Here is a 115,343-nt window from a genome sequence, read left to right as displayed (position 1 = left end):
CCCTTTTAGTTTTGATTTCTTGTTTGCGCTGATTGATTTGCTCATAAAATGCTTTGCTATCAGGCTTGGCGGCTTTGAATTCAATTTGAGTTTTACTCGGTGATGAATGCTTAGGCGCGAAGACTTCGGCGTAGGCTTGTATTTCTTCATACCTATTTTTTAGCACTAACAGGGTTTTACTTGCCCGTTTTTGAAAACGTTCTAATTCGTCTAACTCGGTAATTTCGAGAAGTTCGCTGTCAAAAAATTTATTTTGTTCTTTGTACTCATCCATGTACTTTTTCTGAAGATTTGAAAGCTCAGCAAGATTGGTTTTCTTTTCCTTTTTTGTGCTTCTTTTCATTAAGGCATCTCCTACAAACTGATGAATGAAATTAACAAGACCTATACTAAGACAAGTCAGGTGAATTGGCTATATAGCTTACGTGTGAAATAATTTTTTTACACTTTAGTTACTTAACAAGCCAAAGTTGTAAATATCTAACTTCTTGTTGAATTATTATTTATAACCAATTGCTTAGAGTTAAAAATATTGTGGTTTCTATTGAATGAAAGGCATTAAAAATGTTACAAACTGGGGTTTGGTTTAATTTTGATGCATATGAATATTATTTTTATTATATGATAAAATATGCCGCCATTTGGGCAAGAAAAGTTATTTTGCGTACTAAAGGCCAATGAAAACAGAGACAGCTAGTTGTTGAATCCTTGTGTTTTATTTTCTTGTATCACCTTAGTATTTTTTTCAAGACTAGTATTTCCACTCAGGAAACCATGAGTAATTAAATAACATGTATCGCTTTGTTTTTTATAAGGGCTATTTTCTAGGTTCTTTAAAGCAGGAAATTCTTTTCTATCTTGGATAGAAAAGAAGGATACATATTTACTGCACTCCTCTTTAGTTATTTTTTCCATTTCGCTGGCAATTTTTTCATGGCTTCCATTAACAATACCTGAGTATTTTATTCCCGCAAAACGAGCGAATCGCTTAGTTGGTGCGGAAATTAGCACAGGGATAAGCTGGTGCGCTCCAAAATTTTTTAGATATTCCTTTATTTTAGGGTGCTGCATAATTTCTTTCTTAAAATCAGGGAGGGTTTTCCAAACTCCCTCACCAAAAGAGCAAGAAATTGCTAAGGCTTCTTCATTAGCGATACGTCCCATGAAAATAGGTGCCTTTTCTTTAAGGAATTTATGAATTATTTCTTCGATGTCATGGGAAAATTCCGGGGGTAGAGGTGGTTTTACCATATATAATTCTAAGTTTATTTCTGGATGACGGTCAAAATACCCCATCCACGGAAGCCAAGTATTGCTAAAAGAACTATTGATACCTAAAGAGCGATAAAATGGATATAGAACGCCAGAGTTACCTTTTATAACAGTGATATCTCGAGCACTGGTTTGATAAATAGTAGCGCATTCCTTTGATTGAAATTGGTGCATAAAACCTTCCTTGGTATAAAACTTAATTGCTCAATTAAATTATAGCAAGAGTGAAGGGGGTTATCTGGTGGAAGCAGTTCAATCAACCTAGGATGGGTCTGGATCTAACAAATCCATTACCACAGAAAGAGTTGAATTCGGTAGAATGTTAGTCCAAGGCCCCCACCCTCAATTCGCCTAAAAACGAAGAATGGCATCGATTGCAAATACTCTTTGATTGCCTCGAGTGCCATTATCATAAGGCCTCACTTGATATCTGAATGCTTTTTCATAGCGAATTTCTGGTCTTACTTCCAAAAAATTTGAAAATTGGTGGGTCAATCCTAAGGTTAGGCTCATGTAGGAGGTCGCAAAACCACTTCGTTGCCCTTGATAATCATCAAAAAAATCAGTACGAAAAGACATAAAATCTTTGTCACTGACTTTGAGTTCCGTGTAATTAACGATCCCCAACGAGTTTGAACGCCCAGGAATTATAGGACCGCAGCCACCACCGCCACCGTAAGATTTTATGGGGCCAAAATTACAAGTTCCTCCCTTTGCACCATCATATTGATAGACGAAATACATTTCCGTCGCAGTAAAAAATTTTGCTGTGAATCGATGAGTCCAGGTGAGGTTATATTGCTGTATATTATCGTGGAATCCCTTGAAACGTCCTCCATTGACTGAATTGACTCCTCCCCATAATGAATCATTATTAGATCGAGAAACCCAGCGAATAAGCGCTTGAAAGGTCGGATGAGCCGCATTTGTCCAAGGAGCGACATCACTGCCCGCGTGCAGACCTAGCAGAACAGTCCAGGTGTCGTTAAGTTTAATAGCAGTATTGACGCCTGTTTGCGTATAAGTATCAAAGGTAAACATCAGTGAATGAGTCACTAAATAATTTTGCGGTGCAAGTTGGGCTTCAATATCTGGAGGGGAAATATAACGCCCAAAGGTAATAACCATCCCTTCTGCAACAAGGGGAAAATACAGTTGTCCAGACGCTTCGACTAAATCATAACCATACAACTTATTACGTTTAAGTAATTGACTACTAAAATAGCCCTGTGAGGTGGTAAAACGGTAATCCATACCGTAAATATTAGAAAGTCTAAATCCCCAGTCAATATTTTCTACTTGAACCGTATCAGGTAATCGCTCGATACGTAAAACGGATTGCTCAAGCTCGATGCGATTGGGAACTATAGAGTAGGTAAGAGGGTAGTTGGAGTTTTTTGAGCTACTCGCATTGTAGGAAGGATTAATCCAACCATAGATCCTAATGTTTTTTCTTTCTAAAGCAGGGATAGCTTTCCAAATAAATTTGTTGATGGGATACACGGGATCTGAATTCGGCACACCAATAGTCGGCCCCAAATATTCAGTACTTGGAAAAATAGAGTCAAATGGAGCGGGTTTTGCTCTTCTTTTCGGTTCTGGTGACTGGGTTTGTACCTGAGATGTCTTTTGTTTAGCGGGTTCAGCAATAACAGTAAAGGGAAAGTAAAGTATTCCAATGAGAAGGCAATAATAAAAACTGTCTCTTTTCATACAAATCCATTTGTTAAGGCTAGCAACAAAATTCTAAAAGGCGCATTATACCTATTTTAATGATGAAACCTAGTCTGTTCTAACAGTTATCACAATTAGCTTAAGCTATTGATATAAAACGAGAGAGACAAGATGGAAGACTTAGTTATTCTCAGTGGAACCTTACTCTTTTTTATCCTTTGTCACGGATTAATCATTTTTTTTAATTCACTATCTCGGAGTAAGCAATGATTACTTATCTGATCTGTAGCGCCATCACCTTAGGCTTGATGATTTACTTACTTTTTGTTTTATTTAAACCAGAATTTTTTTGATTCAGTGAGTGAAAGGATTCTAAGATGACTGAAATCGGTTTATCGCAAATAGTATTTTTTCTTTTTATTTTACTTCTTCTTGTTAAACCCTTGGGCTGGTATATGGTGCAAGTTTATGAAGGAAGAGGATGGTTAGCTCGGATTGGGAGCCCATTTGAATTATTGATTTACCGCTGCTGTGGAATTCAGACAGACCGAGAAATGAATTGGAAAGCTTATCTTATTGCGATGCTTGTTTTTAATTTAATAGGATTATTAGCAGTCTATATTCTCCAAAGACTGCAATTTTATCTTCCCTTCAATCCGCAACATTTTTCTGCGCCGTCACCTCATTTAGCGTTTAATACTGCCGCCAGTTTTGCAAGCAATACCAATTGGCAAGCTTATAGTGGCGAAACAACAATGAGTTATCTCACGCAGATGTTAGCGCTTACCACGCAAAATTTTCTTTCGGCGGCGACTGGAATGGCTTTATTGATGGCTTTAATAAGAGGCATAGCAGGTCATGAAATAAGTTATTTAGGCAATTTCTGGGTGGATATGGTCCGAGGCGTACTCTACATTCTTCTTCCACTTTCATTGATCTTTGCTTTAATTTTAGTTTCGCAAGGGGTGATTCAGAATTTAAAAGCCAATGAAAAAATAACTTTGCTACAACCCAGCGTTAATAATTCAAAGCTGCTCACTGAGCAAACGATTCCTATGGGCCCCGTCGCTTCGCAAATTGCCATCAAACAGTTGGGTACCAATGGCGGTGGCTTTTTTAATGTCAATTCGGCACATCCTTTTGAAAATCCCACACCATTCACGAATTTTTTAGAGATGCTCGCAATTCTGCTTATCCCTGCTGCTCTTTGCTACAGCTTTGGCATGTTGGTTCGGGATAAACGTCAGGGTTGGGCTTTATTAGCCACGATGCTCGTTGTGTTCATTCCTTTTACACTGTGCGCTGTAATGGTGGAGCAGGCAGGAAATCCGGCAATCATTACCATGGGAGTAAATCCTACCCCCTCGTCGGTTTATCCGGCAGGAAATATGGAGGGAAAAGAAACTCGTTTTGGAATTGTGAGTTCTGCAATGTGGGCCGTCGCTACTACTGCCGCATCCAATGGTTCCGTCAATTCCATGCACGATTCTTATATGCCGTTAGGTGGATTAATGCCTTTGTGGATGATGCACCTGGGGGAAGTGATTTTTGGGGGAGTGGGCTCTGGTTTATATGGCATGTTAATGCTGGTGATTATTACTGTTTTCGTTGCCGGTTTAATGGTAGGACGTACTCCTGAATATTTAGGGAAAAAAATAGAGCCTTATGAAATGAAAATGGCTTCTATTTCTGTTCTCATTATGCCCTTGATTGTGCTCTTATCCACGGCCATAGCAGCAGTGACTAAAGCAGGTGTTAGTTCAATTGCCAATCCCGGAGTACATGGCTTTAGCGAAATGCTTTATGCCTTTACTTCTATGGGTAACAACAATGGAAGTGCCTTTGCCGGGCTGAATGCGAATACGCCTTTCTACAATTTAGTAGGCGGCTTGATAATGTTAATCTCACGTTATTGGATAGCAATACCGGTCATTGCTCTCGCAGGTGCACTGGCAGGCAAAAAAATAGTTCCTAAAAGTGTAGGCACCTTAGACACTCATTCTCTGCTTTTTATCATTCTTCTCATTGGCGTGATGTTGCTTATCGGGGCTTTATCTTTCCTACCAGCACTCGCATTAGGTCCCATCGTTGAGCATCTTATTTTATGGGGACAGCATGGACAGTAGGGCAACAACCTCATCGATTTGGGATAGCAAGATAATAAAAATGGCGCTCTACCAGTCCTTTTTAAAATTATCCTTATTTCATCAAATCCGTAATCCAGTCATGTTCGCGGTTTACATCGCTTCCTTAGTCACTAGTGCTTTATTTATTCAAGCCTTGGTTGGAAAGGGTGAGGCTTCGGCTATTTTTATTTTAGCAATCACTTTGTGGTTATGGTTCACGCTGCTCTTTGCTAATTTTGCTGAAAGTATGGCAGAAGGGCGTGGGAAAGCGCAGGCCCAAGCTTTACGAAAAGCGCGTCGCGAAATTCAAGCAAAAAAACTAGCTAAGCCCGAAAGAGACGCGCGCGTTAGCCTGATTCAATCCGCTCTTTTAAGTGCCGGTGATTATGTCTTAGTGGAAGCAGGCGATTTTATTCCCAGTGATGGTGAAGTGATACAAGGGATAGCTTCTGTCAATGAAAGTGCGATTACGGGTGAAAGTGCGCCAGTTATTCGTGAAAGCGGCGGCGATAGGAACGGAGTGACTGGAGGTACCCAAGTTATTTCGGATTGGTTAATTGTGCGAATTACGGCGAATCCCGGTGAAACCTTTTTGGATAATATGATCGCTTTAGTAGAGGGTGCTAAGCGGCAAAAAACACCGAATGAGCTGGCTTTGACCATTTTGCTCGCCGCGTTAACCCTTGTTTTTTTACTCGTCTGCGCAACGCTTTTGCCTTTCTCTATTTATAGTGTTACTGCGGCGGGCAGCGGAAAAGTCGTTCCCATTTCTGTCCTAGTCGCTTTATTTGTTTGCTTGGCACCTACAACGATTGGCGGATTACTTTCTGCGATAGGTATAGCAGGAATGGATCGAATGATTCAAGCCAATGTGATTGCCATGTCGGGTCAGGCGGTGGAGGCGGCAGGGGATGTCGATGTTTTATTATTAGATAAAACAGGGACTGTAACGCTGGGGAATCGTGAGGCAGTAGCGTTTATCCCAGCTGAAGGTTTAACCGTACAGGTTTTAGCGGATGCGGCCCAACTGGCTTCCCTAGCTGACGAAACCCCAGAAGGACGAAGCATCGTTGTTTTAGCTAAGGAAAAATACGGTTTACGTGGCAGAGACATCTCAAAACTAGGCGCTACCTTTATTCCTTTTACAGCCGAAACACGAATGAGTGGTGCAAATCTTCATTCTCGTCAAATTCGCAAAGGAGCTGCCGAAGCAATTAAAGATTATATTCAAGAAGTAGGTGGTAGTTTTCCTGAGTCAGTCCAACAAACTGTCGATTCCATTTCGCGTCAAGGAGGTACTGCCTTAGTTGTGGCTGAAGATCAGAAAATCCTGGGTGTTATTCATCTTAAAGATATTATAAAAGGGGGAATTCGCGAGCGCTTTGCGCAGTTGCGCAGGATAGGAATCAAAACCATCATGGTCACTGGAGACAATTCCTTGACAGCCGCTGCAATCGCAGGCGAAGCGGGCATTGATGATTTTTTAGCAAACGCCAAGCCCGAAGAAAAACTTAAACTGATTCGCAAGCTGCAAAAGCAAGGGTATTTAGTCGCTATGGCCGGCGATGGGACGAATGATGCTCCTGCGCTGGCACAGGCGGATGTCGCTGTTGCTATGAATACCGGTACTCAAGCTGCCAAAGAGGCCGGAAATTTGATTGATTTGGATTCTAATCCCACTAAATTAATCGAAGTCGTAGAAATTGGTAAACAGCTACTCATGACTAGAGGTTCATTAACGACTTTCAGTATTGCCAATGATATCGCGAAGTATTTTGCAATTTTACCTGCAGCTTTTGCTGGCACTTATCCCACCTTGGCTAAGTTAAATATTATGCATTTAGCAACCCCAGAAAGCGCTATACTGTCCGCGGTTATTTTCAATGCAATAATTATTGTTTTTCTCATTCCCTTAGCTTTGCGGGGAGTAAAATATCTTCATGCTTCAGCAGCGAAAATACTGCGAAGAAACGTTGTGGTTTATGGTTTAGGTGGTTTAATTGTTCCTTTCATCGGGATTAAATTAATTGATCTGTTCCTTGCTGGATTAGGATTAGTGTAAAAGGATTTATATGTTCAAAGAAGCAATGAGTCAAATAAAAACAGCGTTGATTTTGCTGGTTCTCTTGAGCGTAATTACGGGATTAATTTACCCGCTTATGGTGACCGCGTTAGCTCAACTATTGTTCCCTTACCAAGCGAATGGCAGTCTAATTTTGCAAAACAATAGGGTGATTGGTTCACAATACATTGGACAAAATTTTAGATCCCTTGCTTATTTTTGGGGAAGGCCGTCAATGACTAGCGCCTATGCTTATAATGGCGCAGCTTCTTCCGGTTCCAATAGTGGCCCAACAAATCCTGATTTTTTAGCGTTAGTGAAAGAGCGAATCAGCCAACTTAAACAATGGCATCCAGAAAATAATCAGTTAACTCCTATTGATTTAGTGACCGCTTCAGGGAGTGGGCTTGATCCAGAGCTTAGTCCTTATGCTGCTTTTTACCAAGCTGCTCGTGTTGCAAAGGTACGACAACTTCCTGAAGCGAAAGTACTAGAATTAATAAATAAACAAATTAAATACCGTACTTGGGGTTTATTGGGAGAACCGCGCGTGAATGTTCTACAATTAAATCTGGCATTAGATGCTTTAAGGACTAGCAATGAGCAAGCCCCGTCCAAACCCTGATCAATTATTAGCCCGCGCTCAAAAAGAAGCAGGAAAGGAGAGCCAAGGAAAGCTGAAAATTTATCTGGGAGCAGCGCCTGGTGTGGGCAAAACCCATGAAATGCTTGAGGATGCGCTAGAAAAGCGAGCTCAAGGACTAGATGTTATTGTGGGCCTCGCAGAGTCGCATGGCCGCAAAGATATTGAGCGTTTATTAGAAAATTTTGAGATTTTACCACGGCAAATTGTTCAGTATCACAGTAAAGAGTGTATGGAGTTCGATTTGGATGCTGCACTAAGACGACATCCTGGCTTGATTTTAGTCGATGAAATGGCTCATTCAAATCCATCAGAGTTACGACATAGCAAACGCTGGCAGGATATTAAAGAACTTTTAGATCGCGGAATAGATGTTTATACCACCCTGAATGTTCAACATATTGAAAGTCTAAAAGATAGTGTGGCGAAAATTATCCAAGCGCCTATCAAAGAGACAGTACCTGATTCAATGATAGAAAGAGCCGATACGATTGAACTTATTGACTTGCCGCCAGAAGATTTAATCAAGCGCTTACACGAAGGGAAGGTTTACATTCCAGAGCAAGCCGAACTCGCCTGCGAACATTTTTTTCGCAAAGGCAATTTAACCGCTTTGCGAGAATTAGCCTTGCGCGTGACTGCCGAACGTGTGGACACCGATGTATTGTGGTATAGGCAAGGCGAAAGGATAAAGCATATTTGGCCAACAAAAGACAGGATACTGGTTTGTGTTGGCTCAAAACCCGAAACACTTAAACTGATTAGAGGAGCAAAACGCCTCGCCAATAGTCTTCAAGCCGATTGGTTGGCTGTTTATATCGAAACCCCGTCTTTGCAGACGCTCCCTGAAGAGCATAAAAAAGCGTTGGAAAATTTGCGTTTGGCCGAGTTACTCGGCGCAGAAACTCATATGCTAATGGGAGTTGATATCGTAAAAGAAATCGTTAATTTTGCTCAAGAACAAAATGTCACGCAAATTATGATTTGGAAAAATATTCGCGTTCGCTTTAGAGATTGGTTTCGTCGAAATTTAGCGGATGAAATTGTTCGTCATAGTAGTGAAATTGATATTTATATTATGACGGGTGAAGTTTCTAAATCCAGCCGCATAAAAACGAAAGTAACACAAGAGTCCTCTTGGAAAATCTACGCTGTGACGGTTGGTATCGTCATCCTTACTACCTCACTTAATATGGTGCTTTATCCTTATCTTGCTGCAAGTAATTTAGTGATGGTGTATTTACTCGCAGTAACAATGGTAGCTCTTTTCGGGCGAACAGGTCCTTCTATTTTGGTTTCAGTTCTTAGTGTCATCGCCTACGATTTTTTCTTTATACCACCCATATATAGTTTTGCCGTATCCGATATTGAGTATGTGCTTACGCTTTTGGTGATGTTATTAGTTACCCAAATTATTAGCCAGTTAACTATTCAAAGTCGGAAACGCGCTGAAGCAGCACAATCCACGCAGCATCAAACCACTTCTTTGTATACCTTTAGTCGAAAACTAATGAGCACTCGCGGGATGGCTAGGCTACTTGAGTTAGGAGTCAATCATATTGCCCGAGTATTTGACTCTAAAGTGATGGCATTGGTTCCCAAAAATAATACCCTAAAGGTCCAAGCGAGCTCCCCCCCTCAATCGCATTTGGACGCAAAAGAACTCAGTATTGCTCAATGGGTTTATGATATGCAACAAATAGCAGGCTATGGGACTGACACCTTGTCCTCATCGGATGCCCTCTATCTACCGCTCAAAGGAACCACAGAAGTTATTGGCGTTTTAAGAATTCAATCCCTAACCCAACAACAATTGATGCCCGAACAAAAAGGGATGCTAGAAGCATGCATCAATCAATTGGCTTTGGCTTTAGAAGTGGACCGTTTATACGAAAAAACCAAACAGAAAGAATTAGAAACCGAAAAAGTTCGCGCGAAAACCGCTTTATTAAAATCTATTTTTAATGATTTATGTTTTCCCTTGAAAAGAGTGATCAATACGGTGAATAGTCTAAAAAATAGTGCGACTGCAGAAGAGATTGATCGAGAGATAAATAAACTCAATCGGTTAAACAATAATCTATATCAAGTTATCGAACTTGAATCACAAGGAATTAACCTTAATAAGATACCTTGTTCTATAAAAGCAATGATAGAAACCGTAATAAAAACATCCGTAACAATTCTGGAAAAAAGACCAATCCAACTGATCATACCTGAGAATCTTCCCCTAATCAGCGTAGATGATAAGCTTATCCATGAAGTACTTCTTAATTTATTTGAAAACGCGATTAAATTTTCTCCACCCAACTCACCCATTCATGCAATAGTTGAAATCGAACAAAATAATATGGTGGTAAGCATAGATGATTTTGGTACAGGCATTTTGTTATATGAGAAAAATAAATTATTCAAAAAATTTTATCGCAGCAAACAAACTGTCACTCAACATGGCTTAGGATTGGGCTTAGCAATTTGTGAGAAAATTATTAAAGCACATGAAGGTGAAATTTGGGTAGAGAATATTGAAAATCAGGGCGCTTCTTTTCGTTTTTCGCTGCCGTTATAATAATTAGTAGCTGTTTGACCGACAAAGCCCAACATCAATCCTCTTAAGGCACATAATAACATTGTTGCTGCTCTTCTTTGCTCATCTGGGCTAATTCATCACTGAGTTTTTGTAAGATTTCTTTTATATTTATTTGTCGGTCATTTGGTATTAATTGCGGATATTTATGACCTGGAGTAGCGTTTGCAATTTCTTGAAAAAATGTAGAGTGAGTTCGAGTTGTCTTAGAATCCAGACTCTCTGTTTTTGAATTCTTTTTCTCCTTCTCTTTTGGAAGAGGTAAATTGGGAAGATAATAATTTTCTATAGATTTTCGAAGAGGCAATCCGAAGAACATGAACTCCAAATTAGCTGCCAGAGATTGTTGTTGCAACTGATAATAATCGTAATACATCATTATGATTGACCAATAATATAGGTTCAAATCAATATCTGTCGAAACCATCTTTACTAATTGTTCTAAACCGATGTGTGTCGAAGCTATTTTTGATAGTTGTTCTAATAATTTTTTTTGTGTATAGATGAGCGCTATTAATCTATCTTTCTCAGGATTATCTCTGACTGCCGCTTCTAATAGGGCCGCTAGGTTGTCTTGCTTGCGAGATAGATTTTCAATAGTAGTAAACATTAAAGACTCCTGTCTTTATTTCAAACAAAGGCTTTAACAAAATAATATTAATAGCTTATTAATACAAGTTGAAGTGTTCATCCCTAGATCAAAATATTGGATTCAACAACTAATGAACTTTCTGTCCATTTCATTTAAATAGGTCATTGTTTTTGTAGATGCCTTATCGCCAGCAAGAATTAGCCTTCTTATCAGAAGCTTAGCTATCGCGGTCTCTTTGACAATCCCCGAGCTGCGTAAGCCCCAACTGTTTCATCTGCTTTATCATCACAAACTAAAAGTCCGGGGGTATTTTCGGTGTAATTCATTTGCAGCGGATTACAAATCATAGCCCTTATTAATCTTGGTCCAGCACCAGGCATACCAGCATGCACTACTTTTCTATTATCAATTAATAAAATATCTCCTTTTTGCCATAAACAAGAGCAATAGTAATTGCGCATTAATTGAGCCAACTCTTTAATATCTTGGTCATTAAAGCAAGCCCCAACGCGGGTATTATTAAATTCAGCTAAGCTACGCGAGGCTCTAATTGTTTTTAATTTTGTGAGAAAAATTTGTAGAGCATCTTTCGGGGAATGGAAAAAGGAAGCAAAGCTGATGTAGATGCGCTCTAAAATTTTTAATACGGCAGGCGATAAGTGCCAAACAAATCGATGCCAAAACCATTGTTCTCCCGGATAGTCATTCATGAAGCATTTTCTTAGCTCTACATTCAATGAAATCAATTCAAAAAAATTAATTTGCAGGGCTTTTTTTTGCGTCGTTGGATTTTCAAAAACACTGGGTTTATAGAGAAGAATAAATCGTTGATTACCCTTGCCAATAATAGGAAGATTAAAGCGCTCACAGAGTTTTTCAATTTCAACTGCGGAAAGTTGGTAGCGTTTTGCAACTTCAGAGAATAACCATTTGGAAACAAAAAAAGAGTTATTCTTTAATTTCTCTTTCAATTCTTCATTTAAAAATTGATAAACTTTTTCCGTATTGATTAAACCTGTTTCTCCACCGCGTGTAGAAGGTTTGAGACAGCAGAAAGAAATATAAGTAGGAACATCTGTGCTATAGTAATTTTCACTATGAAAACCACCAAGATATAAGGTACCACCTGTTTTATACACCGCATTGGTATGAAAAACATATTTTCTATCCTCAACCAGAACACGTCCTTCTTCAGACATAAAGACATCACTTATCCCGCGAAAATTTTTGATGCTTAATAGGGTTTGCTCAAAAATCTCCTCGGATTTAATGTCAAATCCTCTTAGAAGGATAGCCCCGTATTCTGCCAAATCTTCTAGAATTGGCGCTGTATGCTTAGCGAGAAAATCTTGTAAAAAAGGCGCATCTCTTCTCTTTTTTGCTTCAATAACTAAGGGCATTTCTTGTTCTTGAGACAAAACTAATCGCTCTTCCTTGCGGAGAAACCGGGTAATCACTTCGGGGTATTTGTTGTCCATCTTCGCGCCTTTCCTCAACATAAAATCCATATTTAATAATACCGTAGCAACTGTCTTGAGGATATCCTCTACCTACTATTAACAGGCAGCCTCCTCAAGACAAGTGGTTAAATTTAAACTCTACGCAAAATTAGATATGATGTTGACTTTAGCAATCAGTTTAATTTAAAATCAAAAAATACCCATAAAAACTCAATAAGCAAGGTTTAGTGCGTCATGAAAATTACATCTTAAGTACGCCCATCTATAGGGCAAAGTGAACAAAGTCGGTTTCGACTTTCTGTTTTTTTTATTGTCCTAGCAGACACACTTAAGAGTAACTCATGAACCATAAACCGATTCAATTTAATGATCTAAGTCTTATCTATCCGCAGAAAATCTGTTTTGAATCCTTTAGTGCCGAGATGCATTTCGGTGAACGCATTGCACTGATTGGTCGTAATGGAGCGGGTAAATCCACCTTATTAAAGATGCTCGCTGGGCTTTGTTCACCTTCTGCTGGCGATATTAAACTGCCGCATGATGTGCATGTGGGTCATTTACCCCAGATCATTGAAGATTTTCCAAGCTTAAGTGGTGGTCAACGCCTAAATCAAGTCCTCACTAAGATCTTGTCTGAAAATCCTAATCTGCTGTTGTTAGACGAACCTACAAACCATCTTGATAGCCACAATCGACGTTCTTTAATGCGATTACTAAAACACTATCCCGGCACTCTGGTCCTTGTTTCTCATGATACTGAGTTAATCAATGCGGTCACCGATACGCTATGGCATATTGATTTAGGAAAGATTACGGTATTTAGAGGTGCTTATTCTGATTATCAGCGAATGCTTGCGCAGAAGAAAACATCCATTGAGCAAGAATTAATCATGCTCGCTCGACAAAAGAAAGAGGCCCATCTCGCTTTAATGAAAGAACAAGAGCGCAACAAGCGTTCGCGTAGTCAAGGCGAAAAGAAAATCGCCCACCGCAAATGGCCAACGATTCGCTCTCACACGAAATTAGCTAATGCGATTACAACGAGCGATAAGCGATTAAGTCACCTTAGCCATAAAAAGCAGCGATTGTTAGAGGAATTATCCTCTCTTAACCAACCTGAGCTTATAAAGCCCAAATTTATAATAAATGGTTTGGCACATCATAAACCGCTAATAAGGATTCAAGGTGGTTCTATTGCTTATGAACAGGGACCTCTGATTCTAAAAGATATTCATTTTCATCTTAATGCTCAAGAGCGAGTTGCATTAATCGGAGATAATGCTTCAGGTAAATCCACTTTTGTGAAAGCTCTTTTGGGAGATATTAAAATCAATAGGACGGGGGAATGGATAGTTCCTTCTGGCAATGCTTTAGGAAAACTTGATCAGCATTATCAGCATTTAAAACCAGAGGAAACCGTATTGGATTTGATGATAACTCATAGACCTCATACATCTCAGGCTGAAATTCGAGCGCATTTAAACGATTTTTTATTTCGTAAAAATGAAGAGGTGCACATCCAAGTTAAAAATCTTTCAGGTGGCGAAAAGGCTAGGCTCTCTTTGGCCTTGATTGCTGCAAATCCCCCTAAATTACTTATTTTAGATGAGGTTACAAATAATGTAGATCTAGAGACACGTACTCATATTATTGCGGTTCTATGCAAATTCCCCGCAGCTATGTTGGTCATATCACATGACAAGGACTTTTTAGAATCTATTCACATTGAAACCAAGTATCAATTTCATCAAGGAAAGATACATCGGTTGAATGAAGCAAATTTTGAGGTAATTAACCATGAATGCTAATCATTTCCCTAATCATTTAGGCTCTTTTGTCTGGCATTTTTTAAAACCCTATAAAGCCGTAGTGGCCTTATTTATTCTGCTCGCTTTGTTATCCGGATTTTGGGGGCCGTTTAATAGCTTATTGATTAAGTCCTTCATCAATACCTTGGTAGCGAAGAGCAGTATGGACCTGTCTTCTTTGTATTGGATAGCCGGTTTATTGGTATTAAATTTTATCATTTTTGACAATGTAACCTGGAGAACGATTGGATTTTTAAATTATAAATACGAGGCGGTCATCAAAAACCAAATCATTAAGCAAACGTTAGAGTATGTCTTGGGATCTAGCGCGCAATTTTTTCAGGATAATTTGTCGGGGCGTATTTCCGATCAAATTACAACCCTTGCTGAGAATATTGAGACGATTTTGCATCGTGTGTCGGTGGATTTTCTTCGTGGTACTTCCTTGCTGATTGTGTCATTTATTACCGCTTTTTATGTCAATATTTTGTTCTTTTATATATTGCTCCTTTGGTTCATTGCCTTTGCTTCATTTAGCATTTGGATGTCAAGACGCTTAGTTCAATTGTCCGATGAGCATGCAAGTTCTGAATCCCAGCTTTCTGGTCAATTGGTTGATAGTCTTTCTAACCACTCCAACATACGTATTTTTTCACAGAAAACCTATGAAGTAGAGCGGATGAACCGTTTCTTCCAACTAGTGCAGAAGGCATTTCAAAAGAAAGAGTTCTTTATTGTCCTATTATGCTGCGTGCAGGGCGGAATGATTGCCGTGTTGATGGGATTGGCTGCGTTTGCCTTAATTAATTTGTATAGCAAAGGGCTAGTGAGTATTGGCGATTTTGCCTTGATTCTTGGGATTTCCATGGAATTGGGCCATATGATGTGGTACACCATGTACCAAGTAGATCAATTTAACCAAGCTCTTGGTAAATGCAAGCAAAGTCTAAAAGCATTAGCAATACCGCATGATATCGAGGATAAAAACAACGCAGATCAATTACTAGTCACTCAAGGTCTGATTGAATTCTCCAAGGTTAAATTTAATTATCACGGAGGCTATTCTCTTTTTCAAAATAAATCTGTGAGGATTGAAGCGGGTCAAAAAGTCGGTTTGGTAGGCTATTCAGGTAGTGGCAAATCAACTTTTGTGAATCTAATTTTAAGACTTTACGATGTTGTAGAAGGTCAAATTTTGATTGATGGTCAAGATATATCCGAGGTCAGTCAGGAGAGTTTAAGAAGAACCATTGCTATGATTCCACAAGACCCTACACTCTTTCACCGAAGTTTGATGGATAATATACGCTACGGTAGATTAGATGCCAGCGATGAAGAAGTGATTACAGCTTCGCAAAAAGCACATGCTCATGAATTTATAAGCTTTTTGCCTGAAGCTTATGAGGCCCTGGTTGGGGAGCGTGGGGTTAAACTCTCAGGCGGCCAGCGCCAGCGAATTGCCATTGCTCGAGCTATATTAAAAAATGCTCCGATTTTAATGCTGGATGAGGCTACATCACAGCTTGATTCGGTGACAGAAACAAATATTCAAGACAGTTTATGGGAACTGATGCAAGAAAAAACAACTTTAGTTATTGCTCATCGCTTATCTACACTTTTGCATATGGACCGAATTTTAGTCTTCGATAAAGGTCATATTGTTGAAGACGGCACCCATACAGAACTGCTGAATCGTGGCTCCTTATACAAAACGCTCTGGGATGCACAGGTCGGTGGCTTTTTACCCGATAAAAGGGAAGAAGCAGCGGATGATGAATAATTAAGCACTAAAGATATCAGAGAAAATGTTAACAAAATTGCTTGACCCTATTGTTGCTATATACCTTAGCTTTGCATTTAAGGAGGGAGCACGATGACTCAATGGTACGTAAAAGACTTAAGTAAATTAACCGGCGTTTCAGTGCAAACACTGCATCACTATGATCGTATTGGTTTGCTTAGGCCTTCATTGCGGCAACTCAATGGCTATCGTATTTACTCTGAGAGGGATTTATTGAAATTGCAGCAAATTATTGCATTAAAGTTTTTTGGTTTTGAATTGTCACAAATCAAAACCTTTCTCGCTGAAGAAAGTTCTGCGCTCATACATTTTAACAGCCAAGCTCAGGTGTTAGAACAAAAGGCCGCCACTCTACTCGAGGGAGCAAAAACTTTGAGAAGCATTATTGGCTCAGTTGATAACAATCAATCGATTCCTTGGGAAACCATTATTCAACTTATAGAGGTATATAGAATGACTGAGCATCTTGAACAGGGTTGGGTTAAAGAAATATTCACCCCCGAAGAATTAAAACAATATGTAGAATTTGAAAATGAAATGAAAGCTAATAAAACGCCTGAGCAAAAAGCGGCGTTTGAAAATCAATGGTATCAATTATTGGATGAACTGAAACAAAATCTCAACGAAGATCCGAACTCCAATAAAAGTATTCGTTTAGGGAAAAAATACATGGAGTGGGTGAATGGAATCTATGGTAAAAAATATGCTCATCTAAGAACCAAAAAATGGGAAAAAGGATTTGGAGAAGGAAAAGGTCTTGATGAGATCGGTTTAACACCAGAACTCATGGCCTGGTTAGAGAAAGCTTTAGATGCTTATTGGAAGGACAGGCTTTATAGCATTCTCGAACAAGTAGGAAAAACGTCTGCCTCTACGGTATTAACTTTGTGGTCTAAGGCCTTAGATGACATGTATGGTGAAGAAACTGCCCGCAAAAAAGCCGTTTATGAGCTGGTTTTAAAAGACGATAAAGTGAATCAAGAGGCAAAGGCTTGGCTTAAAAGTCTGTTAAATTCTTAAAATTGATGAACTATTGGGTCGGTATCATCTTACCGATCCGGTTTCCTTTGAAAATCCTCTAACGTATTAATGGGTGTAAGACACAGCTCTGTTGGTAATCTTGAATTTGAACATATTCCCAAAGATCAATTTATTGCACGATGGAAAATTAGGTTGGAAGAAGCGATGAGGGCTGTGGCAGATAACCTTTTCAAGGCGGTAGTTTTAAAAAAGCTTCATACAATCTTAGGTGTTGAGTCTTTGGAAGTTTCACCGTGCTTCTCTAAGCAGTTTTAAATTGGGAACAAATATTGTCCGAAAAGGAGGTCTAGCTATGCACTAGGCCTACTTCGGACGGATTGTAGCCTCATTATCTGGCTCTTCTACTGGTTCTTGCTTTTCCTTTTCTGGAAAAGGCTTATTGATGAAATACATTGTTGTTGAAATAAACTCCCTTCCTGCAAGCGGCCAACAATCTTTAAGAAGTGCATTGGCGATAGCCAATTTCAGTCCTAAAGGACCTTTCCCTGTAAAAAAAGGTTTTAACCAGGCATTCATTATCGTTGCGCTAATCCCAGAAGTGAGAATTGCAGCAGTGGTTGCCCCTTGTGTATTCGATTCACCTGAAGACTTGTAAATGTAATCCCTGACTTTAACCCCCATTTCCCAACAAAGAATACCAGCGAAGTTTCTTGCAAGGAAGGAAGCATTAACCGTTAGATTAAATACACTACCACCCACAAATTTAAACGATTCTTTAAGATTTTTACCATTTTGCTGGGCATTAGAAAAAAGAGAAAGAGGTAAATTTAAGGGGTTTTTTAAAACAGTTGTCAGGAACAAATTATTGTCGGTGTAGTCTAACAAACCTATTGTTGTAAACGTTCCTACAGAGCAATAAAGAACTCTAGCACCCCAGCCTTGAATAAGACCCTTTATACCGAGTTCTTTCATTATTCCGGAATAAGGGGTAAGTTTATATTTAGGATCTGCGATACGTTTGATAGTCAATAATTCCAGAGGTGCAGTCGCTCCCGCTAAAAGGAAGGTTTCTGGTTTTGGAGTATATCTCTTGGCTAGGGATAGATAATCTCTTGGTGGAGCATTAGTTTTTTCTACCTTAGGAGTAGAAAAAAAGGTAGGAAAAAAAGAAAGTTTAGCCTTCTTTTGTTCAGTCTTATCTTTTGCCATTTTCATTACACCTGAGCTGCTTAAACCAAGGTTAATTTTTGATTCAAGACTTAAATTAGGTGCGTATAATACAAGTAACTTTTTCTTGTGTATATAGATTGGGGTGCGGCAAGTAATGGAGTTGAGTGACCACCCCTCATTACCGAAGAGTAGTCCTCTAATAGCCGAGCATGCGAGTTTCCTCGCACACGGCTCAAGCCTTTTTAAGGCTACATCAAGTGCCCCAGTTTTTCACGCTTAGCAAATATTTGATGTATTCTGCATGGAAGAGAGATGCTTCAGCATTGAATTTTAGATGTCGTCGAATAGGGATAGTGGATGCCGTTACTAAGTCATAATTGATGGTTAATCTATAGAAACGGGGCAAATGCGGATAAGGCCGCTTAATCGAGCAGTTATCAAAAATTTTTGATGGCAATATTTACGTCACGTTCAGGTCATAGTGACTACGAGCATCTATTGCAATTCACGTAAGTCATTGACTAAATGGCGCGCCCGGAAGGATTCGAACCTCCGACCCTCTGGTTCGTAGCCAGATACTCTATCCAACTGAGCTACGGGCGCGTGTTCTTTTTGTTCTGGCGGAGAGAGAGGGATTCGAACCCTCGATGGGATTTCTCCCATACTCCCTTAGCAGGGGAGCGCCTTCGACCTCTCGGCCATCTCTCCGTGTTGATGGAGGCGAAGTATATCAGGTATTTATGCGGCGTCAACTCTATTATTTACATTCAATTTTTTAATTTCTACTTCTTATTTTTCGTCCCCCAAAGCGCAAGCTTTACAATATATTTTGAGTCTCTACAGTTTGAAAACTTTGAGCTCTGATTTAAGCTAGTATAAAAGAAGACAAGTTTACTAAATGATTTTACTTAGATAATTTCCAAAATTCGGGTTTACTGTTATCTTTTAAGAAATTTGGAAATTGTCGGTTAGGTATCAGGAGGAGTAATGAAGCAGAAGTCGAATTTAAGTGGTAGAGAGGTATATGTGGTAGATGGATGTCGAACCCCATTCCTAAAAGCAAAAGGAGTTGGACCTTTCACCGGATCAGATTTGGCGGTGGCAGCTGGAATGTCATTATTAAACCGCTTGCCTATTTCTCCTATGGATATCGATGAGGTTATTATCGGTTCCGCTATGCCAGGTCCCGATGAAGCAAATATAGCTCGAGTAATTGCTTTACGTTTGGGTTGTGGAGAGAAGGTGCCGGCCTTCACAGTGATGAGAAACTGTGCTTCTGGTATGCAAGCCCTTGATAATGCCGCATTGCAAATTGCTAATGGTCGCAGTGACCTTGTATTAGCAGGAGGTACTGATGCCATGAGCCATGCCCCCTTATTATTTAATGAGAAGATGGCTGCCTGGCTAGCTCGTTGGTATAGCGCGAAAACCGTTGGTCAACGATTCGGTTTAGTCTCTCAATTCAGACCCTCCTATCTTGCTCCGGTTATTGCTCTGCTTCGTGGTCTCACTGATCCAATCGTAGGTATGAACATGGGGCAAACGGCTGAAAAAGTTGCCTATCGTTTCAATATTACACGTGAGCAAATGGATGAATTTGCTAGCGAAAGTCATCAACGCATAGCACAAGCCTACGTAGAAGGAAGAATGGATGAAGTAGTACCCATTATTGATAATAAAGGCCATGTTTATCCACAAGATGATGGAATTCGTACCGATTCAACAGTAGAAAAGTTAGGAAAATTAAAACCATTTTTTGATAAAAAATACGGTATGGTGACTGCGGGAAATAGTTCTCAGATCACTGATGGTGCTTGTTTATTGTTACTTGCGAGTGCTGAGGCGGTCAAAAAATATGGTTTACCGGTAATTGGACGTATTGTCGATTCTCAGTGGGCAGCCCTCGATCCAGCGCAAATGGGTCTGGGACCTGTTCATGCAGCCACTCCCATTTTACAACGCCATCATTTAAAACCTGCAGATTTAGACTGCTGGGAAATTAATGAGGCCTTTGCTGCTCAAGTACTTGGCTGTTTAGCTGCCTGGGATGATGCAGATTATTGTCGGACGCAGTTAGGGTTAAAACAAGCAATGGGTGCTCCATCGCTTTTGCAACTTAATAAAGAGGGTGGTGCAATTGCTGCTGGCCATCCGATTGGAGCTAGTGGTGCTCGCATTGTGTTGCATGTTTTGCAGTCACTTAAACAACATGGTGGAAATCATGGTATGGCTGCCATTTGTATTGGTGGCGGACAAGGAGGAGCAATGTATCTAGAACGTGTGACCGAGGTGAAAGAACATGAGCAACTATAAACATTGGGAAATGCAACAAGATGCAGACCATATCATTTGGTTAGGGCTTAATCGCAAAGATGTCACGGTAAACGTTATTAACGATGAGGTTTTAGATGAACTAAATGGGCTTTTACAAGAAGTCGCTCAAATTCCAAATGCGAAAGGTCTAATCATTTATTCAGCCAAAGAAAAAGGATTTATTGCAGGTGCTGATGTTCATGTGTTTACTCAATTCAAGAGTCCAGCAGGAGTAGTGGATTTTCTAAGAAAGGGCCAAGCTGTCTTTTCTCGTTTAGAAGCGTTAACCATCCCAACAGTGGCGATGATAAATGGTTTTTGCATGGGAGGCGGTTTAGAGCTTGCTCTGGCCTGTGATTATCGTATCGCTACGGATGAGAAAGAAACTCGCTTGGGTTTACCTGAGGTTTTCTTGGGCATTCACCCTGGTTGGGGGGGAACAGTCCGACTCCCACGTTTAATCGGTGGATTTGATGCTCTTTCTAAAGTAATTTTAACCGGAGCTCCTATTGCTTCAAGCAAAGCTAAGCGTTTGGGATTCGTTGACGACGTCGTGCCGTTAAGACAATTGAAGCGTGCTGCAGTTTATTTTATTGAAAATAAACCTCCAAAACATAAGCCCGGAATGCTGCAAGCCTTGACTAATTATTCTTGGGTTCGTTCCATTTTGTCACCAATACTTCGTCATCAGGTTGCAAAACGTTTGAGCAAGAAACATTATCCAGCTCCTTATGCGATTCTTGATTTGTGGGACAAGGAAGGCGGAGTCGGGGAACGTGCTTATTTGAAAGAAGTTGATTCAGTAGAGCAACTAGTGAGTAATGGAGATGCTACTGCGAATTTGATTCGAGTTTTTCTATTACGTGAACGGCTAAAGAGTTTTGCTAAAGACAGCGATTTTAAAGCCCACCATGTGCATGTTATTGGGGCTGGAGTAATGGGGGGAGATATTGCTGCTTGGTGCGCATTACGTGGAATCCACGTCACTTTGCAAGATAAAACCTACGCTCAAATTGCACCTGCGCTGGGCCGCGCGTATGCTTTATTTAAAAAGAAGCTTCATCAACCACGACTGATACAAGCAGCGATGGATCGTTTAATTCCTGATCCAGATGGGCATGGAATTGCACGAGCCGATGTTGTTATCGAGGCGGTGTTTGAAAACCTTGAAGTCAAACAATCAATCATGAAGGAAGTTGAAGCGAAAGCGAAAAAAGATGCGATCATCGCTACGAACACCTCAAGTATTCCATTAGATGAAATTAGCCAGATAATGAAGGATCCAACACGTTTAGTAGGCATTCACTTCTTCAATCCTGTTGCTAAGATGGAATTAGTTGAAGTCGTCAGTAGTGCAAAAACAGCGAAACTGATTAGTCAACGTGCTTGCGCATTTGTTAATCAAATCGCTCGCTTGCCCTTACCGGTGAAATCAAGTCCAGGATTTTTGATTAATCGGGTGTTAATGCCTTATCTCATGGAATGTGTACAATTACTTGAGGAAGGTTATAGTGGTGAAGAAATTGATGAGGCAGCAAAATCATTTGGAATGATGATGGGGCCTGTTGAGCTAGCCGATACAGTGGGTATGGATGTTTGTCTCGCTGTTGCCGAAAATTTAACCGCGCATTTTGGAGGTACAGTTCCACCAAAATTACGAGAAATGGTTAAAGAAGGCAAGCTTGGACGAAAAACGGGGCAAGGATTTTATCGCTATAAGAATGGTAAACCCATTAAACGAAAGCTAAGAAGTACTAAGTCAGGAAAGGATATCACTAATCGCTTGATTTTACGGATGGTCAATGAAGCAGCTTCCTGTTTGCGTGAAGGAGTTGTTGCCGATAGCGATTTGTTGGATGGTGGAATGATTTTCGCAACTGGTTTTGCACCATTCCGTGGAGGGCCGATGAATTATGCTAAGCATTTTGGTCATGATAAACTCAATGAAGTTTTTAGCAAACTAGAGGCGCAATATGGCGAGCGTTTTAAGGCCGATGCGAGTTTGTAATCTATTGGTTAATTTAATCTACTGATATAAAACCCCTCCTCATAGTCGAATGGGCAGGGGTTTTGCTGCAAATATGAATTATTTTTAGCTTTAATCTGAATATTTCAATGTTTCAAACAAGCTGTTTTCAAGTTCTACTGTGATGTTTTTTTATAATTGCTTCATCTCCACCTGGTCGATTAGTCATTGCCAAATAATAAACAATAAAATTGTTCAGATATCGAACAGGAATTCCTAAAAATTAACTCAATACAAACCTTCTTGGCGCATAATAAGTTTTTACAAAAAAATAAATTCCATAGGCTAAAACTAAAGTAATAAAACTACCTATTAGATCAATAACATAATGCCAGCCTAGTAAAACACAGGAAGCGATTAATAGGATATTTAAGGGGAACAATACAATAAAGAGAATAGGCCAGCAACGGCTTAAATAAAGACAAAGACAAGCCCAAATAACATGAAAAGACGGCATGGCAATCATCCCGCCATCAAGCGTGGAGGGAGGGATATGGCGATGAATTTCGGCAAATTTAACGCCAGTCGCATACTGCTCGGTAACAAAATAGGGGCTTTTCATAAAACTTGCAGGACCCATAGTTGGAAAGAAATAGTAAAATGAAAACCCTAGCAGTGCAGTAAGAAAAAGAAGTGAATAATATTCGTGCAGATAAGAAAATTTACGCGCAAAAATCATCACGAAAGGTAGGTAGGCCATCTGATACGACAAGCTATCATAACTTAGCTTTAGCATATTGTTCAGCCATGGAATGCGAGCTGCCCAAGCCATAATCGGTTCTAAGTGGACAGAAAAAGCTTGATCAATCGAAATCAATTGTTCGTCAATTGGATTAAAAGGTGTCAGTTGAATGGCATTAGTGGCGTTGGCGATCACTGAAATGACGAGGAAAAAATAAATCAATTCTCGAATAATTTTAAAGTAGTTACTGTTTGTATCAAAGAGTAGGTAGGTTCCCAGCAAGGTCAAAATTAAAATGATTCCCATGCCTGTCATTTGAGGAGGAAAATAATTATTACCTGGAAATTGATAGACATAATAATTAAGGACAAATACTATAGTTGACAAGACACTGATAATAACTGCTAGTATTAGATTGAAGTATTTGGTGGAATCTACCATTATCAAGTTAGTTATTCTGCTTCACTATTTTGTTGTTTTTGCTTAATTGCTTGATAAATTTCTTCACGGTGCACTTCAATTGATCTTGGAGCTTTAACACCAAACTTTACATTTCCATGCTCTAAGGTCTTAAAAGCGACTATCTGAACAAGTTCCCCTTTAATACAAACTGTCATCGGTACTTCAAACGGGATGGTCACGATATTCATGTAAAAACCTCTTTTGTTTTTAGTACGTTATATCGTATGGGCTAGTTAAATGCAATGCTTTTGCCTAAGAAGGTTTTGAGTTAAACGCTAGTCAAAAACAGTTATTTTTCAAAGTAATAAGGTTAAAGTTTGCTACCCTACTGAAAATCAGTTAATATTGTTCGTTTTTTAAACCTTGCCTTACCTTTTTACGAAGGAAGGCTTAATCCACAAGGAGAAATGATGAGACATTACGAAGTTGTGTTTCTAGTTCATCCCGATCAAAGCGAACAAGTACCAGCAATGGTTGAGCGCTATGAAGGGATCATCAAAAAGCATGAAGGTCTAATCCATCGAAAAGAAGATTGGGGACGTAGACAACTCGCTTATACAATCAAAGAAGTGCACAAAGCACATTATATTTTGATGAATATCGAATGTAACCAAGCTGCGCTTGATGAGCTAAAGAATGCATTCAAATTTAACGATGCAATTTTAAGACATCTAATTATCAATCAAAAACACGCGATTACTGGTCAATCAGTGTTAATGAAAAAAGAAAAAGATGAACGAGCAGCTTAAGAGGAATAAATAATGTCAGGATCATATTTTCGTCGAAAAAAAATGTCGCGTTTTAGTGCAGATGGCTCAGTAGAAATCGATTACAAAGATACAAATCTGCTTAAAAATTACATTACTGAAACCGGAAAAATAGTACCAAGCCGTATTACAGGTACTCAAACTCGATGCCAGCGTCAGTTAGCAAAAGCCATCAAGCATGCACGCTTCCTGGGTCTGTTACCTTACTGTGATAGCCATCGATAATAATGGCTCGCTTAGGCGAATTTTTAGGTAAACAAGGTCGGTTTCTATTAGAAAATGACCAACTTGCTTTATTGTACATAGCGGTCTTAGCTTTGATACCGTTTGCAGCATGGTTATCAGCAGCAATTATTGCGCTGATAACTTTGCGAAAAGGATGGGCAGAAGGCTTTAAAGGACTCGTAGTTGCTATTATGGCACTACTTGTTTTGTCATTAATGTCTACCTCTTTTTCAGCTGCGGTAATTACTGCTGTGATTACTTTTTTACCATGTTATCTGACTGCAGGCATTTTGCATTCAACAACGAGTTGGAAAACCGCCGGATTTTTTATAGTCTTGCAAACGTTGTTGATTATTGTTCTGGTCCATTGGTTGGTTCCTGAGTTTATTAATAACCAATACCTATATGTCCAAGCAATACTCAAAGAGCTAGAGCGTGAAGGCTCAGATACTTCGGTTACAAGTTTGTTAAGTAATAACGAAGCAGTAAATAAAGTGGTTATAGCTAATTATTTACTAGGAGTTCAGGCTGTCTCTGTGCTTTTATCAGCACTAGCTTCTTTATTATTAGCTCGCTCTGTGCAATCCAGGTTGTTTTATCCTGGAGCATTTAAGCAAGAAATGGTGTCATTTCGGGCGTACGGTTTGGGTGTGATTTTGTTGTGCGCTGCCATAATGGGCGCTCATAAGCACATTCCTCTGGCCATTAGTTGTTTACCGGTACTTGCTATCTATTATGTATTTGCCGGCCTTAGTTTGAGCTTTAATGTTCTCGCTAAAGGTAAGGGAATTGGTACTTTGCTATTGTTGCTGGTTCCATTAATTTTGCTACCATTTGTCATATTACCTGTATATGTCATTTTTGGTGCTTTAGATAGTTTGTTTAATTTCAGATTACACCTGTCCTCTAATACAGGTGGTAAATAAATTAAGGGGTAATAAGATGGAAGTTATTTTATTAGAAAAAATCAGAAACCTAGGAAATTTAGGGGATAAAGTTGATGTAAAAGCAGGCTACGGCCGTAACTTTTTAATCCCTCAAAACAAAGCAGTATTTGCTACCGAAGGAAATATTGAACGGTTCGAACAGCGTCGTGCTGAACTTGAGAAAAATGCACAACAATCATTAGCTAATGCTGAGCAACGAGCTGCTAAGCTGAATGATATAACGGTTGTAATCTCTGCAATGGCAAGTGACGAAGGCAAGCTTTATGGATCGATAGGTGCTAATGAGATTAAAGACGCATTAGTTGCTAAATCTATTGATGTAAGTAAGCGTGAAATCGTTATGCCTGAAGGTCCTATTCATTCTGTAGGTGATTTTGCTGTTGAAATTCACGTGCATAGTGATGTTGTTGCCAAGTTGCAAGTGCAAATCGTTTCAACGAAGTAAGCATTAAAAGTAGGTTGGGCCAAGGCCCAACCTTTGCATCAGTTTTTCCATTTGATATTACAGCCAAGGCTAGGTTTTTGTTCGCATTTAATTGGTTGATCGATAAGCAAGCAATCTAAGGCTTTACGAATAGAACTACCGGTTACTTCAATTTGATTGCCTGGGCGAGAATCATCAAGTTGTCCTCGATAAACAAGCACAAGATTAGCATCAAAAACAAAGAAGTCTGGTGTACAAGCGGCCTGATAAGCTTTGGCTACCTCTTGGGTTTCATCAAAAAGATAAGGAAAAGGATAGCCTTCTTCTAAGGCAGTTTTTTTCATATTTTCCGGTGAATCATCCGGGTAATTTTCAATGTCATTAGAATTTATGGCAATAAAGTTAACACCCTTGGGTAAATAATCATTTGCTAATCGAGTAAGCTCCTTACTAACATGCTTAACGTAAGGACAATGATTGCAAATAAACATGACTACAGTCGATTTTGCTTCATTAAAGCTGCTTAACTCTTTTTTCTCATTACTGATAACATCAATTAAAGAAAACTGCGGAGCATAAGTACCTAGTGGCAGCATGTTTGAAGGTGTTTTGGCCATAAAAAAAACTCCTGTATATCAATAAAGATTCTATCAGTAATCAATAGAAAATTAATTTATAAATCGCAATTAATGCAAATAATGTATTAAGAATAGCCCATAGTAAAGTGATTAGTTTACCCCGATAGGCACAATGAAAAGCATAGATAGCAATAGAAAGACCACCAAAGAAGAAGATCCATTGGTTTACATAGGAAAAACCCACAGATAGAAAGGCAATACCTGTAATACCTATTAGAAGAAAAATATTATTTAGTTGTCCGCTTAAAAGATAAAAAATAAGCAATTGTAAAGACAGTAGAACAGGCAATGCGATTTGCAAGGTATTATTAATATGCAGCAGAATCGCTCCATGCCCTGCAATAAGTATCATTTCCAGCGCGATAAAATAAAGAAGCCTGAAATGTAGCGAGGTAAATAACAATAATGTGGAGCCGATAACATAATAAATTTGAGCGGGCATTTGTGTTAGGCCATAGAGCAATATGCTGGCACCAATTATCCCGCTCAATATAAATAAGCTATCTTGTACTTTAGTAGTTACCAATGTAAAAAGATTCCTTTAGCAGCTGCTTCATTAATAACTTCGGATTGCGCTTTGTTAGTCGAAACCCAATAGTTACCCATATTGCTTAATGCAAATTTAACCCGAGGATACTGGCAAACCTCCAATACGTCCTGGCAGTTTACTTTGACATTACTATCATTTTCTTTTACAAAACATTGAAAATGTAAATGTTCTACATCTGAAGCAAATGCTGACCAATTAGTAGGGTCAATCTTTGTGGTAAGTGGCGGGCTCATAAAGACTTCATGCGTTTCAAAGCGTTGCATTTCAATGGGGATATTACCGCGATTTTGAATGAGGTAAAAAGTTTGTCCTCCAGTTTCATTAATAATGAGATAGTTGTCATTAAAACCATATCCAGTCACTTCACAGCCATGTGGAAAAATATTATTAGCAGCAGCCGTGCTACTAAATAAAACAGTCATTGCAAATACTGGCATGATCTTTTTACAAAATGACATGTGAGTGAGCCCCTCTATCAATATTAAAATGGCGTATTCTAATAATATCTGCGGTAAAAGGGAATAAATTACTGAGGCGTTTATTATTTAATCTCATTATTTTTAAATTTAAGCATGTTGAGTGTTATCCAATCAACACTAAATTAATAGGTTGAGTTTTGCACTCATTCTCTATGAGCAGCAATTCTTGACTTAATCATCGGTGAATAGGTTCTATAAACACTTAGTATTAAATAGACAATGACGTAACCAATTGATAGCGATAACCAAAATCCATCTATATTTGGATAGCTCCAAAGTATAATTGCTGAGCTAATCCCATAAATGGCTGAAAAACTATGCATTACAATTTTCAAAACCTTTGATTCAGTAAGATAATCCAAGCGCGAAGGATATACATATTTTACTGGCACAAAAATTAAGATGCATAAGATGGTTAGAATCCACGCATTTGTATTCATTGAAGTATCAAAAATGAACATATAAAATACAGCGATGTTCCAGTAACAAGGAAAGCCTTTAAAAAAATGATCCGCAGTTTTTGCATCTGCTTGGCAAAATTGATAAGAGGATGTAATAACAATCGCTATAATTATGAATACCAAATAGCCTTGCGGCAGCATATCGGGCTTCACGAAAAGGAAAAAACAGGGCGTGATGACATAGTTTAAATAATCAACAATATTATCAAGCAAGGCGCCGTCAATATTAGGTAAAACTGATTTGACATGTGCCAATCTTGCAAGTGAACCATCTACCGCATCGATAAATACAGCAATACCCATGAACCAGAGTGCTTGCACATAATCATGCTGGTAAATCTTTATAAGAGTGAGTATTCCAAAACAAGCAGCACTTGCTGTAAACGCGTGTACAGCCCAAGCAACTAGGTATTGAGCAGGGAGGTAGCCTAGTTTTTTCTTCGTCATAGATTTCCTAATGTTATTCAACCCAGAAAGGATTAGCAAAATAGTAACAACAATCAAAACTTATGTGCAAGAATACAATATACCCACGCGACTTCAAAATGCTATTTTTAATTGATTGCTTTTCTGTCCTCAGATGTTTTTATTTTGCACATTTAAATTGAAGTAGAACTTGCGTCCCAGTAGCGATGAGGTAAACTTAAAAATACAGACTAGTGGATGATTAAAATGAATATAAACACTGTTAATCCTGCTACAGAAACTGTTTTAAGATCTTATCCAATATTGAGAGAAGGAGAAATAGCTGCATTGATTGATGCAGGCCATCTCACTTATTGCGTTTGGCGAAAAACGCCTTTTTCAAAACGCAAGCAACTCATGCTAAAGCTAGCGAGTTTACTTGAAGCGAATAAAAAAGATTTGGCTGTGCTAATGGCCAACGAGATGGGTAAGCCAGTTCAATTAGGTGAGGCTGAAATCGAGAAATGTGTTTGGCTTTGCGAACACTATGCTGAAAATGCCGAAAAATATTTGCAGCCGAGAGCAATTAAAACTGAGATGAAGAAAACGATGGTCTGTTATCAACCTCTTGGTATTGTTTTCGCCATCATGCCATGGAACTTTCCGTTTTGGCAGGTATTGCGCTTTGCGGTTCCCACTCTCATGGCCGGAAATGCCGCAATACTAAAACATGCAGAAATATCTACCGGCACGGGTAATGCCATTGCCGATTTATTTCACGAGGCAGGGTTTCCCGAGCATTTGTTTCAACATTTTGTTTTAAGCAAAGAAATGGCTGCGAAAGTGATTGAAAATGATAAAGTTATCGCAGTGACCTTAACCGGCAGTGAGCGGGCAGGTTCTAGCGTTGCTTCTAATGCCGCCAAGCATTTGAAAAAGGCAGTATTAGAATTAGGTGGAAATGATCCCTACCTGATTCTTGCGGATGCGGATTTAGATCTAGCAGCAAATTGTATAGTTAAATCACGTCTTAGTAATTGTGGTCAGGTCTGCATCGCGGCAAAACGAATCATCGTGATCGATTCTGTTCGTGATGAATTGGTTAAGAAAATTAAGTCCCTAATGTCTACTTATAAAATGGGTAATCCTCTCGATACAAAAACTAATCTAGGACCGATGGCTAGCAAAGAATTGCGAAAAGCTTTGCACGAACAAGTACAAGAAAGTATAAAACTTGGCGCTAAATTAATGATAGGTGGGGAAATGCCCGATAACAAAGGCTTTTATTATCCTCCTACCTTACTGCTTGATGTACAAAAAGGTATGCCAGCTTTTGATGATGAACTGTTTGGGCCAGTTATAGCGATAATCTCAGTCAGCGATGAAGCTGAAGCAATTCGTTTAGCTAATCAAAGTCGTTATGGCTTAGGAGCTGCTGTATTTACTCGTGATGAAGAACGTGGTGAACACATTGCTCAACATGAGATTGAAGCAGGTGCTTGCTTTGTAAATGCGTTAGTTGCTTCAGATCCGAGAGTTCCTTTTGGCGGAATAAAGCGCTCTGGATTTGGCAGAGAATTGTCGCAAGAGGGTATTTTGGAATTTGTAAACACAAAAACAGTTGCAATACAATAAATGATAATGCAGACTCCTAATGTTCAATTTATTTTCATTTCAGCTAACCAGCAAATGATGCATTGCTTTGAAAATGATAAACCTCACAAGTCCTATTTAGTCTCAACTGGAAAAAATGGTCTTGGTGAGAAAACGGGTAGTGAATGTACTCCGCGTGGTTGGCATCGAATCTATTCAAAGATAGGGATAGATGCTGCTCTTAACTCTGTGTTTGTCTCACGTGAATGGACGGGTGAAATCTATACACCTGAATTAGCAGCTCAATTCCCCGGTCGCGATTGGATTTTAACACGCATTATGCAATTGGATGGTTTAGAGGAAGGACGCAATAAAGGAGGTGACGTCGATAGTTTACGACGTTACATTTATATTCATGGAACGCCTGATACAACTGAATTAGGTAAACCGGGATCACGTGGATGTATTCGAATGCGTAATTCGGATTTAATAGAACTAATCGATTGGGTTGCGCTAGATACTAGAGTTTGTATCGAATGAATTACCATTAAAGGGAATCTCCCAAGGACCTCTTATTGAAGCCTGTCTGGCCTGAGTGGTTTTGTTTAATTTAGGGTATCTTTGGTTATAAATAATTAAAAATGGCGGTGTAAGTTGTGCCATAGAAGTATATAATGCGCGGCAATTTATTTCCATGCCTAAAGAGGTGAGTGAATGTCTTATAAGTTTGAAGAAGGCAAAGATTTAATTATTGAGGCTGTAGTTGAGAGGCTGCAACAAAAAATGAGTGCTACCCAAGCTCCATTTTGTGCTGAATTTGTTCGTCAATTTTACGGTACGGTTGCATTAGAAGATCTAAGAGAGTGGGATATTGATGATCTTTATGGTGCCGCAATTAATTTTTGGTCGCTGATTCAAAACCGAGCTCCTAACGAAACCAAAATTCGAATTTATAACCCAGATTATGAAAGACACGGTTGGCAAACTACTCATACCGTCGTTGAAATTATTACGGATGACATGCCCTTTTTAGTCGATTCATTAAGAATGGTGATCAACCGTTTAGATGTGGTTTCTCATCTCATAATGCATATGGGTAACCTACGAGTAAAACGGGGGAAAGAGGGTGAAATCACTGCAGTTTTACCGCGTAATGGAGAGAGCAAGACGAAAGATGTCATTGTCGAGGCTGCTATTCTAATTGAAATTGATAGACAAACTGATGCTTCTATTCTTGAAGATTTACACCGTAATTTTGAACGCGTACTTGATGATAACCGTGCGGTAGTCAGTGATTGGATGCCCATGCGGGAAAAAGTTAGAGCCGCGATTATCGAGCTGGAATCTATTTGCTCAGTTCTTGAGCCAAATGAGTCCGCAGAAACGATTGCTTTCTTGAATTGGATCGAAGATCACCATTTTACCTTCCTTGGTATGCGTGAATATGAATTGATTCAAAAAGGACAGGAAACGATTTTACAGCCTTTACCTGAAACAGGTTTAGGTGTTCTCCGTCAGAGCATGAGCAAGTCAAGTGCACGCAGTATTTCTGCGATGACTCCCGAGGCTAGAGAATTAACACTGTCAACTCGCGCCTTAGTGATGTCCAAAACTAATACAGAAGCGACAGTTCATCGCCGCGCTTATACCGACTATATTGGAATAAAGCGCTTTAATAAAAAAGGTCAAGTCATTGGTGAGTTGCGTATTATTGGTCTATACACCTCAGCAGCTTACAACACAAATCCTAAGCATATTCCATTTTTGCGACATAAAGTTGCCCTGATCATGGAAAATTCTAACTTAAATCCACGCGGCCATGCTGGGAAAGTCTTACTCAATATTCTTGAAACATTACCACGCGATGACTTAATTCAAGCCTCAGAAGACGAACTGCTTGAAATTGCTATGGGTATTTATTACATGCAAGAGCGTCGTCGTATTCGCATGTTTGCTCGCACGGACGTTTATCGCCGCTTTGTTTCTTGTCTAGTGTATGTGCCAAAAGATCGCTGGAATACCGAATTAAGATTGGCAATGGAAAGGATATTGAGGGAAAGTTTTAATTCTCACGAAATCAATTTTTCGACTTGGTTCTCTGAATCAGTTCTTGCCCGCATTCATTTTATTATCCGAATAAATCCGCATGATGATACGCAATGGGATTTTAAAGAGATTGAGCAGAAACTTATTGAAGTCGGGCGTACTTGGTCAGACGATTTACAACATTATTTGTTTGATACTTTTGGTGAAGAGAGTGCTAATCGCTTTTATGCAAAATATAAAAGCGTATTCCCTGTTTCTTATTCGTCTAACTTTTCACCTCGTACCGCAGTTTCGGATATTAAGCATATGGAGGCTTTATCCCTATCTAATCCTTTGGTAATGAATTTTTATAAACCTTTGGATGAGGAACCAGGAAACTTCCGGGTAAAAATTTATCAACATGACGATACTATTCCTCTATCTGAAGTTCTGCCAATCATCGAGCGTCTGGGAATGAAAGCGATAAGCGAAAGACCCTACGTCTTAAAATTTGATGATGATAGAAAGACTTGGATTAATGATTTTGCGCTTCAGTATAACCATGAAGGTAATTTTGAGATTGATGAAATAAAAGACTTATTTCAAAATGCCTTTGCTAGTGTTTGGTTCGGGCAGGCTGAGAATGATGGGTTTAATCAACTGGTTTTATCGGCTGGGCTAGATTGGCGTCAAGTGTCAGTTATGCGGACCTATGCTAAATATTTCAAACAAATCGGTTTTACTTTCAGTCAGGAGTATATAGAAACTGCCTTAAGTAATAATGCTCTCATTGCTAGAAAATTAGTACGACTATTTGAAATACGGTTTAACCCCACTATTAACGCGAATAGAGATGATGATTTTACCCGCTTAGTTAATGAGATTTTTACTGATCTGGATGAGGTTGCGAACCTTGATGAAGATAAGATTATTCGACAATATATCCAAGCGATTTCATCATCGCTTCGTACCAACTATTATCAACATGATAAGCATGGTAATTTTAAAAACTACATCTCCATTAAATTAGATAGTAAAGACATTCCTGGTGTACCCAAACCCTACCCAATGTTCGAAATTTTTGTTTATTCACCGAAATTTGAAGCGGTACATTTGCGCCGAGGAAAGGTTGCACGGGGTGGTTTACGTTGGTCGGATCGTAAAGAAGATTTCCGCACAGAAATTTTAGGATTGATGAAAGCCCAGCAAGTAAAAAATGCTGTTATTGTTCCAAGTGGTGCCAAAGGTGGCTTTGTGCCTAAGCATTTGCCAGTCAATGGAACTCGTGAGGAAATTTTAGCGGAAGGAATTAGTTGCTATCAATTATTTATTCGTGGTCTTCTTGATATCACTGATAACTATTTAGAAGATGGCATTATTAAGCCAGAGAATGTCGTTTGTTATGATGAAGACGATCCTTATCTGGTAGTCGCAGCAGATAAGGGAACCGCGACCTTCTCTGATATTGCCAATGCCATTTCTGCTGAATATCGTTTCTGGCTCGGCGATGCTTTTGCATCGGGCGGCTCTGTTGGGTATGACCATAAAAAAATGGGTATCACTGCAAAAGGAGCCTGGGAATCGGTAAAACGCCATTTCTACGAAATGGGAAGAGACTCACAGACCAGTGATTTCACGGTCGTGGGAATTGGTGACATGGCTGGAGATGTGTTTGGTAATGGTATGCTATTGTCAAAGCACATTAAACTACTTGCAGCATTTAACCATATCCATATTTTTGTTGATCCAGATCCAGATCCTAAAGTGAGCTTTAAAGAGCGTGAACGCTTATTTAATTTACCTCGTTCAAATTGGACTGATTATGATAAAAAATTAATTTCTAAAGGCGGCGGTGTGTTTAATCGTAACGCTAAATCCATTAGCGTAAGCAAAGAAATGAAAGAGGCTTTTGGAATTAAACAATCTGCCATCGAGCCCAATGAATTAATTAAAGTCATTCTTAAAGCAAAAGTGGATTTATTGTGGAGTGCTGGTATTGGCACTTTCATCAAGGCCCAAGATGAATCGCATGTGGATGTCGGCGATAGAACGAATGATGCGATTCGAATCAATGGTAAACAATTGCGATGCAAAGTAGTTGGCGAGGGTGGTAATCTCGGCTTAACTCAACTGGCTCGTGTTGAGTATGCCTTAAACGGCGGACTTATATATACCGACTTTATTGATAACTCAGCGGGTGTAAATTGCTCCGACAAAGAAGTTAATATCAAAATTTTGCTCGATAGTATTGTTAGAGCAGGGGATTTGACCGAGAAACAACGTAATGAATTACTAGGTGAGATGACTGATGAGGTTTCCCAATTAGTCTTGCGTGATAATTTCAACCAGCCACGCGCGATTAGTGTAGCCGCTTCACAAGCACCACGCTTGATTGAAATTCATGCACGTTACATTCATGAATTAGAGCGCAGTGGTAAATTAGATAGAACCTTGGAGTTTTTGCCTGGTCAAAAAGTTTTAATGGAGCGAAAGTTACAAGGCAAGGGATTAAGTCGTCCAGGTTTGTCGGTCTTGCTGTGTTATAGTAAAACGAGCTTGAAAGAAGAAATTTTAAACTCAAATGTTCCAGAAGATCCTTTTTTCAAAGAGATCTTGGAAAACTCTTTCCCATCAGTGCTGGCCGAGCGTTTTCCAAAGCAGATGCAAAATCATCCTCTAAAGCGGGAAATCATTGCCACTAAATTAAGTAACATCATTATTAATGAGATGGGCTTTACATTCATATATCGCCAACAAGATGAAACAGGTGCTCCAGTTTCTGCCATTGTTCGTGCTTATATGATTGCCAGAGCTGTGCTTGGTTTGGATAAAATTTGGCAGGATATTGATGCTTTAGGTACAGCAATTACCGCTGAAAAGCAGATCGAATTGACGATGCTTTATCTGCGCTTACTAAGACGAGTAACTCGCTGGTTCTTACGTACTCAACGCATGCGTTTAGATATTACTAAAGCAGTTAAACTTTACTTACCAGGTATGCGTGAGTTGAAAAAGTCCTTACCTGAAAAGTTTGGAGAAAAGAATAGTAGCCAATACGATAATCATTACAACCAATATAAGGAGTTAGGTATCCCTGATCATTTAGCTCATGAGTTATCGTTAACTCGTGCACTATTCTCTGCGATGGATATTATTGAAGTAGCTCATCAAGTGAATATGGACGTAGGCAATGTTGCGGAAGTGTATTTTGGAATTGGTGAATACTTAGATCTCTCTTGGATCCGTTCACAAGTCATTGCACATCCTACTGATAATCATTGGGAATCTTTATCAAGAGAAGCCTTACGTGATGATTTGGATTGGCAACAAAGACTGCTCACCGCAGGAATCATAAGTTTTGATGGTAAGAAAAAAGATTTCCAGAAAGGATTCGAAGCCTGGTCAGAAAAAAATTCTGCCTTAATTAGCAGATGGCATGAAATTCTAAGCGATCTCCGTTCAAGTTCGACGCTGAATTATACGATGTTCTTCGTTGCTATTCGGGAATTACTTGATTTAACGCAAACTACAATTCAGATGTCGGAAAAAGAGGTGGCAAATTAATTGTGATCAGGTCTAATTCCCTATGAACAAGATCATGGACCCCGCGGCCAAAGTCGCGGGTTTCGATTAAGCATGCTGCAATCAAGCCAATCTCGTGAGGAGTTTTAATGAATGAACAAGAAGTTAGTTACTCGGGTGGATTTAAGTTTCTTCATTGGCTTATTGCTTTAGTTGTTATATTGATGCTTGTCGGTAGTTATTTTCTTGAAGATCTTCCTGCACAATACCGAGGAACTGCTTTTATGCTTCATAAATCTGTTGGCATTAGCGTCCTCTTTTTAATGCTTTTTCGCCTAGTTTGGGTATGGCGTAAAGGAAAACCATCATTACCCGTTTCTGTTCCTCTTTGGCAAAGAATTCTTTCCCGCACGGTTCAATATGCCTTGTATTTTTTCTTGATTGCCATGCCCTTATGTGGTTGGATAATGGCAGTAGCGTCAAATAAAGCACCTTATTTTTTTGGTTTGTTTCAACTTGGTTTACCGGGGATTGAACCTAATCAGGCTTTATCACATCTGATGAAAGAAACACATAATACGATTGCTTGGGTGATTATCGTCCTAATTGCGCTTCATATAGCTGGAGCAATTAAGCATCATTTTATTGATAAAGATAAGGTAGTTCAGCGTATGCTTAAGTAAGTTGGGCCAAGGCCCAACTTAAGATTATAAGCAATTACGGGATCATGGAGATAGAGTCATGGAAAGCACTCGCTAAGTCACTGTTAGAAATAAGTTGATCTCCCTTCACATCTCGATTCCAAAAGGGAACAGGCTTAGACTGCTGCGTACGAGGAGGTCTACTGTTATCTTCATATTGTGATGTCTGGCTGACGACGGTGGGTTCTATTTCTCCTCGGTCATCAAGATTGTAATGAAGCTGGCCATAGTCCTTACTCAACTCAGTATGTTCCTCTTTCTTAGTTGCTAGCATACTATTTAAAGTTTCATAGCTATCACAGTCTTGTATCTTTTCTACCACGTCTTTAGCTAAAGTTAATTTCTCATCAGAAAGCTCGGTTATTCTAAAAATAGTCGTGAGTATTTGTTGAAGCCAAGTTGTGCGTGCTTGAATATAGGCCAAAAAGGGTTGATAAAACTTTACTTTGTCTGCACGAGTTAAATCGGAGTTTTTTCGTAAAGATGAAGTCTCATGTTGGTATGCCAACCTTAGGTCTTTAATAAAGTAAGCTGTGCTAGTAAGCAAATCTGTCGCTTGACTTTTAAAAATATTTCTAGACCTAGTAATGGTAGATTCATGATCGGTCTTCCACTCATCTATTATCTCAGGAATAGTGCGGACCTCATCATGTTCACTCTCTAAAAGCATCTCTTTCAATTTTTCTAAAGCCTCAATTTTATCTTGTGCGCTACGTTGAAACCAATTCGCTGGTGAGCGAAATTGTTGAATGTGTCGATCAATCTCAATAATGACTGCAAATACAGGATCTTCAACAATAAATTTTTCTCGTAATGTTTCTCTTAAACTTTCCTCGAAGCGTTGTTCTCTATCCCCTATTGGTGAACTCTCATCCTCATTTGCAAAATCACTAGCTTGCTTATAATCTTCAATTGGTTCAATGTCTAAGGAATTCTTTACTCGTTCTAATCTTGCTTTTAAAAGTTCCTCATTCTCTAATCGTTCTGATGATTCGAGTAGGGAGTGGGTGGGTTGCTTTGCGCGGGCGGCTTTAAAAGCATCAACATATGGTTTCAGAGAAACAGCTTCTGTATTTATACCACTTCGATACAAAATTTTAGCTTCTTCAACAATTTTATTAAGTTCTCTTATTGATAAATGTGTCATTTTTACTTCCTTAAAATAGCTCGATTTTTATTCGAGAGGCATTGTACCTTACAAGCCGTGAAAATATAAAGTTATTTATTATTTGGTGTAAATGCCCTTTTTTTGATTAGCAACTTATTGGCTCAAGAGAAACCACGTCCATTTGTGACTCCATAAGCACTTGATTCGGATGCTCAAAAAGGATGCTCACTGCTACTATATAGCGATTATTTTCCAGTGGACAATAGTCAATTAATTCACCAATTTCAGCCTTACTATCCGGGGTAAATAGTTTTTTCCCTGCAGTTAAAGTTTCACTAGTTTCAATGGTAAATAGCTTTAATCCATATTTGAGGGTGGCTCTATAATGTGTGCGAGCTACAATCTCTTGACCTTTATAACAACCCTTATCAAAACTTAAATGACCCGATAAGTGCAGATCAATACGATGCGGTAGAAATAAACCTCTTGTGTCAGGATAAATCTGGATACGCTTACAAGCTAATTGCAACTGATGCCAAACTAGTGAACCACGAAATTGCTGATGCTCAATAAAAGGCTGTATCAATGAAGCGTTCAGCTCTTTTTTAATCAAAAGAATATAAAATTGATTATCCAAACTGTAACAGCAACTTAGTTCCGTACTATTAAGAGCAAGCGGAGTTGAGGGCAGGGGGGTATTCGCCGGTAATAAATCCTTCGGATTACTTAAATAAAAACCATATATTTGATAGTCAGTGCTAGCTTCTAATTTAACTCGGCTAAGCATTGCTGATTTGGTCAATGAATGCTCAGTTGCAGCGAGTAAATCGCTGGCTAAGATTAATTGCAAACCCTGCCAATTGAGTACATCAAATAATGCGAGTACGCGTCCCTTCAAATTACACATTGCTCCTTGTTGTATCGTAGAAGCAGAAACTTTGTGGACATCGCAACTGATCTGTCCTTGCAAAAATTCCTCAGCGCGTTCACCAGTAATTTTGAGTGAGCTTAGGTAAGAAAGATCGAATAAATAATTCTTATTGTTTTCTATATTAAGCTCCTCATCTAATGATAAGAAAGTGGTGAGTGATCGATTATTGACTAAATACTCTGAAAAATTCATTTTTTAGGTTCCAAGCATTAAGATTGCGAATGGAGTGAAGTTTAGTGTAACATCGCCCTGTCTGACAATTGGATAAGTTAATGATTAGTTCTTCAGAAAAAGCAAAATTCTTATGGCATTGCCGGCGTGGTATGCTTGAACTGGATTTGATTCTGAGACGTTTTGTCGAATCTCAGATTGATCATTTGACCCCCCCACAAATCGATACCTTCGAAGAATTACTTCATTGCACCGACCCCGAATTATTTAGTTGGTTAATGGGACACGAAACGCCCATCGACAAGGAGCTAGCGGATTTTGTTGAATTTATTAGACTGCAAGATAAAGTTAGCTAGATCTACTGACTATGCTAAACTGGTTCTGCTCATTTATCTGAGCTCATCTTTGCTTTTATTTTATTCCGCATGCCCCCTGTTTTTAAAAATCACGATTAGTCTTTTGCTCCTTGCAAAATGTTTTCGCATTATCACTCACCCAATACCCCATCCGAACTATTTAATGCTGAGTTATAAAGAGCAATGGCTGCTCCTTGATAAAAATCAACAAACACTTAGCTACGATAAAGCGAGGGTGGTCATCGACACGGGTCTTTTCTTTCTTCTCGAGTTAAGTGGCGGAGCCAGGAAGAAATTAATCGTTATATTTCTAGATCAGATCGATGAGCATAACTATAGGCTATTAAATATTATTAAAGCAACCCAGCATAATGTCGACATATAGTTAAATAATTATTCAATTTACGAAGGCGTATCCGATGTTTACCACATAGGAGCCGGTTAGCTATGGAAGACTTAGAACACTTAAAAGAAGAACAACTCGTTGATTTGGCTCTAAATGGGGAAGGTCCCGCAATAAATCGTTTAATATCTTGCTATCAAACAAAAATTTTTTTACAAATAAGAGCGCAAGTTGCTGATCATTCAATTGCACATGATTTACTACAAGAGATCAATATAAAGGTTTTTCGCTATCTACCGCAGTTCAAAGGACATTCTAGTTTTGAAACCTGGTTATATCGAATTACTCAGAATACGATTAAAAATTATTATCGTGTCATCAAGTTTGAGTTTGATAATGCGCCCACTCAAAAGATGCTTGAAACCATCAATGAAAATAATACGCCCGAATCTAATTTGATAGGACTGCAATTGGGGCAGAGCATAGATAAAATTTTTACAAGCATGCCTAATAAATTACAACATTGCTTTAATTTATATGCGATTGATGGTCTTAGTTACGAAGATATTGCTAAGCATCTTAATTGCCCTTTAGGGACCGTGCGGTCTCGCATTCATCGAGTAAGATCAATTTTGATCGAAAAACTTAATCAACCATTATAAATGTCGCAGATTTTATGTTACCAATTAATTCGGGATTGCAAGAAAAAGCTGTGTTAGAATGCAAAAATCGTAGCCAAAACTCATAGACCTATGTTGGAAAGTGATCGTTTAATTAGTGCTAATTCCTCAGCAGCTTCAGAGGAGGCATTTGACCGTGCCATTCGTCCTCTTAGTCTTGAGGAATATATAGGTCAAGATGTCGTTCGTTCGCAGATGCGTATTTTTATCGAGGCAGCAAAAAATCGAAATGATGCACTTGATCATGTGCTGATTTTTGGTCCTCCCGGCCTTGGTAAAACAACGCTTGCCAATATTATTGCTCATGAGATGGGCGTTAGTTTAAGACAAACGTCCGGTCCGGTATTAGAACGAGCGGGAGATATCGCTGCTATTTTAACCAATTTACAAGAAAACGATGTCTTATTTATTGATGAAATACATCGCTTAAGCCCTGTGATTGAAGAAATCCTTTATCCGGCCATGGAAGATTACAAACTCGATATCATGATTGGTGAAGGTCCTGCTGCTCGTTCCATCAAATTAGAACTACCTCCTTTCACTTTAATTGGAGCAACAACCCGCGCAGGTCTGTTGACTTCTCCTTTACGCGATCGATTTGGTATAGTACAGCGCTTAGAATTTTATTCTATCGATGCGTTAACTCACATCGTTTCTCGCTCGGCAAGATTGTTGGGCGTCACTACTGAGATTGAAGGCGCTCGTGAAATTGCTGGACGTTCTCGCGGTACACCAAGAATTGCCAATCGCTTATTGCGACGAGTTCGGGATTATGCCGAGGTCAAAGGCAAAGGAATCATTACTTTAGACATTGCTAATCAAGCACTCGAAATGCTGAATGTTGATCAAAATGGTTTTGATATGATGGATAGAAAATTGCTTCTTGCCGTCATCGAGCGTTTTGCAGGCGGTCCAGTGGGTATAGACAGTATTGCAGCAGCGATCGGCGAAGAGAGGGGGACTATTGAGGATGTTCTTGAGCCCTACCTCATTCAACAAGGTTTTTTAGTTAGAACACCGAGAGGTAGAATGGCCTCTGAATTAGCGTATCGACATTTTGGTTTAACACTCGCTGAAGAAAGGTAATTTAATGGACAGTATGGAAACACATCGGTTTGATATTAGAGTCTATGCAGAAAACACGGATATGATGGGAATTGTCTACCATTCGAACTACCTTTGCTTCTTTGAACGTGCAAGAACTGAAATGATCCGTAATTCTGGCTTGTCTTTAACCACCCTTGCGACGTATGATTGCCATTTTGCAATAAATGAGGTGCAGCTTCATTATTTTTATCCTGCTCGGTTGGATGATTTACTGCGAATAACAACGAAGATAAGCAAAAAGACACCATGCGCCGTTGTTTTTGAGCAAGCAATGCACGATGAAAATAATAAGTTAATTTGCGAAGCTGAAATCAAGGTAGTGTGCGTGAATAACGAAATGAAACCGAGACGTTTACCTGAGCATTTATTTTGAAGTTAGGGTTTAGCAACCCAGAGAAAATTAATCGTTGTTTGGAGGAATAGAGACGTGGCAAACCATGCAAGTGTACTAGGCTATTTTATGCAAGCCGGTCTGGTTGTTAAAACAGTAATGATGCTTTTACTTATTGCATCAGTCATCTCATGGACGCTTATTTTACAAAGAGCTTGGTATTTCAGTCGCAAAAAACAGCAATGTGAAGGATTCATAAAACGTTTTTGGGATTCTAGCGATTTGAGCAAGTTATATGCTGATATTGATAGTAATGTCGATGACAAACAGGGTTTAGCAGCTATTTTTCATGCCGGTTTTAAGGAGTATGTGCGCTCACGTAAGTTAGGACATATAGCCATTGAGCCCATTCAACGAGTTATGCAAATAAGTCATGCTAAAGAAGCTATGCAATTAGAACAGCATCTACCCTTTTTTGCATCCGTGGGATCCATTGCGCCCTATGTTGGGCTTTTTGGCACGGTTTGGGGAATTATGACTTCTTTCCAAGCGCTTGGCCAAGCACAGCAAGCGACTATTGCTATGGTAGCGCCAGGTATATCGGAAGCGTTGGTGGCAACTGCATTAGGATTATTTACGGCGATTCCAGCTGTCATTGCTTATAATCGGTATAGCACTCGTTCAACGAATTTGCTTGACCGGTACGACTTATTTCAGGATGAATTAGTTTCACTTATTGAGCAACAGACTACTGCGCCAATGAGAGGATAATCATGCTAAGAAAGAAGAGAACGGGTACTCGTCCAATTGCCGAGATCAATGTCGTCCCCTATATTGATGTGATGTTAGTACTGCTCGTGATTTTTATGATTACAGCACCTATGCTAACGCAGGGTGTTACTGTTGATTTACCCAAAGCAGCTAGTGAATCATTAAAAACAGCGGATCGAGAGCCTATTATTGTTTCAGTCAATCAGCAGGGCGATTTTTTTCTCAATATACATACTGATCCAGGCAGTCCAATCAGCCCGCAAGCTTTGAAAGTTCGGGTCGCTGCTGAGTTGGAATTAGCCCGCCAATCAAAACAAGCTCTCAATGTGCTGGTTAAAGGGGACCAAGGTGTTCCTTATGGTAAAGTGGTTACGGCCATGAGTTTATTAAAGCAAGCCGGGGCCGAGCAGGTGGGGTTGTTAACTGATTCCTCTGAGGTTATGCAGGAGAATCAAGGATGATTCTGGAGCAAAGTTATCGAAAAGCATTTATCGCGGCAGTTTTTTTTCATCTTTTTTTAGCGCTGGCTTTATTAGTGGATACAACGACTAATCAGCGTCCAGTAATGACGCCAGAAGCGAAGAATGAACCTAGCCAAGCTTTACCCATTGACCACGCTGCAAAGCCTAAAGAAGAAATTGTCAAAGCAGTCAGTGTTGATAATAAAGAAGTGATGGAAACCGTTCAACGGCTAAAGCAAGAGCGAGCTAATCAATTAAAAGCCGAGCAATCAAGACAACAAGCCTTAGCAAAGCAAGCTGAAATGGCAAGAAAAGCTCGAGTACAGGAGCAGCAGCGTCTAGCAAAATTAAAAGAAGAGGCTGACAAGTTAGCGATTGCTCGAAAGAAACAAATCGAGGAAGAAAAACGTCGGTTAAAAGAGTTAGCTGAACAGAAAGTTCAAGAAGCGAAGCGGCTTGAAGAATTGAAAGCCAAGCAGCAACAACTTAAAAAGCAACAGGAAGAAGCTGAAAAATTAGCTGTGCTAAAACAAAAGCAAGCTGAGGAAAAGCTAAAAGCCGATAAACTCAAAGAAGAAAAAGTAAAAGAAGAACTTGCACGTGCAGACAAAGCAAAAGCTGAGGCTGAGGTTGAGAAAAAACGTCAGGCTGCGGCGCTGCAACAACAAGCTGTTGCTGATGCAGCGAAAAAAGCACAGCTTGCAGGTGAGGTGGATAAATATAAGGCAATGATTGTGAATGCCATAAGTCGCCAATGGATTTTACCTGAGAATGTCGACAGTCGTTTATCAAGCCAATTTCGAATTCGTTTAGCACCAGATGGTGCAGTATTAGAAGTAAGTCTGATGCGCTCTAGTGGGGATGCAGTTTTAGATCGTTCCGCTCAAACGGCTATCTTTAAAGCATCTCCGTTGCCAGTGCCCAGTGATCCAGATACTTTTAATTTATTCCGGGATATTAGTCTAACCGTACGTCCAGAAAATGTTAGGGGGTAAACGTGTTGAAACGTTTAATTGCAGCAGTTTTATTATTTATTCCAATCATGTCATTTGCTGTCGATTTGGAATTGACTCAAGGGATTAATTCCGCCTTACCCATAGCGATTGAACCCTTTGGTTATGATGAAATAGGACAGCAGCTATCTGAAGTCGTCAACGCTGATTTCCGATTTTCGGGACAATTTAAAATCGTTCCTGCACCTCAAGGAAGGCCATTAGCTCTTAGCGTATGGCGCGAAGCAGGGGCAGACAGCGTTTTATCAGGTCAAGTGACTCGGACTGGCTATAATCGCTATGATGTGAACTATAAATTGCTCGATGCGGTGGCACAGGGCAAGGTTTTACTAACTAAAAACTACCAAATCAGCGCTAATGATGTTCGTGCGCTTGCCCATCATATTAGTGATGAAGTGTATCAAAAATTGACCGGAGAGCGCGGCATTTTTTCTACCCGCATTGCCTATATTCTTGTTCAAAAAAAGGGTAGTGATAAAGCAAAATATTTTCTCGAGGTCGCTGATGTAGATGGCCATAATCCACAAAGTTTACTCGTTTCCACTGAACCCATTATGTCGCCTGCTTGGTCGCCCGACGGTCGGGAAATTGCCTATGTATCTTTTGAAAAAAAGAAAGCCCAAATTTTTACAGTATCCGTTGAAACCGGTAAGCGCCGTTTATTAACTGATTTTACTGGAATTAATGGTGCGCCCGCTTGGTCAAATGATGGACGAAATCTCGCTGTAGTTTTATCGAAAGGGGGTTCTCCAAAAATTTATAGTGTCGATCTCAGCAGTGGTTATATGAAGCAACTCACTTTTGGTGAAGCAATCGATACTGAGCCGCGTTATTCACCAGACGGTAAGTCCATATTGTTTACTTCTGGCCGGGGGGGATCGCCACAGATTTATCGCTTATCTCTTGCTGATGGAAGCATTGCTCGCATGACTTATGATGGTAATTACAATGCACGGGCTTCCTATACGCCTGACCAAAGACATATTGTTATGCTGCATCGTGGTGAAGATAGAGCGTTTAATATTGCTATCCAAAATACCGATAACAATAGCCAATTAACGCAATTAACCTTTTCCCCTGCTGATGAATCACCTTCAGTAGCGCCTAATGGACGATTAGTTCTTTACGCTACACGAGCGAATGACAAGGGTGTGTTAGCCATTGTCTCAATCGATGGACGGACTAAAATGCGCCTACCCGCTAGAGATGGTGATATCCAAGAACCAGCTTGGTCACCTTATACAGGTTAATTTCAATGAGAAAACTGGGTTTCCTTTTTCTCATGGTCGTTATTCTTGAGAATGGTTACTGTTGGAATGCTTTGGGTCACCTATTGGTGGCTCAAATTGCTTACCACCATCTTACCGACCATGCTAAACAAGTTTATAACCGTTATAACCGTGCACTTGATAGCGTATATCGAAAGCAAAGTCTAGTAGACTCGGCTTCTTGGTTGGATAGTTTACGTTATCAAAATGAGCTGTGGTTGCGGAAAAAGCATTATATTGGTTTGCCTTTCTCATTAGATGGTACAAGGCTGCAGCCACCTAATAAAATTAATGCTATCTCAGCAATTGAAGAGGCAAAAAAGATTCTTCAAACTTCAAAAAAGGACTTTGATAGAGGTTTCAGTTTAAGAATTTTATTTCACGTTATCGGTGATATCCATCAACCCTTGCACACAGTCAACCAGTATAGTAACACTTATCCTCAAGGCGATAAGGGAGGAAATCTTTTCCGTTTAGGTAAAAATCCAATTGCGACCACTTTGCATGCGTATTGGGATAAGGGAGGAGGATATTTGCTTAAAAGAGGATTTTATTCAAAAAACCAGCTTGATAAGAAAGCGATCCATATCGAAAAATTGTGGCCTTGCAAGCTTGAAAAAATGCAGCTCGATCCTCAAGTTTGGGCAGAAGAATCTCATCAAATAGCAATTGATAAAGCCTACCAATTAAAGGCAAGACAAGAACCTGATAAGAAATATCAATCTATGGTAATGGGCCTCACTGAAGAAAGAATAGCATTGGCTGGCTGTCGATTAGCAGCTCTATTAAATCAAATAGACTCGTCTTCATTTTAAAATTGAAAAAATCTCGGTCTTTGTTAGATGCTCACGGTTTTTTCTCGAGAAGAGAAAATCAATTAACTGATGAGGTAGAAACCACTCAGGAAAAAAAGTATTCATAGTAATGGAATAGAACAGCACCCTATTGCTAGACTTGTGGGTATAGGGGCGAGAACTTAAGCAAATTGAGGCAATTTTCTAACTTCAAAAAATTAGATTTCTTAAGGTTTGCTTAAGCTTTCTACTGTATCTTTGAGTTCATTTATAGGCATTATAGAGTTTGAGGTTTAAGTGGGCAGAAAAAGACTTACAAGACCGGTAACTAATGAAAAGTTTAGTTCCTTAGATGAAAGTCCCCTTGGACAGCTCTTAAATCACCTAAACAATAAATTAACTGCTCTCATTGACAAAAACGAAAAAGGGAAAGAGCAGCCTACCGTAGCTAAATCCTATGCAACTCAAAAACTTAAAGATCTAAAAAATATACTTGAAAAAAGCAAAGCCCTTTTAAAGTATTACGACAAAGGCGGAGAACCTAGGGGAATTTATCTAATTCCATTTTTTAAGAAGGTAATCAGTTTTTACAGTAAGTTGGCTGATTCTCAAGAATTCGATACTGCTGCTTATGTCTTTTACAAACTAGTCCAAAAAAACTTGTCCAATGATGTTGAACATTGCCAAGAGAATATTAAACAGTTTAACTCATCGAATATCATTGCTTTTAAAGAAAAATTAAAAGCTGAGTTGAAGAAACCACATTACGAGAAAGCCAGTCAAATTCCTGGTTGTGATTTAAACCAATATTTCGACATTCTTGATAAAGTCATCGATGAGCTTGATCTAGTCAATACAAATAATGGTCTCTTTGATTCTAAAGCATTAGTGGAATTATTGACCCAAAAAATTCAGGCGTCGTTATTTCCAAGGTTTAACTACCAAGAACTTATTGTTAGTCATCCTTCAATGTACAATTTTATTATTGAAGTAATTGATTTGCTGGATCGGTTGCCTGCTGAGTTAAACGATACTGTCTCCTTTTTAAATCCCCAAGCGTTTACCATCGATATAAAAAATAGTAGCCTAGCTTCGTTACTACCCAGCAATCTTGATTTTCTAAAAGTTGTTGTTGAGCATGCTCCTAAACTTGTAGAAGAGCAAAGCAACTCGACGAATGAAGTTACCCATGATAGTACTGGCTTTTCTTATAAAGTCACTAACCAGGATGGTGAGATAGATAGCCTTTCTATAGAAGATATATTTGATCAGTCCATCCCCACGGTTATATCTACTTTGTTTGCTGCCTTAAACAGTTATTTGCATAATTATTCTGAAACAACTCATGTTAAAAGTGAAATTGCAAAAGCAGAGTGGCTGCAAAAATTTACTAGAATGGAAAAGAATAGTGCTAAACGATGTTTAAGCGAGGCAAAACAACTCGAAATGGATTTTGCGGAGTTTAAATGTTCTTTAGAGGCCGAAAGTCATTCTGACAAAAAAGTTGAATTACTTGATAAACAGATTAAAGGCTTAGCTCAGAGTATTGAGCAACTAGTTGACCTAGCAAATAGAAATAAAAACTATGAAAAGCAAGATGTTGCAACTTTATTTGGTTTATATCCGGAGCTAATTTCTAATTTACAGAAAGATCAAAGGGCTGGATTGGATACATCCTATATGGAGGATCAACTCCCTGAGGTCATTATTGCTAGAAACAGGTTGCTTCAATTTGCGGTCATACCTATTAAAGATGCTTTGATTTTTGGACCATCACAATATAGCGAGATAGAGCGGCTAATTAATTCTTTAAAAGAGAAAAGAAAAGAACTTGTGATGCAATGTGAGCAAGAAGCGAAAACCTGGGAAATTCAAGTAAGCGACTTTCATGTTCGTGAAAATGAGCGAATTGATAAGGAATTAATAAATTATATTAAAAAGACATCAGAATTATCTGAGAGTTTTGAGGACAATTTTGAAAATCTGAAAATCGATGCAAGATTTGAGTTCATTGCTAAACAGAAAAATTCGGTATCTCTGGATTTAGGGAGAGCACGTGAATATTTAAGTGCAGTACAGAAGCTAAAAAAAGAGATACTCAATAATACAGCACAGCTATCTAGGCTTTTATTAGAAATTGAGCCAAAAATCGCAGTACAGACCGCTGCCTGTTATCAATCAAGTAGGGAGCGAGCGGAGCAAGCTCTTGTTTTGCTGCAAAGAAAAATCACAACTCTAGAGTTACGACAAAAAGCGTTAGAGATTCAGTATAACAAAGCCAAATCAGCCCAAGAGCTGTCTGAGACCATGAAGTCCTCTGATCCGTCTCTTTTCATTGAACTAATCGAGAGTAAAATCGCAGGACAGGTATTGCAAATAGAAGAATTAAAAAAGAAGCGTGAACAACTTTTAATAAAGGAAAAACAAAAAGCAGATTTAATCAAAGGTAAAAATACTGAAGCTATAAGAACCCCTGAGGCACTAATCGCTTATCAAGACAAATTAAGGTTACAAAAAGATAGGTTTGCTACTCAACGCACAGAACTAATTGATGCGCTCAAATTTTGCACAAAAACTGGAGCAAATCCAGAGACAATTTTAAGTGATGAAAACTTATCGACTCATCTAGGTATTCAATCGGCTTTTGATTATATGGATAGCTTTATTAGGGAGTATAGACAGGAATCTAAAGAATCAAGAGACAAGACATTCGATCAAAATATGCTTCAAGCACTTGAAGCGGCTCAAGAGCAGATTACGAATACTAAAGGAAAGATTAATTTTAGTGCTCTGGATAAAAAAATCAAAGCTATCTTAAAGTCAAAAAGAGATAGGGGCTTTGATGTTTTATTAGATAACTTGCAAAGTCATTATCATACAAAAGAACGTTGGGCTAATTATCGGAACAAAGAAGCTAATGACATAGAAGTTATTGAAAATACAGATCTTCTTTTGACCTTTCTTACATCGCATATTGTAATTTACAAAATGCGAATAGCAGATAGGCCAAAATTGCTTGCTTTTCAAGACAATGAAAATGAGCTATCGCTATTATTGGCTTTAATAGACAGCATACGAGTTCTTAATCGAAATATAGAGGAATTAAGTAGGGAACATGAGCAAGATTGTGCCCGAAAAGAAAAGGTTTTTAACGATAAAGCTCAGTTATTAGAGGATGAAATTCGAGTATTAAATCCTGAAGTACGTGTCAGCGAAAAAGAATTAGAAGGTTTAACAAAAGAAATAAACATTCTTGATACAATTATTAAATTGCTAAAAGGCCATCAACTATTAAGCAAAGAAATTACTGAATTGGAAAATCAAGTTTCTAGTCTAGATGCGGAGGCACTTAATCTCAATCAAGCTAAATTAATGTCAGGATTTGATTTAGCAAACCTAAAATTGCAGCAGCTTGAAGATTTATTAAAGGCTGTAGATAACTTAACCGACAATACGGCCTACCAAGATAAAATTAATAACATTAAAAAACTGCTTGCTGATTCTAAACGAAAAATAGCTCAGATTATTATCGAAAACAGTTGTCGTAAGGGATTAAATGATTTACAAAATCAAGTGGCGCAGGGAAATGAAAAACTCAATGCAATTTCTCTCGCGCTAGATGTTAAGCCTGAGGATGAAAAACTAACCCAGGCAAATCAGTTGATTCGATTGAATAGTAAGTTCAACCAATCTACCGATTTAGTACAATTTGTTAGCGCCTATTTAACTAGAATTCCTTTGCTAGGCACTAACTTGAAAATGCTCGATAATAAAGAGCTAAAAATTGAAATCGAAGCTACAATCGAACACTTCAATCAATTGGACAAGATTTGCCGAAGTCAAAACTCGCAGTGTTTAGAAGAGATTCAATCTCTCCTTCAAGTGATACGATCCGAGCTTGAACAAAATAAAACGAAAGCAGATGTAAAATTTGATGAAAACAAAACTACTTACGAGCTTAATGTAATCCACCTAAATGAAGTGGATAACTATTTAACGAAGTTTCCTTCTTGCGAATTAAATCAATTAAAAAGCTCTTTGGATGAGTTGGGTTTTGGAAATGAAATAACTAATATTTTGGCTAGTTATGAAGATTTAAAACAGCAAATGCAAAACAAAAATCGCGTTAATTCTGACCTAGGGAAGCGTGTTAAAGCAAGAGTAGAATTTGCTACGCGATTTACGACAGAACTGACTGGTTATGTAATTAAACGTAAAAGCTTTAAAGATCGTTTATTCTCTCATGATGCACAAGCGCGCGAATCATTTATTGAAAGGATTAATCTTGCGCTAGATAGTTATACAAAATCGGGTGATAGCAACGCTATTTCTACTATTATACAGGAGAAAAAAGAATCATTTGGAGGATTTAAATTACGTTCAATTCTTAACTGTTTATTAGTTGAGCTTAATGAGTTCGATAGAACGATTCCCAGGGAATATCAAGCTGAATTAGACACCATAGCTGTTGTTAATCATGACTTAGCGCTCGACTACTTAGAAGATATTAATATTCCTGAATTGACTGAACGAATGAATAAGCTTTATCAGGAAATAAGCAAGCTACACCAATTTGGCGATACTATTTTAAAAGACTATGAAGAGCAGGGTAATGTTGCTAAGAATTTAGCAATCGCTCTGCAGACAAAAGCAGATCGATTTATTATTGATAATAAAGATGAATTTAATAAACCTGAGCTTCCATTAGAAAACAGACAGTTTTTCTTAGATTTTTACGCAGATTTTAGATGTCATATTCATTCAAAAGACAATGTAATGAGCCAGCACACTTCATGGCTTCCTTTGATTGCAAACTTAGGTCTAGCTGCACTTGCAATTCTTAGCTTGGGGATAGCTATTCCTGTCAAACGAGCAGTGACTGAATTGATGGTTGGAAAATCAGTCTTTTTCTGTAGAACTGATGGCCTTGAACATGTAGATAACATCGAGCAGGTTATTTCTAAAAATAGGGCTGCATCAGCAGCCTAGCAAATATCTTGCGAATTTCCCGCTTTATTCTAAAGACAATCCCCGCGGCTTTGACCGCGGGCGAGAGAGATCACCTTAGCCTGTGATGGCCAAGGCCTGCCTACATTTGCAACGACTCCATAACTGCACCTAAGAATCGTGTCGCTTCGCCACCTGTTACAGCGCGATGATCAAAACTTAAGGATAAGGGTAACATGCGATGGACTTCAACCTTATCTTTGCTAACCACTGCAGCCTGATATAAACGACCCACTGCAAGGATTGCAACCATTGGAGGAACGATAATGGGACTTGCAAAACGGCCTGCAAATTTACCGAAATTGGATAAGCTAATTGTTGCGCCTTTTAATTTTTCAGGAGATATAACACGTTCTTTTACCTCCTGTTTATAATTGTTAATCATAGTTCGTAATTGCTCATCAGTGCATTTCGCTGCATTATGAATGACAGGGACAAACAATCCTTCAGCGTTATCCATTGCGATGCCTAAATTGACTTCATCAAAGCATTTTCTTGCACTGTGTGTCGTATCAAACCAAGCATTAAGTGCGGGTTCTATTTTACAAGCATGAACGATAGCACGGATTAAGCGGACTGTAATGTCAGTACCTGCTTGCCAACCTTCTATATCTGCTTCGTCGAAAATACTAACTGGCACAATTTCATGATGAGATTGCACCATACTATGGAGCATTGCACGCCGAACCCCACGTAACGGCTCATACCCTTCAGGTAACTCTGTTTTTTTATTTGCGGCAGCTTGCACATCGTCGCGAGTAATGAGGCCATGCTCACCACTGCCTTGAATTAAATTAAGTTCAACTCCCAATTTCTTTGCTAGCAAACGCACGGCTGGGGTTGTTTTAATGCGTTTTGAATCGGCACGACTTGAGCCAATGATGAAATTATCGGGGCTGATGTCAGTGCTTTCTTCGAGGTTGCCAACGACGGTTCCTTTATCGACTCTAGTTGTTTCAGCCGCTTCAAAGCCTACCAATGGTTCACCAGTTTTTATCACATCCCCAGGATTACCAAAAAGTTTGGTAATTTTTCCATTTTGCGGGCAGGGTACATCAACTACTGCTTTAGCTGTTTCCATGGATACTAGGGGCTGATCTAGAGTTACTAGGTCGCCTTCTTTAACAAACCATTCATGAATTTCTGCATCGGGCAACCCTTCGCCCAAATCAGGTAGATTGAAAATATTCATTATTACTCCATTATGCTCATGACACTGTCTTTTATTCGGGAAACACTCGGTATGTAGTGTTTTTCTAACTGAAAATAGGGCATGACTACGTCATAACCGGTCACGCGTTGTACCGGAGCTAATAAATCAGCGAGAGCATATTCCATGATTTGTGCCGAAATTTCAGCACCAACACCGCCTGTTTTTGCTCCTTCATGCACAATGACGCAACGTCCAGTTTTTTCAACAGAGGCTAATATTGTTTCGATGTCTAAAGGCTTAATTGTCGCAACATCTATAACTTCACACGAGATTCCTTCATCAGCAAGTTGCTTTGCCGCTTGCATGGTTTCATGCATGCTAGCTCCCCAGCTAATTAAGGTCACATCATCACCTTCCTGTAGAGTAAAACATTTGCCAAGAGGGAGTGCCTTCCCATTGTCTTCAACGGGTTGTTTGACTAAACGGTAGATACGTTTCGGCTCAAGGAAAATGACCGGATCAGGATTTCTTATTGCAGCGAGGAGTAATCCATAAGCTCTTTTGGGTGAAGAAGGAATAACTACCTGTAAACCGGGGATGTGTGCAAATAAGGCTTCAGTGCTTTCTGAATGATGCTCTGGTGCTCTAATCCCACCACCAAAAGGCGCGCGGAATACAATAGGACAATTTAAACGGCCACGAGTACGGTTTCTCATTCTTGCAGCATGGGCAATAATCTGATTCATGGCAGGGTAGATGAAGCCCATAAATTGAAATTCTGCGACGGGTTTTAAGCCTTGCACCGACATCCCCACCGCTAGACCGCCAATCATTGATTCCGCAAGAGGGGAATCAAAAACACGACGCTCACCAAAACGGTCCTGCAAACCTACTGTTGCGCGAAACACACCTCCGTTTTTACCGACATCTTCACCGAAAACAACCACATTTTCATCATTAGCCAATTCGTAAGCTAGAGCTTGGGTTACTGCTTCAACTAAGGTTATATCAGGCATGAGTCGCTTCCTCCATGGCGATAGCGCGTTGCTCGATTAAATAAGAGGGTAGTTCAGCGTAGTGATAATCAAAAATACTGCTAATCGGCTGTTTTTCTTGACTGAGATATTCATCTACCGCTTGTTGCACCATCTCGTGGCTATCCTTCATTAATTGATCTTCTTGCGCTTTGTCCCAGATTTTTTGTTGTTCTAAAAAATGTTTAAATCGACTAATTGGTTCTTTCAATTGGGCTTCTTCGACTTCACTGGGTGGTTGATAACGCGTTGCATCATCGGCAGTGGTATGATCGCAAAGTCGATAGGTTAACGCCTCAACCAGTGTAGGACCTTCACCGCGACGTGCTTTTTCGATGGCTTCACCGATAACTTTTCGGCAAACCAAAACATCATTTCCATCAATTTGAATGCCAGAAAAACCAGCTGCAATCGCTTTCTGTGCAACCGTTTGGGTCGCTGTTTGTTTGGAAAGATGAACAGAAATAGCCCATTGGTTATTATTTACCACAAAAACCACGGGTAAGTTCCAAATGCCAGCAACATTCATTGCTTCATAAAAATCTCCCTCAGAAGTTCCGCCTTCACCGAGACAGACTACTGCAACACGGGGTTCATTACGATATTTAAAAGCAAAAGCAACACCAGCAGCATGCAGACATTGAGAGGCGATAGGCACAGAAATGGGCAGGTCTTCAGCATTGTTTTCAAATCGACTGCCACGCTCATCACCACCCCAGTAGCTAAGGATCTCAGACATTTTCACACCACGCTGAAATTGAGCCGCATAATCACGATAATAGGGAACAAGTACATCTCCAAGTCGCATAGCGTGGCCAATCGCTGTAGAGATGGCTTCTTGACCGTTAATTGGCGCGTAAGTGCCCATTTTACCAGTTCTTTGTAGTGCAATTGCTTTTTTATCGAACACTCTAGTGCGCACCATGACGCGATAGAGTTCCTTCAACATTACTCCATCATTAGCGAAATCAGGTAAAGCGTCACAAATCTCACCCTTTTCATTAAGCACTTGGCTAAAGGGTATTTCAAATCGGGCGACTATAGCCACGGTCAGTCTCCTTTATTTAACAACGCGTGGCCAATAGAATACTCAGATTTTTTTGTAAAAACTAGGTACTAAGGCCAATTCTCCCGCTGCTAGCATGCAACCGGGGATTAAAGTTTGTCATGGTTGCATGCATCAGATTACTGTCAGGGATTAGCCGAGTTCAAACGTGGATTCATTTTTTTCTTCAGTAGCTTGGGAGTCGAGCTTGCCACTTGAAGATAAATTCCTAGGTGTTTTTGGGGTAGGTGTTTCATCTCGTCCTGATTCCTTAGTGTCTCGATCAGATTTACTTCTAAATAAACCACTAATACCTTTTCTAGGCGAAAGGAGTCCACTCTCTTTAGGGTCTGAATTAGTACGTGCTCTACGTCTAGGCGTCTTAGCTTCTTCTGACTCTGCTTTACTTATATGCTTATGCTCCAATGCACTCAGATCTATTGTTACTTTATTTTGTAACAGACTCTCTATAAAGGCAAAAATCCAATCTGAGCATATCTCAACTAATTCTTGTTCATATTTCGTTTTTTCATATTGTTTTTGGTCTAGTTTAGCCTCTAATTGAGGTAGCTCTTCCATAAGTTGTCTCTCGATGCTTTCCGAAAAATAAAAATCTTCATCTTCCGAGGCATACATATTAGGGATCCGATCATTTTTATGATTGAAATTATCGTGGATTAAGCCAACAGTTTTTGCAATAATTTGCTCTGTAATCGATTCGATATGTTCTTTTTTCTTATGCTCTCTTTTTTTATGTTCCTTTTTCTCGCTAAATCTCCCCTCAAGAAAGTTTTTTATAAATTGATAGCAAGAATATCCATCCATAATAAGATTTTCTTTTAGTTTTTCAGGTATAAGTATTATTCTAGTTTTTGTGTCTTCAAAAGCAGCAACTTCAATAGTATCAAATTCTTTAAATTTCTCCTCCATTAATGATTTAAGAGGAAGATTTGTTCGTTCTTTCCGATGTACCTCTATTATCTGTGAGATAAGTTTATGCTTAGTAGCAATTCGGCCTGATTTTCCAGTTAACTCAGTGAGTTCCTCTAGTAAAACACAAGCCTCAGCGAATAATTTTCTTTGCTTTCTTAAAGTTAATTTTAAAGCATCTAATTCGGCCTGTATTTTTTTATCTGCTGTTAATGCAGTGCTTTTAATGTCATTGGTAATGAAAAATCGAAAAACCCTTAGATGAACTCTTGCTCGTTCAAAAATTGCTTGGTGAATCATTTCCTTAGCTAGACCTTGAGATTTGTTTTCCATCTCTCTCTGTGGTTTTTCTTCAAGATAAGTAAGACCGATATTAACGGATTGATCAGGTTTTACTACCATCCCTTTAGGCTCATTAAGCATCGCGTGTCTAATTGCCTCTTGGAAAAAATGAATTAATTGTGGGTCTGTCGGTCTTTTCCCATATAAGTGATCTAATATGTTATCGAAAAAGTCTTCAAATATTTTCATCTGCTGTTCTTTAACAGGAAGTAGTTCCCCATTACTTACTTTCGTAATTTTTCCATGAAAAGTCGTTCTTGAGTGAATAACTGTAGAGGGCTTCGCTAACTCCAATTCATATTTATTTCTAAAATAACTAGAATCTGTTTTAGTCACGTATTCTTCATCATTAACAGCAACTTTAGCATTACTAATTGCCATAATTTGATAATGGGTAGTATCCGCTGCAAGATCTGAGTCAACGTTTTCTGGAAATATTGTTTTAAATGCTAATCCTGTAGGTTGATTTTTTTCGGACGAACTCGGCTTACTTTTTTGTGTTCTCGCTGGAGTTGATTGAGGAATAGATTGGGAGGATGAAAGCTTTGGCGGTTCTTTGGATCTTGCTTCTTCCTTACCTGACGCTTCGCTGAAAAAACTTTTTACATTAGTTCTTGGAACATTCTGCGAACGAGTTAAACGAGATTTTTCCTGTGCAGGATTTAATGTCTGACGAGGTGCTGGTTTTGATGGTGGAGATGATATATTTGAAAGATTAAGTGGGGGAATTGTAGGAGGTAGTGGTGCAGATACAATCGACATAAAGTCTTTTGCGTAGTTTTCTTTTACCTTTGAAAGAGTGACGGTTTCGCCATCAATGACTAAACCCTCCATTTTTTGTTTTGACAGATAGGCAATAATGCTTTTTTTATCTGTTTTTGTTGAGGCTCCAATGACTGTAAAAAGACAAACAGCTTTATCTGTATCTTGATCATATTCCCAAACCAAGGGAGAGCCACGAAAACAAAGGGATTTAATATAACAACTAGTCATGGTTATTTTATAATTTGAGAAAAAGAGCCCGAAATGTACAATTTTCTCCCCATGTGCGTAAAGAGTTTTTTAAAAAATTTGTTTAAGTAGGAAGATAAATGACCAAATTGCAAATTTATGATTTATATTACAGCGAGAATTTAGTCGAAAACTATGAGAAATTAGCACGATTACCAGGTTTTGTTCTTTTGCAGAGTAGTGATAGAAAAGGTGGTCGTTATGACATCCTCAGTGCTTATCCCTACGATCAATTTAAACTTGAAGAAACATCCAGTACGACTGACATATATAATCAATTGCAAGAGCTAATTTCACCCACTGTTTCAGAGCTTGATTTGCCGTTTCAGGGCGGTGCGATTGGTTATTTTACTTATGACTTTGCTGCAAGTCTCGCAGGGATTAATTCAGTTCCACACGCTGAATTAAAGCATATGCCGCTTGTTCATCTTGGTTTGTATGATTGGGCCCTCATTAGTGATCATAATTTAAAAAGAATAAGTTTATTTGCAGCAAATACAAGACCAGAAACGGCGCAAATAGTTAAAGAAGTACTTGCGATTTGGCATAGAGAATCTAGCAAGACAGATTCTTTCATTTTAACGAATGAATTTAGCCCTTTGGTGACGAAAGAGGCTTATCAAGCTGCCTTCCATGCTATTCATCAGGATTTGCGCCGCGGACGTTCATATCAAGTGAACTATACCCAAGCTTTTAAGGCAAAATATCAAGGTGATGTTTGGGAAATGTATAAGAAAATCATAAAGAATAATCCCGTTCCTTACTCTGCTTTCTTGAGGTTTGCAGAAACAGAGGTACTTAGTTTTTCCCCCGAGCGCTTTTTAATGATGGATCAACGAAAACTATTAACTTCACCCATCAAAGGCACTGCGAAACGCTCCTCGAATCCTCAAGAAGATGAGTTTTTGCGCAGCCAATTATTAGTGTCGAGCAAAAATAATGCGGAAAACGTCATGATTGTTGACTTGCTGCGTAATGACTTAGGCAAAATTGCTAAGCCAGGCTCGGTTCAGGTTCGTGATTTGTGTGTCGTTGAAAGTTATCAAGCAGTCCATCATCTAGTAAGTCATATAGAAGCGGTTTGTTTAGAATCTAAAACAGCGATGGACGTATTTGCTGCTTGCTTCCCTGGCGGCTCGATCACCGGTGCCCCGAAACTCGAGGCTATGCGGATTATTGCTGAACAGGAAGCTCATGGACGCGGTCTCTATTGTGGAGCGATCGGTTATTTTTCCAGACATGGTCGCTTTGATACTAATATTGCTATTCGCACAGTAGTCGCCCGACAAGAAACCTTGCTTCTGGCTTCAGGGGGTGGGATAGTAATTGATTCGAATTGGGAAGATGAATACCTAGAATGTTTCACTAAAATTGCAGCGATAGTAAATGGACTATAAAAATTTAACCCCCCAAAATGCAGCGGTGGTTGTTCTGCATGAACTTTCAAGTGACTCCTTAGTCTTGACTCAAAGATCTAAAACTTTACGTGCTCACCCTGGAGAAATTTGTTTTCCCGGTGGTCGTTGGCAAGTAGGGGATAAGAGTTTATTCGACACTGCCTTACGCGAATTACGAGAAGAACTAGGAGTTCTCTCTTCGCGAATCAAATTGCAAAAGTCGCTGCGGCCTGAGCAAACCCTCACTGGTTTTATTATTCACCCCTGGTTCGCTTCAATTGATCAATTATCCCCATATCAAGCCGATAAAAATGAGGTTGATGAGGTGTTTTTTTTACCATTTAACGAGGTTGTGAAAAAATCGAATTATCAGGAAATTCAAATAAGTTGCTCGGGGTTTACTATTACAACTTATCAATTCATTGCCAGTGGTCATTATGTTTGGGGTGCTACAGCTCGTATTATGATGCAAATGATTTCTGGGACTTAAGATTGAACGTGTAGGTTGGGCCTTTGAACTGCCTTTGGCCCAACGTTATTTAAGCAACGCTCGCCTCTTTCGTTTCGACTTCTGTCACTCTTAACGCGCGGCGTAAAATTTTTCCTACGTTAGTTTTAGGTAACTCTTTATAAAACTCAACAATTTTGGGTATTTTATATCCGGTTAAATGTTCTCGACAGTGGGCAATTACCTGTTCAGGGGTAAGGGCAGGGTCTCTTTTCACTATGCAAGCTTTGACACGCTCTCCAGATTCTTCATCTTGTACGCCGACGACTCCTACCTCAAGCACGCCTGACATCATACTAATGACTTGCTCAACTTCATTCGGGTAAACATTAAAGCCTGAAACGACAATCATATCCTTCTTGCGATCGACCAGATAGACAAATCCTTTTTCATCAACCTTGGCGATGTCCCCGGTCTTTAAAAAGCCATCATCGGTGAAGACTAAGGCCGTTTCATCAGGACGCTGCCAGTAACCAGCCATTACTTGAGGGCCTTTGATACACAACTCTCCAGCTTCTCCAATGGGAACTTCTGCGCCGGCTTCGTCACGAATGGAAACGGTTGTTGAAGGAATGGGTAATCCAATGCTGCCATTGTATTCATCCAAATACATTGGGTTAATTGTTGCTGCCGGGCTGGTTTCAGTTAAACCATAGGCTTCCAAGATACGGAACTTTGTCAGCTCGCGCCATCTAAGTGATACGCTTTTTTGTAAAGCCATCCCGCCTGCTAAAGCACATTTTAATTTTGAAAAATCAATCTCATGGAATTTAGGATTGTTCATCAGCGCATTAAACAAGGTATTGACCCCTGTGATGGCTGTGAAGCCTGCGTTTTTGATCTCATCAATAAAATGAGGGATGTCACGTGGATTAGTAATCAAAATATTTTTTGAGCCAGCTTTCAGGAAAGTTAGGCAATTAGCTGTTAGTGAGAAGATATGATAAAGCGGCAAGGCAGTCACAATAATATCATCGGAGCTCAATTTTAGTGGTGAAATCCATGCAAAGGCTTGTAACACATTCGCTACCATATTGCCATGCGTTAAAATCGCCCCTTTTGCGACTCCGGTAGTCCCACCCGTATATTGAAGAAAAGCGATATCATCATGACCCAATTTGAGCGAGGTGAACTCTGCATTCTTACCTAATTTTAATGCATCATTAAAACAAATCGCCTGCGGTAAATCATAGGCAGGAACCAATTTTTTAATGTATTTTACTACGGCATTCACTGCTAATCGTTTGTACCAGGGAAAGATATCACCGATTTGCGTAACAATAATATGTTTGACCGTTTTAGTGTGTGTTAGGCCTTTTTCAACAGTTTTAGCAAAATTGGCAAGAACAACAATAGCCTCAGCACCTGAATCATTCATTTGATGAATAAATTCGTCAGTCGTGTAGAGTGGATTTGTATTTACAGCAATACATCCAGCTCGCAAAATACCAAATAATGCAATGGGGTATTGAAGTAAATTAGGCATCATAAGAGCGACACGAGCTCCTTTTTTTAAACCCAGATTCTGCTGTAAGTAAGTTGCAAATTCCCGGCTTTTTTCATCAAGCTCTTCGTAGGTTAATCCACTATTTAAATTAACATAGGCAATTTTTTTAGAATATTTACGACAAGAGTCTTCAAATAAGGAAACAAGGGAGGAATACTCATTAATGTCAATTTCATGAGGCACACCTTCTTGATAATGTTTCAACCACACTTTCTCCACGTCAATATCCTTCTGTTATTGGTCCCCTCATGTTAGTATAAACAAAAATCATGGTGATGGACATCATAGTTATGAGTGATAATTTATTGAAATCACAGGCTTTTAAGTTGAAAGGTAGGTTATATACTTTTACAGTTCTACAATTGTTGAATACAGATCGCTCTCAGTTTGCACAACAATTGGATGAAATGATCTTAAAAGCACCTCGTTTTTTCGATAAAACCCCTATTATCTTAGATTGTAGCGCATTAGACAACCTTGAATTTGATTTACAAGCCTTTTGTCAATCCATGCGTGAGCACAGTTTGGTTCCTGTGGCAATTCAAAGCGCAAATCCGCTTCTTGCAACCCTTGCCCAATGTCAAGGAATGGCTGTTTTACATGCTTCCTCAACGCATGATAAAATTTTAATTGAAAACAATATGGACGAGCAGGCAGCACCTCATATAGAAGCAAAATCTAAGCTATTAACAACCCCAGTTCGCTCCGGTCAGCAAGTCGTTAGCAAAGGAGGTGATTTGGTGATTACTGCCTCTGTTAGTCACGGTGCAGAGTTATTAGCTGATGGAAATATCCATGTCTATGGAGCACTTCGTGGGAGAGCTTTAGCTGGTATTTCAGGGGATAAGCAGGCAAGAATTTTTTGTCAATCACTGGACGCGGAGCTTGTTTCAATTGCAGGTTTTTATCGTTTAAGTGATGCAATTGAACCTCATAATGGGCCTTGTCAAATTTATTTACAAGATGAACATATTCAAATTGAGCCTTTGTTTTAATGGTACAAAAACCTATTGAAGTTGTTTTTATTTCTGATTTACATCTTCACCCCGAAGAGCCTTTAATTATGGCTCGGTTTAATCGTTTTATTGACTGGGCCGCAGCAAATACTCATGCCGTCTATATTCTCGGTGATTTTTTTCATGCTTGGCCAGGCGATGATGGAAATGATTTATGGAGCCAGAAAATTGCCGAGCGCTTAAAATGGCTCTCTGAGCAACAAGTTTCTCTGTATTTCATGCATGGGAATCGAGACTTTTTATTGGGTCCCGATTTTGCTAAATCCGCCGGTATGATTATCCTTCCTGAGCCGACAGTAATTAAATTGGGTTCTACTAAAGTTTTATTGGTTCATGGTGATCGCTATTGCACTAAGGATAAAGCTCATCAATGGTTTAGACGAATCACTAGAAATCGCTGGTTCCATAAGGTATTTTTACAGCTACCTTTCAAGTTACGCAATAAAATGGTGACAAAAGTAAGGCAGCACAGTCAAACTAATCGTAGCAAGACTATGGACCAAATGGATGTGGTTGTGCAACCTATGATTTCACATATGGACGCAAAAAGTGTAAAGATTCTGATCCATGGCCATACGCATAAGGTTGGGTTAAGAAATCATGATTATAATGGAAATAGGTACACTCAATATGTTCTAAGTGATTGGGATGAAAATCCGAAAATATTGTGTTATTATAAATCAAAAGAGATTGAATTTTACCAACTAAACCATTTGTAGGGCAAAAACATGTCTTTAACTGAAGCCGAAAAACGTGAGCTTGAAGCAAAAAAAGATTCTGGTGTGAAGGATATACTCAAACAACAAAATTTTGATAAGCAACGCAAGTTAAAAAAGGAACTCCGAGAAAGAGATCGGAGTATGTCTGCCGCAGCAGAAGCACAAGCTTTGAAGGAAAACTCCTTAGACTGGGATGGCGAACCCTTTTTCAACAAAAAAACCGGTGATGAAAAAAGGCCTATTCAGATTGGAAAGATAGAACGATCTGCAAACACTTTAATCAGCAAAGAATTTAGTGGATATAACGATTGGTCTGTCGCTATGCAAGGCTTATTAGCTAACGCAGTGGAATTAGGTAGAGCTTTGTATTATGACCCCATTAAATGGACTAATTTCATTCCTTATCGTGATACAGTGGCTGGTGGTTTGACACAAATTAAAAATGCAGCCAAAGATTACACATGGGATTACACTATTGGTTGGGCTGTAGATAAGCTCGATGCTGCAGCGCTGAAGAATGACGAGTTACCGAAAATAAGATTTAGTGTTGCTGTCAATAATGGCCAAATCGACACGCAAGTTACTAAAAATAATGATCCCGCTTATGAGCTTAATGATTGTTTTAATAGCGGCGTAGTTGATTGGGCACAAGTTCAGGGTTATATACCCAAAACACAGCGTGATGGTAGCATAGTCTTTGAAGATGCCTCTGGCACTAAGCTGACGCAAGAAAAATTTAAGGAATTAAACGAAGACCCTGCTACTAGCCTGGAAAATTTTCTTTCAAATAGGTTGGGAATGAGCGTAGATTATAATCCTTCAAGTTCTTTTTCTCCTTAGTTATTGTCGTTTCACCAAGTGCCTCATCGTCAGTGGGGCATTTCTGAGGGAGGAATTCCGCTATGAAAGCGAAATACTGTATCCCTTGAACTAATTAGCGCATTTTCCTTTTGTAGAAAAAAATCCACGCGCCGATCGATATCACTCCCATAAAGTTTAGCCAGTCGCAAATAATCTTGAAAATGGCGAGCCTCTGATTTCACTAAAGAGGCATAAAATTTACTTAAATGATTATCATTAAGTCGAGGGATCAGCGCATTAAATCGTTCACAGGAACGGGCTTCGATAATCGCCCCCACGATGAGTTGATCGCTTAAACGCTCTTTACATCCTCCTTTTGTGACATGCTGATGCATTTTTTGCGCGTAATCAGAAGGAGGCAGGGGAGCAAAGCGAATATTTCGACTCAGCATTAAGGCATTTACTTTTTCAAAATGAAGTAATTCTTCTCTTGCCAGAGGAGACATCACTTCAACAAGCTCCGGTTTTTCGGGGTATTTAGAAATAAAATTAACCGCTGTTGCAGCCGCTTTGCGTTCGCAGTGAGCATGATCAATCAACAAAATGGGAATATTGGCCACCGCGGCATCTAACCAGGTCTCAGGCGTTGGCAAACGAAGAAAATCAATTAATATTTGCAAATCATTCGGGTCTAAGTTTAGCATTAGATATTTACACTATACTATTCTATAAAATAGTGCCTTATATCTCACAGACTTTAAAAAATCAAATTGGATGAGTAATGAAAGAAGCAACAGAAAATGAGTTATCTATCTGGCTATCAACTTATGGTTTAATCACCGTCGAACGGTTGTTAGAACGATATAAAATTCGCTTACCGCAGGAAGAGCTCATCGAAACAATCAAAAATCCCAATTCGTTTTATTATCGCTTGTTACGAGTTCCATTAAAAAATGTCTTTAATGGCATTATTTTACAACAGGCAAACGATTATCAAATTTATGTACAAAAAATATTTATTGATTACTTAATGTCAGGTGAAAGTGGTAAACCAGAAGAGGCACCGGGTGGACTTACTCGCGAAGATTTGGAAAATGAACGAAGAAGCTTAGTTGGTATGGGAGAAGAGTTTCATCAATGCGAAATTGACCAAAGTAAATTAATTTCTGCTTCTCAGCACAGCCTTATCCAATATGCGGCTGACTGGCGAAAAAAATTAAATGAGGCAGCAAGAAAAATAGCTGAGGAATTAGCTTCGCAGGGAATGGAAAAAAATATAGAGCTGATTACTCAGATAGTTAATGCCTTGCTTATCCAATGGGACTCCTCAAAAGAAAAGAAAATTGATTTAAACAGTAATATATGGCTGCGTGCAGAAAAAATCATTGGCGAAAAGATGTCAAAAGGAATCAAACAACTATTTGCAGAAGAAGTGACTAAACTATCAGAATTTTCTACTGAAATTGAATCTTCTCTAGAAAATTATGTTAAACAAACGGATGAGATGGGAGTTAAAGTGCGTCAATGGCGCTCAGATTTTCATAAATTTATTTTGCGCGTGAATGAGTTGATTCAATTACTTCCTGAATATCATTACGACCTTCAGCAAAGTCAAGTCAACCGCGAATCATTGTATTTTGATTCAGAGCTTGGTGAAGATAAAAGTTAGGATACTCAGGAGCTTTATTTTAAATAGAATATTATTAACTACAAAGCAATCACTTCGTGTATAATATTGCGCTTTAACCTTATTCACTGGAGTGTCTTTATGTCAAATGAATTAACGCTGTCAATTATCAAGCCCGATGCTGTTACAAAATCTGTTATTGGTGAAATTTATTCACGTTTTGAAAAAGCAGGACTCAAAATTGTTGCTGCTAAAATGGCTCATCTTACTCGTGCGCAAGCTGAAGGCTTCTATGCAGTGCATAAATCTCGTCCATTTTTTAATGACTTAGTTAGTTTTATGATTTCTGGCCCAGTCATGATTCAAGCCTTGCAAGGTCCAAATGCTATTGCTAAAAATCGTGAGTTGATGGGTGCCACTAATCCTAAAGAAGCTGCACCAGGTACGATTCGTGCTGATTTTGCAGATAGCATTGATGCTAACGCAGTACATGGTTCTGATAGCGCAGAAACAGCTGCTCAAGAAGTTGCTTTTTTCTTCGAGCCTCACGAAATTTGCGAAAGATAATTTGATTTAGGCTGCATTGGAACGATTATGAGTTTCAATGTCTGTGGAGTAAGTGATGAGTCAGAAAACTAATTTATTGAATTTCAATCATCAGCAAATGCGGAATTTTTTTAGTGAACTAGGTGAAAAACCTTATCGTGCACAACAAATCATTCAGTGGATTCATCAATTTGGTTTTCATGACTTTTCGCAAATGAGCAATTTGGGCAAAGTCTTGCGCGAAAAACTTTGCGAGCTTGCTGAGATTCGCTTGCCTGAGATCGTTACCTGCCAAAAGTCGAGTGATGGTACGCACAAATGGCTGTTAAAACTGGATTGTGGCAATTGTATTGAAACAGTGTTCATCCCAGAAGCGAATCGCGGGACCCTCTGTGTTTCGTCACAAGTAGGATGCGCATTAAACTGCAGCTTTTGCTCAACGGCAAAACAAGGGTTTAATCGAAATTTATCTACGGCAGAAATTATTGGTCAGGTTTGGCTAGCTGTACGAGAGTTATCTCAGCACAATGGCTCACATGATAAAAAAATAACAAACGTAGTTATGATGGGCATGGGTGAGCCCTTACTTAATTTTGATAATGTCGTAGCAGCGATGGACCTGATGATGGATGATTTTGCCTATGGTCTGTCAAAACGACGAGTGACGCTAAGTACTTCAGGGGTTTTACCTGAGCTTGAACGCTTGCAAGAAGAAAGTCCTGTTGCTTTAGCAGTTTCTTTGCATGCACCTAATGATGAATTGCGTGATCAATTAGTACCTATTAATAAGAAATACCCACTAGCTCAATTGATGGCTTTATGTAAGCGCTACTTCAAGAATGAGCCTAAACGAAAAGTAACCTTTGAATACGTCATGTTAAAAGGCGTTAATGACCAACCGGAACATGCCGAGCAGTTGATTAAATTATTGCGAGATGTTCCTGCAAAAGTGAATCTAATTCCGTTCAATCCTTTCCCTTTGACTCAATATCAACGTTCTTCACAACAAGTGATCGATGCATTTCGGGAAAAGTTAATCGCTAAGGGAATCAATACTATCACTCGAAAAACTAGAGGAGATGATATTGATGCAGCTTGCGGACAACTTGCAGGAGAGGTTAAGGATAGAACTAGCCGTTCCCAACGTTGGCAAAAGCTGAATTTTGTCTCGAAAAAGCAGGGGGAAGAATTGCCTTTATAGCTTAACTCTGAGGTTTGAGCACGGGGGTACAGCTTTAGAGATACGCTTAGCATGTAGAGAGAATTCAAGGCATTAGCTACACAATTCACTCATCCAACAGACTTTTTCTTCCCCGCACTATAGCTCCCGAAGTTTCAACAGCAAGTTTGATGGAAAAGAGTGCGTAACTTTTTTTAAATGCTATAATGGCCAATCTTTTAAATGCAATGTAATTAATTGTGTTAAATTTGTTCCGACTGTTGCTAGGTTTAAGTTTGATAGTGTTGCAAGCTTGTCAACATAAAATGTTGAATACGGAGCAGTCTATCCGATCTCAAAAGCAAAATGATGCGGCAACTTATAATACTCAATTGGGTATAGCCTATTTAAAGCAAGGTGATAGACCTAGGGCAAAGCGAAAATTACTAACTGCTTTAAACCTAGCACCTGACTCGGCTGATGTTAACGCCGCAATGGCCTATTATCTGGAAACAACTGGAGAGCTAAATGAAGCTCGTATTTTTTATAAAAAGGCCTTATCTTTAGCGTCGAATAGTGGAACTCAATTAAATAATTATGGTACTTTTTTATGTCGATTGGGCCAGTATAAGCAAGCTGAAGGGTATTTTTTAAATGCAGTCAAAGACGTGCATTATATTAATTCAGCGGGAGCCTATGAAAATGCGGGACTATGCCTAGCGGCTATTCCAGATTATTCTAGAGCTAGAAGTTATTTTGCCAAAGCACTTAAGCATGATCCCCAGCGGAAACAATCACTTTATGAGTTAGTTAAAATAGATCTTAAACTAAATAATCCAAGTGAGGCATTAAATCATTTGCAAAGTTACCAAGAAATGACTATGAATGATCCTATGATGCTGACTGTAGCAATCGATGCAGCGCATAGAGCAGGAAAAACAGAATTTGAGGCGGCTTATAAGCAACAGTTGACTAAGCTAAACAATTTTAAGGACTCTACCGGAGAAAAGAATGACAACAGTAATAATGGATGAAATTCAAAACGGTACTCACGAGAAACCTGGTTTGCAGCTCGCTCGCGTACGAGAAAAAAGAGGATATAGCCAAGAGTACGTTGCCGGTAAATTGCATCTGAGAGTTAGAATTATTGAACTCTTAGAGGCTGATGATTATGATCAAATGCCCGAGCCGGTCTTTATTAAAGGTTATTTTCGCGCTTATGCCAAATTACTAAATGTGCCTGCTGAGCCGCTATTGGAAATTTTTAATAGCATGTATGCAACCGAGCGAAAATTAGAAAAAGCTTTGTGGCAGAGTAAAAGAGAAACTCATAAGGGCGAACATATTGTTCGTGTATTAACAGGTATTATTGCTGTTACAGCTATTGTCGCAGTAGGAATTTGGTGGCAGAAAAATAAAGATAATCCGCAGGTTTTTTCAACAAAATCGAGTCCTATTGTTGCAGAACGAACAACTCAAACAGAAACGGATATTAGATTAACTGATCTTTCTAAAATGCACTCAATGCTTACACCAAAAAATAATAATGAGATGACACCAGTGGAGACTCAAGGTGGTTGAGAAAATCCAAGCAGTAAGAGGTATGAACGATATTTTACCTCACCAAACACCATCATGGCGTCAACTTGAAGAATCATTTACCCGCTGTCTTCTGTTCTATGGGTACCAAGAAATACGTTTTCCGATATTAGAAAGTACGCAATTGTTCAAGCGAACAATTGGCGAGGTGACTGATATCGTGGAAAAAGAGATGTATACCTTTAGCGACTTAAATGGGGATAGCCTAACGTTAAGACCAGAAGGTACCGCAGGGTGTTTAAGAGCTTGCTTAGAGCATGGCTTACTTCACAATCAGCAACAAAAGCTTTGGTACATGGGCCCAATGTTTCGCCATGAAAAGCCACAAAAGGGACGGTATAGGCAATTTTGCCAGTTTGGCGTTGAAGCGTTTGGAATGAGCGGTGCAGCGATTGAGCTAGAACTTATCGCTATTTGCCAACGATTGTGGACTATTTTGGGCATTGACAAAGAGGTTCAGTTACAAATTAATACCTTAGGTGAACTCAGTGAACGCCAAGCCTACCGCGAGAAGCTAGTTGCTTATTTCAAAGTTCATTTTGATAAGCTTGATGAAGATAGTAAACGACGCTTGGATAGAAATCCAATGCGTATTCTTGATAGTAAAAATCCAGAGATGCAAAGCTTAATTCAAGAAGCGCCTCGATTGATTGATTCGCTTGGTACGGAAAGTCAAAAACGATTTTCTGATCTTTGCGAAGGGTTAACTAAATTAGGAATTCCTTATTCAATAAATCCCTTTCTAGTTCGCGGTTTGGATTATTATGGGCATACCGTTTTTGAATGGGTCACGGATAAATTAGGAAGCCAAGCAACAGTTTGCGCTGGCGGTCGTTATGATGCGCTTGTCGAGCACTTAGGTGGTAATCCAACTCCTGCAATCGGTTTTGCAGTGGGTGCCGAACGCTTACTTCTATTGCTAGAAACTTTAGCTGTTTTACAGGACAATACGCCAACTCCTTCGATATTTATTATTGCGAGTAGTGATGAAGCAATGCAAGAAGCATTAGTTCTCGCAGAAAAGCTGCGCGATGCAAATCAAGATTGGCTCGTCATTACTAATACCGTAGGGGGGGGATTTAAAAGTCAATTCCGTAAAGCGGATAAAAGCGGGGCTGAATTTGCCTTGATCTTGGGTGAAGATGAAGTTGCCCAAGGTACAATAGGAGTTAAAAATCTACGTAAGCAGGAAGAGCAAGTCACCATTCCACGGCAGGAATTAATTAGCTATTTACAAGGTGAGTTAGTAGCGGCTTAAAATCAAGTTTACAAAAGCATGTCATTTCAAACTCAGTAAGAGTGTAGGAGAGTATGATGTCTGTTTATATGACAGAGGAAGAACAATTAGTAGCAATAAAAAAATGGTGGAGCAAACACAGTAATCTCATCACAGTGAGCTTATCGTTGCTGTTATTAGTTATTGCTGGCTATAAATATTGGAATTGGCATCAAGAGAAAATCAGTACTCAGGCATCTTCGGCGTATGAGCGACTTATGGTTGCTTTTTCAAACCAGGACAATAAGGGTGTGCAATCTTATACGAATCAATTGATCAAGGATTATGGAAACACCGTATATGCTGATGCAGCACGCCTCACCTTGGCTAAAATGTATGTGTCTAATGATCAATTTGATAAGGCATTGGAAAATTTAGAATACGTTGCGTCTCACTCAAAAATGCCCGCCTTAAAACAGGTCGCAAAATTGCGGATGGCTCGGCTATTTGCAGCACAAAAAGCATACGATAAAGCATTGGCTAAATTAGCAATAGTGGATGATTCGGCTTATATGCCCGTGATTAATGAGTTGAAGGGAGATATCTATGCTGCGACTGGAAACTATCAGCAGGCAATTCATTTGTATAAGGAAGCTATAACAGAAGTGCGTACTAATGGAATGGGCAATCTTTTTCTTGAAATGAAAACTAATGAGTTAGCTGCTCTTGCTCAATCAATGAATGCAGATGACAGCAGCTTACAATCAGCTTAATAAGAGGAATTATGTTGCGTATTAACAATAAATTTGTGATTTTGGCAGTATGCGTTTTATTACAAGCCTGTTCGAAAGTCGATGATTATATGTTGGGTAAAGATAACACACCCATACCAAGCAATTTAGAACCGATCTCAACGAAGGCAAAAGTCGTTGAAAAATGGTCAGTTCCTGTAGGTGGCTCACAGAAATCAAGTGCCAATTTAAAATTGTCCCCAGAAATTGTGGGCAATGTTGTGTACACCGCTGATGCTAGTGGCTTAATACAGGCAATTAATCGTTCAAACGGTAAACTGCTGTGGTCAAAAAAGTTAAATAAGAATTTAGTTAGTGGGCCAGCTGTAGCTGCAGGAACTATCGCAGTTAGTACAGATAATTCAAGCCTCATTCTATTAAAACAATCCGATGGGACAAAACTTTGGCAGAAGAAACTCTCAGGAGAGGTCTTATCAAAACCCGTGATTGTAGGTAATAAAGTAATTGCTAAAACAATCGACGGTAATTTATATGCGTTTAATGTGGCGAATGGTGAAAAGCTATGGCTCTCTGATCACGGTGCTCCAAGTCTAATTTTAAAAGCTAGTTCATCGCCGGTCATTGTCGATAATTTAGCCTTAGTTGGTTATTCCGATGGCAAAATGGATGCTGTTGATTTACAAACAGGTCGTTTGGTTTGGCGTCGTAGCATCGCTTATGCGAGTGGGGCAAGCGATGTTGAACGATTAGTTGATATTGGTGCAGATCCAATTGTTCGCGGCAACATAGCCTATTTAGCAAGCTACCAAGGTTATGTCGGCGCATTATCATTAACTGATGGTCAATTCATATGGCGTAAACCTGCTTCTGTTTATAAAAACATGGCGATTGATGGCAAAACTATTTATTTGACGGACAGTGATGATGTTGTTTGGTCGGTTAATCGACAAAGTGGTCAGGTCAATTGGAAACAAGTTGCACTTAAAGCAAGAGGATTGACTGAACCGGTTATCATGGGAGATCGTTTAGTCGTTGGTGATAAAACAGGATTACTACATGTTTTAGCAACTCAAAATGGGGAATTAATTTCTCGAGCTGAAGTAGGTAGTCCTATCACCACTGCGCCTTCTGTTGTAGGTAATAATATTTATATTATGTCCGCAGACGGTAAATTAAGTCGTTATTCGGTGGGCTAATTAATGATCCCAGTTATTGCTTTGGTTGGCCGACCCAATGTCGGCAAATCTACTCTTTTTAATCGCTTTACCAAAACCCAGGATGCTTTAGTTGCTGACTTTCCTGGGTTAACACGAGATAGACAGTACGGTCAAGCTGAGTTCGAAGATAAACCCTTTATCGTTATTGATACTGGAGGCGTAGGGGTTGATGATTTAGCCGTAGACGCATTGATGTCAAAGCAGTCCAATGTCGCTCTTGAAGAGGCTGATATTGTATTATTTTTGGTTGACGGTAGATCTGGTCTAACGGGCATTGATGAAAATATTGCCCTACGGTTGCGAAAAATTAACAAACCAGTTTTTCTTGTAGTTAATAAAACGGAGGGACTGGATGAGGAAATTGCTTGCTCTGAATTTCAAAGCCTAGGGTTTAGTGAAGTCCATCCTATTTCTGCATCACACGGTCGAGGAATGCATTCTTTAATGCAGGCTTTACCAATAGAGAGTGAAGTTTTCGAAGAACCAGAACAAGGTAAGGCGATCAAAATCACCTTCGTTGGCAGGCCAAATGTTGGAAAGTCAACACTGATTAACCGGATTCTCGGTGAGGAACGCGTGGTCGTTTATGATATGCCTGGAACTACACGCGATAGTATTGCTATTCCTTTCGTGAGAGATGAAAAACCTTACATTTTAATCGATACCGCAGGAGTACGCAGACGCTCGCGCGTTGATGAAAAAATTGAAAAATTTTCAATCATTAAAACACTTCAAGCAATTAAAGAGTCTCATGTATGCATGATGTTGCTCGATGCTCGCGAAGGCCTAACTGATCAGGATATGCATATCCTAAGTTTCATTATTGAATCCGGTAAAGCTCTAGTTATTGCGGTCAATAAATGGGATGGTTTAGATGAGGATCATAAAGAACGTGTTCGCGACGAATTAACTCGACGTTTGCATTTTGTTCAATTTGCTAAAATTCGTTTTATTTCAGCGTTGCATGGCAGTGGAGTCGGGTTGTTATTTAAAGACATCGAACAAGCGTATGCTTCCGCTACACAGGCTTTTTCAACCCCGCAGTTAACACGATTGCTACAGGATCTAGTTAGTCAACATAATCCACCTACAGTAAATGGTCGAAGAATTAAATTGCGTTATGCTCACACTGGCGGACATAATCCCCCAATTATTGTGATCCATGGAAACCAACTTGATTCATTGCCGGATAGCTATAAGCGATATCTAAGTAAGGCATTTGTAAGTCATTTAGGTTTGGTGGGGACTCCTTTAAGGGTAGAATTTAAAGGTTCGTCAAATCCATTCAAAGATAAGAAAAATAAGCTTTCTGACCGGCAGATCAAGAAGAAAAAAAGACTAATAAAGCATATTAAGAAGCGCAAGTAAATTTTGCGAGAATGTTAAAGGTGTAGGTAGGGGTGCGAAGAGTCCTATCTACCCCACAAAGCCTCGTCCCGCTTGCGCGGAGAGGCATCAGTAATGACAACTCTAAGAACTTAGCCTTTCTCATTCTCCACCCGTATCGTTAACACATCGCAAGGAGCTTGATGAATCACCGCATACGCTGTACTACCTAGAAAAGCAGGGACAGCTCTCGGAGTATGGCTACCGATAATTACAAGATCACAACCTAAGTTTGCTACCATAATAATAACTTGTTGCTTGACTGGTCCAACTTCGACATGCTGTTGTTCTGGAGGTATATTAAGCGCTTCGCCTAAGTACTTCATCACTGTCTCAGCATCTTCTTTAACTGGGACTGCCAACTCAGTAAATCCTAAACCTTGAGCCAGTTGATAAGTTGCTGGTGGTTCAATAACATGGAGTAGATGTAATTTAGCGTTAAATTGGGATGCAATTTTCACTGCCTGCTTGCACATATCAAAATGATTTTCGCGTAAATCAGTGGGATGTAAGATGGTGGTATACACGGTTCCCTCGCTTTATAGACTGCCCAGTTAATCTTAGTTTAGATAGGGATAAAGATAACATCAAATGAAGCAGGGTTTAAATCAAATATATTTAATTTTCAACCAAGCTTTTGGCCTAGCTGAGTAATTTCCTGTAATGGTTTAAGAACAAAATCGCGTTCATGCATTCTTGGATGAGGTATTGTGAGCTTAGCTGTGTTGATCTTCATAGAGCCATAGAGAAGAATGTCTATATCGATTGTCCTGGCTCCCCATCTTGTTTTACGGACTCGTTTTTGTTGCTGCTCAATTTTGCGACAATAGCTAAGTAATTGCTGTGGGGTTAGTCGGGTATGTAAGGCGGCTACTGTGTTGCAAAATTTGGGTTGGCCTTTTTTACCCCAAGCCGCATTATGATAAAAACTAGCTATTTGCACAAGACGAGAATGAGGCAATTTGCGTAAAGCTTCGATAGCAGATCTTAGTTGACGTTCTGGAGAGTCTAAATTACTACCCAGACCTAAATAACAAAGGATCATGGCGTAGGCTTTGATTTACGGCGTCGTCGATGTTTTGTTGGGGCCTGTGAGGTAGGTAATGAGGCAATCATATTGGCCTGTTCATCTTCAGATACTTCTTGAAAGCTTGTCCACCATTGTGCAAGTTCCATCGATTCATCGCCAGCGAGTGCTCTTAGTGCCAGAAAATCATAAGCTGCCCGAAAGCGTGGATGTTGTAATAAATTATAGGCACGACCACCATAGCGTCTTGGAAAACGAAATTGTAGTAACCACATTTCACGCATAATCTGCGTAAAACGTTTAGGAATAGTGACTACCTGATTTTGTTCTGAAATGATCAATGACATTGCCTTTTCTAGAGATGGAAGCGGATCCATACCTTCTTCCTTTTGCAAACGAAGAGCTCTGTCTTTCAATGGGAACCAAAGTAATACTGCAAATAAAAAAGCAGGTGTAACCGGTTTATTGTCACGAATGCGGGTATCCGTATTTTCTAAGGCAATACCAAGTAATGCGTTGACAGGATAATCACTGGATAATAAGAGATGCGTTTGTTCAAATAGATGAGCAAATAGACCATATTTTACTAACAGGCGTTGTACGGATTCAGCTTCACCACATTGGTAGAGTTTGGTCATTTCATCAAATAAACGAGAACTTGAGACATGTTTGATTAAATGACTTAACTTGGGCAAAGGCGCGGCTGTTGCTTCGGCAATATCAAAATGCAGCTTGGCACTAAAACGAACCGCCCTCAACATTCTTACAGGGTCTTCTTGATAACGGATCTCTGGATTCCCAATTAGCCTTATTGTTCGTTGATGAACATCCTCAAACCCTCCTGTAAAGTCAGCAATAGAAGAATCATCGATGTTGTAATAAAGTGAGTTAATGGTGAAATCGCGTCGCCATGCATCCTGATCAAGAGTGCCATAAACATTATCACGAACGAGCATGCCTTTCTCATTAGTTTGCTGATTGTCATCAATTTCATGACTATCTGAACCTCTGAAGGTAGCTACTTCAATAATTTCGCGATGGAAAATAATATGAACTAATTTGAATCGACGACCAATAATCCGAGCATTACGAAATAATTTTTTAATTTGATTGGGGGTAGCATTGGTGGCTATATCAAAATCTTTAGGGGCTTTGCCGAGTAAAAGGTCGCGTACACTGCCACCAACTAAATAAGCTTGAAATCCTGCACTATTCAGACGATTCAAAACTTTCAGGGCATTGGGACTGACATCTGTTTTTGATAAATTGTGATGGCTGCGTGGAATAATATAACTCCGATCAACTGGTGGTTGATTAGTCCTTGTTTTACGTAACAGCTTTTTAATTAACTTAATTATTATAGTCACCACTGGCTCGTAGAATGCGGCAACATTATAACGGTAATGAATATAAAAGTGAATCATTTACCTTTTGCTGTATTAGATAGACAATAGGTTCCTTTAAAATTAATACATATGTGGTCGAATGGAATTTTTAGAGATTATTTTTAGCCTTCTTGCCTTAATTATTCTTGAGATAGTTCTTGGAATAGATAACCTGGTTTTTTTATCGATTCTGACGGAAAAATTACCGCAAGAGCAGCGAAAGAATGCGCGGCGTTGGGGGTTAACTTTTGCTTGGGTAACTCGGTTGATGTTATTGGCTTCTGCGCTTGGATTATCAAAATTGACGCGTCCTTTATTTGCTATCGCTCAGTTTTCTTTTTCTGCGCGTGACATTTTTTTACTCATCGGTGGTATTTTTCTAATCGTAAAAGCGACTCAAGAAATTCACAATGAGGTAGAGGGTGATGACGCTATTGAACACGGGCAAAAACAAAGTCGTCCGATATCTTTCAAAGCCGTAGTGTTGCAAGTTGCTCTTATGGATATTATTTTCTCATTGGACAGCGTGTTAACAGCGGTGGGTTTGACTTCCAGGTTTTGGATTATGGCAACTGCGATTACGTGCGCAATTTTGGTGATGATTTATGCCAGTGAACCGGTTAGTCAATTTATCGAGGAATATCCTACGATCAAAATGCTAGCCTTGAGTTTCTTAATTCTGATTGGCACCTTATTGCTGGCAGATAGTTTCAGTTTCCATATACCACGCGCATACCTTTATTTTGCTATGGGATTTTCTTTAGGTGTCGAATCACTTAATCTTGTTAAGGATTCACGTCGTAAACGTAAGAGAAAAAAATAAATGTTAATGATAAAAGCGTTTCATATTATTGCTATGGTTGCTTGGTTTTCTGGACTTTTTTATTTACCAAGACTTTTTGTTTATCATGCAGAAACTGCGGACAAAATAAGTATCGAGCGTTTTAAAGTAATGGAGCGACGTCTTTATTACGGTATTACTTGGCCATCGGCGATTTTAACCTCATTGTTAGGTATTTTATTGCTTAATTATAATCTACCCTATTATTTAAAAGCCCCCTGGTTGCATGCCAAACTAGGTCTGGTGGTTTTATTGTGGATTTATCATTTGGCTTGTGGTCATTTTCGCAAACGTTTTGCGCAAGATAAAAACAGTAAAACGGCTGGATTTTACCGTATATTTAATGAATTACCGACCTTGTTGTTGATAGGGATTGTAGTGTTGGTGGTTGTGAAACCTTTTTGATGTTTTTTTACTAAGGTGAGACGCGGCTCGAGACGGCGTAAACGCCTCCTAGCCCAAACGGTTTGGTTGTAGATTGGGCCTTGGCCAACATTCCATCGAATGAATTTGTTAGGCCAAGGTCCAACCTACAATTTATTCAATTTCAATCATCTCAAAATCTTCTTTCCCAGCACCACAATCGGGACAGAACCAATTTTCTGGGACATCTTCCCATCGAGTTCCGGGATCAATACCATCTTCCGGCCAACCTTCGGCTTCGTCATAAATAAACCCACAGATGACACATATATATTTTTTGAACTCTTGCATTTGTTTTGCTCTAAATTTAAAGGGGCTAATTTAGCTATTGCGTGCCTGATTGTAAAGCTTAGCCTCATTATAATTTTGCCCAGGGTGGTAAATAAGGTAAAATAACTGTCTATTTAAGGCAATGGAGCAGTCATGATTAATTCTCAACAATTATTTTCCCAAGCGCAAGCTGTCATCCCGGGCGGGGTAAACTCACCGGTACGCGCGTTCAAAGGAGTAGGTGGCGAGCCTGTTTTTTTCAAACAAGGAAAAGGCGCCTACCTAATCGATGTTGATAATCGCTCTTATATTGATTATGTGGGTTCTTGGGGACCATTAATTCTCGGTCATTGCTATCCATCAGTAATCAATGCGGTAACGGAAGTATTACAAAATGGGATGAGTTTTGGTGCGCCTACCGAGTTAGAAGTCAAACTGGCGCAAAAAATTATTGCTCTCATGCCAAATATTGAAAAACTGCGCATGGTCAATTCGGGTACTGAGGCCACAATGACGGCAATACGCCTTGCACGCGGATATACCGGGAAAAATAAAATTATTAAGTTCAACGGCTGCTACCATGGACATAGTGATAGTTTACTCGTTAAAGCAGGGTCTGGTGTATTAACATTGGGCATTCCCTCAACGCCAGGTATCCCGGCAAGTATAACAGAGCATACTCTCACTGCCGATTTTAATAGCCTCGAGCAAACAGCTCGACTGTTTGAGCAATATCCCAATGACATCGCTGGCATTATTCTCGAACCTGTAGCAGGTAATATGGGTTTTGTCTTACCTAGACCTGCTTTCTTGCAAGGTCTACGCGAGCTTTGCGATGCTCATAATGCTTTACTTATCTTTGATGAAGTTATGACAGGGTTCAGAGTTGCTCTTGGTGGCGCACAAGCTCTGTTCGCTATTAAGCCAGATTTAACGACCCTAGGGAAAGTAATCGGGGGCGGTATGCCTGTTGGTGCCGTCGGAGGCAAGGCAGCGATTATGTCTCATCTTGCTCCTGAGGGACCTGTTTACCAAGCTGGAACCTTATCAGGTAATCCCTTGGCTATGGCAGCAGGCTTAGCTACTTTGACTGAATTGGAAAAGCCAGGTTTTTATGAACAACTTTCTGCCAATACCGAAGCCTTAATTAAGGGCTTAGCTGAAGTTGTGGAAACTTTTAATATTCCTTTCAATTGTGCCTCCTTGGGTGGAATGTTTGGGTTTTGCTTTAATAATAAAAAACAAGTGTATGATTACGCGGATGTTGCTACATCCGACGAAACCTTATTTAAACAATTTTTCCATGGCATGTTGCAAAAAGGAGTGTATTTTGCACCTTCAATGTATGAGGCAGGATTTGTGTCCTCCGCTCATCATCAGGAAGAACTTCGTTTAACTCATCTTGCTGCCGAATCCGTATTAGCGAGTCTATCAGGAGTTAAGGCCTAATGAAGAAATACCACGTTTATGGGGTCGGTAATGCCTTGTTAGATCGAGATGCGGTAGTCAATGATCAGCTTTTGCGAGCATTAAATATAGAAAAAAACGTCATGACGCTCACTGATGAAGCAACTCATCATCATTTAATGGACGCGTTAGCGGATTCATTTTGTCATAGTGGTTGTGGTGGTTCTGCAGCCAATACTATGATCGCCTTAAGTCAGTTTGGTGGCCAGGGTTTTTATAGTTGTAAAGTAGCTGATGATGAGGCCGGTCGTCTATTTCTTGGAGAGTTAGCCGCATTAGGTCTTGATTGTAATTTGACTTTAAAAACACTCACTCCAGGTGTGACGGGTCAATGTTTGGTTTTAGTGACAGATGATGCGCAGCGAACAATGAATACGCATTTAGGTATTTCTGAAACCTTATGCCCGGAAGTACTTGATTTAGATGCGATTGCCTCCTCAGAATATGTTTATCTGGAAGGGTATTTAGTCACATCTCCTACCGCAAGAAAGGCATTATTAACTGCTAGACAACATGCACGCTCAACGAATACAAAAGTGGCATTGACACTTTCTGATCCTAATATGGTGCGTTATTTTAAAAACGAATTACTCACGATCATTGATGGTAAAGTTGATCTTTTGTTTTGCAATGAAGAAGAAGCGCTATTATTTAGCCAAGCGGATAATTTGGAAATTGCTATTGCTCTCTTGCAGCCTTTTGCGAAACATTTGGTGGTCACCTGTGGTAGTCGAGGCGCTGTGTTAGCTATTGATAATGAGATTGTCATTATCCCAACAATACCTACACAGGCCGTTGATACGGTTGGCGCTGGGGACATGTTTGCTGGAGCGTATCTTTATGCCATAACTCATGGTTATGCTCCTCAATTAGCGATTGAGTTGGCTAATAAAGCAGCTACTGAAGTGGTTGGGCAATACGGTGCTCGTCTTTCTGATGAGAAAGTTTTAGCAATCAAGGAGCGATTTATCGCAACGAACTATAGTTTTGCCCAACAGCTTTATCGTAGGGCGAGTCAAGAACTTGAAACGATGATTGATTGAAAATTATTGGTTGGGCCAAAGTCCAACCAATAAATTGTAATCAGTTAGCTTCTATTAAATATTAGCAGTCATGTCTGGCAGATTTTCTTCCTTCTCAAAAGCTTCCTCATTAATTGCTTCTTCAGGAGGGGCTAGCAGTTTACAAAATTCCTCAATCTCATCGATTTGACAAGAATAATATAACCTATAATCCATAGGTATCTGCGCTATATAATAGATAGTTATAGCAGTAGCAAGGGCTAATGCGAGCAGTGTAATAGGTATCGCAACTTGAGGCCCTAATAGAGCCAAAGTGAGAAGTCCTGTATATACTGGTATTGCTGGAATGTGAGCTAGGCTAATTATATCTAAGTATATAAAACCAAGTGCATGTAGTTTGGAATTTATTTTACTTCTTACAACGACACTTAAATTCGCCACTAAATCTTTAAGCTCAACATACTTTTTTTCATCAAAAATAGCTTCTTGTGCAGTATCCAAAATTTTTTCGAATTGTTCAATTTCTATGAATTTATCCATTCCTGTTGCAAAATGAAAAGATCTTAATTCTTCAATGCTTTGCAGAAATTTTTTGCCTTTTTCAACAAAATCTTGCCTTCTTTTAGCTGGTAATTTCCATGCAACATTTTTTTTTGGTTTAAAAAGTCCTGAGTAACCAGATTTTGGAGCTAAAGACAGGGCCGTTTCAAATGAATTTTTCACTTCTTTCCAACTCATAAATTTCCTCACATAATATCAAGATCGCAATTTTAATAGCTTATTACTATGAGGTTGACGGATCTTTAACAAAGGGCAAAATAATCATCATATATCGTGATTATTTTGATCAAAAAGGTTTTTCATTATACATAAGGAGCAAATTAAAATACAGATTTAATCCCACCAGTTAGTTGTTTGCGGCAAAAATACAAAGCGCTACTTTTTGTGCCATCAGTGCTTCCTCATCGCCGCGAATAACTAAAACGGGTTTATCTGATTTGGAAATCTTATGGCAGGTTTCTTTGCTATGGGCTAAGTTTAATTCCGTATCCAGCTTAAACCCTAAATGATGCAAAGCCGCGATGATTTTTTCTCGTATTAATGAGGCATTTTCACCCACTCCGCCAGTAAACACTAAGGCATCTAAATCGGGTAGTTGACTATAATAAGCGCCGATTATTTTTTGAATAGCATAAACATACATATCAATTGCCAGTTGAGCTGATTCATCATCTGCTAAGGCGCGGCTAAGAAGTCTACGCATGTCATTTTCATTAGCAATTCCTTTCAGACCACTATGCTTATTTAATAGATTATCTACGTCTTCAGGACTTAGTCCTTGTTGTTGAAGATAAATTGTAATCGCTGGATCAATGTCTCCGCAACGAGTACCCATAATAAGCCCAGCTAAAGGCGTCATGCCCATTGAAGTATCTATTGATTGACCATTTTTAATTAAACAAGCAGAGGCACCATTCCCTAAATGAAGGGTTATTAAATTACAAGATGATAATGGTTTATTTAAAAAAAGAGCTGCTTGTCTGGCGACATATTCATGATTAATGCCATGAAATCCATAGCGTTGAATTTGATATTTCATTGCCACTTCAGCATTGATCGCATACTGACGTGCGCGCATCGGCATTGTATGATGGAAACCGCTATCAAAAATGGCTACATGGATTGCCTCTGGATAATATTGCCTAGCAAATTGAATTCCTTCAGCATTAATTGGATTATGAATGGGTGCTAGTTTGGATAGTGCACGAATATTTTCTAAAACCTCGTCGTTAATAATAGTTGGTTCAAAATAGTGTTTGCCGCCATGGACTACCCTATGACCGACACCATGAATGGGGTAATTTTCGAGATCAATTTTAAGCTGCTTGGCTAAGGCGGCATACGCTTTTTCGTGTGTTTTAAAGTGATGGCTCTGTGTTTCTTTGCTTGTTTTTGTGTGATGCCAGGCACCTTCGGACTCTCCGATGCCTTCAATTAACCCTGAAACCAAAGGTGAAAGTTGCTGATTGATGATTTGGTAGGCTTTGTATTTGATGGAGGAACTCCCAGCATTCAGGGTCAGTATATTCATTATTTGTCTCCTTGTGCCTGAATGGCTGTGACTAAAATGGTGTTAATAATATCTTCAGGAGTACAGCCGCGGCTCAAATCATTGACCGGTTTGTTTAAACCAAGTAAAACGGGGCCAATTGCAAGCGCACCGCTCTCGCGCTGGACTGCTTTATAAGTATTATTTCCAGTATTTAAATCTGGAAATATAAGCACATTGGCATCACCAGCAAGTTTCGAATTAGGCAATTTTTTAGCTGCAACTTGAGAATCCACTGCTGCATCATACTGAATAGGACCTTCTGCTAATAAATTGGGTTGAAGCTGTTTGACAAGGTCCATTGCTTTTGCGACTTTTTCGACACTTTCACCTTTACCCGAATCACCGGATGAATAAGATAAAAGGGCAACTTTAGGCTCTATTCCTAAGTTTTTAGCAATCTGGGCCGCTTGAATGGTAATTTCGGCAAGCGTTTTACTATCTGGCTCAGGATTGATAGCACAATCGCCGTAAATGAGTACCCGCGCTGGCATACACATAATAAAAATAGATGAAACTTTGGTTACTCCGGGCTTGGTTTTAATAATTTCTAAGGCAGGCCTGACTGTATCTGCGGTAGTGTGAGTGGCTCCTGAAACCATTCCATCGGCATCGCCACAATACACCATCATGGCTGCAAAATAATTCACATCATTCATCCGTTCCAAAGCGATGGGTAAGTTAATATTTTTGTGTTGTCTTAGCGTGTAGTATTGTTTTGCGTAGCTTTCTTTTTTTTCTGATTTCTCAACATCAATAATACTGACCCCGACAAGTTCTAAATCTAAGCGTTTGGCCTGAAGTTGAATTTTTTCTAATTTTCCCAACAAAGTAATGTTGACTATGCCACGTTTTAATAAATAGTCCGCTGCGGTTAATATCCGAGGATCGCTGCCTTCTGGAAGAATAATATGCTGTTTATTTTGTTTCGCTTTATTGATTAACTCATACAAAAATACCGCTGGGCTTAATTGTGGTTTATAGGAAGTATCGCTGAGTAATTTCATTAAGGGTTTAGTGAAATAGGGGCGCATCGCTTCTAATGCTATATTTACTCGCTCAGGTTCGGATTTACTTAAACCGTATTTTGCAGAAAAGAGGGTTGTGGCGGTGTCATAGGTTTTAAGCTTTGTTAGCAATACAGGAAAAGGATGTTCCAGGCCAGCAATAATTTCGCTAATGATAGGTCCTGGGTGCTCACCGTTGGTTAAAACAAGACCGGCAATTTTAGGGTAGTAGGCGGATTGATCTGCGAGTAAAGAACCTAATAAAATGTCAATTCGGTCATCGGGAGTAATAATGAGCATTCCACCTCTGTCTAAACTTGTCTCTAAAAAATTACCTACTGTTTTAGCGGCAATTGAATACTGTCTAACCGAACGATGCAGTTCCAACTTACCAAACAAAACCTCAGCTTGTAATTTTTTTGCAATATCGCTCATAGTGGGGTGAGCTAACTGCTCAAATTCAGGAATAATTACTAAAAAAGGTAACTTCGAAAAATGCTTATGAAACAGATTAGTTGCCTCATTTTCATCAATATTTTCCACTTGATTAATAATAGCGCCTACCACTCGAGTATGCGTTTTTTTGCTTACTTCAAAAGCAGTGTTTAATACAGAAAGAGTATGCTCCAGCGTTCTATTTTTAGCTGAGACAACGAGAACAACTTCACAATTCAATTGATAAGCGAGGGTTAAGTTGAATTGATATTCAAAAACGTCGTTATCACTTTCAAAATCAGTACCTTCAAAATAAGTAAAGGTATCGGTTTTATCCGTTTTGGTCGCCTCAAGCACCCCAGCAACTAAATCATCCGGCTGTGTGCGCATCAACGATATTGCTTGGCTAACATTCATGAGGGGACTAAGCTTTTGCTGGGCAATATCTTCCAGCAAAGGAACTTGGGATTCATCCGATTCAGAAAATAATTTGAAACAACGCAATGATTTTCGCTGTTCTTTTATAATTGATAGAAAGCCTAGTGAAACAAAAGACTTACCGGGACGTTTTTCTATACCTGTTAAATAAATTTTGTTATGCATGGTAGGGGTCCCCAAATCGGCTTGATTTTGTTTTCATGCAAATTGAGTATACTCAAGTATATAGCCGAAAACTTCTAAAATGGGTTAAAGCGGTCTTCCTGATTAACGAAGGTCTAGGATAAGAAACCTTAGCTATTGAGTGTTCTTCCTGCAAACTCCATCGCAAGAAGCAGTCTATCTTAAAAATTGTCATCTTGCCATATTAATAGCCAAAAATACTTTAAAGAGTGTGAATTTTCGTGCGAAATGTAAAGATATTTCAGGCTTTTGTAAAAGATTGCTCAGAGGCTTAAAGGGGCATAGACAGCAATGAAAAATTGCATGTAATATTTCTTCTCAACTCTAATAGTAAAAACTGAACTGACGACAATGTGAACTAAGTGTAGGTTGGACCTCGCTCAACATTCCACGAATGCAGAGGTTATTTCTCTGCTCTAATGAGATTTATTGGCCAAGGCTAGCCTACAATGCAATCCTGCAACAATGCCCGCTCGCAATGAAGATCTGTAAGAGGCCGCTTATAATGTCAATAGTTGAAAACAACCATGAATTAAGAATAGGTTTACCGCAAGGGACCATATCTTTGTTTTTCATACAAACGTTTTCTATCTTAAGTTTTAGCGTCTTCTATTCCACCTTAGCTTTATTCATTACCAATAAATTAGGCTTATCTATTCAGTCAGCAAATAGCATTACCGGCATATTTTTGGCAGCTAATTTCGCCTTGCATTTATTAGGAGGATATTGGGGGGGGCGATTTTTGTCCTATCGCGCACTCTTTTGTTTAGGCATGTGTGTGCAAATTATTGGATGTATTTTATTGGCGACAGTGGAGGAGGCTTATTTTTATTATGGGTTAGCTACTTTTTTAGCGGGCTGTGGTTTAAATGTGACCTGCATCAATTGCATGCTAACTCAGCGATTCCAGCCAAAGGACAACCAACGAGAAACTGCATTTTTATGGAATTATTCGTCAATGAATTTTGGACTTTTTATCGGTTTCAGTTTGAGCGGATATTTTCAGTTGCTACAGGATTACCATAGACTTTTCTTATTTTGCAGCCTTGGGAATTTAATTGCTTTATTTTTATGCCTTTATTTTTGGCCTGTGTTAGCTGATCAAAATACCTCTTATTCTCGGTTAAAAAAATCGGTTCAACGACGGTTTTCTCTTTATAGTATGGGGCTAATACTTACTCTACCTTTATTGCTTATACCACTACTTCATTTTGCTAATTGGGCTAATAAATTAGTTTTACTAATCGGTTTCCTAATGCTTGTTACTATCATTTGTCTTGCCTTTCAACAGACAACCCGGGATGCGCGTGAAAAAATGTTTGCCTTTGCAGGGCTAATGGTAGTTGGTACCGTGTTTTGGACACTCTATTTAATTGGCCCTATGGGTTTAACTCATTTTATAGCGCACAATGTTGAACGACATTGGTTGATGTTAACGATTCCTCCTCAGTGGTTTCAAAATATTAATACCCTCTGCATCGTGATTGGCGGCCCTAGTTTAGGTTTTTTACTGAATCGGATGCGCTCTTGGGGAATTAAAATTAATATACCAACTCAATTTGTATGCGCTTTATTATTTATCGGTTTAGCATTTTTAGTGCTACCCATTGGGATTGCTAGAGCTGATTCATCAGGAATGGTTTCTCCTGGCTGGATTATAGCTAGTTTTATTTTACAAAGTGCGGGCGAGCTTCTCATCTCTCCGATTGGTTACGCAATGATTGGTGCAGTGGCACCTCCCTCACTGCAAGGCGTTATGATGGGGATGTGGATGTTAGGAATGGGTGTGGGAGCCGCATTATCAAGTTATAGTTCGAATTGGATGACGGCTGGAGGAAACAGTATTTCACCTTTAATTACTAATCCGAGTTATAGCTCTGTTTTTCTAAAACTTGGCGCATTAGCTATTGTATCGTCGTTAATACTTTTAATAGTTGTACCAAAACTTAAAAAATGGATGAATCATCAGTCAGATGTGGAGAAAGAAAACGATTTAAGATCAACCATGGATTCCGTTATAATATCGCAGGAGTAGGTTTTGTCAGAACGGTTAATTGTTAGCCTACACAAAGATTGAATTTTGCTAAATATGGCTCAACCTACATACAAATGAGTAATTGTTCGTGAGTAATCCTTTTGTACCGATAGAAACAGCGAATTTGCAATGGCGTGATGGTCTACCGTTTTCTCAAGCCTTTGCTGATATTTATTTTTCCAAAGAAAATGGTTTGGCTGAAACACGACATGTCTTTATCGATGGTAATAAGCTGATAGAGCGTTGGCAAAATTTATCCAATGAATCTTTTTTAATTGCGGAAACAGGGTTTGGTTTGGGGCTCAATTTTTTATTAACTTGGTCCTTGTGGCTAGAACATGCCCCCAAGACTGCGCGCCTGCATTTTTTCAGTTGTGAAAAATATCCTTTGACTAAAGAAGAATTAGAGCGTTGTTTAAATTTATGGCCGGAATTAAAAGAGCAAGCAAACCAACTCATCGAGAGTTATCCTGTTCTGACTCCTGGATTTCATCATTTACAGTTTGAACAAGGGCGGATTAATTTAACCCTAATGTTAGGTGATGCTACGACTTGTTATAAGCACCAGCTTATTTGTGGCGACATAGAACTTGAACAACAGTTGAGAACCAATTACATCGATGCTTGGTTTTTGGATGGTTTTGCGCCTGCTAAAAATCCAGAAATGTGGTCAACAGATTTGCTACAAATCATTGCACTTCTCTCAAAACCAGGAACCACCTTAGCCACTTTCTCTGCGGCTGCCGCGGTGAAAAATAATTTACAAACCGTGGGCTTTCAAGTGGAAAAAATAAAAGGATTTGGTGCGAAGCGAGCTATGGTGATTGCTCAATTCCAAAAGGCGCTATGCGCTAATAAAAAATTACGTTCAACACCCTGGCACTCAGCCCGTCACTCACCAGCGGCAAACAAAACGGCAATTGTTCTTGGTGCCGGTCTTGCCGGTTGTTATACCGCTCATGCTTTAGCAAAAAGGGGGTGGCAGGTTAATTTAATTGATGCGAGCGACCGTGTTGGGCAGGGAGCTTCCGGTAATAGACAAGCGGTTTTATATCCCAAATTATCAGCCTATCGCTCACCCTTGACTCAATTTATGCTTACTGCTTTTTTGTTTGCTAGCCGTGAATATCAGCAATTATTAAAAAACCAGTCCATTGGTCAATTATCAGGATTATTGCAATTTGCTTTCAATGAAAGAGAGCGAGCAGCTCAAGAGAGTTTAAGTTCGTGGTTAGCTGCCTATCCAGAGCTGGGTATGCTGGTTGATGCGCAGCAAGCCTCGTCAATAACGGGCATCGAATTAGCTGCTGGGGGCTTGTTAATCCCCAAATCAGGATGGATAGATTCTCAAGCATTATGTCAACTCCTCCATAAAACCCCGGGCATCCATTGGATTCCAAATACTTTCGTGCCAGAATTAATTTTTAAAGAAGGGAAATGGCAGGCCGGCGAATCCTCTGCGGAAATTTTAGTCATTGCTAATGGTTATCAAGCAAAACAATTTATGCAAACTAATCATTTGCCCCTTAAAACCATTCGTGGGCAAATGACGATGATAGCGAGCAATAAGCACAGCGCCAAATTAAAAATCCCCTTATGTGCGGATGGCCATGTTTTGCCTGAACAGGAGGGGATGCATGCGATTGGTGCAAGTTATCAATTAGAATCGGTAAACAAAGAGATTGATTTTGCTGATGATCTCGCTAATCTAAATAAATTAACCAAAATACCGGCGGCAATACCCTGGGCCGATGAAATAAAAAATAATTGGGCAGGGATAAGAGCGGCAACAACCGATTATATGCCTTTAGTGGGTGCCGTGCCTGACTCAGAATTGTTTTCATCTCGCTTTTCATCGTTGGCCAGTAATTCTAAACGATGGATTTCAGAACCAGGACTCTATCTTCCTGGATTATTTCTTTGTGCTGGTTTTGGCTCTAGAGGATTAACGACTATCCCTTTGTGTGCCGAATGGTTGGCCGCGCATATTAATAATGATCCCAATTTTATAACAACTTCTATGACACAATCCCTATCACCGGCGCGGTTTTTGCTTAAAGCAATCATTAAAAATTTAAAATAATTGTTTTAACTAATCTTCATTTTCATGTTCTATACTTTATAACTGAATAGTAAAGGGAGTTATTATGGAATTTTCAAAGGCAAACTTAGATTCGGTTCTTAATGGCTGCTCATTAGCACTGGCCGAGTTGAATCAAATGGACTCAAACAAATTAACAACCAACTTATCAATGATTTTAAGAGATTTTTCTTATTCATTTAAACGGGCTAAAGTTAAATTTCTGCCGATGTCAATTGAGCTGGCGGATGATGAGTTGTCAGAAATTGAATGGACGGGAATAAGATCAGCTGTTCAAAAAACATCTATGGATTTTGTGCGAATATTATGAGGTTCGTATGAAGCACCGGCTTCATACGAATTAGTTAGCATATTTGTTCATTTTTTATTCGACAACACTGCTATAACTGACTAAAAGAAAGGCTTGCTTATCCCTGCTGAGATCGTTACTCTTGCCAACCATGAATTTACTTGATGAGGTCAGCTGTGGATAGCATTGAAATTTTTCAAATTGATGCTTTCTCTGATAAAGTGTTTTACGGCAATCCAGCTGCTGTATGTTTATTAAGTGAATGGCTCAATGATGAACTAATGCAGGCAATAGCGGTCGAAAATAATTTATCGGAAACAGCTTTTGTTATTGAAGATGAACAACACAATTTTCATATTCGATGGTTCACACCGAAAGGAGAGATCAGTTTATGCGGGCATGCAACCTTAGCAGCTGGATTTGCTCTGCATGAATTAGGCAAAAGCAAAGCTGATACGGTTAGTTTTTCCAGTCTCAGTGGCCAACTTTCGGTCAAGAAAAAATCGAATCGTTATACTTTAGATTTCCCCAGACTCTCCTATATGTTGAGCCCTAATCCCGAACTGATAGCGGGGTTGATTGATAAACCTTGCCTCGATATTTATGAAAGTGATTTGGATTATCTTATTTTACTTGCCGACGAAAACAAAGTCTTGAGTGCTCAAGTTGATCTCAAGGCCCTCGTTAAATTACCCAAGCGCGGACTTATTTTAACCTCTAGCTCCAGTGAGGCTGATTTCTATTCACGCTGCTTTTATCCAAAACATAATATCGCAGAAGATCCTGTTACAGGTTCGGCGCATTGCGTACTTGCCCCATTTTGGTCTGAGCGTCTTAACAAAAAAGTATTACATGCCATACAAGGATCTTTCCGGAAAGGAGAAGTTCATTGTGAAGTTCTTAATGACCGAATTTATCTTTCAGGACACTGTAAATGGTATCTGAAAGGGCATTTGGTGATTTGAGAAACTCTCAGATTTAAAGTGTTTTAAAATTTTTGATGCAAGATTTAAATTCTTGTTCTATGCTGAAATAACCTGAGCATTGCAGCTTAGGTTACTTTCTTATAACAAACCAAGGATAGTCATTATGATGAACGCATGGAACAGTGTTATTTTCATGAAAACTAATAAATCATGGGATGATTTAAGCAAGATGTCTAAATGGGACGGCGTCGAAAAAATGTGGTCTACCACAGGTGATTGGGATTGGTGCATAAAACTTGATTCCAAAATGTCTACCCCAGAAAAAACAGAAGAATTTGTAACTCGCATGCGTGATGGCCACTGGGCTACTGAAACTAAAACAAATTGGTGGAAAGAAGTTTCTGCTAAATAAGACTATCTATTTATTAACCTCTTGTCGCTCAATGTGTCAAGAGGTTAATAAAGTTGCTACTGTAATAACTTCAATCAAAGTTGTTGAAACTTGTCCACGATTACTCATGAAACATTTCCCCACCTATTACCAAAAAGTTTAATCAAAAAAAGCTCCCCAGGAAAAGTTTTGCGTGGCATTATATAGCTTTGAAAGATTAACTAATTTATCGTGTGACGAACTTTGAAGTTGTCACTGAATGAGAGCATGATAAAAATGCCACTCATTATCAAGGAGTTGAATCTAATGTCCCATTCTGCAGGTAAGCATTTTCGTACTTTAGTCAAAGATAATTCACCATTACAGGTTGTGGGGACGATTAATGCCTACTCTGCAATGCTTGCGGAGTCAGTCGGATGTAAAGCCATCTATCTGTCGGGAGCAGGTGTTGCGAATGCATCCTATGGATTGCCTGATTTGGGCATGACTAGTTTGACCGAAGTACTAGAGGATGCAAAGCGTATTACGCAAGCCTGCTCTCTGCCACTTTTAGTGGATGTAGATACAGGGTGGGGTCATGCCTTTAATATCGCCAGGACTGTGAAGTTAATGGAGTGCACGGGTGTTGCTGCAATTCATATTGAAGATCAGGTTCTAGCAAAACGTTGTGGTCATCGTCCCAATAAAGCCATAGTTTCCATGCAGGAAATAGGGGATCGAATAAAAACAGCTGTGGATGCGCGAACGGATCATGATTTTGTAATCATGGCGCGTACCGATGCTTATGCTGTAGAAGGAATGAGTGCAGCAATAGAGCGAGCACAACTTTGTGTGGAACTGGGTGCTGACATGATTTTTCCTGAAGCCATGACGACCCTCGACGAATATGAAGAATTTAGTCGACATCTCGACGTCCCTATCTTGGCAAACATCACCGAGTTTGGCAAAACTCCTTTATTTACTCGAGAAGAGCTCGCCAAAGTAGGTGTGCAGCTTGTTTTATATCCTCTTAGTGCCTTCAGAGCGATGTCCTACGCAGCCTTGTCTGTTTATAAAGCAATTAATGAGCAAGGCACGCAAAAAAATATGATTGATAAAATGCAAACAAGGAATGAATTATACGAGGTACTTGGTTATCACGATTATGAAAAAAAACTAGACCAATTAATGGAGGGTGAGGATGGTCAATAAATCAGCAGGAGGTTTGGCTGGGGTAGTTGCTGGGCAATCAGCCATAGCTACTGTAGGTCATGAAGGGGAAGGTTTAAACTATCGAGGGTATTCCATTGATGATTTAGCTGAGTATGCAACGTTTGAAGAAGTCGCCTATTTGTTGCATTACGGTCATCTGCCAACGCGGTCTGAGCTTGATACATATACTGATAAACTGATCAGTTTACGGCATTTGCCAAGTGCATTAAAAACAGTACTAAAATTAATACCCAAAAACACCCATCCCATGGATGTGTTACGTACTGGCTGTTCTATGTTAGGAACCCTCGAACCAGAAGAAAATTTTGCGCAGCAATATAATATAGCTGATCGCTTACTAGCCTTATTTCCAGGAATGATGTGCTATTGGTATGCCTACCATTTTCAAGGAAAAGAAATTAGTGGGGAAAGTGATGAAGCAACAATAGGCGGGCATGTTCTGAGCCTTTTACATGACAGAAAACCTTCCGAACTTGAACGTCATATGATGAATGTATCGCTTATTCTTTATGCAGAGCATGAGTTTAATGCTTCAACATTTGCTGCTCGCGTTACTGCAGCAACACTCTCTGATTTTTATTCTGCTGTGACGACTGCAATAGGAACTTTGCGGGGACCTTTGCATGGGGGAGCCAATGAAGCGGCTATGGAATTACTAGAAAAATTCAAGAGCCCCGACGAAGCTGAGCGTATTTTAATGGATATGTTGGCTAAAAAAGAAAAAATTATGGGTTTTGGTCATCGCGTATACAAGGATTGTGATCCACGCTCCGACATTATTAAAGACTGGTCACATAAACTGGCTGAAGCTAAACATGACATGCTGCTTTTTCAAGTTTCGGAACGCGTAGAGGCGGTGATGCGTCGTGAGAAAAAACTATTTCCTAACCTTGATTTCTATAGTGCCTCGGCCTATCACTATTCTGGCATCCCAACTCATTTATTTACACCCCTATTTGTTATGTCAAGAATAACTGGTTGGTCTGCACATATTTTTGAACAGCGAGCGGACAATCGTTTGATTAGACCAAGCTCAGAATATATTGGTCCTGATCCAAGAAAATTTATTCCTATCGAAGCGAGAGGTTAGTATGCATTCCTTTGTAGAAGACAATGTTAAGCCCGATTATGACCCTGTCATTTCGGGCATTGCTGATTATGTTTTAAATACAGAAATAACTAGCGCTGAAGCTTATGAGACCGCAAGACTTTGCTTAATGGATACCCTGGGATGTGGAATGTTAGCCCTCAATTTTCCTGAGTGCACCAAACTATTAGGGCCAGTTGTCCCTGGCGCTATATTAGCAGAGGGTGCGCGAGTTCCAGGCACAGATTATGAGCTTGATCCAGTACAGGCGGCATTTAATATTGGTACGATGGTAAGATGGCTTGATTTTAATGATACTTGGCTAGCCGCTGAATGGGGGCATCCTTCCGATAATTTAGGGGCGATTCTAGCTGTAGCCGATTATATGAGCCGTAAAAATTTAAAAGAAGAAAGACCTGCGATCACAATGCAAGAAGTTCTCACAGCGATGATTAAAGCACATGAAATTCAAGGCTGTTTAGCCCTTGAAAACAGCTTTAACCGCGTTGGTTTAGATCATGTTATTTTAGTGAAAGTTGCAAGCGCCGCCGCCGCTGCTTCTTTATTTGGTGCTGATAGAGATATGATGCTACGTACTTTGTCCCAAGTATTTGTTGATGGACAAAGTTTGAGAACTTATCGTCACGCTCCTAATGCAGGATCCCGTAAATCCTGGGCTGCAGGTGATGCAACTTCTCGAGCAGTACGATTGGCTCTTATTGCTGCAAAAGGGGAGATGGGTTATCCCAGTGCCTTGAGTGCTCCGAAATGGGGATTTTATGATGTACTCTTTGGTGGCAAAGCGTTTAAGTTCCAAAGACCATACGGTAGCTATGTCATGGAAAACGTGCTGTTTAAATTGTCTTTCCCTGCGGAGTTTCATGCCCAAACGGCGGTTGAATGCGCTGTTTCTTTACACCCCCTGATCGAAGAGCGATTTAATGACATTGCCCGAATTGAATTGGTAACTCATGAGTCAGCTATTCGCATTATTAGTAAGCAAGGTACACTGCATAATCCGGCCGATCGCGACCATTGCTTGCAGTATATGGTTGCTATAGCGCTCTTGCATGGTGATTTGCGTGCCGAACATTATGAAGATGAAGCGGCTTCTGATCCACGCATCGACCAACTTCGTGAAAAAATGTATGTCAGTGAAAATCCACAATTTTCGCGTGATTATCATGATCCAGACAAGCGGTCTATCGCGAATAGTATGAAGTTGGTTTTCAAAGATGGCAGCCAATCAAATTTAATCACTGTAGAGTATCCAATTGGTCACAAACGCCGTCGCGAGGAAGGAATACCCGTATTGCTTGAAAAATTCAAGCGTAATTTAGCGACAAGGTATGACTCTGAGCGTGTGGACGAAATTCTCGAAGCAATGAGTGACACCAATTCTTTATCAGCTATGTCAGTCGTTGATTTTATGGCTCTTTGGGAGATTAGAACGACTGAGAAAATGTAGCCAGCGCTCAAGCGAATCTCCGCGGCTTTGACCGCGAGGTTCACGGATCTTGATCACAAAGGCTTTCTAGCTCTATTAAAATGGACCCCGTGGTTCAAGCCACGGGGATTCGCCAGGTTGGGCCCTGGCCTAACGTTGATCCTGGCCATTGCCACATTTAATTTTTTCCTAAAACGGCATCTAACAGTGAGAGATAATTATCCTCTTGCTGATAGTTTTTATGAAAATAGCGATTAATGAATAAAGTTAACGCAGCTTCTTTTGTTTTTGGTGGCTCGTGCGTTTGGATTTCTAATGCTAAGGCTAACACAGCATGAATTATTGCCATTTGTTCCACAATCGCTTTAATTCTTAAGGTCTGCTCGGCGGCATTTAATTCTTTCATAGCTTTTATAGCGTGGCTGAGCTCATGAATTTTTTCTTTGATGAGTGATTTTTCTTGAAAACGATCGGTGAGCTTATTCATTAATTGTTTCAAATGCTCAAGAAATAATTGGTCAACCTGAAATTTCTCAATATCTCTTAAAGTTTGCATCCATAAAGTAAAATGGGTGCCTTCCCAATTTTCGCAAACAATGCAATCCCTCAGCAAGCGTGGCAAGGATGAAAAGGTTTCAATGGTACCATTGCCGGCTAAAATATCGAGGCAATGATGAATGTTTTCAACAGACCGTTTCGCAGTGAAGTATTTATTTAAGTTGGCTAAGGTCCGTATAAGTAGCTGTTTGGCCTTGGACTTTTCCTTGGTAGGATAGGTATCAAGCTCGTCTTGACAAAATGCCATATAAAAAATACTAGCGATCATCGCTGTATTTTCTGCTTTGATATGTGCCAGTGTTTCTTTTACCAGCGGATAATCAATAATCTTGTGATGAAACGCTTGTCGATTAACTGAGTAATAATAAGCTAGTTGGTAAGCGCGTCGAGCCATACCTAAGACGGAGAATGCATTAAAAATGCGGGATAGATGTAAGACATTTTCTAAAGCAAGATGGATTCCTTGACGCAGCTCTCCGATAGGATAGCCGACTGCGTCTTGAAACTCAATTTCCGCTGTTGCCATGGAGCGAGTGCCGATTTTCTGCTTTAAGCGTCTTATGTTGTAATGATTAGGTTTGCCATCGGACAATCGATTAGGGATCAAGAAAAGGCCTAGTCCTTTTGTACCGCTTAGCGATTGATCATAACGAGCTGTCGCTAAAATTAAATCGGCATTTGCATTAGAGCAGAACCATTTTTCCCCGCGAATTCGCCATTGCTGATGCTTGTCTTGGTAAGCCTGCGTTGCATTAGCACCCACGTCAGAGCCGCCTTGAATTTCTGTCAAAAATTGGGCACCAGTATAATTATTGCTGAAAGAGGGTTGTGTTAATTTATCTAAATAAAATGGAGTTGTTTCCTCTGATTCACAATGATTTTTTAAAATGCGAATTAGACCGGCGGAGCAAGCAATAGGGCAGTTATGTCCTGCTTCCCCAGCATGTGATGAAAGAATAAATAGACTCAAAGTTTTCTGCATTTGCCCTGGCTTAAGGAGATAATGCATCAGGTCAGAGCCATAAATGATATCCCCAGCAGAGATGTAGGAAGGATGATGAATCACTCGATCATCACGTTCACCAATTGCATTATAATGATCAACTTTTGGGAGATTAATATCGAGAGTATTTTCCATCACCAAAGGTTCAAGTTGATTGGCTACCTGATGAGAAAAATTTCGTAATTGGCGGAGGAATTCGGGCTGTTGATCATAATAGCAAAGATAGCTATGCATTAAATTGGAATTTTCCTCTAAGATGCAGTCCTTGAGTTGCTGATTCCAATTTTTGAGGTAGCTTCTAGTTTGTTGATATTCTTTATCCTCGCTCATCCCTGTCTCCCTGGTTAGGATAGCAAAATCAATTTTAAAATTTTCTTCTAATCCCTGCGGTGGACAAGATTTTTGTAGCAATCTCCTCGATAGAATACATTGTTGAATTCAGATAAGGAATATTTTCACATCGATACATGGCTTCAACTTCCGATACTTCTAGCCGACATTGTTCCGCAGAGGCATATTTACTGTTAGGTCGACGCTCGGTCCGTATATTCTGTAATCGCTCTGGATCTATTGTTAATCCAAATAACTTGCTTTTATAAGGTTTTAAAATATCGGGTAAACGGAAACTCTTCAGATCTTCTTCTGTAAAAGGATAGTTGGCGGCAAGTACGCCAAAATGGAGGGCCATGTATAAGCAGCTTGGTGTTTTTCCACAACGTGAGACGCCAATTAAAATAATATCTGCTTTTTCATAACCACGAATTTTAATGCCATCATCATGCGACATTGCATAGTCTACCGCTTCAATGCGATGAGTATAAGTTTGTTGATTGGCTACCCCATGTGTCTTTCCTACCGTGTAGGATGATTTAGCCTTAAGCTCGACCTCCAAAGGTCCTAAAAACACATTAAAAAGGTCAAAAACGTGCGCCTTAGCTTGATTAATTGTATGAGCGATGTCTGGATTAATTAAGGTCATAAAAATGAGCGGCTTAATTCCTGTTTCGTCATAACACGCATTGATGTGTTTCACGGTTGATTCCGCTTTTTCTATGGTATCAATATAAGGAAGGGTAAGTTTATCAAATTCAATACTTTCAAATTGAGTAATCAAACTATTACCAAGATTTTCAGCGGTAATTCCCGTACCATCTGAAATCATGAAAACATTTCGTTTCATTTATAAGCCTCTAAAAAACATTGGTTCTGACTGAAATTTTAATGGATTAATTCCCAAGCTGCTAGGCGTTAAATAAATTCTTTATTATTTAAAGGAGTTAGTGTTTTAATCGTTAAAAAGATAGTCCCAGCATTACTTGGCAAGTCCAATAGCTTCTGCTATGTTGATATTATATAAGGTAAAAAGATATTCAGTATAATATCTATGTTTAATCAAATAGATATAAATGCACTAGATAATGCACACTAGTGTTCCAAGCCGTGTGGATTCAAGGGCTTTGCAGTAATTAATCCAGGATAAAATTGATATGGAGCAAGATCGGTTTCAACAAAATAGCAAGCTTTTTATTTTAGGTCTTGTTTGTTTACTGGCCTGTTTGAGCTTGTTTGGATTTGGTTTTTACATTTTGCCTTATCTTTTATGGAATTGGAATTATGACGTTCCTGAGTTCGTTCTTAGTATGCGGGAATGGTATAAGGAGTCCTACAATTTTAGTGACTCAGGCTCAGCCTGGATGGTTTTTCTCACTTTTATCGTTCCAGCCATAATCACTGGGCTGATATCTCAATACTCATCCAATCATATTGATAATGAGATATATCATTTGAATGAAAACAAAGAAGAACGACGTACTGAATTAAAACGAGATGTTCAAGAAACACTTGGATTTGGACTTAAAATTTTCTTTCTGATTATTCTGGTTTTAGTTGCTGTTACCTTAGTTGAGTGGTTGGTTGCTCCCCCGACTATCTAAAGGAGTTTTTATGTTTCTGAAGCGTTTTAAAATTAAGAGGTTAACGAAAAAAATAAAATCGATGCAACACAATCGTGTTCATAATCAACCAAAAGATGAGGTAATCGCTAAAGAAATAGCTCTTTATCATGAGCTAGCGGATACTTATAAATCATTGGTGGGTCATAAGTCTTATCCCTATGCCTCCATAATGTCGAGTGCTTGTTTACGTGCTGCGGCAGCTATAGATGATGCAAAGGCGCAATATCAAATTGGCAAAAAATTGTTGGAAGAAGCCAAATTTCGTGAGCAACTTCAGCAAGACGGACTTTTTGCAAGCTCCAGCAATGAGCGCCAAGCTTATCAGCTTTTTGAAGAGGCTTTGGTTTATTTACAATCCGCTGAAAAATTAGGTCATGCGGAAGCAAGGCGTCTACACGGTCTTTGTTATATTAATGGCTGGGGAGTCACTGCGGATAAAGATAAAGGCTTTGAATTGGTGGTTGAAAGCATCGAACAAGAGAATAGCTGGGATAAAGTTCCGCAAATTTTTGCTGAAATTGGTTTGAACAAGCCAGAGTTTTTCTCTGCTCTGACTAAACGTAGGAAAAGTGCTTAAGAGAGTCGTTAGCGATATCTCGTTTATCTAGCGATTTTCTGAGCAGGAAAACAGTTTAACCCCGAGCTTTCGCGGAAGGTACAGATTTACCCCGCGGAGGTTAAGCTTTGGCCCAACAAATTCATTACACTCGTTTCACAATCGTATTCGATGGAATATGGGGCTAAGCCCTGAGGTAAGGGCTAAAGCCCAATCAATACAACGATGACTCAATAATTATTAGTAATCTTACTCGTAAAATGCTCAGAAGTAATATTTTGAATCTGCCCCCTGATTTTTTTGACTCTAGATTCCAACTCTTCTATTTTATTGGCGGTTGCTGAGGCCCCTTTTTCACCAACAAAGAAAAAATGGTTACCATGGACGTTTTGCTTTAAATAATCAGGGGTTTCATCAATCAAATGTGCCAATTTCGACCATTGTTCTGGCGTTAATTTATTTAAGTCATTGCCTTTAAGATAATGGCTATAAATCATTTCTGTTCTTATAAAATTCCAAGCTGCAGGGTCAATAAGTGAGATTTTGGCTGTGGTGGGCGAGTCATCTTCGATGAGTGCAATCCAAGGCGTGTCAGCAAAATTAAAAACTCCGCCATCTTTTAGCGTTTGTTGCACATTTTTTATTAGTTGACCGTTTTGGTAATTATAACCTTCGGCCGCAATGGCAGCTGGTATATGGCCTATGAATTGTGATAAATAAATAGACTGAGGAATTATAATATGCCGATTATAATGATCTTGCTCATCCAAGAGTTGAGTAAATACAGGAAACAAAGCAGTCCGATCAGCTAAATGATTCGTTCGCATGGTTTTAGTTTCATAAGGACCAGATTGCATCACATAAGGAAGTGGAGGAACGGCTGCTAAACCAATAAATAATTCCAGTTTGAGCCTACGTTTTTTAGCTGCTGATGCGACAGTTTGCTCTATTGAACCTCCCATACTCCATCCTAGGATAATGATGTTGTTGCTTAATTTATTTTCCTTGATGATTTTCTGAGCAATTTCTATAACTTGCTCACCCCAATCTTGAATTGTAAAATTTGGGTAAATTTGAGAGTAAACAGGATTCTCCAGCGGATAGGAAACACCTAGGAATGAATAGCCTTTTCTATTTAACCAATAACTCAAAAAGTCTTGTTTTTTACCATTGGGATAGCCATAAGAAATCCGTGCTAGATGAGAGTCTCCAGGAATAAAAATAACCAGAGGTTTGGACGGGTTCCCTTTGGAAAAATAAACCAGCGTTTGCGCATTTGCTGCGTCCATTAACTTTTCGCCAGGATAGAGAGCCGAATTAGCCACTAAAGAAAATATTAAGGAGGAGATAAATAAGTAAAACTTAGTGATACTCATCGTTTACCTTTTATTTTATTCCATTTCGTGAGTCTAGCAGATTTTTAAGTTTTGAAACGGAGCTAGTAAAACCAAAGGCTTAGATACCAATGGATAAGCGATTTCCCCCAGAAAAGAGATACGACACCTGCGAAACAAAGAAATGGACCAAAGGGGATTGGGGTATCGTTTGATTTGCCTCGCGATTTGAGATAAATAAGGCCAATAATTGCTCCTGTTAGCGAAGACAGTAAGATGATAAGAGGTAATTGAGTCCATCCAAACCATGCGCCAAAAGCCGCAAATAATTTAAAATCGCCATTACCCATGCCAATTTTGCGAGTGAATAAATAAAATAATTTGATAAAAAACCATAAAGCAAGATAGCCACTGGCAGCACTAAGCACCGCATCGTTTAGTGTCGTGAACAGAGCTTGGGTGTTAGCAATAAGTCCAAGCCATAGTAAGCCTAAGGTTAGGCAGTCTGGCAGCAATTGGTGCTCTAAATCGATAAAAAATAGAGCGATGAGAATCCAAATATAGAGTAATACGAATAGCAAGCTGAGGTTAAAACCAAAATGCCAAGCTGCTAATAATGCAAGTAAACAGCTCAGTAATTCAACTAAGGGATAACGTAAAGAAATGGGGTGGTTACATTGCCTACAACGACCCCGTAGCAAGCAATAACTCAAAATAGGTATATTAAATTTTGCTGGAATCGTTGTTTTACATTTCGGGCAAAAAGAACGTGGAAAAAACAAATTAATTTTATTGGTCGAGTGAGTTGAATGACGGAACTCTTTATTCCAATCGTCCTGCAGCATGATTGGCAAACGATAAATAATAACATTTAAAAGACTGCCAATAGCGAGCGCAAACAAGCCCAGGAGAATGAAGGCAGCAGGTAGATTAACAATCTCAAATTGACCAATCATAAAGTTAGACCACTGAACCAAGTTTAAAAATAGGAAGATACATAGCAATAACTAAAGTACCAATGATTAAACCTAGTATTGCCATAATAATAGGTTCTAGCAAGTGACTTAAAGTATCCACAGAATTATTGACCTCTTCTTCATAAAGATCAGCTATTTTGTCGAGCATCGATTCAAGTGCACCCGATTCTTCACCGATTGCTATCATCTGCAAAACTAAATTAGGAAATAAAAAAGTATTTCTCATCGCAAGATGCATCTGTTGCCCTGTATAAACCTGCTCTCTAACTTTATCAATTGCTTGCGCATATACACAGTTTGCTGTTACTTCTCCTGCTGCATGTAAGGCATTAACCAGGGGGAAACCTGCTGCAAAGGTCACTGCTAAAGTTCGGGAAAAGCGCGCAATAATCGCTTTATTAAAAATAGCACCAAAAAGAGGGAGTTTTAAGAGTATTTTATCAATCGCTTGATTCAGTCCCAAAAAACGTTGCTTAAATTGAATTAAACTATAGCCTAAGCCAAGAAGAATAAATAAAGAGAATACGCCATAGAGTCTAAACATGGAGGAGCATTGAATGACGAGACTAGTCATTATAGGAAGCTTAGCACCAAAATTTTTAAATAAAGACTCAAACTGAGGTACAACAAAAACTAAAAGAAAAAAACTCACTACACAGGCAACCAACAAAACCACAGTAGGGTAAATCATGGCCTGTTTTAATTTCTTTTTAATTCTTTCGATTTTTTCTTTGTAGGCTGAGACTAATTCAAGCATATAATCGAGCTTGCCTGTTTTTTCTCCGACAGAAATCAGGCTACACACCAATTCATTGAATGATGGGTATTTTCTTAAGGCTTCACCAAAAGGGTAGCCGTTTTCAACCTGTTTTTTAAGATCTTCAATTAGCCATTTCAACGCTAGCTGAGTTTGACTTTTAGCAAGAATATCAAGGGATTGGACCAGAGGTATACCTGATTTAAGTAGTGTTGCCATTTGGCGGCAAAAAATAAAGATCTCGGATTGATTGGTTTTTTTCTTGAAAAGAGATTGGTAGTGCTTAATTATTTTTTTGCTCGTAATACCTTGTTTATGAAGCTCAGCTTTTGCGAACGCAAGGCTTGTTGTATTAATGACTCCCTGCATAGGTTCTCCAAGAGAATTGGTACCTTCCCAGTAATAGCGCTGTTTAGTATTATTCGTCATGGCAAGCTACCCGATTTAGTTCTTCAAGCGTTGTTAATCCTTGTTTTACTTTTTCAAGGCCCGATTGATATATAGTCATCATTCCTTCCACTTGGGCTAGCTTTTGAATCTCAAACGAATTTGCACCATTCATGATTTGTTCACTTATCTTTTTTGATAGGGGCAATAGTTCAAATAAACCTAAACGACCACGGTAACCATTCGTGCAATGTTGGCAACCTCTCGCTTGATATAAATTAAGCGCTTCGCTGCCAGAAAAACCGAGTGCTTTCAAATGTTGCTGGGGTAAATCATTAGGTCTAATTTTGCAATACTCGCACAATCGTCGTGCTAGGCGTTGCGCGACTAATAAAATGGCTGAGTGGGCAATGTTGAATGCAGGGATACCAAGATTAACCAGACGAGTAAGTGTTTCTGCCGCACTATTAGTATGTAATGTTGAAAGGACTAGATGACCAGTTTGTGCAGCTTTAATAGCGATTTCTGCGGTTTCAAGATCGCGAATTTCGCCAATCATCATAATATCTGGATCTTGGCGTAATAAAGAACGTAAAACTGTAGCGAAGCTTAGTCCGGATTTTTGGTTAACATTCACTTGATTAATACCAGGCAGTTTAATCTCAACAGGATCTTCAACAGTGGAAATGTTTTTTTCTTTAGAATTTAGAATAGTCAATGCAGTATAGAGGGATAAGGTTTTACCACTGCCTGTTGGACCAGTGACCAAAATCAATCCCTGCGGTTTTCCTAAAGCTGTAAGAAAACGTTCTTTTTGCAGGTTATCTAATCCCAACGAGTCAATGTGCAGACGAATTGAAGCGGTATTAATGATGCGCACTACTAACTTCTCACCGCCAATAGTAGGGCAGGTACTGACTCTAAAATCAACAATATAATTAGAAGCTAGCTTCATTTGAAAATGCCCATCCTGGGGTATACGTCGCTCAGAGATATCAAGATTAGCTAAAACTTTAATACGAGCACTAATTTGATTCGAGGAACAAATTGGTGGAGTGGCTATTTCGGTTAATAATCCATCTAAACGATAGCGAATCCGATACATTTCTTCATAGGGTTCAAAGTGAATATCCGATGCGCCATTTTTAATTGCAGCTAGCAAGATTTGATTGACAAATTTAACTATCGGCACCTCATCAGCTGCTTTAAGATCGATATTGACTAGGTCGGAACTGTCTAACTCAATTGAATGATCTAAATAATTCAATAAATACTGATTTTCTTTTTTGTTGAGGACTTTATCTATGAGTTTTTGCAGCTTATCAGTTTCAACAACGACAAGTTTGATAGGGAAACTAGTTTGAAATTGAATTTCCTTAAATATTGCTTGCTGACTGGGATCATCTGTCGCTAAAAACAGATGTTCGGTACGGACGAAAATGGGTAGAACGCTATATTGATAGGTTAGGGATTCATTGATTAAATGCAAGGGAATAGCATCTATATCAATCTGATCTAAATCAAATAAAGGCAAATTAAAATGTTCTGCCACAATTTGACTTAGCGTCGATGCCGTGGCTAAATGATTAGTCACTAAATAGTTCAAAAGGCTCTGCTTGTTAGTCAAAGCAAGATTTTGATACTCAATAATTTTACTTTTAGAAATGAGATTCTTTAATACAATTAATTGAGCAATTCCTTGTAGGCGATGTTCGATTGCTGTTGTCATATCCATAACCAACTTTTTATTCCGGCGCTACTATAGAGAAAAAAGAGTGAAAGTGCACGTAAAATTTTAATAGAAAGACTTTAAGAGGCCTGAAAGCATGACTCCTCTTGCTGCACACCCTAACTCTATGGTACAAAAAGAAATTTAAAATACGGGACGCGCATTTTGTCTTTTGATGCTCAGAAAACTAGATTTCGTGCTCTTGAGCAATGGTTTCGCTCGCCCCAAGGTTTAGACATAAGCGATTTTTTTGCAACAGAACTAATGCATTTAAGTGAGATTCTATACGGAGATACCTTACTTCAACTGGGTAATTATGGTACTAATCCATGGCTGCAAAAACTTCATTATTGCCACAAATGGTGTGCATCACCGTTTATAAATTCCTCAAGTACTTTTATTAGTTCATTTACTCATTTGCCAATTGATAGAAATAGTGTGGACTGCATAGTTGCTCCCTTAGTGATGGAAGCCTTTACCCCGCAAAAAAATCCAATTGATGAAATTGATAGAATTTTAAAGCCCATGGGCTATGTGATATTTTTGGGCATCAACCCTTTAAGTCTCTGGGGATTATTAGCCAGACTAAAACAATTTTCGATTTTTGGCGCGTTAACAGGAAAACCTATGTCGGTTCTTACTGTAAAACGAGCTATGCTGCACCGAGGTTATGTTCTATGTAATTTATCTTCTTTTTATTATATTCCACCAGTAACCACCACAAGATGGCTGCATAATTTCGAAATTTTAAATGAGTTAGGGAAAATGATTTCTCCTTGTCCAGTTGGCTTTTATAGCCTTGTGGTGCAAAAACATCAAGAGGCTCACCCTGATTTGCTTCCATTGAAAGCTGAAGAAGAGTTATGGGAAAGAAAAAGAGCACTGCTGCCGTCTGTGTAATTCTAAGTAAATAGTGGCGTTACAAGATTAAGGAAGGGTCAAACCTTAGAGATTCGCTTGAACATAGGCAATTTAACAATAACAAGTTTCCTCTAAGTGAAAACAAGTTTGAAGATTCTTGCTAAGTTTCGGTATAATAGCTTTTGGTTTTATTTTTAGGTTTATCTTTATGGTACAAGAAACGTTATTTCGTATTACTTTTGCAAATCAAGACGCAGTTTATGAAATTTATGCTCGCAAGGTTTGTGAAAGTGAGATTTTTGGTTTTCTTGAAGTTGAAAGTTTTGTTTTTGGAGAAAACAGTTCTTTGGTTGTTGACCCTTCTGAAGAGCGTTTAAAAGTAGAGTTTAACAATATTAAACGTACTTATATCCCTATGCATTCTGTTTTTCGCATTGATGAAGTTAATAAGCAAGGCGTGGCAAAAGTCCGAGAAAAATCAAAAGATGATAGCAAAGTTAGTGTATTTCCTGTTCCCACAAAACGCAAAGACTAGTCAATTCATAATAAAAATCAATTAGGAACTCAGATGTCTATTCCAGTTAAGATTAAAGAAGTATATGAAAAATCCAGCTGTTTATTTACCACGAAGGAAGTAGAAGCTGCTTTAGATAGAATGGCAATTAACATCCATGAAGTGCTGAAGGATAAAAATCCCGTGTTACTTTGTGTGATGATTGGCGGAATGGTTCCAATGGGAAATTTACTGCCTCGTTTAGATTTTCCTTTAGAAGTTGATTATGTTCACGCTACTCGGTATCGAGGCGATATCAAGGGTGGAGAATTATTTTGGAAGGTCAAACCTAGCTTGGATTTAACCGATAGAACCGTTTTAGTCATTGATGATATCTTAGACGGTGGCGTTACTTTGGCTGCAATTATTGAAGAAGTTAAGTCTCTGGGTGCAAAAGAAGTTTACTGTGCGGTATTAGTCGATAAGCATCACAAACGTGTACCTAATGGTTTAAAAAATGCCGATTTTGTGGGTTTGCAAGTTGATGACCATTATATTTTTGGTTATGGCATGGATTACAATGAATATTTGCGTAATGCACCAGGAATATTTGTTGTAGCACCCGAACATGAGTAATTAAAACTAGACCCTGTCCAATCTGCGCTGCCTGGATCTCGCGAACAAAGTCGTGAGATCCAGGCATTAGTTATGCCATATCAAACGATTCGATGATGAGGGAAGTGATTTAACGCAGTAGTAATTTGTTTATAGAGATCCGGAAGCCAACGAGGCTGAGCAAAGGTAGATGTCGCAGGCTTCCCTTTACGTAAGTCGTTCGGTGCAATAATGATTTTAACATGATTTAATCCAACTCGACGTGTCAGTAAGAAAAGTTGATCAATCGCTTTATCTCCCACTGCTAGGCAGCCAACGGATACGGATTTGCCGTGTAGAAAGATATTATTACCTAGTCGTCTTCGACCATCTTTGATCGCTTGTAGGCGATCATAATTATTGGGGTAGTTAATCATCATAGATAGATGCATGCTACTAAACGGATTAAAGGTAGTAAGTCGATAGATTCCTTCTGGGATTTGTCCATCTCTTTCTTTCAATTTTGGACCTAAACGACCACTGAAAGCGGTTAGTGGGTAAGTATGAATGAAACGCCAGTTTTGATTTTCATTTTTAGCCCACAATTCGACATGCCTTTCCTTTTTGAACGCTAAAAGAGCAACTTCTCTTGGTGGATAAGCAATGTTCGCATTAGCAAAAAAACGTACTAGCTCAGGTTCAGTTCGTAAACCATACTTTATAATTGCGTGATCAACTGCTTTATCCCAATTCAACTTAGGAGCCATACTAAAAGATGGGGTCAAAAAGAATATTAATATGGTTGAAATCACACTACGCATAATCATTTTGGCAAAAAAATTTCCTGTATGTTAACAAAAAATAACCAATTGGACAATTATAGTCATACTACAACTAACTCTCTAATTACAATAAAAAAAACCTAGTAACTTGTCAATTTGCAGCGCTTACATTGCCTCCGAATTTTCTTGAAATTTTGCTTGAAGTTGAGTGGGTAATTGTTTTATTACAAAGCTAGGTGCAGTATTCAAAGGACCCACTGAAGGTAATAAGCCATAATGATTGGGGCACATAAAACGTACGATACTATCTGATCCGATTTTATAAAAGACATATTTATAGCTGCAGTAGGGTTGTTTATTAAAGGTAGCCACTTGCAAGATCGGAGTGCCGGGAAGTCTGTTTTCAACAAAGCTAGCATTGATCCATAAATTGGTAATTAAAAGTGCACCGCCTGTAATTAAACCAGCAGACAAAAGTCCTGCTCCATAACGAAGGATACGGCTGCGTATTTCGTCCATGGAAGTTAATAATAAGCAGATAATTGAAGAAATTAGTACGATCAAATTTAAAGAATAAATGGCCGCATGCAGGTAGTTGAAGTAACTTCCTAAGATTTCACCACCAGAAGCTCTGTAATGCAGAATCAGGGCGATAAGACTGAGCCATAAGGCAACTAAGATATAATTTTTACGACGTAATTGTATGCCAAAAAACAGAATTATAATTCCAAGAATAGGGAATAAAGAGTGGATTGATTCTAATAAATTGATCATAGAAATCCCTTTGATAAGGATAATTGGATCAGTTTAACTCAGAGGAAGTGAGTTTGTCTCGTAGGCTGAGGAGAAATCATACTAAATTTATGAACATAGGCTTGGGCTGAGAGTAACTGCGTGTAGTAACCACCACGAGTAGCGTTTTTAAGGGGCGTTTCGTGCTTTACTTGGGCATTGTCCTGTGAAGATAGTTGGGAGAGGGGGGCTGTTTTATTTTTGGTAAGCATTGCAGCTTCTACCAATTTTATTTGCTCATTGATAATTACTTTTAATGAGTCGATATCATCCAATTCGTTGTCATTGATGGCTGAAATAAGACTTTCGGCTCGTTGGTTGTGTTTATGCCCACAAGTATTAAAGCTAAGAAAACGGAATAGTGGGTTAAGCAAAAACCGAATAATTCCAGTTTGTAAATAATGTCCAAGAATGGTGTTTAAAGCTTCTTTCATTTCACTGACAGTAATGACTTCCTGTTCTGTACAGTCTTGATATTTCTGTTGATGGAGTTCAGTTTTATCCGCTGAAATAATGGTGAGTGCATGGAGCTTTCCATTTCTTAATTCCATTTTGGCAAATCCACCCGTTTTACCTTTTTGATTTTCAGCATGTTGATTGTGAACACTGAGCGCTGGAAATTGTTGCCCAATGTGGCTAAATATAGGGGTCGTTCTTTCTTGAGTAGAGCCTCCACCGGAATAAATAACATTGCCGTATTTGGGGTGCTTATCAACATAAGCTAAAAAATGATCATGAGCAACGGCAGATGTCCATTGTCTCAATTTTCCCATAATGTCAAGATCATAAAATACTTGTTCCAAAACTTGATGATGGTTTCCGATAAAGGGAGAACCACCGGGTCTTAGGTATGGACCATAAAGATGGTTTTCATTCGTCGTTAAATTTCTTTTTCCTAAGGTTTCTCCAATGGCATGATGACTAATCAATAGAGTATTTTTGGCCTTAGAATTCAGTGCTACCCATTGAAGCCAGTTCTGTTGAGCTTTGTCAAAATGAAGAGTGGTGGAATCAATTACTATGATTTCTAAGAAAGGAGTTTCTTTATCCAGCTTTGTACAGGTTACACGATAATAAGGACTGCAAGTCACATGGGTATTGATAATGTCTGCTGCGTGATTGCGTCGTTGGAGCAATAGCTCTTGATTTCCATAGGCTGCTCCATGACCAGGAATGGGAGTAATTGCACCACATTCATGATTACCAATTGCAGCAAAACTATGAGCTATGCCTAAATCGGAGTAGGGACTGTAATATTTTGCGATATCTGTAGGTTTAGTGTCTAGTCTAATGGTAGGATAAACGGTGTCCCCAGTAAGTAATAATAAAGAGTTTTCACCAGATTGAACCTTATCGGCCATCGCTTTTGCGACTTTAATTTGGCCCTCAGAACCATCTCCTGAACAGCCTGTAATAAATAAATCGATTGAATTCTTATCGGTTGTTAATTCAAAGCAACGATCAATCACACCAGGTTGGATCTCTTCTTCCGTAATATTTTTTGCGATAAACATAGCGTATTTTATGGCTTAATAATGCGCAATTATATCAGATTAATTTCAATCTGTTAATATGAAATCTGAATTCTCGCTCGCTGGCTCTTTGATAATCAATAGAACAGGCTCTACTTCTGCAGGTAAAGGTTGTTTCGATATGCGAGTGGGCAGGTTGACACTGCGTAATAAAAAAGAAGATAAAGCCGAACTCACATAAACAATGGATTTCGGTTTATTTTGATTGGTAAGGGCATTTTGGGTATATTTTATATTTCGTAAGGCACGCGGATGTACGGAACCAAGCCAAATGGGTTGACGGAAATGTTGCAGATGATAGTTTGAGCGCCAAATCCTTAAAACTTGAATGGGGTTTCCATCTTTAGGCTCGTAGGTCATCACGAGTACAGGCTTTCGATTCTGGTAAAGTTGCGCCATTAAAGGTAACTCAGGTGCAGAGGTTGGACCACTGACACGGGTAATTATTGAATTAAAAAAGGAATCATTTTGTTTTTGCCAACCATAGGTCGTTAGAGCGGCCTCAAGATCGTCAACCGAGCCGGCATATTGAATATTAAATAAACTAATGCGCTGACCGATACGATTAGTTCGATAAATGGGTAAAAGTGGGTTGGTTTGATTCCACCATAATTCATCAGTAAGAACGTATTGAGCAAAATAGGGTTGGTGGCTGCGCATAAAGCTATTGTAATTCAATAAACAGGACAGTGCTGTGGCTAAAAACATTAAAAATAGAATCATCAGCGGAATATAAGGATGATTGGCAATTCGTGGTTTGTAGCGTCGATAAAACAGCCAATGGCCTAAGCTGATACTCAATCCAAGTAGATAAGCACCTAAACAATCAGTGAACCAGCTGTCGCCAAAATAAAGAGAACTGAAACCAATAAGCAAAAGACTTGAGGTTAAACTGATAATTAATACCTGCTTATAACGTTCTTGAGAATAGGCATTCAGACATAAAATAAAAGTAACGAATAAGCTTGTTGCTACTGTAAGATTGGTGAGAGGGAATGCATTATTGTTTTCACCATCGATCGAATTCATCGCACTTAAGCTATGAAGAGTCATTAAGATAATTGCGCAGCAGATACCTAAGCTTAGCCAATAAAATAAGGTACGCGGATCCTGATAATACATTGCTAATACGAGAACAGAGAACAATAAGGTTGCTAAAGTGATTGGATTACCAATTTGCGCTACTATTATAAAAAATATATCAAATGAATGTGTTCGTAAACTTTGCAAAAATAAAAGAATTGGCTGATTAATCTCTGTTATTGAGCTTTCCTTAAATATCAGTATTGCCAGCAAACAAAATAAAAAGGCAGATAGAATAAATAAAATCGCTAAGGCTGCAGTTGGGTAATGATTAGATTCGCCTTTTGGTGTTAAGTACCGTGCTATTCTTCCTAGCGCATGGCTGCGAAGAGCCCATAACCAAAATTGATGCAGATAGTAATTAAGAAAACAGTTTATTCGAATAAATAACCATCTTAAACTAACACTCAATATCCAAATACCAGCCAACAAAAATAGGATTAAGACGAATAGACGAGTCGCTTTTTCAGGTGATAATTCACTGCTTGCTGTACCAATTAATACACCAGGCAAAACATAAACGAATGACCAGCCAATTGCAGAGATAATATTGGCAATGAAAAAACGCCAACGATTCATATGCATCATCCCAGCAATTACTGGGATAATAGAGCGTAAAGGGCCGACAAACCGTCCTATAACAACACTTTTTCCTCCATGGCGAGCAAAATATTCTTTGCCATATTTTAACCAATTAGGATAGCGGCTGAATGGCCAAATATTTGTAAGACGATCACTAAAAAAATAACCCAATAAATAACTGGCCCCATCCCCTGCAACCGCGCCCAAGGCGGCAGCAATTAACGTTAAATCAATGCGCATTACTCCAGAGCCTGCAAGGATACCGATTGCGGTCATGGTGACAGAGCCGGGAACAATACTACCAATGATAGCTAAGGATTCTGCAAATGCGATAAAAAAGGTGATTAATAACGCCCATTGTGGATGGTTATATAGCCATAATGTAAGGGGTTGAATGTAATCGGTAAATAAATGCATGGTTTAGTGATTAAATCGAGAAATAAACGCGTCTGTAAATAATTTACTGACATCGGCAATATTGGCTGTAGCCATGTAATCACTGATTTGCGTCATTTCAAGTTTCGCAAATCCACATGGGTTAATGCCGGCAAAAGGGCTTAAATCCATCGCTACATTGAGAGCTATCCCGTGATAGGTACAGCCATTTTTTACGCGCAATCCAATAGAGGCAATTTTTTTATCATCGACATAAACTCCCGGGGCACCACAACGTACCGCTCCTTTGATGTGATAGGTTTCCAAAACCGCTAGTAATATTTGCTCTAGATAACTCACTAATGTTCTGATACCTAAATGATTTCTCCGAATATCCATTAATACATAAGCGACTAATTGGCCAGGGCCATGATAAGTGACTTGTCCCCCTCGATCGGATTGCACTACTGGAATTTCATTAGGATTCAGGACATGTTCTGCTTTACCGGCTTGCCCTTGAGTATAAACAGGCGGATGCTCTAATAACCACAACTCATCGCAAGTGGTTTCATTCCTTGAGGAAGTAAAATTTTTCATTTGTTCCCATACTGCTTGATAGGGCTGAATACCTAGGTTGCGAATAGTAGTCATCATAGCACCATCTTTATATCGGGATGTTTAGTTATTTCCTGGTAAAGTGCATCAAGCGATTGTTGATCATGTACATACACCGTAACCGTGATTGACAAATAATTGCCACGCATACTTTCTTGATAAACAATTGCTTCATCCGGTGTTTCAGGAAAATGCTTGTAAATGATTTCATTAATTTCTGCAGCAAATAATTCGGTTTTTTTACCAATTATTTTTATAGGAAAATTGCAAGGAAATTGTATTAGGGTTTCTTTATCAGTCATAGAGTTTTTTAATAAGTTGTTGGTATTTTTCATTAAGTTGGCTCCAGTAAGGGCCAGCTTGTCCATCGCCAATTAGTTTATCGTTAACTCGAATTATAGGATAGATTTCCTTTGTTGCACTTGAGATCCAAACTTCTTTGGCGTTAAAAATCGCTTCAGTAGGGATACTTTCTTCACTCAAGGGCCAGGATAAAGTTTTTATCAGTTCTATAACTACATCACGAGTAATTCCTGGCAAACAAAAATGAGTCAGAGGAGGCGTGCGAATGATATTATTTTGGTCAACTAAAAAAAGGTTGGCCGCGCCGCCTTCAGTTAAAAAACCATTCCTGGATAAAATGGCTGTATCAGCGCCACTAGAGACTGCATCATCATTCAATAATACATTACCTATCAACGCAGTGGTTTTTATATCACAACGCTGCCAGCGGATATCTTCGAGAAGCTTAGCTTTTAATCCCTTTTGTTTTTCTTCAAACGTCGGAAAATCGCTATTCATACTAAAGGCGATAACAGTCGGCGTTATTTGAGAGGGAATATCGTGTTTACGAACGCCTTGATTACCGCGAGTGACTTGTATATAAATTTGCATATCACCACCACCACTCTGTTCAATTAGCCTTTCAAGAATAGATTGCCATTGGATATCCGGTGGAGTAATTCTGGCCGACTCTAAACTATAGTTTAATCGCTTAAGATGTTTTTCAAGATAGAAGAGATGACCATTGTATACTGGAATGACTTCATAAACTGAGTCAGCAAATAGTAAGCCTCGATCAAAGACGGATATCTTTGCGTCAGAGGCGTGACAGTAATTTCCATTTATATATACAATATCGGCCATCCCATTCACCTTAAGAGCTAAACCAGCCGCTAAAAGTTAGGCGGATAGCATCTTTCATACGAGTAAAAATACCACCTTGATTGATATCAGCAAGTGCATAAATTGGATAATTGCCAATAATATTGTTATCAAATTGAATGACTAACTCACCCACTTTATCCCCTTTAACAATAGGTGCTTGTAAATTTTTAGGGACTTTAGTATTGATGCTCAAGCGCTGATATTGACCATTAGGAATGGTAACATATTGATTTTCGCGCATTCCAATGGAAAGTTTATCTTCTCTACCTTTGTAGATAGGTATTTCAGTAATGGTTTGACCGGCTTTGTAGAGCTCATGCGTTTCAAAAAAGCGGAAACCATAGTTAATCAGACGTTCGCTGTCATCAGCCCGAGCTGCTTCACTGGGTGAGCCCATGACGACCGCTAATAAGCGCATATTCTCGCGTTTAGCTGAAGAAACTAAACAAAATCCTGCGTCGTTAGTATGTCCGGTTTTAACGCCGTCCACTTGGCTGTCTCGCCATAATAGACGATTTCGATTGGGCTGACGTATACCGTTATAGGTAAACCATTTTTGCTTATACCAATGATAATATTGAGGGAAATTATTAATTAAAGCACGGCCCAAAATAGCTAAATCTTTTGCGGTGGTGTACAAGTTAGCATCAGGCAGGCCGGTGCTATCAGTAAAATGACTATTAAGCATGCCCAGTGTTTGTGCTTGTTGATTCATGATTTCAGCAAATCCTGGCTCACTACCACCTAAATGCTCTGCCATAGCAACACAAGCATCGTTACCAGAATCGACGATGATTCCTTTAAGTAGATCTTCAATAGTAACTTGTTGCCCTTCTTTTACGAACATTCGCGAGCCACCCGTTTTCCACGCGTCGCGACTGATATGTACGTTATCAGTTAGATGAATTTGACTATTGTTTAATGCATTAGATATCACATACAAGGTCATCATTTTGGTTAAGCTTGCAGGAGGTAATTTATCGTCGCTGTTTTTCTCAGCAATAATTTTTCCGCTGTTAACGTCAATGAGTATATAGGATTTTGCATTAAGAACGGGTGGTGAAGGAGTTATCAATGGTTTATTGGAAATAGGCGCAGTTGGGGGAACGCTACCGGATAAACCCGTTGGTAAGACACCTGCTGATGCATAAAAAACACTGGACTTCAAAACGAGAGTCGCCAGTAAAAATAGTCTACTGAAAGAGGTTAACTTCATGGTTTCTATACTCATTATTACAAAATTACGTCATATTAACACAGCCTCAATCCTGCAACCAAATGACATTCATGCTAATTTTTTTATGAGTAATATCATAGTACTTTGTGCCTATAAATTAATCATGACAGACCTGATTAATTTAGCAAAGTATTTTAATGTGATTAAGGTTTGTATATATTAGGGGAAAAAATTGGCCAGAGTGGAATAATGCGTTTCTTTTATATCTTCTTATTAATAAGCTTATTAACGAGTTGTACTCATGAACTTGCTGCGCCAGTTTCCTCAAAGCGGTTAAATTCAAAATCATATCCGAATCGTAATAGAGACTATTCCACTACGACTCAAAAAGATGGTGCTCCGACAGGGCCAGTACCTGTATTTTTTAAAGAAATGAAGCCTAAAAATGAACCATTCAGTCGATATGGAAATCCTGGATCCTATGAGATAGCAGGTAGAACCTATAAAGTGATGCAAAATTCGAGTGGCTATAAAGTTCGAGGAATTGCTTCATGGTATGGTACTAAATTTCATAGTAAGCGAACTTCCAGCGGGGATAAGTACGACATGTATGCTATGACCGCTGCCCATAAAACGTTGCCTTTGCCAACTTATGTAAGAGTAAGGAATTTAAGAAATGGACGAGAAGCGATTGTAAAAGTCAATGATCGCGGTCCTTTTCATAGTGATAGAGTGATTGATTTATCTTATGCTGCGGCAGCAAAATTAGGTGTGTTTCCAACTGGGACAGCCCCAGTCGAGATAGAAGCACTTTCCCCTGGAAAACGAGTCGCTCATTATTATGTCCAAGCAGGAGCATTTAGCTCTCAACAACTTGCTAACTCGTTACAAAGAAAATTATCCAAACTATCGCCTTCACCAGTGACAATTGAGAAATACAGACAACGTTATATTGTGAAAGTGGGTCCATTCGCTAGTAAAAGCATGACTGAGCAGTTGAAAAGGAGGTTGGCTGCGAGTGGGGTGAGAGGGAGTTTTACATTATTGCAGTGATAAATGGTGGTCAAGGCGGATTAGTTGAATTGCAGGGCCTTGGCCAAGATCACTGCCCAGCATAATCACTACGCACTCCGTCAATAATCACCCGCGTACCTTTATTACCTCCGCCAGGTAAATCAACAAACTCTTCGTTTAACCACCTAGCATCTTCGGTAAACATCCTGATACACCCATGGCTTGCGCGATATCCGGGAACATCTTCACTTCCATGGAGAGCATAACCTCGGAAAAAATGCATGCAAAAAGGCATTTCTGCCCCACCATTATCACCATCAGCTCGTCGAGGGAAAGCTGTAGAAATACATTCGATATCTTGTTTACGAATAATGCGATAGGAGCCAGTGGGAGTTGAGCAGCCGCCAATCACGCCTCTGCAGCTATCTGAGCCGGAGGAAATAGGACCCCACCACAATAATTCGCCATCCTCATCATAAGCACCCCAAGCCAGTTTCTCTTGACTAATATAAATTGCTTTTTCGCCATCTGATTCAATATATCGAGGAAAAGGCGAGACATCATAGATGCTAATTCGATCGATATTTTTTGGCACGGCGATGATCATTCCTGCACGCAATCTTACGTTCATACGATTGACACGCCTGACTATATCCTTAGTTTCACTATCTGGAAATAAATTGGACCAAGTTTCTCCGCTTTTTATTTTGAGGCAGTAATAATCAGGGTTATCACACAAGGTTTCACCAAATCTCGTGTAAGACCAAGTCATTGTCGTGAATAAGACCATCATTAATGTTGTTAGATAACTCACCAACCGCTTCATGATGTCCTCGATCTAGCGTCTTATATCTCTATTAACGGCACAAAAAATAAAAACTTTATACTATATATGCACTGAAAGTTTGTGGTTACGGGGGGGGTTATTACCCGTACTATAACGATAATAGGGGTAATAACTAATTGATTTAGTGCTTTTTGAAGCGATCCAATTCTTTTTCAATTTGTTCTTTAGTTAGTCCGTAATGTTGTTTAAGTTTTCCGTAAAGTTTCAGATTATCACCACGGATTTCTTCTAAATCATTGTCTGTAAGTCTTCCCCATTGTTTTTTTAGAGTTCCGCGGATTTCATCCCATTTGCCACTTAAAAATTCTTTATTCATTGTCATTTCTCCCTAATTGGAACAATAAACATCTTTGTAAACAATTTAATTCATTTCTTGTTTACACGATAAAGTGTAGCCCGATATTTAAATTTGTAAAATCTTTGACAAAAGTGAGTGTATGATAATCAAGGCTTTAGTGGACGCTGTAAGAAAGCAAATTCTTAACTAAAATAAGGCTTAACAGAAAGGTTAAGCCTGTTTTTATGAATCTAAATAGAACGCTTCACGACAGGGATCACCGGAGTTTTTGGTAAGTTGGTGTCCTTTGATTTTGTAGAAGAATTGAAAAACGTTGGAAGGTAACCTTCTGTTGCTATTGAAGAATTAACAGCAGACTGCGCCTCTTCTTTCTCGGTTGAATTAGAACTCTCATCTTTCGATTCAACTTTTTCTTTCGAACGTTTTTTTTCAGGTTTCAAAAATCCGGGACTAAAGTTTGCTCTTGGAGTCAGTGTTTCTTTAGGAGTAAGTTTCGTCAGTTCAGCAACTATATCGCTATATCCCATTATCTCAGCTATATCAATGGGTAATATCTGGATTGACGAGTCAGGGTCTCCTGCTAGGCTCCTTTCATTAAGTTTATCAAACGCTCTTCGTTGTATTCCATCGTCATCATAACGTGTGCAAATGCTTTCCATAAAGTGCTTGGCGGGAAATAATGCGGGAATTTTAGCCTGATGTGGATTATGCTTGATTAAGAATTTTACAGTGCCTAAAAATCCATTGTCGGCAGCAGCGTACATTAATGTTGCACCATTTTCCGTTTGTATATCTAGATTCTCCTCCCAACTTTTAAACGCTTTTAATATTTCTACATACCTGACGGCATAATGAATAGGTGCATTGCCTAAAGCGTTGAGAGTATTCAGCGGTATTTTCCATTGGTGGAACAATTCCAAAGCCTGTAAGTCACCTTTATCAGCAGCTCCATGCACTATCGTTGAGCCATCTTTGCAGAGGGTATCTAGTTTTATTCCTAAATTGTTAAATAATTTTAGAACTTCATACTTCTCGTTTATAGTAGCTAAATAAATGGGTGGATTGCCATCAGCATCGAGTACATCCATCTTCAAACCCCAGGCATGGAATTTTTTTAATAAGCTTATATCGCCGTGAAAAGCCGCAGTATGGATTGGGCATCCAGTAGGTTGGTCTGGTTTATCTAATTGAACTCCCCATTCTTTTAATAATTTTAAAACTGTAACATTCCCTGATCTCGCAGCACCATTTGCAGGAGTTAGTCTATGTGAACCCGCTTCAAAATCTACTCCTCCCCAAGTTTTAAATAACCTAAGCTCTTTGGTTTTTCCCAATATTGAGAGCCAATAAGTTGGTGTTTTTCCCTGTACATCGGTTCTATTTAAGTCAGCACCCATCGCATGGAGTGTCGTTAGATGTTTACAATCCCCCCCCACTATATCGAGGTGTGCAGGAGTGCAACTTTCCTCTTTTATATAGGAACATAATTCGACAACGCTTGCTTGCTCTTCCTTGAAACTTGGTAGGGGCGGGCAATTTTCTTGGTAGGTAATATAATGCTTAACCATATCAGCTTCTAGCTTAATTTTTTCCATGTCAGTTCTAATAAGAGACATTTTTAAGAATGAATTGTAGGCCTCTCGATGAGCGTCACTTTTATTTTTGTCTATAAATTTAAATAGTTGATTAAAGGGTATATTTAATAATATATGGATGTTATTAGCAGCTAGTCTTAAAAGAATCTTGATCTTATCCTCTTCAATCAGCTTCTCAAGGAGAACAAAAGAATCTGTTGATGTTTGATATTTTGTTAATAGTAAAGAAGCGACTTTAAGATTGCGCAAGGCTAAGGCAAACCTTTTCTCGTCAAACTTGCCATATAAAATAATGGCATTAGCCATTTCTGGAGATTTGACGGATGGCATAGTAGTAACCGCTTGCACAGATCGCGGGCGAGGTTGTTGCTCTTTTTTTCTTGGTGTTGCAGCGGCCTTCTTGCCTGTTCCTTTCTTTCCTGTTGTTGGGGTTGCAACGTTCTTGTTACCTCCTTTTTTACCCGCACTTTTTGTCTCATCTG

105 protein-coding genes and 2 tRNA genes (1 of these 107 running past the window's edge) are annotated in these 115,343 nt (G+C 39.2%); 61 read left to right on the top strand and 46 right to left on the bottom strand.

Annotated elements, in window-relative coordinates; translation table 11 throughout:
* The 3 genes from Ldro_RS00540 to Ldro_RS00530 form a co-directional block, all read right to left on the bottom strand.
* Positions 1-343 carry the 5' end (the start) of a RasGEF domain-containing protein gene (locus Ldro_RS00540; protein WP_058494469.1) on the bottom strand. It extends 1,808 nt beyond the left edge of the window, so the window shows 343 of its 2,151 coding nt (coding positions 1-343); it begins with the start codon at positions 341-343; its stop codon lies off the left edge, out of view.
* A gap of 350 nt (positions 344-693) precedes the next feature.
* The gene (locus Ldro_RS00535; protein ID WP_131764324.1) at positions 694-1,296 is read right to left on the bottom strand and encodes a hypothetical protein; all 603 of its coding nucleotides are present in this window, start codon (positions 1,294-1,296) and stop codon (positions 694-696) included.
* A gap of 327 nt (positions 1,297-1,623) precedes the next feature.
* Positions 1,624-2,985, bottom strand: a complete 1,362-nt coding sequence (locus tag Ldro_RS00530; protein WP_058494467.1) for an outer membrane beta-barrel protein — start codon at positions 2,983-2,985, stop codon at positions 1,624-1,626.
* 227 nt (positions 2,986-3,212) lie between these two features.
* Between Ldro_RS00530 and kdpF the strand changes: the two genes are divergently transcribed.
* The 5 genes from kdpF to Ldro_RS00510 are packed head-to-tail and all read left to right on the top strand — an operon-like array spanning position 3,213 to position 10,346.
* A complete protein-coding gene (kdpF, locus tag Ldro_RS16955) occupies positions 3,213-3,299 on the top strand; it encodes a K(+)-transporting ATPase subunit F (RefSeq protein WP_083497860.1) in 87 nt (28 codons plus the stop codon).
* A 24-nt stretch (positions 3,300-3,323) separates the two neighbouring features.
* Positions 3,324-5,072, top strand: coding sequence for a potassium-transporting ATPase subunit KdpA (gene kdpA / locus Ldro_RS00525; protein ID WP_058494466.1), 1,749 nt, complete (start codon positions 3,324-3,326; stop codon positions 5,070-5,072).
* On the top strand, positions 5,062-7,134 hold the full coding sequence (gene kdpB / locus Ldro_RS00520; RefSeq protein WP_058494465.1) for a potassium-transporting ATPase subunit KdpB: 2,073 nt from the start codon (positions 5,062-5,064) through the stop codon (positions 7,132-7,134). The genes kdpA and kdpB overlap by 11 nt, the downstream gene beginning before the upstream one ends.
* A 10-nt stretch (positions 7,135-7,144) precedes the next feature.
* Entirely contained in the window at positions 7,145-7,759 is a 615-nt protein-coding gene (kdpC, locus tag Ldro_RS00515) for a potassium-transporting ATPase subunit KdpC (protein ID WP_058494464.1), read from the top strand.
* Positions 7,734-10,346 carry a sensor histidine kinase gene (locus Ldro_RS00510; RefSeq protein ID WP_065235871.1) on the top strand — a complete coding sequence of 871 codons (2,613 nt, stop codon included), beginning with the start codon at positions 7,734-7,736 and terminating at the stop codon, positions 10,344-10,346. The genes kdpC and Ldro_RS00510 overlap by 26 nt, the downstream gene beginning before the upstream one ends.
* A gap of 43 nt (positions 10,347-10,389) precedes the next feature.
* Here the strand turns inward: Ldro_RS00510 and Ldro_RS00505 are convergent, their stop codons facing one another.
* On the bottom strand, positions 10,390-10,974 hold the full coding sequence (locus Ldro_RS00505) for a hypothetical protein (RefSeq protein ID WP_058494463.1): 585 nt from the start codon (positions 10,972-10,974) through the stop codon (positions 10,390-10,392).
* A gap of 203 nt (positions 10,975-11,177) precedes the next feature.
* Positions 11,178-12,434 carry a TauD/TfdA family dioxygenase gene (locus Ldro_RS00500; protein WP_058494462.1) on the bottom strand — a complete coding sequence of 419 codons (1,257 nt, stop codon included), beginning with the start codon at positions 12,432-12,434 and terminating at the stop codon, positions 11,178-11,180.
* 323 nt (positions 12,435-12,757) lie between these two features.
* Between Ldro_RS00500 and Ldro_RS00495 the strand changes: the two genes are divergently transcribed.
* The 3 genes from Ldro_RS00495 to Ldro_RS00485 all read left to right on the top strand — a co-directional run bounded on the left by Ldro_RS00495 (position 12,758) and on the right by Ldro_RS00485 (position 17,045).
* Positions 12,758-14,224 carry an ABC-F family ATP-binding cassette domain-containing protein gene (locus Ldro_RS00495; protein ID WP_058494461.1) on the top strand — a complete coding sequence of 489 codons (1,467 nt, stop codon included), beginning with the start codon at positions 12,758-12,760 and terminating at the stop codon, positions 14,222-14,224.
* Positions 14,214-16,004 carry an ABC transporter ATP-binding protein gene (locus Ldro_RS00490; RefSeq protein ID WP_058494460.1) on the top strand — a complete coding sequence of 597 codons (1,791 nt, stop codon included), beginning with the start codon at positions 14,214-14,216 and terminating at the stop codon, positions 16,002-16,004. Before Ldro_RS00495 ends, Ldro_RS00490 begins: the two co-directional genes overlap by 11 nt.
* A gap of 93 nt (positions 16,005-16,097) precedes the next feature.
* The gene (locus tag Ldro_RS00485) at positions 16,098-17,045 is read left to right on the top strand and encodes a MerR family transcriptional regulator (RefSeq protein ID WP_058494459.1); all 948 of its coding nucleotides are present in this window, start codon (positions 16,098-16,100) and stop codon (positions 17,043-17,045) included.
* A gap of 324 nt (positions 17,046-17,369) precedes the next feature.
* Here the strand turns inward: Ldro_RS00485 and Ldro_RS00475 are convergent, their stop codons facing one another.
* From Ldro_RS00475 to Ldro_RS00465, 3 genes are all read right to left on the bottom strand, one after another.
* The gene (locus tag Ldro_RS00475) at positions 17,370-18,215 is read right to left on the bottom strand and encodes a hypothetical protein (RefSeq protein ID WP_131764323.1); all 846 of its coding nucleotides are present in this window, start codon (positions 18,213-18,215) and stop codon (positions 17,370-17,372) included.
* A gap of 487 nt (positions 18,216-18,702) precedes the next feature.
* A tRNA-Arg gene (locus tag Ldro_RS00470) sits at positions 18,703-18,779 on the bottom strand.
* A 15-nt stretch (positions 18,780-18,794) separates the two neighbouring features.
* Positions 18,795-18,884: transfer RNA gene (locus tag Ldro_RS00465), tRNA-Ser, on the bottom strand.
* Between the two features lie 279 nt (positions 18,885-19,163).
* Between Ldro_RS00465 and Ldro_RS00460 the strand changes: the two genes are divergently transcribed.
* A complete protein-coding gene (locus Ldro_RS00460) occupies positions 19,164-20,489 on the top strand; it encodes an acetyl-CoA C-acetyltransferase (protein WP_058494456.1) in 1,326 nt (441 codons plus the stop codon).
* The gene (locus tag Ldro_RS00455) at positions 20,476-22,497 is read left to right on the top strand and encodes a 3-hydroxyacyl-CoA dehydrogenase NAD-binding domain-containing protein (protein ID WP_058494455.1); all 2,022 of its coding nucleotides are present in this window, start codon (positions 20,476-20,478) and stop codon (positions 22,495-22,497) included. The genes Ldro_RS00460 and Ldro_RS00455 overlap by 14 nt, the downstream gene beginning before the upstream one ends.
* Positions 22,498-22,738: 241 nt before the next feature.
* On the opposite strand, the gene Ldro_RS00450 is transcribed toward Ldro_RS00455, so the two are convergent.
* Together Ldro_RS00450 and Ldro_RS00445 are read right to left on the bottom strand one after the other, a co-directional pair.
* Positions 22,739-23,584, bottom strand: coding sequence for a phosphatase PAP2 family protein (locus Ldro_RS00450; protein ID WP_162263958.1), 846 nt, complete (start codon positions 23,582-23,584; stop codon positions 22,739-22,741).
* 65 nt (positions 23,585-23,649) lie between these two features.
* Complete coding sequence (locus Ldro_RS00445; RefSeq protein ID WP_058494454.1) at positions 23,650-23,847, bottom strand: carbon storage regulator; 198 nt, start codon at positions 23,845-23,847, stop codon at positions 23,650-23,652.
* A gap of 222 nt (positions 23,848-24,069) precedes the next feature.
* On the opposite strand from Ldro_RS00445, the gene rpsF reads away from it, so the two are divergent.
* The 4 genes from rpsF to rplI are packed head-to-tail and all read left to right on the top strand — an operon-like array spanning position 24,070 to position 26,043.
* Positions 24,070-24,408 carry a 30S ribosomal protein S6 gene (gene rpsF, locus Ldro_RS00440; protein ID WP_058494453.1) on the top strand — a complete coding sequence of 113 codons (339 nt, stop codon included), beginning with the start codon at positions 24,070-24,072 and terminating at the stop codon, positions 24,406-24,408.
* A 12-nt stretch (positions 24,409-24,420) separates the two neighbouring features.
* Complete coding sequence (gene rpsR / locus Ldro_RS00435; RefSeq protein ID WP_058494452.1) at positions 24,421-24,651, top strand: 30S ribosomal protein S18; 231 nt, start codon at positions 24,421-24,423, stop codon at positions 24,649-24,651.
* Between the two features lie 2 nt (positions 24,652-24,653).
* On the top strand, positions 24,654-25,577 hold the full coding sequence (locus tag Ldro_RS00430; protein ID WP_058494451.1) for a DUF2232 domain-containing protein: 924 nt from the start codon (positions 24,654-24,656) through the stop codon (positions 25,575-25,577).
* A 16-nt stretch (positions 25,578-25,593) separates the two neighbouring features.
* Positions 25,594-26,043: a 50S ribosomal protein L9 gene (gene rplI, locus Ldro_RS00425; protein ID WP_058494450.1), complete on the top strand. Its 450-nt coding sequence runs from the start codon at positions 25,594-25,596 to the stop codon at positions 26,041-26,043.
* A gap of 38 nt (positions 26,044-26,081) precedes the next feature.
* On the opposite strand, the gene Ldro_RS00420 is transcribed toward rplI, so the two are convergent.
* The 4 genes from Ldro_RS00420 to pcsA all read right to left on the bottom strand — a co-directional run bounded on the left by Ldro_RS00420 (position 26,082) and on the right by pcsA (position 28,597).
* Complete coding sequence (locus tag Ldro_RS00420) at positions 26,082-26,639, bottom strand: thioredoxin family protein (protein WP_058494449.1); 558 nt, start codon at positions 26,637-26,639, stop codon at positions 26,082-26,084.
* A gap of 40 nt (positions 26,640-26,679) precedes the next feature.
* Positions 26,680-27,186 carry a hypothetical protein gene (locus Ldro_RS00415; protein WP_058494448.1) on the bottom strand — a complete coding sequence of 169 codons (507 nt, stop codon included), beginning with the start codon at positions 27,184-27,186 and terminating at the stop codon, positions 26,680-26,682.
* Positions 27,180-27,668, bottom strand: coding sequence for a hypothetical protein (locus Ldro_RS00410; RefSeq protein ID WP_058494447.1), 489 nt, complete (start codon positions 27,666-27,668; stop codon positions 27,180-27,182). Before Ldro_RS00410 ends, Ldro_RS00415 begins: the two co-directional genes overlap by 7 nt.
* 164 nt (positions 27,669-27,832) lie before the next feature.
* Complete coding sequence (pcsA, locus tag Ldro_RS00405) at positions 27,833-28,597, bottom strand: phosphatidylcholine synthase (protein ID WP_058494446.1); 765 nt, start codon at positions 28,595-28,597, stop codon at positions 27,833-27,835.
* Between the two features lie 225 nt (positions 28,598-28,822).
* Here pcsA and Ldro_RS00400 point away from each other — a divergent pair, with 225 nt between their 5' ends.
* The 4 genes from Ldro_RS00400 to Ldro_RS00385 all read left to right on the top strand — a co-directional run bounded on the left by Ldro_RS00400 (position 28,823) and on the right by Ldro_RS00385 (position 36,378).
* Positions 28,823-30,190: an NAD-dependent succinate-semialdehyde dehydrogenase gene (locus Ldro_RS00400; protein ID WP_058494445.1), complete on the top strand. Its 1,368-nt coding sequence runs from the start codon at positions 28,823-28,825 to the stop codon at positions 30,188-30,190.
* A complete protein-coding gene (locus Ldro_RS00395; protein WP_420795398.1) occupies positions 30,191-30,688 on the top strand; it encodes a L,D-transpeptidase in 498 nt (165 codons plus the stop codon). It abuts the gene before it with no gap.
* A gap of 174 nt (positions 30,689-30,862) precedes the next feature.
* Positions 30,863-35,737: an NAD-glutamate dehydrogenase gene (locus Ldro_RS00390; RefSeq protein ID WP_058494444.1), complete on the top strand. Its 4,875-nt coding sequence runs from the start codon at positions 30,863-30,865 to the stop codon at positions 35,735-35,737.
* Between the two features lie 107 nt (positions 35,738-35,844).
* On the top strand, positions 35,845-36,378 hold the full coding sequence (locus Ldro_RS00385) for a cytochrome b (protein ID WP_058494443.1): 534 nt from the start codon (positions 35,845-35,847) through the stop codon (positions 36,376-36,378).
* Positions 36,379-36,412: 34 nt separating this feature from the next.
* Here the strand turns inward: Ldro_RS00385 and Ldro_RS00380 are convergent, their stop codons facing one another.
* Positions 36,413-37,543, bottom strand: coding sequence for a hypothetical protein (locus Ldro_RS00380; RefSeq protein ID WP_058494442.1), 1,131 nt, complete (start codon positions 37,541-37,543; stop codon positions 36,413-36,415).
* A gap of 106 nt (positions 37,544-37,649) precedes the next feature.
* Positions 37,650-38,627, bottom strand: coding sequence for a CAF17-like 4Fe-4S cluster assembly/insertion protein YgfZ (gene ygfZ / locus Ldro_RS00375; RefSeq protein ID WP_058494441.1), 978 nt, complete (start codon positions 38,625-38,627; stop codon positions 37,650-37,652).
* 83 nt (positions 38,628-38,710) lie between these two features.
* Between ygfZ and Ldro_RS00370 the strand changes: the two genes are divergently transcribed.
* The 11 genes from Ldro_RS00370 to Ldro_RS00320 all read left to right on the top strand — a co-directional run bounded on the left by Ldro_RS00370 (position 38,711) and on the right by Ldro_RS00320 (position 50,719).
* The gene (locus tag Ldro_RS00370) at positions 38,711-38,962 is read left to right on the top strand and encodes an FAD assembly factor SdhE (RefSeq protein ID WP_193786628.1); all 252 of its coding nucleotides are present in this window, start codon (positions 38,711-38,713) and stop codon (positions 38,960-38,962) included.
* Positions 38,925-39,347 (top strand): protein YgfX, encoded by a 423-nt coding sequence (locus Ldro_RS16445; protein ID WP_162263957.1) that lies wholly within the window; start codon positions 38,925-38,927, stop codon positions 39,345-39,347. Before Ldro_RS00370 ends, Ldro_RS16445 begins: the two co-directional genes overlap by 38 nt.
* A gap of 62 nt (positions 39,348-39,409) precedes the next feature.
* Entirely contained in the window at positions 39,410-39,967 is a 558-nt protein-coding gene (locus Ldro_RS00360) for an RNA polymerase sigma factor (protein ID WP_058494438.1), read from the top strand.
* A 90-nt stretch (positions 39,968-40,057) separates the two neighbouring features.
* On the top strand, positions 40,058-41,071 hold the full coding sequence (ruvB, locus tag Ldro_RS00355; RefSeq protein ID WP_058494437.1) for a Holliday junction branch migration DNA helicase RuvB: 1,014 nt from the start codon (positions 40,058-40,060) through the stop codon (positions 41,069-41,071).
* Positions 41,072-41,075: 4 nt separating this feature from the next.
* Positions 41,076-41,465, top strand: coding sequence for a YbgC/FadM family acyl-CoA thioesterase (locus Ldro_RS00350; RefSeq protein WP_058494436.1), 390 nt, complete (start codon positions 41,076-41,078; stop codon positions 41,463-41,465).
* Positions 41,466-41,519: 54 nt separating this feature from the next.
* Positions 41,520-42,194, top strand: a complete 675-nt coding sequence (gene tolQ, locus Ldro_RS00345) for a protein TolQ (protein ID WP_058494435.1) — start codon at positions 41,520-41,522, stop codon at positions 42,192-42,194.
* Positions 42,195-42,196: 2 nt separating this feature from the next.
* Positions 42,197-42,655 (top strand): protein TolR, encoded by a 459-nt coding sequence (gene tolR, locus Ldro_RS00340; protein WP_058494434.1) that lies wholly within the window; start codon positions 42,197-42,199, stop codon positions 42,653-42,655.
* Positions 42,652-43,650 carry a cell envelope integrity protein TolA gene (tolA, locus tag Ldro_RS00335; RefSeq protein ID WP_058494433.1) on the top strand — a complete coding sequence of 333 codons (999 nt, stop codon included), beginning with the start codon at positions 42,652-42,654 and terminating at the stop codon, positions 43,648-43,650. The genes tolR and tolA overlap by 4 nt, the downstream gene beginning before the upstream one ends.
* Positions 43,651-43,652: 2 nt before the next feature.
* The gene (gene tolB / locus Ldro_RS00330) at positions 43,653-44,918 is read left to right on the top strand and encodes a Tol-Pal system beta propeller repeat protein TolB (protein WP_058494432.1); all 1,266 of its coding nucleotides are present in this window, start codon (positions 43,653-43,655) and stop codon (positions 44,916-44,918) included.
* Between the two features lie 5 nt (positions 44,919-44,923).
* Positions 44,924-45,751 (top strand): S1/P1 nuclease, encoded by an 828-nt coding sequence (locus tag Ldro_RS00325; protein WP_058494431.1) that lies wholly within the window; start codon positions 44,924-44,926, stop codon positions 45,749-45,751.
* 276 nt (positions 45,752-46,027) lie between these two features.
* Entirely contained in the window at positions 46,028-50,719 is a 4,692-nt protein-coding gene (locus Ldro_RS00320) for a coiled-coil domain-containing protein (protein ID WP_058494430.1), read from the top strand.
* 100 nt (positions 50,720-50,819) lie between these two features.
* On the opposite strand, the gene Ldro_RS00315 is transcribed toward Ldro_RS00320, so the two are convergent.
* From Ldro_RS00315 to Ldro_RS00300, 4 genes are all read right to left on the bottom strand, one after another.
* Positions 50,820-51,929, bottom strand: a complete 1,110-nt coding sequence (locus tag Ldro_RS00315; RefSeq protein WP_058494429.1) for a dihydrolipoamide acetyltransferase family protein — start codon at positions 51,927-51,929, stop codon at positions 50,820-50,822.
* 2 nt (positions 51,930-51,931) lie between these two features.
* Positions 51,932-52,906, bottom strand: coding sequence for an alpha-ketoacid dehydrogenase subunit beta (locus Ldro_RS00310; protein ID WP_058494428.1), 975 nt, complete (start codon positions 52,904-52,906; stop codon positions 51,932-51,934).
* On the bottom strand, positions 52,899-53,972 hold the full coding sequence (gene pdhA / locus Ldro_RS00305) for a pyruvate dehydrogenase (acetyl-transferring) E1 component subunit alpha (RefSeq protein ID WP_058494427.1): 1,074 nt from the start codon (positions 53,970-53,972) through the stop codon (positions 52,899-52,901). The genes Ldro_RS00310 and pdhA overlap by 8 nt, the downstream gene beginning before the upstream one ends.
* Before the next feature lie 150 nt (positions 53,973-54,122).
* Complete coding sequence (locus Ldro_RS00300; RefSeq protein WP_058494426.1) at positions 54,123-56,234, bottom strand: hypothetical protein; 2,112 nt, start codon at positions 56,232-56,234, stop codon at positions 54,123-54,125.
* A 98-nt stretch (positions 56,235-56,332) separates the two neighbouring features.
* Between Ldro_RS00300 and pabB the strand changes: the two genes are divergently transcribed.
* Together pabB and Ldro_RS00290 are read left to right on the top strand one after the other, a co-directional pair.
* Positions 56,333-57,649, top strand: coding sequence for an aminodeoxychorismate synthase component I (gene pabB, locus Ldro_RS00295; protein ID WP_058494425.1), 1,317 nt, complete (start codon positions 56,333-56,335; stop codon positions 57,647-57,649).
* Positions 57,639-58,139, top strand: coding sequence for an NUDIX hydrolase (locus tag Ldro_RS00290; protein ID WP_058494424.1), 501 nt, complete (start codon positions 57,639-57,641; stop codon positions 58,137-58,139). The genes pabB and Ldro_RS00290 overlap by 11 nt, the downstream gene beginning before the upstream one ends.
* Positions 58,140-58,188: 49 nt before the next feature.
* Here the strand turns inward: Ldro_RS00290 and Ldro_RS00285 are convergent, their stop codons facing one another.
* Positions 58,189-59,883 (bottom strand): AMP-binding protein, encoded by a 1,695-nt coding sequence (locus tag Ldro_RS00285; protein WP_058494423.1) that lies wholly within the window; start codon positions 59,881-59,883, stop codon positions 58,189-58,191.
* Positions 59,884-59,954: 71 nt separating this feature from the next.
* Here Ldro_RS00285 and minC point away from each other — a divergent pair, with 71 nt between their 5' ends.
* From minC to Ldro_RS00270, 3 genes are read left to right on the top strand one after another with little or no spacing between them, the layout of a single operon-like run.
* The gene (gene minC, locus Ldro_RS00280) at positions 59,955-60,659 is read left to right on the top strand and encodes a septum site-determining protein MinC (RefSeq protein WP_058494422.1); all 705 of its coding nucleotides are present in this window, start codon (positions 59,955-59,957) and stop codon (positions 60,657-60,659) included.
* Complete coding sequence (locus Ldro_RS00275; RefSeq protein ID WP_058494421.1) at positions 60,659-61,399, top strand: UDP-2,3-diacylglucosamine diphosphatase; 741 nt, start codon at positions 60,659-60,661, stop codon at positions 61,397-61,399. Before minC ends, Ldro_RS00275 begins: the two co-directional genes overlap by 1 nt.
* A gap of 9 nt (positions 61,400-61,408) precedes the next feature.
* Positions 61,409-62,239, top strand: a complete 831-nt coding sequence (locus Ldro_RS00270) for a hypothetical protein (protein ID WP_058494420.1) — start codon at positions 61,409-61,411, stop codon at positions 62,237-62,239.
* 29 nt (positions 62,240-62,268) lie between these two features.
* On the opposite strand, the gene Ldro_RS00265 is transcribed toward Ldro_RS00270, so the two are convergent.
* A complete protein-coding gene (locus tag Ldro_RS00265; protein WP_058494419.1) occupies positions 62,269-62,904 on the bottom strand; it encodes a MiaE family protein in 636 nt (211 codons plus the stop codon).
* A gap of 77 nt (positions 62,905-62,981) precedes the next feature.
* Between Ldro_RS00265 and Ldro_RS00260 the strand changes: the two genes are divergently transcribed.
* The 9 genes from Ldro_RS00260 to der all read left to right on the top strand — a co-directional run bounded on the left by Ldro_RS00260 (position 62,982) and on the right by der (position 71,684).
* The gene (locus Ldro_RS00260) at positions 62,982-63,869 is read left to right on the top strand and encodes a hypothetical protein (RefSeq protein WP_058494418.1); all 888 of its coding nucleotides are present in this window, start codon (positions 62,982-62,984) and stop codon (positions 63,867-63,869) included.
* Between the two features lie 99 nt (positions 63,870-63,968).
* Positions 63,969-64,394 (top strand): nucleoside-diphosphate kinase, encoded by a 426-nt coding sequence (ndk, locus tag Ldro_RS00255; RefSeq protein WP_058494417.1) that lies wholly within the window; start codon positions 63,969-63,971, stop codon positions 64,392-64,394.
* A gap of 55 nt (positions 64,395-64,449) precedes the next feature.
* The gene (gene rlmN, locus Ldro_RS00250) at positions 64,450-65,574 is read left to right on the top strand and encodes a dual-specificity RNA methyltransferase RlmN (RefSeq protein WP_058494416.1); all 1,125 of its coding nucleotides are present in this window, start codon (positions 64,450-64,452) and stop codon (positions 65,572-65,574) included.
* 218 nt (positions 65,575-65,792) lie between these two features.
* Positions 65,793-66,566 carry a type IV pilus biogenesis/stability protein PilW gene (gene pilW / locus Ldro_RS00245; RefSeq protein WP_058494415.1) on the top strand — a complete coding sequence of 258 codons (774 nt, stop codon included), beginning with the start codon at positions 65,793-65,795 and terminating at the stop codon, positions 66,564-66,566.
* Positions 66,544-67,113 (top strand): helix-turn-helix domain-containing protein, encoded by a 570-nt coding sequence (locus Ldro_RS00240; RefSeq protein WP_058494414.1) that lies wholly within the window; start codon positions 66,544-66,546, stop codon positions 67,111-67,113. Before pilW ends, Ldro_RS00240 begins: the two co-directional genes overlap by 23 nt.
* Positions 67,106-68,389: a histidine--tRNA ligase gene (hisS, locus tag Ldro_RS00235; RefSeq protein ID WP_058494413.1), complete on the top strand. Its 1,284-nt coding sequence runs from the start codon at positions 67,106-67,108 to the stop codon at positions 68,387-68,389. Before Ldro_RS00240 ends, hisS begins: the two co-directional genes overlap by 8 nt.
* A gap of 56 nt (positions 68,390-68,445) precedes the next feature.
* Positions 68,446-69,120 (top strand): YfgM family protein, encoded by a 675-nt coding sequence (locus Ldro_RS00230; protein WP_058494412.1) that lies wholly within the window; start codon positions 68,446-68,448, stop codon positions 69,118-69,120.
* A gap of 11 nt (positions 69,121-69,131) precedes the next feature.
* The gene (gene bamB / locus Ldro_RS00225) at positions 69,132-70,295 is read left to right on the top strand and encodes an outer membrane protein assembly factor BamB (RefSeq protein ID WP_058494411.1); all 1,164 of its coding nucleotides are present in this window, start codon (positions 69,132-69,134) and stop codon (positions 70,293-70,295) included.
* Between the two features lie 3 nt (positions 70,296-70,298).
* Entirely contained in the window at positions 70,299-71,684 is a 1,386-nt protein-coding gene (der, locus tag Ldro_RS00220) for a ribosome biogenesis GTPase Der (protein WP_058494410.1), read from the top strand.
* Positions 71,685-71,794: 110 nt separating this feature from the next.
* Here the strand turns inward: der and Ldro_RS00215 are convergent, their stop codons facing one another.
* The 3 genes from Ldro_RS00215 to pcnB form a co-directional block, all read right to left on the bottom strand.
* Positions 71,795-72,229, bottom strand: coding sequence for a universal stress protein (locus Ldro_RS00215; protein ID WP_058494409.1), 435 nt, complete (start codon positions 72,227-72,229; stop codon positions 71,795-71,797).
* 98 nt (positions 72,230-72,327) lie between these two features.
* A complete protein-coding gene (gene folK / locus Ldro_RS00210) occupies positions 72,328-72,747 on the bottom strand; it encodes a 2-amino-4-hydroxy-6-hydroxymethyldihydropteridine diphosphokinase (RefSeq protein WP_058494408.1) in 420 nt (139 codons plus the stop codon).
* Positions 72,744-74,066 (bottom strand): polynucleotide adenylyltransferase PcnB, encoded by a 1,323-nt coding sequence (pcnB, locus tag Ldro_RS00205; protein ID WP_238583937.1) that lies wholly within the window; start codon positions 74,064-74,066, stop codon positions 72,744-72,746. The genes folK and pcnB overlap by 4 nt, the downstream gene beginning before the upstream one ends.
* A gap of 148 nt (positions 74,067-74,214) precedes the next feature.
* Here pcnB and Ldro_RS00200 point away from each other — a divergent pair, with 148 nt between their 5' ends.
* Both Ldro_RS00200 and hemJ read left to right on the top strand, forming a co-directional pair.
* Entirely contained in the window at positions 74,215-74,937 is a 723-nt protein-coding gene (locus Ldro_RS00200) for a TerC family protein (RefSeq protein ID WP_058494406.1), read from the top strand.
* The gene (hemJ, locus tag Ldro_RS00195) at positions 74,938-75,360 is read left to right on the top strand and encodes a protoporphyrinogen oxidase HemJ (protein WP_058494405.1); all 423 of its coding nucleotides are present in this window, start codon (positions 74,938-74,940) and stop codon (positions 75,358-75,360) included.
* A 132-nt stretch (positions 75,361-75,492) separates the two neighbouring features.
* On the opposite strand, the gene Ldro_RS00190 is transcribed toward hemJ, so the two are convergent.
* Positions 75,493-75,669, bottom strand: a complete 177-nt coding sequence (locus tag Ldro_RS00190) for a rubredoxin (protein ID WP_058494404.1) — start codon at positions 75,667-75,669, stop codon at positions 75,493-75,495.
* A 132-nt stretch (positions 75,670-75,801) separates the two neighbouring features.
* On the opposite strand from Ldro_RS00190, the gene hemL reads away from it, so the two are divergent.
* Together hemL and Ldro_RS00180 are read left to right on the top strand one after the other, a co-directional pair.
* Positions 75,802-77,097, top strand: coding sequence for a glutamate-1-semialdehyde 2,1-aminomutase (gene hemL, locus Ldro_RS00185; RefSeq protein ID WP_058494403.1), 1,296 nt, complete (start codon positions 75,802-75,804; stop codon positions 77,095-77,097).
* Positions 77,097-78,158: an adenosine kinase gene (locus Ldro_RS00180; RefSeq protein ID WP_065235868.1), complete on the top strand. Its 1,062-nt coding sequence runs from the start codon at positions 77,097-77,099 to the stop codon at positions 78,156-78,158. Before hemL ends, Ldro_RS00180 begins: the two co-directional genes overlap by 1 nt.
* Before the next feature lie 54 nt (positions 78,159-78,212).
* On the opposite strand, the gene Ldro_RS00175 is transcribed toward Ldro_RS00180, so the two are convergent.
* The 3 genes from Ldro_RS00175 to pta form a co-directional block, all read right to left on the bottom strand.
* A complete protein-coding gene (locus Ldro_RS00175) occupies positions 78,213-78,875 on the bottom strand; it encodes a hypothetical protein (protein WP_058494402.1) in 663 nt (220 codons plus the stop codon).
* Positions 78,876-79,044: 169 nt separating this feature from the next.
* Positions 79,045-80,229: an acetate/propionate family kinase gene (locus tag Ldro_RS00170; protein WP_058494401.1), complete on the bottom strand. Its 1,185-nt coding sequence runs from the start codon at positions 80,227-80,229 to the stop codon at positions 79,045-79,047.
* Positions 80,229-82,292, bottom strand: a complete 2,064-nt coding sequence (gene pta / locus Ldro_RS00165) for a phosphate acetyltransferase (RefSeq protein WP_058494400.1) — start codon at positions 82,290-82,292, stop codon at positions 80,229-80,231. Before pta ends, Ldro_RS00170 begins: the two co-directional genes overlap by 1 nt.
* Positions 82,293-82,815: 523 nt before the next feature.
* On the opposite strand from pta, the gene Ldro_RS00160 reads away from it, so the two are divergent.
* The 8 genes from Ldro_RS00160 (at position 82,816) to Ldro_RS00125 (ending at position 91,819) form a co-directional block, all read left to right on the top strand.
* A complete protein-coding gene (locus tag Ldro_RS00160; protein WP_058494399.1) occupies positions 82,816-84,345 on the top strand; it encodes a peptide MFS transporter in 1,530 nt (509 codons plus the stop codon).
* An 88-nt stretch (positions 84,346-84,433) separates the two neighbouring features.
* Positions 84,434-86,428 carry a bifunctional tRNA (5-methylaminomethyl-2-thiouridine)(34)-methyltransferase MnmC2/FAD-dependent 5-carboxymethylaminomethyl-2-thiouridine(34) oxidoreductase MnmC1 gene (gene mnmC, locus Ldro_RS00155; protein ID WP_058494398.1) on the top strand — a complete coding sequence of 665 codons (1,995 nt, stop codon included), beginning with the start codon at positions 84,434-84,436 and terminating at the stop codon, positions 86,426-86,428.
* Between the two features lie 64 nt (positions 86,429-86,492).
* Entirely contained in the window at positions 86,493-86,756 is a 264-nt protein-coding gene (locus tag Ldro_RS00150) for a hypothetical protein (protein WP_058494397.1), read from the top strand.
* A 155-nt stretch (positions 86,757-86,911) separates the two neighbouring features.
* The gene (locus Ldro_RS00145) at positions 86,912-87,700 is read left to right on the top strand and encodes a PhzF family phenazine biosynthesis protein (RefSeq protein ID WP_058494575.1); all 789 of its coding nucleotides are present in this window, start codon (positions 86,912-86,914) and stop codon (positions 87,698-87,700) included.
* Positions 87,701-87,827: 127 nt separating this feature from the next.
* A complete protein-coding gene (locus tag Ldro_RS00140; RefSeq protein WP_058494574.1) occupies positions 87,828-88,073 on the top strand; it encodes a hypothetical protein in 246 nt (81 codons plus the stop codon).
* Positions 88,074-88,358: 285 nt separating this feature from the next.
* Entirely contained in the window at positions 88,359-89,243 is an 885-nt protein-coding gene (gene prpB / locus Ldro_RS00135; RefSeq protein WP_058494396.1) for a methylisocitrate lyase, read from the top strand.
* Complete coding sequence (gene prpC, locus Ldro_RS00130) at positions 89,233-90,354, top strand: bifunctional 2-methylcitrate synthase/citrate synthase (protein WP_058494395.1); 1,122 nt, start codon at positions 89,233-89,235, stop codon at positions 90,352-90,354. The genes prpB and prpC overlap by 11 nt, the downstream gene beginning before the upstream one ends.
* Before the next feature lies 1 nt (position 90,355).
* Positions 90,356-91,819 carry a bifunctional 2-methylcitrate dehydratase/aconitate hydratase gene (locus Ldro_RS00125; protein WP_058494394.1) on the top strand — a complete coding sequence of 488 codons (1,464 nt, stop codon included), beginning with the start codon at positions 90,356-90,358 and terminating at the stop codon, positions 91,817-91,819.
* A 157-nt stretch (positions 91,820-91,976) separates the two neighbouring features.
* Here the strand turns inward: Ldro_RS00125 and Ldro_RS00120 are convergent, their stop codons facing one another.
* Both Ldro_RS00120 and ppsR read right to left on the bottom strand, forming a co-directional pair.
* Positions 91,977-93,689: an acyl-CoA dehydrogenase family protein gene (locus tag Ldro_RS00120; RefSeq protein ID WP_058494393.1), complete on the bottom strand. Its 1,713-nt coding sequence runs from the start codon at positions 93,687-93,689 to the stop codon at positions 91,977-91,979.
* A 34-nt stretch (positions 93,690-93,723) separates the two neighbouring features.
* Positions 93,724-94,539, bottom strand: a complete 816-nt coding sequence (gene ppsR / locus Ldro_RS00115) for a posphoenolpyruvate synthetase regulatory kinase/phosphorylase PpsR (RefSeq protein WP_058494392.1) — start codon at positions 94,537-94,539, stop codon at positions 93,724-93,726.
* 307 nt (positions 94,540-94,846) lie between these two features.
* Between ppsR and Ldro_RS00110 the strand changes: the two genes are divergently transcribed.
* Together Ldro_RS00110 and Ldro_RS00105 are read left to right on the top strand one after the other, a co-directional pair.
* On the top strand, positions 94,847-95,293 hold the full coding sequence (locus tag Ldro_RS00110; protein ID WP_058494391.1) for a hypothetical protein: 447 nt from the start codon (positions 94,847-94,849) through the stop codon (positions 95,291-95,293).
* Positions 95,294-95,303: 10 nt separating this feature from the next.
* Positions 95,304-95,891, top strand: a complete 588-nt coding sequence (locus Ldro_RS00105; RefSeq protein ID WP_058494390.1) for an SEL1-like repeat protein — start codon at positions 95,304-95,306, stop codon at positions 95,889-95,891.
* A 209-nt stretch (positions 95,892-96,100) separates the two neighbouring features.
* Here the strand turns inward: Ldro_RS00105 and Ldro_RS00100 are convergent, their stop codons facing one another.
* The 4 genes from Ldro_RS00100 to pilB all read right to left on the bottom strand — a co-directional run bounded on the left by Ldro_RS00100 (position 96,101) and on the right by pilB (position 101,054).
* A complete protein-coding gene (locus Ldro_RS00100) occupies positions 96,101-97,246 on the bottom strand; it encodes an alpha/beta hydrolase (protein WP_058494389.1) in 1,146 nt (381 codons plus the stop codon).
* Between the two features lie 62 nt (positions 97,247-97,308).
* Positions 97,309-98,160, bottom strand: a complete 852-nt coding sequence (locus Ldro_RS00095; RefSeq protein ID WP_058494388.1) for a prepilin peptidase — start codon at positions 98,158-98,160, stop codon at positions 97,309-97,311.
* A 4-nt stretch (positions 98,161-98,164) separates the two neighbouring features.
* On the bottom strand, positions 98,165-99,367 hold the full coding sequence (locus tag Ldro_RS00090; RefSeq protein WP_058494387.1) for a type II secretion system F family protein: 1,203 nt from the start codon (positions 99,365-99,367) through the stop codon (positions 98,165-98,167).
* Positions 99,357-101,054, bottom strand: a complete 1,698-nt coding sequence (gene pilB / locus Ldro_RS00085; protein ID WP_420795397.1) for a type IV-A pilus assembly ATPase PilB — start codon at positions 101,052-101,054, stop codon at positions 99,357-99,359. The genes Ldro_RS00090 and pilB overlap by 11 nt, the downstream gene beginning before the upstream one ends.
* Before the next feature lie 165 nt (positions 101,055-101,219).
* Here pilB and Ldro_RS00080 point away from each other — a divergent pair, with 165 nt between their 5' ends.
* The 3 genes from Ldro_RS00080 (at position 101,220) to Ldro_RS00070 (ending at position 103,044) form a co-directional block, all read left to right on the top strand.
* Positions 101,220-101,954 carry a class I SAM-dependent methyltransferase gene (locus Ldro_RS00080; RefSeq protein ID WP_065235867.1) on the top strand — a complete coding sequence of 245 codons (735 nt, stop codon included), beginning with the start codon at positions 101,220-101,222 and terminating at the stop codon, positions 101,952-101,954.
* A gap of 169 nt (positions 101,955-102,123) precedes the next feature.
* Positions 102,124-102,450 (top strand): DUF1820 family protein, encoded by a 327-nt coding sequence (locus Ldro_RS00075; RefSeq protein ID WP_058494385.1) that lies wholly within the window; start codon positions 102,124-102,126, stop codon positions 102,448-102,450.
* 33 nt (positions 102,451-102,483) lie between these two features.
* Positions 102,484-103,044 carry a hypoxanthine-guanine phosphoribosyltransferase gene (locus Ldro_RS00070; RefSeq protein ID WP_058494384.1) on the top strand — a complete coding sequence of 187 codons (561 nt, stop codon included), beginning with the start codon at positions 102,484-102,486 and terminating at the stop codon, positions 103,042-103,044.
* An 80-nt stretch (positions 103,045-103,124) separates the two neighbouring features.
* On the opposite strand, the gene Ldro_RS00065 is transcribed toward Ldro_RS00070, so the two are convergent.
* From Ldro_RS00065 to Ldro_RS00030, 8 genes are all read right to left on the bottom strand, one after another.
* Complete coding sequence (locus Ldro_RS00065; protein ID WP_242604287.1) at positions 103,125-103,823, bottom strand: L,D-transpeptidase family protein; 699 nt, start codon at positions 103,821-103,823, stop codon at positions 103,125-103,127.
* Between the two features lie 126 nt (positions 103,824-103,949).
* Entirely contained in the window at positions 103,950-104,558 is a 609-nt protein-coding gene (locus Ldro_RS00060) for a type I secretion system protein LssZ (protein WP_065235866.1), read from the bottom strand.
* Positions 104,559-104,596: 38 nt separating this feature from the next.
* On the bottom strand, positions 104,597-106,090 hold the full coding sequence (locus Ldro_RS00055) for a metallophosphoesterase family protein (RefSeq protein ID WP_058494383.1): 1,494 nt from the start codon (positions 106,088-106,090) through the stop codon (positions 104,597-104,599).
* A gap of 45 nt (positions 106,091-106,135) precedes the next feature.
* Complete coding sequence (locus Ldro_RS00050) at positions 106,136-108,190, bottom strand: VTT domain-containing protein (RefSeq protein WP_058494382.1); 2,055 nt, start codon at positions 108,188-108,190, stop codon at positions 106,136-106,138.
* A gap of 3 nt (positions 108,191-108,193) precedes the next feature.
* The gene (gene lipB, locus Ldro_RS00045; protein ID WP_058494381.1) at positions 108,194-108,799 is read right to left on the bottom strand and encodes a lipoyl(octanoyl) transferase LipB; all 606 of its coding nucleotides are present in this window, start codon (positions 108,797-108,799) and stop codon (positions 108,194-108,196) included.
* Positions 108,799-109,098, bottom strand: coding sequence for an HP0495 family protein (locus Ldro_RS00040; protein ID WP_238583927.1), 300 nt, complete (start codon positions 109,096-109,098; stop codon positions 108,799-108,801). Before Ldro_RS00040 ends, lipB begins: the two co-directional genes overlap by 1 nt.
* The gene (locus Ldro_RS00035) at positions 109,058-109,909 is read right to left on the bottom strand and encodes a D-amino acid aminotransferase (RefSeq protein ID WP_058494380.1); all 852 of its coding nucleotides are present in this window, start codon (positions 109,907-109,909) and stop codon (positions 109,058-109,060) included. The genes Ldro_RS00040 and Ldro_RS00035 overlap by 41 nt, the downstream gene beginning before the upstream one ends.
* Before the next feature lie 10 nt (positions 109,910-109,919).
* Positions 109,920-111,146 (bottom strand): D-alanyl-D-alanine carboxypeptidase family protein, encoded by a 1,227-nt coding sequence (locus Ldro_RS00030; RefSeq protein ID WP_083497859.1) that lies wholly within the window; start codon positions 111,144-111,146, stop codon positions 109,920-109,922.
* A gap of 210 nt (positions 111,147-111,356) precedes the next feature.
* Here Ldro_RS00030 and Ldro_RS00020 point away from each other — a divergent pair, with 210 nt between their 5' ends.
* A complete protein-coding gene (locus Ldro_RS00020) occupies positions 111,357-112,160 on the top strand; it encodes a septal ring lytic transglycosylase RlpA family protein (protein ID WP_058494570.1) in 804 nt (267 codons plus the stop codon).
* A gap of 49 nt (positions 112,161-112,209) precedes the next feature.
* Here the strand turns inward: Ldro_RS00020 and Ldro_RS00015 are convergent, their stop codons facing one another.
* The 3 genes from Ldro_RS00015 to Ldro_RS16440 all read right to left on the bottom strand — a co-directional run.
* Positions 112,210-112,914: a L,D-transpeptidase gene (locus Ldro_RS00015; RefSeq protein ID WP_238583936.1), complete on the bottom strand. Its 705-nt coding sequence runs from the start codon at positions 112,912-112,914 to the stop codon at positions 112,210-112,212.
* Positions 112,915-113,089: 175 nt separating this feature from the next.
* On the bottom strand, positions 113,090-113,284 hold the full coding sequence (locus Ldro_RS00010) for a CsbD family protein (protein ID WP_058494376.1): 195 nt from the start codon (positions 113,282-113,284) through the stop codon (positions 113,090-113,092).
* A gap of 212 nt (positions 113,285-113,496) precedes the next feature.
* A partial coding sequence (locus Ldro_RS16440) for an ankyrin repeat domain-containing protein (protein WP_338011179.1) occupies positions 113,497-115,343 on the bottom strand: 1,847 nt, incomplete at its 5' end.

This window comes from Legionella drozanskii LLAP-1 (genome assembly GCF_001467585.1).
Classification (GTDB): Bacteria; Pseudomonadota; Gammaproteobacteria; order Legionellales; family Legionellaceae; genus Tatlockia; species Tatlockia drozanskii.
The sequence above is the reverse complement of the archived record's forward strand: the minus strand, read 5'-3'. Positions and strand labels throughout refer to the sequence as shown.

Excerpts from the sequence above, each read along its gene's own strand:
- Ldro_RS00535 (WP_131764324.1), bottom strand. The coding sequence starts at position 1,296 with ATGGGGTATTTTGACCGTCATCCAGAAATAAACTTAGAATTATATATG.
- Ldro_RS00530 (WP_058494467.1), bottom strand. The coding sequence starts at position 2,985 with ATGAAAAGAGACAGTTTTTATTATTGCCTTCTCATTGGAATACTTTAC.
- kdpF (WP_083497860.1), top strand. The coding sequence starts at position 3,213 with ATGATTACTTATCTGATCTGTAGCGCCATCACCTTAGGCTTGATGATT.
- kdpA (WP_058494466.1), top strand. The coding sequence starts at position 3,324 with ATGACTGAAATCGGTTTATCGCAAATAGTATTTTTTCTTTTTATTTTA.
- kdpB (WP_058494465.1), top strand. The coding sequence starts at position 5,062 with ATGGACAGTAGGGCAACAACCTCATCGATTTGGGATAGCAAGATAATA.
- kdpC (WP_058494464.1), top strand. The coding sequence starts at position 7,145 with ATGTTCAAAGAAGCAATGAGTCAAATAAAAACAGCGTTGATTTTGCTG.
- Ldro_RS00510 (WP_065235871.1), top strand. The coding sequence starts at position 7,734 with ATGAGCAAGCCCCGTCCAAACCCTGATCAATTATTAGCCCGCGCTCAA.
- Ldro_RS00505 (WP_058494463.1), bottom strand. The coding sequence starts at position 10,974 with ATGTTTACTACTATTGAAAATCTATCTCGCAAGCAAGACAACCTAGCG.
- Ldro_RS00500 (WP_058494462.1), bottom strand. The coding sequence starts at position 12,434 with ATGGACAACAAATACCCCGAAGTGATTACCCGGTTTCTCCGCAAGGAA.
- Ldro_RS00495 (WP_058494461.1), top strand. The coding sequence starts at position 12,758 with ATGAACCATAAACCGATTCAATTTAATGATCTAAGTCTTATCTATCCG.
- Ldro_RS00490 (WP_058494460.1), top strand. The coding sequence starts at position 14,214 with ATGAATGCTAATCATTTCCCTAATCATTTAGGCTCTTTTGTCTGGCAT.
- Ldro_RS00485 (WP_058494459.1), top strand. The coding sequence starts at position 16,098 with ATGACTCAATGGTACGTAAAAGACTTAAGTAAATTAACCGGCGTTTCA.
- Ldro_RS00475 (WP_131764323.1), bottom strand. The coding sequence starts at position 18,215 with ATGGCAAAAGATAAGACTGAACAAAAGAAGGCTAAACTTTCTTTTTTT.
- Ldro_RS00460 (WP_058494456.1), top strand. The coding sequence starts at position 19,164 with ATGAAGCAGAAGTCGAATTTAAGTGGTAGAGAGGTATATGTGGTAGAT.
- Ldro_RS00455 (WP_058494455.1), top strand. The coding sequence starts at position 20,476 with ATGAGCAACTATAAACATTGGGAAATGCAACAAGATGCAGACCATATC.
- Ldro_RS00445 (WP_058494454.1), bottom strand. The coding sequence starts at position 23,847 with ATGAATATCGTGACCATCCCGTTTGAAGTACCGATGACAGTTTGTATT.
- rpsF (WP_058494453.1), top strand. The coding sequence starts at position 24,070 with ATGAGACATTACGAAGTTGTGTTTCTAGTTCATCCCGATCAAAGCGAA.
- rpsR (WP_058494452.1), top strand. The coding sequence starts at position 24,421 with ATGTCAGGATCATATTTTCGTCGAAAAAAAATGTCGCGTTTTAGTGCA.
- Ldro_RS00430 (WP_058494451.1), top strand. The coding sequence starts at position 24,654 with ATGGCTCGCTTAGGCGAATTTTTAGGTAAACAAGGTCGGTTTCTATTA.
- rplI (WP_058494450.1), top strand. The coding sequence starts at position 25,594 with ATGGAAGTTATTTTATTAGAAAAAATCAGAAACCTAGGAAATTTAGGG.
- Ldro_RS00420 (WP_058494449.1), bottom strand. The coding sequence starts at position 26,639 with ATGGCCAAAACACCTTCAAACATGCTGCCACTAGGTACTTATGCTCCG.
- Ldro_RS00410 (WP_058494447.1), bottom strand. The coding sequence starts at position 27,668 with ATGTCATTTTGTAAAAAGATCATGCCAGTATTTGCAATGACTGTTTTA.
- pcsA (WP_058494446.1), bottom strand. The coding sequence starts at position 28,597 with ATGACGAAGAAAAAACTAGGCTACCTCCCTGCTCAATACCTAGTTGCT.
- Ldro_RS00400 (WP_058494445.1), top strand. The coding sequence starts at position 28,823 with ATGAATATAAACACTGTTAATCCTGCTACAGAAACTGTTTTAAGATCT.
- Ldro_RS00395 (WP_420795398.1), top strand. The coding sequence starts at position 30,191 with ATGATAATGCAGACTCCTAATGTTCAATTTATTTTCATTTCAGCTAAC.
- Ldro_RS00390 (WP_058494444.1), top strand. The coding sequence starts at position 30,863 with ATGTCTTATAAGTTTGAAGAAGGCAAAGATTTAATTATTGAGGCTGTA.
- Ldro_RS00385 (WP_058494443.1), top strand. The coding sequence starts at position 35,845 with ATGAATGAACAAGAAGTTAGTTACTCGGGTGGATTTAAGTTTCTTCAT.
- Ldro_RS00380 (WP_058494442.1), bottom strand. The coding sequence starts at position 37,543 with ATGACACATTTATCAATAAGAGAACTTAATAAAATTGTTGAAGAAGCT.
- ygfZ (WP_058494441.1), bottom strand. The coding sequence starts at position 38,627 with ATGAATTTTTCAGAGTATTTAGTCAATAATCGATCACTCACCACTTTC.
- Ldro_RS00360 (WP_058494438.1), top strand. The coding sequence starts at position 39,410 with ATGGAAGACTTAGAACACTTAAAAGAAGAACAACTCGTTGATTTGGCT.
- ruvB (WP_058494437.1), top strand. The coding sequence starts at position 40,058 with ATGTTGGAAAGTGATCGTTTAATTAGTGCTAATTCCTCAGCAGCTTCA.
- Ldro_RS00350 (WP_058494436.1), top strand. The coding sequence starts at position 41,076 with ATGGACAGTATGGAAACACATCGGTTTGATATTAGAGTCTATGCAGAA.
- tolR (WP_058494434.1), top strand. The coding sequence starts at position 42,197 with ATGCTAAGAAAGAAGAGAACGGGTACTCGTCCAATTGCCGAGATCAAT.
- tolA (WP_058494433.1), top strand. The coding sequence starts at position 42,652 with ATGATTCTGGAGCAAAGTTATCGAAAAGCATTTATCGCGGCAGTTTTT.
- Ldro_RS00325 (WP_058494431.1), top strand. The coding sequence starts at position 44,924 with ATGAGAAAACTGGGTTTCCTTTTTCTCATGGTCGTTATTCTTGAGAAT.
- Ldro_RS00315 (WP_058494429.1), bottom strand. The coding sequence starts at position 51,929 with ATGAATATTTTCAATCTACCTGATTTGGGCGAAGGGTTGCCCGATGCA.
- Ldro_RS00310 (WP_058494428.1), bottom strand. The coding sequence starts at position 52,906 with ATGCCTGATATAACCTTAGTTGAAGCAGTAACCCAAGCTCTAGCTTAC.
- Ldro_RS00300 (WP_058494426.1), bottom strand. The coding sequence starts at position 56,234 with ATGACTAGTTGTTATATTAAATCCCTTTGTTTTCGTGGCTCTCCCTTG.
- pabB (WP_058494425.1), top strand. The coding sequence starts at position 56,333 with ATGACCAAATTGCAAATTTATGATTTATATTACAGCGAGAATTTAGTC.
- Ldro_RS00290 (WP_058494424.1), top strand. The coding sequence starts at position 57,639 with ATGGACTATAAAAATTTAACCCCCCAAAATGCAGCGGTGGTTGTTCTG.
- minC (WP_058494422.1), top strand. The coding sequence starts at position 59,955 with ATGAGTGATAATTTATTGAAATCACAGGCTTTTAAGTTGAAAGGTAGG.
- Ldro_RS00275 (WP_058494421.1), top strand. The coding sequence starts at position 60,659 with ATGGTACAAAAACCTATTGAAGTTGTTTTTATTTCTGATTTACATCTT.
- Ldro_RS00270 (WP_058494420.1), top strand. The coding sequence starts at position 61,409 with ATGTCTTTAACTGAAGCCGAAAAACGTGAGCTTGAAGCAAAAAAAGAT.
- Ldro_RS00265 (WP_058494419.1), bottom strand. The coding sequence starts at position 62,904 with ATGCTAAACTTAGACCCGAATGATTTGCAAATATTAATTGATTTTCTT.
- Ldro_RS00260 (WP_058494418.1), top strand. The coding sequence starts at position 62,982 with ATGAAAGAAGCAACAGAAAATGAGTTATCTATCTGGCTATCAACTTAT.
- ndk (WP_058494417.1), top strand. The coding sequence starts at position 63,969 with ATGTCAAATGAATTAACGCTGTCAATTATCAAGCCCGATGCTGTTACA.
- rlmN (WP_058494416.1), top strand. The coding sequence starts at position 64,450 with ATGAGTCAGAAAACTAATTTATTGAATTTCAATCATCAGCAAATGCGG.
- Ldro_RS00240 (WP_058494414.1), top strand. The coding sequence starts at position 66,544 with ATGACAACAGTAATAATGGATGAAATTCAAAACGGTACTCACGAGAAA.
- Ldro_RS00230 (WP_058494412.1), top strand. The coding sequence starts at position 68,446 with ATGTCTGTTTATATGACAGAGGAAGAACAATTAGTAGCAATAAAAAAA.
- bamB (WP_058494411.1), top strand. The coding sequence starts at position 69,132 with ATGTTGCGTATTAACAATAAATTTGTGATTTTGGCAGTATGCGTTTTA.
- der (WP_058494410.1), top strand. The coding sequence starts at position 70,299 with ATGATCCCAGTTATTGCTTTGGTTGGCCGACCCAATGTCGGCAAATCT.
- folK (WP_058494408.1), bottom strand. The coding sequence starts at position 72,747 with ATGATCCTTTGTTATTTAGGTCTGGGTAGTAATTTAGACTCTCCAGAA.
- Ldro_RS00200 (WP_058494406.1), top strand. The coding sequence starts at position 74,215 with ATGGAATTTTTAGAGATTATTTTTAGCCTTCTTGCCTTAATTATTCTT.
- hemJ (WP_058494405.1), top strand. The coding sequence starts at position 74,938 with ATGTTAATGATAAAAGCGTTTCATATTATTGCTATGGTTGCTTGGTTT.
- Ldro_RS00190 (WP_058494404.1), bottom strand. The coding sequence starts at position 75,669 with ATGCAAGAGTTCAAAAAATATATATGTGTCATCTGTGGGTTTATTTAT.
- hemL (WP_058494403.1), top strand. The coding sequence starts at position 75,802 with ATGATTAATTCTCAACAATTATTTTCCCAAGCGCAAGCTGTCATCCCG.
- Ldro_RS00180 (WP_065235868.1), top strand. The coding sequence starts at position 77,097 with ATGAAGAAATACCACGTTTATGGGGTCGGTAATGCCTTGTTAGATCGA.
- Ldro_RS00175 (WP_058494402.1), bottom strand. The coding sequence starts at position 78,875 with ATGAGTTGGAAAGAAGTGAAAAATTCATTTGAAACGGCCCTGTCTTTA.
- Ldro_RS00170 (WP_058494401.1), bottom strand. The coding sequence starts at position 80,229 with ATGAATATACTGACCCTGAATGCTGGGAGTTCCTCCATCAAATACAAA.
- pta (WP_058494400.1), bottom strand. The coding sequence starts at position 82,292 with ATGCATAACAAAATTTATTTAACAGGTATAGAAAAACGTCCCGGTAAG.
- Ldro_RS00160 (WP_058494399.1), top strand. The coding sequence starts at position 82,816 with ATGTCAATAGTTGAAAACAACCATGAATTAAGAATAGGTTTACCGCAA.
- Ldro_RS00150 (WP_058494397.1), top strand. The coding sequence starts at position 86,493 with ATGGAATTTTCAAAGGCAAACTTAGATTCGGTTCTTAATGGCTGCTCA.
- Ldro_RS00140 (WP_058494574.1), top strand. The coding sequence starts at position 87,828 with ATGAACGCATGGAACAGTGTTATTTTCATGAAAACTAATAAATCATGG.
- prpB (WP_058494396.1), top strand. The coding sequence starts at position 88,359 with ATGTCCCATTCTGCAGGTAAGCATTTTCGTACTTTAGTCAAAGATAAT.
- prpC (WP_058494395.1), top strand. The coding sequence starts at position 89,233 with ATGGTCAATAAATCAGCAGGAGGTTTGGCTGGGGTAGTTGCTGGGCAA.
- Ldro_RS00125 (WP_058494394.1), top strand. The coding sequence starts at position 90,356 with ATGCATTCCTTTGTAGAAGACAATGTTAAGCCCGATTATGACCCTGTC.
- Ldro_RS00120 (WP_058494393.1), bottom strand. The coding sequence starts at position 93,689 with ATGAGCGAGGATAAAGAATATCAACAAACTAGAAGCTACCTCAAAAAT.
- ppsR (WP_058494392.1), bottom strand. The coding sequence starts at position 94,539 with ATGAAACGAAATGTTTTCATGATTTCAGATGGTACGGGAATTACCGCT.
- Ldro_RS00110 (WP_058494391.1), top strand. The coding sequence starts at position 94,847 with ATGGAGCAAGATCGGTTTCAACAAAATAGCAAGCTTTTTATTTTAGGT.
- Ldro_RS00105 (WP_058494390.1), top strand. The coding sequence starts at position 95,304 with ATGTTTCTGAAGCGTTTTAAAATTAAGAGGTTAACGAAAAAAATAAAA.
- Ldro_RS00100 (WP_058494389.1), bottom strand. The coding sequence starts at position 97,246 with ATGAGTATCACTAAGTTTTACTTATTTATCTCCTCCTTAATATTTTCT.
- Ldro_RS00095 (WP_058494388.1), bottom strand. The coding sequence starts at position 98,160 with ATGATTGGTCAATTTGAGATTGTTAATCTACCTGCTGCCTTCATTCTC.
- Ldro_RS00090 (WP_058494387.1), bottom strand. The coding sequence starts at position 99,367 with ATGACGAATAATACTAAACAGCGCTATTACTGGGAAGGTACCAATTCT.
- pilB (WP_420795397.1), bottom strand. The coding sequence starts at position 101,054 with ATGACAACAGCAATCGAACATCGCCTACAAGGAATTGCTCAATTAATT.
- Ldro_RS00075 (WP_058494385.1), top strand. The coding sequence starts at position 102,124 with ATGGTACAAGAAACGTTATTTCGTATTACTTTTGCAAATCAAGACGCA.
- Ldro_RS00070 (WP_058494384.1), top strand. The coding sequence starts at position 102,484 with ATGTCTATTCCAGTTAAGATTAAAGAAGTATATGAAAAATCCAGCTGT.
- Ldro_RS00065 (WP_242604287.1), bottom strand. The coding sequence starts at position 103,823 with ATGCGTAGTGTGATTTCAACCATATTAATATTCTTTTTGACCCCATCT.
- Ldro_RS00060 (WP_065235866.1), bottom strand. The coding sequence starts at position 104,558 with ATGATCAATTTATTAGAATCAATCCACTCTTTATTCCCTATTCTTGGA.
- Ldro_RS00055 (WP_058494383.1), bottom strand. The coding sequence starts at position 106,090 with ATGTTTATCGCAAAAAATATTACGGAAGAAGAGATCCAACCTGGTGTG.
- Ldro_RS00050 (WP_058494382.1), bottom strand. The coding sequence starts at position 108,190 with ATGCATTTATTTACCGATTACATTCAACCCCTTACATTATGGCTATAT.
- lipB (WP_058494381.1), bottom strand. The coding sequence starts at position 108,799 with ATGACTACTATTCGCAACCTAGGTATTCAGCCCTATCAAGCAGTATGG.
- Ldro_RS00040 (WP_238583927.1), bottom strand. The coding sequence starts at position 109,098 with ATGAAAAATACCAACAACTTATTAAAAAACTCTATGACTGATAAAGAA.
- Ldro_RS00035 (WP_058494380.1), bottom strand. The coding sequence starts at position 109,909 with ATGGCCGATATTGTATATATAAATGGAAATTACTGTCACGCCTCTGAC.
- Ldro_RS00030 (WP_083497859.1), bottom strand. The coding sequence starts at position 111,146 with ATGAAGTTAACCTCTTTCAGTAGACTATTTTTACTGGCGACTCTCGTT.
- Ldro_RS00020 (WP_058494570.1), top strand. The coding sequence starts at position 111,357 with ATGCGTTTCTTTTATATCTTCTTATTAATAAGCTTATTAACGAGTTGT.
- Ldro_RS00015 (WP_238583936.1), bottom strand. The coding sequence starts at position 112,914 with ATGATGGTCTTATTCACGACAATGACTTGGTCTTACACGAGATTTGGT.
- Ldro_RS00010 (WP_058494376.1), bottom strand. The coding sequence starts at position 113,284 with ATGAATAAAGAATTTTTAAGTGGCAAATGGGATGAAATCCGCGGAACT.